This is a genomic window from Mucilaginibacter segetis (assembly GCF_016522075.1).
In the GTDB taxonomy this organism is placed as follows: Bacteria; Bacteroidota; Bacteroidia; order Sphingobacteriales; family Sphingobacteriaceae; genus Mucilaginibacter; species Mucilaginibacter segetis.
On the sequence record NZ_JAEHFW010000002.1, the window covers coordinates 576,713 to 692,055 of the forward strand.

The following is a 115,343-nucleotide window of genomic DNA, read 5'->3' on the forward strand; positions in this document are numbered from 1 at the left end:
TTATGCAGCTGAATATATTGTCAGTTATGGTCACGAAGGTGAAGTCTATTCTGGTATTCAGAATTTAACGGAGCTCGGGGTAAACAATCAAAAGTCAAAAAAAATCTCACTCCCCGGAAATGAGTGGTTGTATTTTGAAATATACTGTCACCCGGCAAGGGGCAATGCTATCCTGTTAAATCAGATTTCCTTATTTGTAAAAGAATTTAGGCAAGATATTAGAAAATGGTTTTTTATCCGTTATGATAATCCTAAACCTCATCTCCGTTTTCGGGTGCAATTAAAAGAGCCATCCAATGGCTATCAACTAATTGGCCGTTTAAATACTTTAATAGAGAAAGATTATTTAACCGGTCTAATTTCGGATGTCCAAATAAGGATTTATGAGCGAGAAGTGGAACGGTATGGAATTCACCGAATAAGCCGGGTTGAAGATTTTTTTTGGTACGATAGCAAAACTGTTCTTATGTTACTGAAAAAAGAACATACAGTGGTTCAACTCTATGCGATAACCCTGGCCATCATGAATAAAATGTTGATATGTTGTTATGATGAAATTGATTCTCAAATATTTTTTGTCTCCAAAATGTCGGACAGTTTCAAGAAAGAATTAAATATGGGTAAGGATTTTTTCAAAAAGTTAAATCAGGCTTTTGAAATACATAAGGAAAGTTTTGGAACCGCAGCGCCGCATATTTTAAACAAGTTGTTTTTCAGATACGAATTTGAATTTCAGGAAATCTTAAGTCTTTGTGATAATGAGTCTGATAAGGTAAATATGATGGCTGATCTAATTCACATGCATATTAACCGTTTATTTAATGCTGACCAGAGAATCCATGAGGCAGTTATTTACCATTATCTATTAAAGGTTTTAAAGTCTCGCCGGGGTATTTCAATTGTTTCAAAGGAATACTTAAGAGAACTTTAAAATGACTTGATTCAGTTGAGCTATAATCAAATAAAATATTTTCCCCGTAGGCGAATTTTAATCTTTGCTCCGTATTATTCAAACCTTTATGATTGCCTGCACTCCGCATTTTCTGGTCAATTACATTGTCCGTTTCAATATAAAATGTTTCATTTTTCAGATAAACTTGAATTACCGCATCCTGACCTTTATCCGTTAAGTTGCCATGTTTAAAAATATTTTCTACCAGTGTCAGGAGGACTAATGGGATGAGATAAATGTTGCGAACGTCTTCTTCATAGTGAAATTGGATGCCCAGTTCATAATTCTTTCTCATCTGGTTCAAATAGATCAGATTTTCTACCTGGTCTATTTCTTCTCCCAAAGGGATAAATTCACCCATTTTGTCCGAATCGATTGCATATCGCATCATCTCCGCAAGCATAATTACTGCATCTGCTGTATTTGGTGACAATGCTACAATATTGTGGTATACGAAATCTAATGTATTGAATAGGAAGTGCGGATTAATTTGTGCTTTTAAATAGGCATTCTGCGCAATGGTCAGTTCCTGCTCTGATTTTTGGCGATAGATGATATCTATAAGGCGTTGCTTTTCAAGTTCATTTGTTTTTCTCCTTTCATTATTATACCTGAGAATAAAATAATAACCAGTGGAAAACCCCATAAAATAAATCCCCCTGTATAACGATTGAAGACTATTTTGATAAGTCAGTTTATAATGCATTATTTTAAGAAGATGGGTAGTAATCAATAATTCGTCAATACAATAGGAAGTCAAAATAAATACTGCAATTTCCACCCCAATCACTAAAGGAAGTTTCCAAACAGCCATTCTATTATTCTTGAATGCCCAGGGCAGCGAATAGTTTGCATGGAAATAAAAAAGGATCAGTATTAATGCATAGTGACTTATATACGCGGAAAGATTTCCAAATACACCGGTAATTAATCCGATGACGACGGATTCATAAAGAATAAAAAGCAACCAAACCAAGAGATGTAGTCTATATTTCGTGATCCAGTTGCTAAAAATCCTTTTCATATGAATCTCCCTTTCTGTATAGAAAAATATTGGTTCTGTATAAACTTATTTATCCGGGGTAAAATTCAGTATAAGTTTCATAAAAAAAAGCTATGAAACAGAAACATTTTAAAATCCCCGACAACACGTTTTTTGTATACAAGGCACAAAAAACGTCAAAGACCATTACTGGCGATACTGACTCGACAGATCCTACAACGAGCATGGTGACGCTTACCAAGACCGGCATCTTAAATACTGGGAAGTAAATTTAATGCGGGACAGAGGCCAGGCGTTATTCTTGACGCCGGGCCTTTATTAATCTATTTGACAAAAATTCGGCGAACACCTTTTTGTAAAAATCGCCAACCGTTATCTGGAGACCATTAATCATTTTTATGGTATTGCCGTCGATAGTATCTATATGATCCTTACAAATAATAAAACTTCGTTGAAACTGTTCGAATCTTGGATATGGTTTGAAAATTTTGGAGATTTCAGTCAACGACATATAAGTAACAACTTTTTTGGATACAGTGTGTATCATCACATAATTTTGCTTGCTTTCGACGGCGATCACCTCATCATACCTGATTTTTACAATTTTTAAGTTCTCGTCTTTGTTTTTTACGAAAAAATAATCGTCAATGAATTTGCTTTCTTGCGCAATTTTTTCGTCTATCGGAAATAACTTCAAAATTGTCGCTGCAAATTTGGAAAGGGTATAAGGCTTTAACAAGTAGGCATCCGCATCAACTTCAAATGCCTGGTATCCATATTCTGTATATGATGTGGTAAATACCAGTTTACGTGTTTTTTGACGAATTTCTCTGGATAATTCTATACCGGTTATTTTGGGCATATCGATATCTAACAGAACGAGATCCACCATATCAGATGCGGTAAGGTCAATTAGTGCCTGGACCGGATCGGTGTATGACTTAAAGAGGGTTAAATTAGGAATGGACCCGATGTAAGTTTTTAGCCCTTCAATAGCGTAGGGCTCATCATCTATAATAACGCATTTATTTATATACATAGAAAAGCAATTAACTGCACATATTCCCAAATATTACGATAGTAAAACGCTTTTTACCATGATATTTGTTTACCTGAATCAAAATGAATACTGATCGGGTGGTATTTAATTAGGGATATTTATAATAGTGCAATTAAGAGGTAGCGCTATCTTTTTACCGTGCTGTTATGCAGCATAATTTATCCAATTAAGAAAACCTACCTTTCTATGTAGAAAACACCCCTATTGGGGTAACGAAAGTAAGCTTTTACCTTATTACGATTATTTTAGCTAAATAGTTGTTTTTGGAGGAATTACAAAGACGATAACCACAAAAAAACACTCAAATGTAACTCAAAATGAAGGCTTTAATGTTGCAACACTTTTTTTTCTAACCATTCTAATTTATTGTCATATTTAAAATATTACTTACTTTGTCTTGAGCCAATTTTTGAACCGCTCCTTTAGGTGAACTTTCTTATCGACATAACTTAAAATCATATGTTAAATTGTATTATTATTGATGATGAGCAATTTTCTGTTGATGCAATTCTAAAATACATCGAACTTCTTCCGAGGCTGAATATTCTTGCGATCTATAATAGTCCCATTAAAGCATTGGAATGTGTATCTGTTGAAAGCAATATTGATTTGATTTTTATGGATATAGACATGCCTTTTATTTCGGGAATAGAATTAGCTAGGGCGTTAAGGCCCAAAACCCATAAATTAATTTTCACGACATCGCACTCTAAATATGCATTTGATGCCTTTGAAGTGGAGGGGGACGCCTACTTATTAAAACCATTCTCTTTTTCGAAATTCTCTACAACTATAAACAGGTTATTTCCCAGTAATACAAATACTACTATTCAGGACATGGCTCATGAAGCTGACTATTTTCTTGTAAAAAATAAAGAAGAAGACCTTCGAATAGTCAAAGTTGGCTACAAAGAAGTGATAGCGTTTGAAAGTTCACATAATTATGTCAAAATTCATTTGGCCAGTAATAAAACTCTGACTGCATACCTAACAATAAAAGATATTTTGGAACTCTTAGGCTCCCGTAATGAATTTAAACAATTTCATAGGGCATTTATTATTTCCACGGATTGTATTAACTACATTGAGGGGAATACGATCAGAATGAACAATAATTTATCATTTACCGTAGGCGAAAGTTACAGGGAGAATTTCAGCTTTTATTTGTCGGATAAGTTACTCAAGACTTCCAGAAAGCGATAAATGGATAATAACAGGCGGAATTCAATACCCTTAAGCTAAATATTAAAGGTAGTTTTCAGAGCTATTTTGAGTGTATATAAACTCTCCCATTTAATTTTTCTCAATTAATTAAAAGAATTTGCCGTATTAATAATTGATGCCAAAAATCAATATTCATTTTAAATTTTAGTCTAAAATGCTCATTTAGGCTAAGTTATACCTGTTTTTTTCAGTTCCAAATTGCAAGGGTGAAAAAACCATTTCACCCCCTTTCCCTGTTTTCGCGTACCCCGGAATCCGTGCTTTGATCCTATGATAGCAACCAGGGGTGAATGTCAACTACACTTAATTCACTTCCTGATTATTTATCGGCATAAAAAACTTTAAGTCCATTCGGCTAAAGGTTTTTGGAAAAACCTTCCGTCACTAACTGAAGGGTCAATGATTGCCCAGGTACAAAGCTGGGTGATAGCGAACGTTATTTGACATTGGGGGATAAAGCATTATCCGGCGAGAAGCCGGAAATCAGGCGAAGGTGAGCGTAAAACCGCAATAGACCGAAAGCGCCTGGGCAGGCCAACAGCCCGGATCGTAGGATCTGACGTGAGTAGTCCCGAATTATATACCGGCAGAAGCGAATTCAACGGGTTCGTTACCCGCTGCCGGTACAGGCAAACAAAGTCTTTTATTACGTCGCTATCCTTAAGTCTAATCGGATAGTCGGTTTCTTTTTATTTTTTGCCGGACATAAGGAACTATTAATAATCCTATGCCATCTCCGGCTTAATGTTTAACTCAAATCAATTATTTATGTCTAATTTATTAACATCGAAAGAGCTCAAAGAACAAGGCTCCCTGGTAGACCTGTTAAGCCGTTTAGGGTATCAGCCAGTTCCCAAACGGGGCAGGGAAAGAATGTATCACAGTATGCTCCGGAACGACGATAGTGATCCATCGTTTAGCGTGAATGATGATCTCGGCGTATGGTTCGACCACGGTTTAGGCAAAGGCGGAAATATCATTGATTTCGGCCTATTGTATTGGAGGCACTTGGGTTTTAATGACGTCGTTAAAAAGATCCAGCAGGTCTGTTCCATGGAACAAGGTGAAACCAGGGTAACCAGGCCGCGCAAAGCCGTTAAAATTCCGCAACACATAGTGGAGCAGGTTAAGCCATTAGGAACGCACCCGGCCATTACAGAATATTTAAAAAGCAGGGGTATTTTTGATGTTGCAAGGAAATACCTGTCCGAAGTATATTATTATGTGGAAGATGACAAAAATCTCCGTAAACATTACTTTGCAGCCGGATGGCAAAATGAAAACAATTCGTGGGAAGTCCGTAACCGGTATTTTAAAGGCTGTATGGGGCATAAAGGCGTTACCTTTGTTCCGAGCCATCCTAAAAATGCAGTAGTTTTTGAAGGGTTTCTGAACTTTCTGAGCTGGCGTTTAGAGCATCCTGAAGCAGATCATAGTGTCATCGTCCTAAACACACTGAGCTTATTACAACAAGGTATAAATAAAGCTAAAGCTTTTTCTTCCCTGGATATTTACTTTGACCGGGATAAGGGAGGAAAAGGTGCAACAAATGATTTTATACGCGCATTGCCCTATGCCATTGACCGTTCAAAACTTTATGACGGATTTAACGACTATAACGACAAGATTAAAGCAGACCTGAAAGTAGCTGCCGAAGAGAAAAGGAAGAAAGATAATTTCTTTTCAGGTGTACGGGTGCCTTTTGAAAGGTAGGGGCTATGTCGTTTCTGCTTGATTCCTACTTGAACAAAGTACTTGAGGGCGATTGTTTGGAGGTGATGAAAGAATTACCAAATAGCTCAATCGACCTTGTTTTATGTGACCTTCCCTACGGTACAACGCTAAATCCCTGGGATGTTCCGATTGACTTTAACTTGCTATGGCAACACTACGAAAGGATCATTAAACCCAACGGTGTCATTGCGCTGACCTCCGCCGGTATTTTTACCGGTACTGTTATTCTGAGCAACCCAGCCTGGTTCAAATACAAGATCGTCTGGATAAAATCAAAGTCCACCAATTTTTTAAATGCCAAAAAACAGCCGCTCCGGCGGCACGAGGATATCTGCATTTTTTACAATAAGCAGTCGGTCTACCAGCCACAAATCATACCAGGTAAGGCCTACAACAAGGGATGGAGAAGGGAACAGACCACAGGCTGTTATGGTAAGTATAATCCTTCACAGGCTATCAGCAATGGCAATCGCTATCCTTATGATATTTTGTTTTTTGACCAGGATGAACCTGATGATTGGTTTTATTGCAAAACATGTGAACATGAGGAAACAAGGCCTTATCACCCGACGCAGAAGCCGGTGGATCTAGGTCGCTATCTGATCAGGACTTACACCATTCCCGGTGCTATTGTACTTGACAATGCCTGCGGATGTGGTTCTTTTTTGATTGCAGCTATCCGCGAGGGACGGAAATTTATCGGCATCGAGAAAAACAGCGGGGCCTATCACCAAAAGGTCAGGCCCATCGATTTCGTTAAAATAGCCAGGGAGAGAATTGCCGCCGAGCCCATACCCAACTTTTTATTTAACGGTTGAAAAGCCCAATTAAAAGGACTAAAACCTCAATTTAATAATCGGGATTTCCGTTGCTTTAGCAACGGCAAGATGTCTTTTTGTTTCACAAAAAGTCTCTTGCCCTCCCGGGGGGAGATAAAAAAACTTCGCAACTCGTTTTTTCTATGGCTGACTTAAAGAAGCTGATTGGGAGGCCGAAATTAAAGGATGGTAAACGGACCAAATTTATAAACGTCAGGTTTACCGAAGATGAATACAAAGATATTGCTGAATTAGAAAAGCAACTGGGCATTACAAAGACCGACCTGATCAGGATGCGGATTTTATCAGATGCCAAGAGAACGGTCATCAATTCCAGGGAACTGATCAAATACCTAGATGACGCCGGCGCGGAAATGGGTCGGATTGGCAACAATATCAACCAGTTAGCCAAACATGCCAATACCCTTAAATTAAAAGGGGCGCTAAATCTTGTTATCATAGAACAGTTCAACAGGCTATTTGAAGAATACATCCGTGTCCAACAACAATTTGAGGTTTCACTCCGGAAAATTATACGAGCAATGGGCGTATAAGAGCGGGGTTTGATGTACTCAATTATCCGCCGCACAGCACTAAGCTGTTACGATATTAATATAGGCAGATCACCAGATAAGGACATCTATAGATTGGAAGATAGGATGATCAAAAGATCGCAGGATAGGTTGATAACAAGATTACAAGATATGGAGATCGGCATATCAGCCGATAGGTTGATAGGAAGCTTCAAAGATCATTTGATCGTTACCTACAAGGATCAGTTGCTCATAAGATATGGAGATCGGCTGATATCCTGATCTGCTGATAAATGGTTAGCCTGATCTTCCTTTCTTAATACGCACTAAGCTATGATTGCCCATATCCTTGAAAAGCCTTCCAGGACTTTTGCCGGCGTAAAATACAATACCAATAAGGTTGACCGCAATACCGGCGAACTAATGCTCATCGCCAACTTCGGAGCGGTGCAGGCGCTAAACAATCCACGGCCGCAGGATTTGGTTAATTACCTTTTAATGGTTTCCGCGCAGAACAGAGTAATTAAAAACACGCAGTTTCACGCGGTTATTTCAGCTAAAGGCAGGAATTATAACAAACAGGAATTAACAAAGGCTGCGGTGATGTGGTTGAAGGAAATGAAATATGGCGATCAGCCATACCTCATCGTTTTTCATAAAGACACAGAAAATAACCATGTCCATATTGTCAGTTCACGAGTAGGTAAAGATGGTAAACAGATTGACCGCGATTACGAACAGGTACGGGCAGTAAGAAATATAAATAAGGTACTGGGCTATGGCTTTGCTATGCAATATCAATTTAGTACCAAAGCGCAGTTTTATTTAATACTGGAGAACCAGGGCTTCCTTGGACGAAATTACCTTAATGAGGAGAAACTTCAGAAAAAGTTGAGCTCCTATGTACCAGATAAAGCCAGGATAGCAGACCTTAAAGAGCTGTTCATCGCGTACAAAGCCAACCCTGCTTTTGTGCAACAGATGCAATCGCAAAACGGGATCGATCTGGTATTTCATTCTTCCGAAGGAAAAAAGCCCTATGGTTATACGGTCATCGACCATACCACCAAACAGGTTTTCAAAGGCAGCGAAATTCTGAACCTGAAATATTTGTTAGACGAAAGCCTCAATTTTGAATTAATAAATAAACCAGTCAATATAGACCTCAACGACTATTTGAGCCATGAGGCCATAACTTATTATTCTGAATATGCATCGGAGCCGGTGTACATAGGGCCTATAATGATCTCTGACGATGTGGACGATCAACAGGTTCTCGGCATGAAGCGCCGGAGACAAAAGAAAGCAAGAACTAATACCCGTTAAGGGATAAACCCATGAAAACTTATGATCTGTTTATTTGGCAACCAAAAGGGTGGCGTAGGAAAAAGTACGCTCACCGTCCTATCAGGGAACTACCTGAGCCTGGCTAAAGACTGGCCCGTGACTATCATTGATATGGATTACCAGCAATCCATATCGCAGAAATTTGAAAAGGCTAAAGTACTGGAAAATGAAGAACCCTACGATGTATTGCCGGCAAACCTGGAAAGCTTTCCACCTTTAATTCCGGTGCTAACCAAAAATAAAAAGGATGCGGTGCTTATCGATTTGCCCGGCAAACTTGATGATGATGGTCTGATACCGGTTTTTAAATCAGCTGACCTAGTGATCTGTCCCTTTGCTTATGACGAGTTCACTTTTGAATCCACCGTCTTATTTACGGTTGTTCTTAAAAAGGTCAACCCGAATGTAGAGGTGATTTTCGTCCCTAACCGCATCAAAGCAAACGTAAAGTTTGAGATCATGACTGAAGTGAATGAACAGCTTTCCAGGTTCGGTAAGATAACAGCCATGATTCCTGACCGTATCGACTTTCAGCGCATTACAACCTTTCAGACGCCTTTATCCCTATACGGGATTATCACTCCAATTTTTGAAGAAATATTTGCCGACCGTTTATGGAAAAAATGAAATCATTAGCCGACCAGCTGCGCGAAAAAATGGTAAAGCCCCCAGAAAAACCTACCGGTGATAAACCAGCGCTGGCAACCGGGAATACTAAAAAGCCGCTGAAAAAGGCAAACAAGGCTTTGGATGCGCCAATACTTGAAGTATTGATGGGCTATGACAATAGCGATCATAAAACTATGGTACATTTTCGGTTCGACAAGCACACCGTGGATTTTCTGAATCAGTTTAAAATAGCGACCGGAGTAGACGCAACGAAATTCGTAGCCTTTTCTGTCCGACATTTTATTGACACGCACCCCGAGCTTAGAACAATCATCAAACAATTTATACAAAACTCATACTTATGACACGGATAAAATTTGCACTCGGACTCCTTTGTACCTATGCCGCCTATTATTCGGCGCTAATCCTTTGGGATCACCTTCGCCACAAGCATGCCGACATAAAAAGCGGGAACACTCTGACTAAAGGTGAACAAAAGCCGGGGAACGAAACTGGTTTAATAAATGAGAAAAAGACAAATGGAATCTTGATCCATGATACCGTGCTGAGGTCACTCTGGGCTTATGACAACAGCGGCCATAAAAACATGGTACACGTCCGGTTTGATAAACAGACAGTCGATTTAATGAACAAGTTTAAAATGGCCACCGGTGTTGACATTACCAAATTTGTCGTCTTTGCCGTCAAATACTTTTTTGAGACCAACCCGGAACTCAAAACTATTATCAAACAATATATACAAAACACAGAATTATGACTTGGATAAAATTCGCCCTTTGGCTGCTTGGTATCTATACCACTTATTATGTAGCCCTGATCTTTTGGGATTACCTGCGTACAAACCGTGGGGAAACCGGAGTTGACAAACATGAACTCACTTTTGTGGAGGACATTGAACCCGTTAAATCACACATAGAAGAAGTTACCGGTACAGGAAAAGAATCTTCAGTAGCCTTTTCGGGCGGTGTGAGCCTGAAACAGCTTTTTAATCTCGCCCGCGAAGAGTCGGTCGAGTACATCAAATCCGTAAGCTTTTAGCACATGAAATTTTTTCTGTCCCTTTGTTGTTGCCTGCTGCCTGGTTTAACATTTGCACAACCTGGCATCAACGAAATGCAGCAGGCACAGCAAGACTTATCTTCCTCGTTTTTCTCCGCCTTTGATTGTTGTATGGTCCTGGCCGTTTTATTTGGCCTTTTAGGCGCGCTCAGGATATACCATAATTGGCAAATGGGCAAGGATCAGATTGATTCAGCCGTCGCCGCATGGTTTTTCGCTTCTTTCTTTATGATCCTATCGGGTCCATTTTTGCGGGCATTGTTCGGAATCTGAATGCCTGTATTTTATTTTGATGCTTCCACTCGGAAGCTATAAAAGATTCCTGTCTGTACCTTCTTCAAACAAAACCTTGACCGGTTTAACCGGGCAGCGTTAATGCTGCCAATCCCTTTGGGTGAAATAATCGGGGCGTTGTTCGTGATCTGAACGCTTTTTTAACATAACCGGCCTTCTCCCAGTTGGCTCTAAAAGATCTCCGCCTTTATTTTTTTCTCTATTTTCATGTTTTCAAAAACAAAAAAACTATGGGCCTCAGCCGTATTGCTGGCCCTGTCTGTTCCGGTATTTGCGCAAAGCGGCGTTAACGGACTGAACACAGCAACCTCCACCCTAAAGACCTATGTGGCCCCCGTAACCAATATTACTTTGGTGATTGGCGGCATAGTTGGTATCGTTGGTGCCATCCGTGTCTATTCCAAATGGAATTCGGGCGACCAGGATATCAATAAGGAATTAATGGGATGGGGTGGATCGTGCGTCTTTCTCGTGGTTTCCGCATTGGTGATCAAAGCTTTCTTCGGCTTATAATGGCCCGGAAGTATCCTGTATATAAGGGGCTGCAACGGCCCCTTATATTCAAAGGGTTCAAAGGCAAGTTCATTTACTGGGGGCTTGCCTCCCTTTTAACCGGTCTTGTATTCGGTGCGCTTACCATGTCATTAGTTAACATGTGGCTGGGTGCGCTTGTACTCATTGGCTTTATTGTTGGCGGTTTACTCTTTACAGCCAGCAAACAAAAAGGCGGCCTGCATTCTAAAAGCCGCACCTCAAACATTTACATCCTTAATCATTATGGCCGTAAAAACCTTATTTAACATTCCCTATGCGGGCGTGGATAAAGATGGGGAATACGATTTGCTCATAGGCGTCAATGGGGAATGTTCTGTGGTTATCCAAATGGTAAACCCGGTCATCCGTTATTCCGCTTATCCCGCAGGGTATGAAGAATTTCACCATCTGCTCATCAATGTTGTTAAAATATTAGGCGATGGTTATCTCCTGCAAAAGCAGGACATCATCAGCCGCTCACCTTATAAAGGCCCCCCGGCCAATGAATACCTGCAAAAACAATACAATGCCCATTTCGACGGACGAGAATGCCTGCAGGTTGCAACCTATTTAACCATCACGCGCCAGGTGAAAAAAGGCGCGTTTTATGTTTACGATGGTCGGGTGCTGCGGGATTTCCGGCAGGCCGTAGGCAAAGTATTGGACGTACTGCCTTCAGCGAATGCACTGAATGAGGGCCAGTTGAACCAGTTGGTTTTACAACTGCTCAGTATGGAATTTGGCCGGCCCAATATTGTACTCAACAACCTTTCGCCGTCAGAAACAGAGATCAGGATAGGTGACAAGGCAGTGCGCAGCATCAGCCTTGTCAATATCGACAGTATCGACCTGCCTCCGGATGTAGCGACACATATCGAGCTGAATGATAAGGAAAGCATGCGCGGCTTCCCCATAGATTTCCTGTCCTTCCTTTTTAAAGTACCGGGATTTGATGTGATCGTTTTTAACCAGCTCATCGAAATACCTAACCAGGTGATGACCCTGCGCAAATTGGAGCAAAAAAAGAAACGGCACGCAGGTATTCCTGACCCTGCCAATCAATTATGCGTAGAGGACATTGACTTCTTATTAAACGATGTGGCCCGCGAAAATCAAATGCTCGTCAATTGCCATTTTAATATTCTGGTGGCGGCCCATGTTTCCGCCATACAAAAAGCGGTCAATTTTGTGGAGAGTTCGCTCTTCCAGTTAGGTATTATAGCCAGCAAAAATGCTTACAACCAGTTAGAGCTTTTTCGGACGGTGCTGCCGGGAAACGGTGTGGAGCTAAAGGAATATGATTGGTTCCTGACTACCTGCGACGCGGCCATTTGCTTTTTCTTTAAAGAGTCACTGCCGAAGGATGAGCCTTCCGACTTCTTAATTAGGTTTACCGACCGACAGGGGATTCCTGTAGGGATGGACCCGGCAGACCTGCCCATGCGTACAGGGAGGATCAATAACCGCAACAAGTTCGTTTTAGGCCCCAGCGGTTCCGGTAAGAGCTTTTTTATGAACGCCATGATCGAGCAATATATGCTCTACAACATGGACATGGTGATCGTTGATACCGGGCACTCTTACTCAGGCCTGTGTTCCTATTACCAGGGCAAATACATCACCTATACGGACAAAACGCCTATTACCATGAATCCGTTCCGTATTACTGAAGCGGAATATAATATTGAAAAGAAAGATTTCCTCTGTACACTGATCGGGGTTGCCTGGAAGGGCGCTGAGGGAGTTTTCAGCCCGGTGGAACGAGATGTAGTAGCAAACGTGATTTCCTCTTATTACAGCAAGTTTTTTGCTGATAATGGTGAATTAAACTTCAATACCTTTTATGAGTTCGCCCTGGAAAAAATCCCCGGGATCAAAAGCGAGGAAAAGATCGTGTTTGATTTTGACGAGTTTCGGTATGTCCTTAAAAAGTTCTATAAAGGCGGTGAATTTGCACCCATCCTGAATAAGGAAGCCGATAAATCGCTGTTTACCGAACGCTTTATTGTGTTCGAAATTGATAGTATAAAAGAGCACAAGATCCTCTTTCCCATTGTCACGCTCATTATTATGGATGTATTCATCCAGAAGATGCGTTACCGTTCGGATAAGCGTAAGGCTTTGGTTGTCGAAGAAGCCTGGAAGGCTATCGCCAGCCCTTTAATGGCAGGGTATTTACTCTACTTGTATAAAACGGTAAGGAAGTTTTGGGGAGAGGCTATAGTAGTTACACAAGAGCTGGGGGACATTATTGGCAACGCTGTGGTTAAAGATAGCATCATCAATAATTCCGATACCATCTGCTTGCTGGATCAGACCAAATTCAAGGATAATTACAATGATATTGCCGCCCTGCTCTCCATCAATGAAACCGAAAGGCGTAAAATTTTCACCATTAATCAGCTGGACAACACAGATAACCGCGGACGTTTTAAGGAAGTTTATATCCGCCGCGGCGCAGTCGGTGAAGTTTACGGCGTAGAGGTATCGTTGCACCAATACCTTACTTATACAACAGAAAAACCGGAGAAGTCGGCAGTAGAGAGCTACACCAATCGCTTCGGTTCTTACCCGGACGGCCTTGATGCCTTTATCCGGGATTTTAAAGGCAGCGGAAAATCCTTGCCTGCCTTCATTTCACAGGTTAACCAAAATCAACAATCATGAAAACCCATAATTTAAAATTTTCAATTTTAGCTATAATGCTTAGTCTACCTTTTTGCAAGGCTAAAGCACAGACCTTAACCGTTGACCCTGCCGTATCAGCGGCTATTGCGGTTAACGCTGGTGTCATCAACGGCCAGTTGAATACCACCAACAATAAACTTGACCTCATCCAAAAAGGTCAGCTTGCCGTAACCGGCCAGCTCGTAATCGTGAACAACCTGCAAAACAAGATCTATCAGGGTCTGAGCCAGGTGGCATCAGTGATCAATAACCTGACCACCATTAAGGAAATTGCAGAATGTGGCACCGATATCGTCAACGATGTGGAGGCTTCCGTCATGCTGGCTAAATCCGACCCGGTATTGTTGCTCTTTGCCGAGCAGGGCGCCCGCGACTTTGAAACAAGGGCGGCAACGCTCGCCGCAGATGTAAGCGCCTTCGTGCTTAAAGGAGGAAAGGGTAACCTCATGGACTCCGGCGAAAGAGGCAAATTATTAAATCATATCGCCGATGAAATGCGTATCCTGCGGGGCATTGCCTACGGGATGGACAGGGCCATGTACTGGGCAAAGATCAATGGCATTTTTCGCTCACTAAATCCCTGGGCCGAATGGCAAAATGAAGATGTCAGGATAGCCAATGACGTCTTAACCAACGCTAAATACCTGAAGCAATGAAACACGAGATTTTTATGATCTGCCCGCCGTGGAAACAGTACCGCATTTACAAAAGATCGCCTATGTTCCTGTTTGATAACATTCCTCCAAAATTGCTGAAAGCCCTGGTTGCTTTTCGGTTTATTGAGAATTGCCTGAACCAACTTTCGTCACCTGACCACGTGGTTTTTATCTGGGTGACGGAAAAATATACGGAAGAGTGCAAGGATTACATGAAGCATTTGGGCTATGAATATCACAAGTATTTGATATGGCACAGGCCAAAATGGAAAAGGGGTAGCTCAAAGAAAGTACTTGAATACCTCATGGTTTATTATAAAGGCAAAATGTATGCACCGGTCTTACCTTTCCCTGATTCTTTGGAGACACCCTTTACCGGAAGAGTTAAAGACCGGGAGCGAAAACCCGCAGATGCGTACGCAATGATTGAAGCGATGTTTCCCATTCGGCCTAAACTTCAAATTTATGGTTTCACCCACCGGACGGGATGGAATGTTTTCCACCATAATAATTAAAATAACACGATATGAAAGCTATATTATTGATCCTGGCTACCACGATAACCCTTAGCACAAACGTCCTGGCGCAGCAAAAAATACTGGATATTCCCGCGTTGCACCAATTGGTTGACGAATCCGAATCCGAAAATAAACTGCAGGTAAAGGCTAAGAACCAACAGGCGCTGACAACAGCAAACGAACAGGCCAACCTTACCTTACTGGATAAAATGAAAAAAATGTACCGCACTTTGCAGCAGCGGTATAATACCCTTGGAACTGCTATAAATATTGCTAACATCGGAATTTATGCGACACCCATGGTTGAGCGCATTGTCAGTAATCAGTCGCAAATCGTCCAGTTAGTTCAAAAAAATCCTGCTTTAATCGCTATTGGCTACCAATCGGCATTGCAATTTGCTTCACAGTCGAAAAGCCTGGTGGCTTACGTGACTGGCCTCACCCTATCACTTGGCGACGTCAACCAGATGAAGGCTTCCGACCGAAAGATGCTTTTTGATTATGTGATCTCGGAGCTAAGCAACATCCAGAACCTGTCCGGCAATATGTTGGGTATGATGCAGTATTCCAGCCTGGCATCATTGTTAAGGGCGGCAAACCCTTTTCAGAATTTTATAGATGCCGATAAGTCTATCGGCAGCGACATCATCCAAAACGCGAAATACTTAAAATGAAAAGTTTATTTATCGCTTACTTATTGCTGTTTGCTTTTCAATGGGTGCAGGCGCAGGAATATGTCATAGATTACCAGCACCTCGTTGCGGTATCACAAAATGCCGCTGTCCGGAGCAGTGCCGAAGTCACCCATGACGAATATCTCGGCAAGATCAATAACAATATCAATGACCTCAATACCAATGTGGGGTCCGTGGTATTGGCACAAACAATGATCTATGACGGGCTTGCCAATGTCAACTCGGCCTTAAAGGACGGCCTTGCCGTAAAAAATATCGCCGTGATCATCACTGATATGACGGGTTATATTAACCAGGCACTGGATATGGCTAAAAGTGAACCTTACCTGCTGGTATTTGCCGGAAATATAGCCTCTGAAATGCGAACGAGGTCATTGGCGCTGGTGACCGATGTTTCCGGTTACGTCCTCAAAGAAGGCAATAACGTGCTGGCCGATTATAATTCACGCGACCAGCTATTGCGCAAGGTGGTTACCCAATTACAAATACTGGACGGGCTGGCCTATGGTGCCTGGAAGGCCATGTACTGGGCAAAGGAACGCGGCGTGATCGCCTCCCTTGATCCCTTTGCCAACTTTATCAGCCAGGATACCCGCATCGTCAATCAAATTATTCAAAACGCTAAATATCTAAAGCAATGACCATCATCTGACTATGTCGGATGATAGCTTGAATGCCGTTTAAAACAGATCAGATCATGAAAAAAAACTTAATTCCACTTCCATTTATCCTGCTTGCATTGATTCAACAGTGCTTCGGCCAATCCGTTGTCCAGGACCAGAGCGTGCGCTACCAGGAGGAACGCATGGTTTACCTGCAATGGGACCAAAACAAATTCACACCGAAAGCGGGTTTCCTTAGCCTCAATCCATATTACTGGCTGACCTGGGGGTTATTTCATCCAAACTATCACAAAACTGACCTCCGGCCGCTTAGCGCAACCGGCCCCCAAACCCAACGGCTCGCACTTGTCGGCGCAATGAATAGTACAGATAATAAATACAAACTTCAATCAGATACCGTCCGCAACACAGCATTGTCGGAAATAGCCAATCAGTCCGGGCTGGTTTCCAGTGCTGACCCCTTATGGCAATTGTATTACAGCAAGGAACTCAAACCCGTGTTAAATAATTCGCCGGCTTCCATACTAGTCGGGCTCTCACCACAGGTCAGCGCCAAGCTGGTTTCCGAAGGTTTGTACAGCTGGTACAAAAATGAGCTGGATATGCTGAAGGAACGAATACAGGCCGCCCATACGACTACACTCGACCGGGGGGCTCGCATCCTGGCCTATCACCGCTACCTGATGGAGTACCGCAGGCTGGCCGGTGTCTGGGCCATCCGCACTTCGTCGGCGCAAGCCACGCTGACGATGACCGCCCAGGCACAAAAATTAAAAACTAACCAGGTCACGGTCAGTCAATGGACGCCGCAGACAGACATCCAGATCGCTAACCAGGTTTTACAACACCTCCAATGAAAAAGAAACTCACCTTATTGCTGCTGCTATGCCTTTGTATAACGGCAGTATTCGCACAAACCACCACCAATACCGATAACACCAAAGCGTTGCAGTACCTGCAGGGCGATGGCGTCTATGAAGCAGGTGTCATGGTATTTTTGAAAGGGCTTAAAGATTCCGTATGGACACATTTCGATCTGTTTATTACCGATGCCAAGGCCCTGGCCGCCATCTTTATGATCATCTTTTTTGCCATCAAATCATACGAAATGATGGTCGGCGACAAGCAACTGGAGATCATGCCCCTGCTTCGTCCCTTCGGTTTAGCCATGATTATTTTGTGGTGGGGAGCGTTCGTTAAAATGATCGCCTTCCCCACGGACCTCGTGGCTAATCAAACGGAACAGATGTTTGACAGTGAACAAACCACCGTGGATAACCTGCGGCTGAACAGGTCAAACCTGATGCTGGCCGTAGCTAATTCCCTCTATACCTACCAGGCTCAAACTGAAGTCGCTGAAAAGGAAAGCGATACATGGTACGGGCAAGCCTGGGATTCCGTAACCAGTACGGTTAAGGAAGGGATTAGCAGCGTGGTTTCGCCATTGTTGGAATTAAAGAACCGGCTGACGGTGGGTATGCAATTGCTCTTTACCCAGCTACTGGAACTCCTGGGGATTTGGATATTGCGTTTGGCGGTCTATATCATCTTTATGATACAAATCATTTACTCCACGATCCTGATTATCCTTGGCCCGTTTGCTGTAGCAGTCAGCATCCTGCCCGCTTTTCGCGATAGCTTCAGCACATGGGTCGCCCGTTTTATTTCTGTCAATCTGTACAGCGGCATCGCTTACCTGATTATGTACCTTTGCGGGTTGATGCAGGAATATGCGCTGACCTCCGAGATCAGCAAGTACCAGGAATTAGTCGGACAGAACGGCACGAGCGCGAACCTCGAAAAAATGGCCTGGTTTGCCGGGAATGGTATCCTGTCCTTCGGCACCGTCATCATTGTGTTTTTGATCGGCGCCATTTGCATGTTCACCGTGCCCAGTATCTCTACCTGGATCATCTCCACTTCCGGTATCAGCTCAGCCACTTCCACCTTTGGCCGCAGCGCCGGAACAGTGGTCAGCATGGCAAGGAAAGCTGCAGGCAGTTTCTTTTAACCCTTCGTTTTCTTTCCCCTTTTGATTGGAGGCTGACCCGCTGCTATGAGTCGGCCTTTTTTATTTAACGCCATTTATTATGATTATCAAAAATATCGAAGCCAAGATAAGACTGGCGACATTCATCGCGGCCGGCAGTCTGCTAACGTCCCTGGTCATCGTCGGCATGAATTGCCTCTATGCTTTCAAGCTGGTATCCAATGCCCAAAAAAGTATTTACATATTGGATAACAATATCCCCATACTGGCCCGGCAAACGGACATCCAAATGAACCGTCCCGCGGAATACCGGGCTGACGTTGACCTGTTTCATTCCCTGTTCTTCTCCCTGACACCAGATGATAATTACATGGAATACCAGATGAAAAAGGCGATGTACCTCGTGGATGAGTCGGGGATGGAGCAGTACAATAACCTCAAGGAAAATGGTTTTTTTAACTCCATTCTTTCCTCCAGTTCTGTACTGACGCTGCAAACGGATTCCATTACCGTGGATATGCCTAAACATTATTTCCGGTATTACGGCAAGTTGAAAATCGACCGGCGCAGCTCCACCGTCGTCCGCTCCCTCATTACGGAGGGTTACTTGAAAGATATCCCACGGAGCGATAATAACCCGCATGGTGTGCTGATCACCAACTGGAAAACTTTGGAAAATAAAGACCTTCAAGATGTGGAAAAGAATACATTCTAACAGAGATCCCAGGGATACGCTGTATAGCGAGATACGCAAGGAATTTGCCAGTTACTTCGCCATTGCCGGGACCGCCGGTAAGCGCCTGACAGGTGCCTACCCCAAATTCCTTTTTGGGTGCATGGTCTTCCTGATGGCCCTGTCGCTGGTATTATCATTTACGGTTTTCCGCCACCCGGAAAAAACAAAAATAACGGTGGTGAAAAAAGTCAACCCGGTGGAGGATGGCTTTGACCAGATCATCCAGGCAACCAGTAAGATCCGGGAAACCATGCGGCTCAAAAAGCTGGTGGATAGCCTGTCAGCAAAAAAACAATTGAGCGGACAGGACAGCACCTTACTGGATAGCGCTCTTGACCGCCTCTCCCAAATTCATCAAACACTAAAGTAAAATGCTATGAAAATTAATTTTAAGCAGCCCAAATATGTGCTACCGCTCATCCTTTTGCCCTTTTTGTGCCTGTTCTTCTATGCCTGGCAAAGTGGTTTCTCCAAGCCAAAACAAGCGCTCAAAGAAACTGTGGGACTGAATGGCTCGGTCGGCGAAGTGTCTGGCGACGTGCGTAAGAAACAGTTGGCCGATAAACTCGATGCGTACAGGAACACCTACAAAGAGGCCGACGGCCTGACCGCTGTAAATGTGATCCCAAGGGAAAACTCCAGCAACCCCGGCTATGATAACGATTATTCCGGGCAGCAAAAGAAAACGCTGGATTCCATTCAGCGGGCCATGAAGCTAAAATTTGGTTCAGGCACCGCCAAAGGAGATGCCCCTACAGCTGATATTAATCACGACCGACGGGTTGCCCGGGCGGTTGAGGAAATGAGCCACCGCCAGGCTAATCAACGGCCTGCCGTAGAAAATACGCCGAAGGATAAAGATCCGATGGAGGTTTTCAGGCAGCAGATGGCGATTATGGATAGCATCAACAAACAGAACGACCCGGCCTACAAAGACGAACTGAAAAAAAAGCAGGCGGCAGACAAGGCAGAGAAATTTAAAAAAAGCCAGGTGAAATTGACCGTGGAAAAGGCGGATGCCCTATCCGCAGATTTTAATACGGTAGTCCCCGAAAAGGAACCAGCTTTTATCAGCGCCGTGATCGATGAAAACGTAACGGGCTATGCCGGTTCCAGGCTACGGCTGAAACTCCTGGAAGATATCAAAGCCGGTAACATCCTGGTCAAAAAAGGCACCTACCTGTTTGCCCTGGTCAGCGGATTTACAGAACAGCGCGTAACGCTGTCCATAACATCTATCCTGTATGAAGGAAAAATATTGCCGGTTAAACTTGATGTTTACGATATGGACGGGTTGCCCGGCTTGTATGTCCCCTCATCTGCCTTTCGCGATTTTACTAAGGACCTCGGCAGTAACTCCGTACAGGGTGTAACGGTAGACGGCAGTTCGGGGAACAGCCAGTTTATCATGAGTTCGCTGGACAAAGTATTTCAATCCACTTCTTCAGCCATAGCAGACCTCATCCGCAAAAATAAGGCGAAGCTCAAATACAACTCCTATCTCTATTTAATCGACCCGGATGCATTGCAAAACGCGCAAAAGAGCGAAGGCCTCCTGAGTACCCATGAAAAAAAATCAAATTAAAAGCACGCTAAAAAAATAGCAACACGAAAAATCCTATTAACATGAAAAAGATATTATTGCTCCTGATGGTGCTTAGCGCACCTTTTGTTTACGCGCAGGATAAACTCCCGGTAGTTTACCTGCCGGAAAATCTGACTGTTCATTTTATCTCACCTGAACCTATTCAGTACGTGGATATTTCCACTAAAGAACTGATCGGCGACCTGCCGCTTAAAAACGTACTGCGATTAAAATTACGGGATTCCCTCAAATGTTTCTCCGGTTCTGTAGTGACCATAGCAGGCGAAAAATTTATCGCGCAATACCGCTTATTGCCGGGTTATCCGGGTGTACCCACGGAAATAAACATTGTCCCGGAGGACATGCGGCCGCTGGATATTTCCGGCATCGGACTGTCTCAAAACCAATTAAAAGGTTTAGCGCTCAGCCTCATTGCCAAAAGGCCAGATAAACGCATGGAAAAGGTCAAAGCCTTTGGCATCAAAGGACAATTGAACCATGTCTATACGGTCGGCGACTACATTTTTCTGGATATTTCCTATAACAATAAAACGAACCTGAAATATGATATTGCTGACTTCCGCTTTAAGGTGGATGATAAAAAAATCACCAAGGCAGCCAATAATCAATCGGTGGAGATCAGCCCGGTGTATGTGCTGTTCAGTCCGCCCGCTTTTTCAAAAAACTACCGGAACATCTTTGTCTTTAAAAAGATGTCCTTCCCAGGAAATAAAGTGCTGCACGCTGAATTGAGCGAAAAGCAGCTTTCCGGGCGCATCGTTACCTTAAGTATTTCCTACCAGGACATACTCGACGCCGATACGCTGCCCAATTAATTCTTTGATGATTGTTTATGACTGATTCCATAGCCTACGATTATGTAAAGCTTGTGCTGGAAGAAGAATTTCTTAGGGCCTATCTGCGCTTCTCCAACCACGGGATTCTCCATTACGAGCTTACAAATATCCTCGAACTCTGTGCGCCTTTAATTCAGGGCCTGGACGAGGACGACCGCTTTTTAAAGTATGAAGTGATCGGAACTATAGCAGATTATTTACAGGAGGTGTGATATGGCATTTAATCCGGTAAGGAAGATGGCAGACAATATGGCCGCCATCCGAATCGCGCTGGACTTTTCCGGCCAGCAGCTCTCCGAAACAGAATTAGCAGCACTAAAAAAATATGCCGGTTTTGGCGGACTAAAAGCCGTCTTGTATCCTCCGGGCGAATTATCCGAATGGGCAAAGTTTGGCGCGTCTGCCGCCGATATCAAACTTTACCCACAGGTCATGGAATTACATGGCATGCTTAAAGAAAAACTGTCGGCAAAAGACTACAAGGCGGCAATTGACGCCCTAAAAAGTAGTTCTCAAACGGCCTATTACACACCGGACTATATCCCAAGGGTGATTTATGCCGCGATGATAGACGCTAATATTTTACCGAAACGTTTGTATGAGCCCAGCGCCGGGGCTGGCGTATTTATAGCAGAGGCCATACAAGCCTTTGGCAGCCTGGAACAAATAACCGCCGTTGAAAAAGATATATTGACCGGCAAGATACTGACCGCTATCTGTTCTGTTTATGATACCCCGGTTGAGGTGCAGATCAAAAAGTTGGAAGAAACAGCGGCGACTGAAAAGGCGCAGTCAGATTTGGTGATCAGTAATATCCCTTTTGGCAAAATCGCGGTCCACGACCCCGCCTATAACAAAAGTGGGATTTCCGCCAAGGTCCATACGTACTTCTTTGCCAAGGGGCTGGATAAGATCAAAGACGGCGGCATATTGGCCTACATCGTTACCGATGCTTTCCTGAATAATCCCTCTAATTCGGGCGCCCGTAAATATTTGTTTACTTCTGCCGACCTCTTGACTGTTGCTGTGTTGCCTGCCAACCTGATGAAGGAAAACGCCAATGTCGAGGTAGGTATGCACCTGATCCTGGTGCAGAAAAATGATACGAAGGACACGCTCACCGAAACAGAAAGCCAGCTAATAGATACCGTGGAAGTTGAAAACTCCTTTGGTAAATACAACCTGAATGCCTGGTTAGCAGATAAGAATGAATTGGTCTATGCCGACGAGATCATCGAAGGTACCAATGCAAGGGGCAAAGCTTCCAGAGTGGCCTGGCAAAATGGCGACATGCTGGACATCGTTCCCTTACTCAAAGAACAGCTGATTGCCGGGTTTGCCAATTTAAATTATACCAAATGGGAAGCGATCTCTTTTGACAAAAAAGAAGGGCAACTCAAACAGTTTACCTTTTTACCCGTACCCGAACTTGAAAAACAATCCGATAAGACTGGGCTAAGTTTTGGCCAGTTAGGTTTATTTGATGCACCCGTACAGGCTGATCAGGATAACAAGGCGCTCGGCTACATAGATGATCTTGATAAACAATTCGTGGATGCCGGAACGGCGCGGGTAATCAGCACTATCAGAACTACCACCAGGCCGCTGCATGACAGCATCGTATTGCTGAGCGCCCGCGCCAAAGCGAATAACCGCTACAGCTATAAGCTGTATAGTAATCTTTCTGAAATTTCATTTCCCGGTAAGTGGATGTCTGGTTTGAGCCTCGGGCAGGAACTGGACGCGCTTTCAGTTAAGCTGAAACAATTCGGACATGATTACCGCTACGAAGGCGATACTACCTTAGAGCCTGCCTTTAAATTATTACCCGACAGGCCAAAGGCATTTACCGACCTGAAACCATTTTATACCAAGGATACGCTGGTCATCTTTAACGGCAAGCTTGGCCTCATCGGGGAGCCGCACAACTTTGAGGCTAAATTCGAGCAGCTTGACCCGCAACCGGAATTACCCTTTTATGAGGACTACCTTACACTTCGGGATATTTACCTGGAACTTTCCGGGTATGAAAATGAGCATACGATCCAGTTCCCGGAACTACGGCATTCACTTAACTTTTATTATGATGCCTTTGTCGCCAAACATGGTGAGCTGAATAAAAACGCCAATCGGAACCGCATTTTAAATGATGCGGCCTTAGGTTTTAAAATGCTGTCCTCACTCGAAATTAAGGAGGGAGAGAAATTTGTACGCTCCGATATATTTTACGGGCCGCTTTTTCAGCAAAAGGAATTGCTGAAAACGGATGATCCTGCCGAAGCACTCGCACGTTGCCTGAATGATACCGGGCGGGTTGACCTATCGATCATTGGACAGGTTACGGGTTTAACTGAAGATGAGGTCATTCTTCAGTTAGATAAACAAGTCCTGTTAAATCCTAAAACACTTGCCTGGGAAACAACCGACAATTACCTGTCCGGCAATGTGGTAGAAAAGTTAAAGATCGCTGAAAAGCTGGCCGGAGAGGATTCGCAAAATTTACAGTTTGCAAGGAGCCTGGCCGCCATCCGCCGGGTGCAACCCGAACGGATTCCGTTTGAAAGACTTGATTTTAACCTGGGGGAACGCTGGGTGCCGATTGATTATTACCAGCGTTTTGCCACCGACCTGTTTAAGCTGGACACTAAGGTTAGTTTTTATAGCTCGATAGATACCTATAAGGTCAGCTATGCGAAAAAGGGCAATACCATTACCAACGAGGAGTTTTCGGTCACGCCCAAAGAAAGTAACAAGATCACCGGCCGCACCTTACTGGAATATGCGCTGCTCAATACCAACCCGCATTTTACCTACCCGGTAGAGGAATACGGAAAAGTAGTACGAGTACCGGATAAAGAAGCCATACAAAATGCGCACCGGAAGGTTGATAACATCAGGGCGCGTTACCTCCTTTGGTTATTGGAGCTCCCGAATGAGGACAAGCAGTACTTAGAAAAACTATACAACGACACTTACAACTGTTACGCGCTCCGGGAATATGACGGTAGCCACCTGACCTTTCCGGGACTGGATTTGAAAGGTTTAAAGATCAATGACCTTTATCCATCACAGCGAAATGCAGCCTGGCGGATAATTCAAAATAGCGGGGGACTCATTGACCACGAAGTTGGTCTGGGCAAAACCCTGACCATGATCATCGCCGCCATGGAAATGAAGCGGCTCGGGATCGTACATAAGCCCCTGATCTTGGCGCTTAAAGCCAACGTGCAGCAAATCATCGACACTTTCAGGCTGGCTTATCCTAAAGCGAAATTGTTGGCACCAGGCGAAAATGATTTTGAACCGTCTAAGCGTAAAAGAATTTTTCATGAAATAAAAAATAACAATTGGGACTGCATCATCTTAACACATGACCAGTTCGGAAAAATACCACAGGCACCTGAAATCCAGCGGCAGATACTCGAAATTGAACTGGATAACACAGCGCTTGATCTGCTCTCCATTCAGAACTCCGGTGAAGAGATCACCCGCGAGATGCTCAAAGGTTTGGAGATTCGTAAAGAAAACCTCGAAGCCAAGCTGAAAGGTGTAATGGAAGCAATTGCCCAGCGAAAGGATAGTGGCATCAATTTCCGGGAAATGAATATTGATCATCTTTTTATTGATGAATCCCATAAATTCAAAAACCTGACTTTTACAACCCGGCATACGAAAGTTGCAGGTTTGGGTAATATGGCAGGCAGCCAAAAAGCCCTCAACATGCTTTTCGCTATCCGCACCTTACAGGACCGTTACGATACAGACCTGTGCGCTACCTTTCTTTCCGGTACGCCGATCTCCAACAGCCTGACCGAAATGTATTTGATCTTCAAATACCTCCGGCCACGGGAACTGGAAAGGCAACAGATTTCCAATTTTGATGCCTGGGCAGCGGTTTATGCCCGAAAGACGGTAGATTTTGAATTTACGGTAACCAATGAGATCAGGGCCAAGGAGCGCTTTCGCCACTTTATCAAAGTGCCTGAATTGGCGCTCTTTTATAATCAGATCACCGATTACCAAACAGCTAAACATATCAATCTTGATAAGCCGGAAATTGAGGAAACCCTGGTTAATATCAAGCCTACACCGGATCAGCAGGAATTTATCAAACGGCTGATGCAATTTGCCAAGACCGGAGATGCTACCCTGATCGGCAGGCGGCCCCTGACAAAGGATGAAGATAAGGGCCGGATGCTGATCGCCACCAACTACGCCAAAAAAATGGCGGTGGATATGCGCCTCGTTAATCCTGAAAAATACGGCGACCATCCAAATAACAAGGTCAATGTTTGTGCACGTAAGGTAGCCGAAATCTACCACGAAAGCACACCGCATAAAGGCACACAGATTATTTTCAGCGACATCGGCACACCTAAAGTTGGTGATTTTAATGTGTATGACGCCTTACGGGACAAGCTGGTAACCGATTTTGATGTACCGGCAAACCAGATCACCTTTATTCACAACTGGGCAACAGATAAACAGCGGAAAGAACTGTTTAAAAAAATGAATGCCGGGGAGATCAGGATACTGATCGGCAGTACCGAAAAGGCTGGCACGGGCTTGAATGTACAGGAACGGATCGTTGCTATGCATCATTTGGACATTCCCTGGAAACCATCGGAGCTGGAGCAGCGTGATGGCCGGGGCGCGAGGCAGGGAAATTGGCTCGCCAAAAAGTTTTATGGCAACAAGGTCAGGAATTTCATCTATGCGGTAGAACAATCCCTTGACAATTACAAGTTCAACCTGCTCAAGAATAAGCAGATTTTCATCAGCCAGATGAAAAACAATGAGCTCTCCGTGCGTACCCTGGATGAAGGCGCTATGGATGAGCAAAGCGGCATGAGCTTTTCTGAGTACATCGCGATTTTATCGGGTGATACCTCCCTGCTCGAAAAAACCCGTATCGAAAAAAAGGTAGCTGAACTCGAAGGTTACAAAGGCGCACATTTTAAAGAAGTTTCGCGTAGCCGCTACCTGCTGGAAGACCTGGAAAAGAAAAGCCGGGAAATCCAATCAACATTGGAGTTGGTTCGCAAGGATGATATGGCCTATAAGAGCGTGTTGAAATTTGATGATGATGGGGTTAAACTCAATCCGTTGAAGCTAATACATATGTTTCAGGCTGATACGGTTGCCGTTGGTAACCAGCTGATCGAGCTTTACAAAAACTGGCAGCCGGAAGATTTTAACAAACCTGAATTTCATTTAGGGGAATTATATGGCTTTGATCTTTTTATCAGGCGCAAACTACAGACCGTGGAAGAAGGATTTTCAAGCAGGATAACGCATGTTACCTCACTTTATGCGGAGAGCCGTAATACGGGTATCAAATACATGCAGAACGGCGGGGCGCCGAACATCGACAATCCTAAACTGGCAGCCAGATATTTTTTAGATGCGATCCACCGGGTAGTTGGGATGGCAGAACGGTACGAAAAGGAATTGGATGGTATCAATCAGCAAATTCCTGAAGTCCGCGAACTTTCGCAAAGGCAATTTGACCAGGAGTATGAACTGGCTTCCCTGAAAAGGGACATGGAGAAACTGGAAATGGAGATCAATCAAAAGATAGCTGAAAAGGAACAGCAGGCACGGGCTGGAGAAAAACTATTTTCAGAGGAACACGATGAATCCGTGGAATTGGTACCTGCTCAGGTAAAACGTTAAATATCTAATCATTTATTTATGAAACAAATTAGTGCCTGCACCAGGCCCCGCCCGGTTATTGAACTGGACAATACCCCCTTTTATGTCGATGCCCAATGGCTTTATCTCGTTCAGGTGGGAAATCCAGATAATAGGATCGACATGCATGAGGCGCGTTCCTTTAAAAGCCACGTAGAATTATGGTACGATCCCTCCATCAAAAATGCTTACCAGGGTTCGCATAGCGACCCGCCGCCTGAACATATTCTTAACTATTGGTTTCATTCCTTTAGCGCTTTAGATCCGGCTGGCGCAGCAGCACGCCTGGACGAATTGAATCCGGAATGGAGATCGGAAAACCACACTGGCCTGCCTGTAATTGATATTGCGGGAAAGCTATTTTATGTAGACAAAAAAGACGGCTGCTTTTATGAAGTGAATAATTGCTGGAATTGGATAAGCTTTAACGATATCGCTTGCCGAAAAAAGATGAAAGGCCTGTATATCAATTTAAATAGCCACAATACCGCTTTTCCACATGAACTTAATGCTGTCCGGTCATTGACAAGTTTGCCCGATCACCTGTTTTTTGCGCCTATTCCAAACAGGAGGACGGTTAAAAAGATCATTGAAAAATACCTTCAGCGTAACAAAAAATAACCATACCGATAGTCAGCCACTTCTGTGAGCCATACAAGCCACCCGCAAAAGCCGGTGGCTTTTTCATTTTAATTCATTCTACTTATGGAAGAAACCAGAGAACAGCAAAAACTCCACGGGTTCTTGCAATGCGCCATTTACTTATCCATAGGATTAGAAGCTGCCATTTTCATTTACCGCGATGCCCCTTTCTGGGGCATTTTTAATACACCGCTCGATAAAATCAGTCACCTGATTATTTACTCGAACCTGGTCTATAGTAAGTTGACCACGTTTGGCTTGATCTGCCTGGTCAGCATAGGTACGCTGGCAAAAAAGAAAACAGACCTCGACCCTAAAAAGCATATCATCTACCCCCTTGCAATCGGCCTGTTTTTGTTCTTCGGCAGCCTTGTTTTTCAGGGTCATGCCTCCCCGGTAGTGTTTGTTTATACCAGCTGGTATAACCTGCTCTACATGGTTTGCTCCTTTGCCGGGGCATTGATGGTGAGCTTGTCAATGGATAACATCTCCAAGTTCATCAAATCCGGGCTCGGCAAGGATAAATGGAACACCGAAGCAGAAAGTTTCATGCAGCCGGTCAAGCGGGTAGATACCCCTTACTCGGTGAACATCCCCATGCTTTTCTACTATAAAGGGAAAGTAAGGAATGGCTGGATCAATATCTGCAATGTGTTCCGGGGTACGATGGTGATCGGCACCCCAGGCTCAGGTAAGAGTTTCTCCATTGTAAATCCATTCATCCGGCAACTGATCGACAAGGAATTTGCAGTTTGCCTGTACGATTTCAAATTTCCTGATCTCGGTCATATCGCATACTATCACTACCTACTGGCTAAACAGCATGGTAAACTGAAAGGCTTTGCCTTCCATGTCATTAATCTCAACGACATCGAAAAAAGCCGCCGTATCAATCCCTGGCGTGCGGATTATATCAAATCCCTGGCAGATGCGGCAGAAACAGCCGAGGCATTGGTGGAAGCCTTAAAAAAAGGTGACCGCTCCGGCGGTAGCGACCAGTTCTTTACACAGTCTGCTATCAATTTCTTAGCATCCTGTGTGTATTTTATGAGTAAATACAAAGGGGGCATCTATTCTAGCTTTCCGCATGTCCTGGCCCTGCTGAACCATTCTTACGAGGACATCTTTAACGCCCTGACCTCCGAGCCTGAACTGCGGTCTCTGTTATCGCCTTTTATGACCGCCTATAATGCCAAGGCAACGGATCAGTTGGAAGGCCAGATAGGTACCCTGAAAATATTTATCAGCCGTTTGGCGACAAAGGAGACGTATTGGGTGTTTTCCGGGAATGACTTCGACCTTAAAATATCAGCAAAGGAAAATCCGGGTATGCTCGTTTTGGCAAATGACCCGAATACCCAAAATATCAACTCCGCCTGTTATTCTATTATTATCAACCGGTTAACGAAGCTGATCAACACCAAAGGCAACCTGCCTTCCGCCCTGATTGTGGATGAGGTGCCTACCTTATTTGTTCATAGGGTCGAGAATTTAATTGCAACTGCAAGGTCGAACAAGGTTGCTGTATTGATGGGCTTGCAGGAGCTGCCGCAATTCAATCAGCAATATGGCAAAGATACAGCCGCCACCATCACCGCCGTAGTGGGTACCGTACTTTCAGGTTCCGTCAGAAATAAGGACACATTGGAATGGCTGGAGCGCCTTTTTGGCAAATCCAAACAGATCGGTGAAGGCTTGTCCATCGACCGCAATAAAACCTCTACCTCTTTGAATGAAAAGCTGGAAGCCCTTATCCCGGCAGGCAAAATCGCATCACTCAATTCGGGGGAGCTCGTAGGGGTAATTGCCGCCGATGTACAAGAAAAGTTTACCGGGCAATTTGAAACATCCGCCATTAACTGCAGGGTCAACCTCGACATGGAGGCTATCCGGCGTGAAGAAAAAGGCTATAAACCCTTACCCACCTTTTATGACTTTGGCGGAAAACTGGATGAAAAGCTCCGCCAGAATTTTAATCACATCAGCCAGGAAATACAGGAAATGGTATTGGCCTTTAAACCGCCTGCGGCGCCCACACCTATTAAAGCCTCGATGAAGAAATGAACGACAACAACAGAGAAATACAGCTCCCGGATTATGTCCTGGTTAACCCCCGGCTAACTGATGACCCGGTTTACAGGCAGGGAGAGATAGGTGTTATTACAGCCGCCATCCTAAATACGGACGAATTTTTTGTCGGATTTGACGATGGCCAGGTAGGTTTATATAGCGCCGATGCGCTCCTCCTATTGAAGCAGCCGGAAAGTATCTATGAATACATGCACCAAAATGCATTGAAACTTTCGGTTGACGATTTTATGAACCTCAAAAATATAGCCCTTTTATTGGACTACGGGACGCCAAAGGACCAGCGGAAGGCGATGGAGATCGCTCAGAAAAATCCGGGGGTGCTGTCAGCCGCACTAATATCATTGGAAGAAAGCCTCGGCATTAACCAAGCTTATAAACGGGGCAGATAAATAGGCCTGACCACAAATTTCAACAAAACATTTAAAGCAATAATCATGAAGGAGGAAGATTCTATCGGTTTAATGGTCATGGTTAGCCCGGTCCTTTGGACTTCTGACCACGTTGGCAGTATCGGAATAATCGAATTTACAGACTTTACAAAAGACGAAATCTGGGTAAGATTTGAGGATGAGGAAGTGGATTGCTTCAGTTCTAAGACCTTGTTTATCCTGAGAGCCTGTGACGAACTTAATGAATTGGCGGAAACTTACCAGGCTGTGCGATGGCCGCCTGTATCTCAAAATCTGCAAACCCTTGCCCGGTTGCAAGCATCCGGGTCGGCCAAACAACTGAAGAACGCTTTTGAACTGTTGCAGGACGACCCCGAACTCCATCGCCTGGCCACAATTCGGTTGAATGAGGCCATCGACTTCGCCCCAAGGCGAAAAATAGGTAGATAAAATCTTAAACATTAAATATTATGGAAAATCAAAATTTAGTCGGAACAATTGTTTTGGTACAGCCGGATTTAGAAAACGATTCCGGTATGAAACGGGGGCACATCGGTGTACTGACCATGTCCTTTTCGGAAAAAGAAAACTATGTACGGTTTCCCGAAGGTGGTGAGGCATATTTTCCTGCCGCGCAGGTGATGATGCTCAAAGATAAACAGGAGGTTTTCAATGACCTTACCAACAATGGTTCATCATTGCCGCTCGATGATTTCAAGGCGATGTACAAGATCATGCTGTTGCAGGACAGGGGCACTTCACAGGCTATCTATTCCGCGCTGGCCATCGCAAACGATAATCCCGGTGTCCAGGAAAGGGTATTGGATTCCATTAATCCGGCACCTAAACAGGATTTGGCCAAAACCTATGCCCGGTGAAAACGCTGATCAGCATCTGCCTGGTCTGTCTTCCCCTCAAGCATCTGAAAATAAATTCTGACTTCGGTTACCGAATCCACCCGATCACCGGCAAATATGCCATGCACGCAGGTGTTGACTTTAAGGCCAGGCATGATACGGTGTATGCCATAATGGATGGCTTAGTGAAATCTACCGGCTATGATGACGGCCTTGGAATTAACATTTGGCTGGCACATGGCAAGGTCGAATCGGTTTATGGCCACCTCAGCAGGATTTTAGTGGCAGCCCAGGATAGTGTAACCGCAGGTGAGCCTATCGGCATAACGGGGGCTACTGGCTTTGTGACGGGCGAGCACCTGCACTTCAGCGTCCGCTACCAACACAAATACATCAATCCAATTAAATTTTTATATGAACTACTAATTAAACAAGAAAATGAACGACAAAAATTTCAAAGCACTTCCCATTCAGCTTTCGAATAAGCTGATAGCGGAAATCAAAGAGGGAAATTCCCTGTTTCAACAACCGGTTAAAGAAAACGGGATGCCCGCATTTGTTAAACCAATTAATCCCATCACCGGAAAAGGCTATAGCGCCATGAATGCGCTGATCCTCGGTATGCAGCGTCATGACGACCCCCGCTGGATGTCGGCCGATGCCGCCAGATATGCCGGTAATTGGGTTAAAAAAGATGAAAAAGGCACACTGATCGAGTTTCCAAAAACCAGCGACATTCAGGCCATTCGCACGGCTGAGGGTAAGGTGATCAAAGATGATGCTGGCGTAACACAGACCAAAACGGTAGAATTTGATAAACCGCAGCGTGGTCAGGCTTTCCTGTTTAACGGAAGCCAGTTGAAGGATATGCAGCCCTTGGATGAGTTTATTGCCAAACAGGATGAGGGGCAAACATTGTCACCAAACGAAAGGGCTGCAAAATTAATTGAAGACAGCAAGGCGGTGATTATTCACGGCGGCCAGGAGGCTTATTATGACAAGCAACGGGACGCTATTTTTATGCCGGAACCCGAACATTTTGAAAATGAAACCAAATATTTCCAGGCGGCAATTCATCAGCTGGCCCACTGGACAGGCCATGAAAGCCGCCTGAACCGTCCGATGGAGGGTAAATTCGGATCATTGGACTACGCACGCGAGGAAATGCGTGCAGCAGTGGCCGCCATCCTAATCGGCGGTGAATTAAAGCTCGGCCATAATTTCGGTCAGCAGGCGGCCTACATGAACAACTTCGCCAAGATCTTAAAGGATGAGCCTTTTGAAATTGCCAAAGCCACCAGGGATGCGCAGAAAATCTCCAACCTTTTATTGGGCACTACACAGAAGCGGGAGCAAAAGCAGGCCCCTGAAGCCGTAGGCTTCCAAAAAGGTGACGAGATCGCCTACCAGGATACAACCTACAAAGTATTGGAAACCTACAAGACCAAGAGCATCAAAGTGGAAGATGCGGATGGCACCCGCAAGGTTTTGAAGCCGGAATATGGCCTCTATAAATCCCTGTTAGATGCTAAAGCCAACCCTCGTGAACCGGAAATGGTTTTGGAGGAAGAACAGGGCCAATCCCAGGAACAGGGGCAAAACCAGAAAATAGGGCGATAAATGAACCTGGTTAACTTTCATGAAGATGATCTCCCGATCCAGGATCTGGAAACCATCGGGCTGGCCGCAGGCGGCCAGCTCCTGTTAAATGTCGATGACCTGAAAGCACTGCTTTCAGGTCGCCGTACAGCTTTGTTAGAATTGCATGACCTCGAAACCGACAACATCAAGATCAAATCCATCAACGCGAAGATATCGCTAAAGCCAAATGAAAACGGCAAACTGGATTTGCTGATTCATCCCATTTACCGCAAAGCGGAAACGCCAGATTTCCTGAACGAAACCGAGGCCCGGCAATTGCAAAAAGGTGAAGTCGCCAGTTTACTAAAAATCACCCTCGATAATCATGGCAATAAAAAAGAAATGCTGGTCGAATATGACCCGGACACCAAAGAATACATCGTTTCCGACACCGAAAAGATCCTGGCACCGGATATGGTTAATAATGAATTGCTGACACCTGCACAAAAGGAAAATTACCGTAAGGGTAAGGAAGTGCAGATAGCAGATGGTACCAAATTCAATTATTCAGGTACAGATCATCATGGCATCCGCTCCAACAAACTGGCGCTGGTAGCTTCCATCCTGATCGATGGTGGTCTTTCTTATATGGTTTATAAAGGGTTAAATGCCCTGTTTAATCAGAAGCGTGAACAAAAATCTGCTGAAAAATTAAGTCCGGGCTATCACCAGGCGCTCAAAGATATAGAGAACCAACATGGATTTAAGCCCCATCAGTTTGAACAATCCCAAACCCGCAAGGGAAGGTAATACCGATGAATACCCTTTTAACAGGGCTTGGCATTTCTCCGGAAATCCAGGCCTTTTTTAATGCCGCTGCTGACCTTTCTTTTAGTTATGGTGATCAGCAGGAACATTACGGTGAAGGTTTTCATACAGTACCCTCAACACAAAACCTTTGGGTTGCAGGAAGTAATAATGCCACCCATGTAATCATCACCTATTCGGTAATGGAGGCAATGGCATTTATCACGCTTAACCGGCATCGTTATCCCCGGTTGGAACAACTGGCATTTGTTGCTATCGGCAATAGGCTGCACGGTGAGCAGGCAAACTGGATCAGGGAGAATCTTCCGGGGCGAAAATTTACGCTAGTGTTCGGCAAAGACCTTATCGGTCATATCACCGATATAAAATTAGCTGCCGGTATTAAAAACATCCCCATCCGGGTATTTTTTTCGGATAATGAAGTCCTTATTTACCGTGATAAAGTGTTACGCGTATTTAATCAGGAGCAGATCTCGCTTCATGCTTTTCAGGAAGCCTTCGGCATTCGCCCCCGTTTCCGAACCGGCAAGCCGGTTCAATCATTAACCTTTTTAGATCAATTAAAACATGATGCAGAACGATGATATTTTATTAAAGCCGGCCATGCTTTTTGCTTTTCTGAAAGCTTTGCCGCTGATTTTGCTGGCCATCACCTTCCTTTTACTGGCATGGTGGCTGTCCCCTTATTTTATCCTTTTCAGCGTGGCCATTTGCGGTGTGGCCTGGTACCGGCTGTTATATATCCGCAGTTTTCAATATCTGATCACGGCGGAATATATCAGGTTGACGCGCGGTATTTTCTTTAAGCGTGTTGACCAGGTGGAAATGTTCAGGGTTAAGGATTACATTATCACCCAATCTTTTATTTTACAGTTATTTAGGCTGATGTACCTGACTTTGAAAAGTACCGATCCCGAAAATCCGGTTATACAATTCACGGGAATCCCTGAATCTGCCATTACGGATACCATCCGCGATAGGGTACAAGAGGCCCGGAAAAACAATAAAATTTACGAATTAAATTGAAAAAACATTTGGAAAATACTAATTAATTTAGTATTTTTAATTAATAATTTAGCCTCATGAAAGCTATTGTCCGCAATATATTGTTAGCCTGTTTAATTACCACATTTGCCTTTTTCGGGGCAGTGGGTAGGAAACATACCAAACAAAAAATGACCGCAGCACAAGCGGCTGAAGCCAGGAAGGAAACTCTGACCTGTTTGTCTGTAGCTTTTTTAGCCTGCGGATTATGTGCCTGGAGGTGTTCCGTGCTCAACCGAAGATTAAACGAAGAAAGGGAATACCAGCGCAGGTTCAATGAGTATATGCGGAGTTCTGCATTTAACAGGCATTATTGAACAATAATTGCTACTTTGCAACATCTTAAAAGCGGGCAACCTGCCCGCAATTGTGATAAGGTTTAGGTTGAAAGGTCCCGGCGGCGAGCGCTCAGGGACTTTTCTTTTTTTGAGCCTTATATTTTAGCATCCATTAAACTTTTTCGACCCGGCATTTCGGCCTGTGGCAATTATTCCAATCCTCTTTTTATTAACCCTTAAATTTTAATCAAATGAAAATATTACCATTTGGGATAGCCCCGTTGCGGCCGTCTATCCGGTTCATGTTAATTCGTACTTGTCCCTGGCTCTTATTGTTTTTTGGCTTCATCGCAGGAACAGTTCTCGTGCATCCTTTACTGATTATAGCGAGCTGGCTCGTACTGCTTGGGTTTTTATATCATGTCTTTTTGCTATGTGCAGAATTGTATGTTATCTCACCGGAAATGTTCATGGTCAGCACCGGGATACTCAATAAAACAGTGACCTGGCTGGAACCATTGCAGATCAAAGCATTTGATGTGCACCAGAGCAAATTGATGCAGTTTTTAAATATTGCCCACGTAACGGTTGTCAGTGATGATGATATAAATATCAAATTCACACTCAAAGGGGTTGACAATAAGGCCATGAAAGAAGCGCTCGGCTTCACTATGGAGTTGGTGAAGACCCGCCATGAATATTTAAAGCGATTAATTGATATGGCCGAAAAAGCTACCGCAAAACAAAAGTAGCCATGGACGATCAATCAGAAATAATAGCAATCGGAGCAATTCCTTTTATCATTGACCGGGATCGGCGCCTATTACAGCAATTTAATAAATGGGAAAATATCATTCGCTTCGATCACTTAAAAAAGGAAGAGGGTTATTATGCGGCTAAATTGTATAAGAGCGGCATTAACCTATCTACCGAATGGCCGGATTTTGGTAAACATTACGATCAAATTCTTAACGTGATCATTCCTGCGCCGATCCTTGATGAACATGGTTCTTTAACCGAAGATTTTAAACAGGACCTGAATAGGTTAAGCCATGATAAAGAATGGGGATTTTACCTTGCAGATAAAGATACCGCGTTGCGGTTGTCCGGCAAATTGCCGCATATTGATTTGGCAGGCACGGATTTTACCATTGACTGGCGCTTAAAAGAACTGCGAGAAACAGAAGAACCCTGGAAGAATATCAGTTTAAGGGACATGGAAATGTCCGATAGCGGTGAAGAATACCTTTGTTTTTACAATACCGAAACCCACGAATTATATGAACCTGACGAAAACCTCCTGGAGCTGCCGGAAAATGTGGTCGTGCTTGAAATTCCTTGTGAAGCAAAGCTCGATCCCGTTGCTGTCGCAAGGGAATATGGCATAGGCGAAACTGATTTGTTAAATGATCATCCCTTTCAAATGAACCTGAAGGCAAAGGTAACCCCGCTATCAGAAACGGGGCTGCCGGAATACATTCAGAACAACAAAAGGCTTGCTGCCGGAAATTCTCTGAACAATGAAACCCAATCGCATAAACGCGGCCGGTAAGAACAGCGTGTGATAACCTCTTTCCGGAAATCTTCCAACTACAGAGCCCCCGTTGCTTAGCGCAATTATTAACTCATCTAATGCTATTTACTGTAATCCAACTGTTTATGAAAAATTCAAGTTTACTGAATAAAGACCTGGCACTTTCAGAAGAGCAATTCGGTGAAGCTGTTACCAACGATTTCATTTGCACGGACTTTATCGACCGCCTCGAATGGGCCATGCTGATGATACAGCAGAATTTCAATCAAATGCGGCTGGCCGAATATCTGCCACTCGTTACACGTAACCATTTCGACAAAGCTTATCTGATGGCAGGCGGCGACGATGCGTTAAACAATCGTGTAAAATTCTTCAGACCCTTTACCGATCTACAGGCTACGCCGGAAATTTTCCCTAACCTGAACATCAAAGTAATGACATTCGAGGAAACGATACAACTCAACAAGGTCAAGCAGCTTGATATCCGCACGAAACAATCTTTAAGGTCTACACTTCAATATGCTTATGAAATTTCGTCCGCGTTTTACAATAAGAAAACCGAGGCATTTTATGGTTTTAAATGCGGCTACGAGTTTAATAAAGGCTTTTTTGCATTAGGGACTAAGGTAGAGAACTCGGATAAATTGTCTTTTACAGAAATACCGAACCCTATCTCACTTCATCCTAATTATACGATGCCTCCCAATGCGGTTACCTTATTGCCTAAAGAACATCTCGTTGACATAATGAAACTGATCGCTATGTCTTATCAGGTCGCCATGTCAATGTATTACGAATGGTCTATTTATATTAAAGAATATGACAACATAGGCCTAATCGTGCCAATTGAGCCTCAGATACTTTCGGAGCTGTATAAAACTTCACTCATGAAGTTTGAAAATAAAAAGCAGATGGTCCATTTCGTAAAGGAACATTACCGAAGGAAGGTCGCATCGCCCGGTGAAGACTATACCGTTTTTATCAATCGTTATTTGCGTGGTGAACACCGGTTTAATTACCGTGGGTTTTATGCAGAGGTCATCCCTCCTAAATACGACCTGTTACGCGCCAGAACAAAAAAGAAATTTGTTGATGCCTCTAAATAGATTGCGTCTCTATAACCGGGGGTAAAAAACCCGGCTCATAACAGCGTCCGACAGTAGTCGGGTAACGTATCCAATTTTTAATTTATAGTCCATGGCGATAGAAATAATCACTAAAGACGATCTCGAAGCTTTTCGACAAACACTGTTGAATGACATTAGGGCTTTGTTGGCCAACAATAAAACGGAAACCAAAGAGTGGCTCAGATGCGCAGATGTCAGAAAAATGCTCAAGGTTTCGACAGGCACCGTCCAAAATTTAAGAATCACCGGGAAGCTAAAATCCCAAAAAATAGGTGGAATACATTTTTATAATCTCGCCGACATTCAAAACATGCTTAGTGGAAAATTGACTAAATGATGCCTCAGACATACATTATTTCAGAACTCTATGGTAAGATGACTGAAGATCCTCGTATAACAGTATGGCACATCAGTCTGTATGTTACCATGCTTATTTTATGGCAACAGGCCGGTTTCGAAAGGCAAGTGAAAATTTCTCGAAAAAAATTAATGACAAAGGCTCACATTGGCAGTATAACAACATACCATAAATGTATTAATCAACTTTGCGATTTTGGATACATTCTTTACCGGCCTACCTATGACTGTTATGCGGGCAGCGCTATTGAGATTATCCCGTAATATTCAATAGGCGGCTTTGCTTAACTCTTCTCTTCAAATGCCGTTCCGGCAAACTTCCCCATCCCTATACTAATTGTTTAAAAGGAAGCATAAGACGATAATGATCTTATGCTTCCTGTGTTTAACTACACTAACACAGACCCTTTTCTAACCAACCGTTTCTTAAGCCTGTTCATGTCTTCACTGACTTTAAAGTCAAGTGTCTTTGCATAATGTTGCGTTTGCTTTATAGTAGCATGCCCCAGCATTTTAGACACCGTCTCAATAGGAACGCCATTATTCAAAGTTACCGTCGTTGCAAATGTATGCCGTGCGATATGGTAAGTAAGCTCTACCTTGATACCACAGCAGTCGGCTATCTCTTTGAGGTAGGAATTCATTTTTTGGTTGGTCAGCACTGGTAAAACCACGCCATTGACTATACATTTCGGGTGCTTATCATATTTTTTAATAATTCTCATGGCCTCCTTTAACAAGGGGATTCTTGATAATGCGTTCGTCTTTTGCCGGTTAATAAAAATCCACTGCTCCCCGTCCACACCTTTTTGAATGTCACCCCGTTTTAAATTTTTGACGTCAATGTAAGCAAGCCCGGTATAACAACTAAAAAGGAAAATATCCCTGACATTACTTAACCTCACGTTTTCAAAATCCTTTTCGGTTATCCGTTGCAGTTCTGCGTCCGTCAATGCGGTTCTCTCCAGGGCTTTTCTCGTTAATTTGAAATTGGAAAATGGATCTCCCGGAAGCCATTTGCTCTTCACACAGATCAGCACTATTTTTTTAAAATTGACTAAATATTTCATTGTGGTGTTGTGATCGCAATTTCGAACGGTTTTTAACCAGAAAGCATATTGGGAAATAAACTCATGGTCAAGATCCTTAATATCTCTATCGTCAGTCCCATACTTCCACTTTATAAAATCCCTCGTGTGGTTATAAGAAATATTGTAGCGCTGCATGGTGCTTGCGGCAAAGTCAACTCCTTGTAATGCTTTCATCTGGGCGTTATGCATACTGAATACCTCCAGGATTTTTTTACGTTTTTCAACATTGCCGGTAAGAATATCTTTTATCGCCTGTGCGGAAACTTCACGATCAGCTTCGATTAGTGATCTCTTAGCCTGGAAAATTTGCAGCTCTAATGCGTCCAGGAAATAATTTAATTCTCTGGCATCTTCCTTCGTCCCCATTGCCCTTGCACCAGCAGAGTTCCACTTGGCAGGGTCACATTTTCGCTTGGAAGATAGCTCAACTGATTTGCCATCTACCGTAATTTTCAGGTAAATGTAAAGGGGGCCTTTTTTTCGATTTTTGGACTGTTTCAAATAAAAAAGCAGTCCGAAGCTTTTTTCTAACATAAACTAACATTTAAAGGTTAAACAAATGTCGGTTTAGATCATCATCCAAACAAGATGTCCACGCGCTGTACATGCTCATTATCAATTCATTATGCGGTTTTCATTGCGTCTTTTTTCTGGTTTGAAATGACGCAATGAATGACGCAATAGAATTATGTGTTTTAATGCGAGTTTTGGTAAGGTAGTAAAACAAAAAAGGCCCTTAATCAACGATTAAAGGCCCTTTTGATGTTTTTGATAACATAATCAGCGGAATGGACGGGACTCGAACCCGCGACCCCATGCGTGACAGGCATGTATTCTAACCAGCTGAACTACCACTCCGTTTGGGTTGGCAAATATACGCACCATTTTTTATTAAGCAAGCTGTTTTTTTAAAATTATTGATTTATTGCATTTTTTGTTTTTTTCAAGATGAATAAATATAAATCATTATTTATTTATATTTTGATAAAGCGTTTACTTTATACTTAATAATGGGTAATTTACGTTCAACTTTAAAACATTTACCATGCTTAAACAATGCTTAAAAGGGATAATTGCGTTCATCTTTTTTTATAATACTGCATTTGCTCAAATGGAATCTCCGCGGTCGCCATTTGTATTTTCAAAATTTATTTCAGGGACTGTTTTACAGAAAGATGGAGGAGTGGTAAAAGCGTTATTAGATTATAATACCATCACTCAAGAGATGATGTTTGATAATAATGGCAAAAAGCTCGTTTTAGATAAAGAAACAATTGGTAATATTGACACTCTTTATTTTGATAGCCGTAAATTTATACCGGCGAGAGCTGTTTTTTTTGAGAGGCTTACCAATACACCTGTTACATTATATATTCAATATAAAAATAAGGCTGTTAATTCAAAGGCAACCATCGGCGCTGGCGGTGGATCAAATAATTCTATAGGGGGCTTTATTGGTGTAAAACAAACAAAAGGAACAACATATGTTGATTATGATATGACCCTGCCCGAAAACTATGAATTAAAATCTGAAAATGTATTTTGGTTGCAAAAAAAAGGCGTCTTTTATGAAGCTTCTAATCTTAAAAAAGTTGAAAAGCTCTTTTCTGAAAAGTCTTCCCAAATAGAAAGCTTTGTGAAGGAAAACAACATTGACTTAAATAAAATCGAAGACTTCAAAAAACTTATTGTATTTTGTAATCAATAGATTTTAAATAGAAAAAGAGCATAAATTTGATGCTCTTTTTCTATTTATAGGACAACGCTTAATTTTAATGTTTATCTTTTTTTCGTTCGTTCTTTCTCTCTTTTTTCATTGCCTTAACTGCTTTTCGACTATTGTTAGTCCAATGTTTGGCATACTTAACATCATGACTGTCTCTTATAATTACCTGACTTTTATGGTCTTTGTAGCCTACATATTTAGTCCTGATAATGTCGTTATGCACCCATGGGGTGTGCTCGTTTACAACAACTTTATAACCGTTATAAAGGTTATAGTTTTTATATTTTGCAGGTAATGCCCTGCTGTGTACCCATGCGTTATTATTATAATAAACGTATTGATGAGCCGGAACATCATAATAAGTATCAATATCCGGTATGTAGTAATAATCTACATGGTCATATCCTACAGGCCCCCATTCAGGTTGACTGCCGATATTAATATTTACACTGAGTTGTGCTTTTACTATTTGTATTGATAAACAGCTAAAAAATATTGCTGTTGATAAAATTAACTTTTTCATAATTGTTATTGTTTGAAGTATGACAGTCAATTATGAGTATAGTTTAATAAAATATGAACTGAAGCTACCGCTCAGCTTAATATAGCTTAGATGTTACAATTTAATAATATGATTATTCCTCGGTGTTTACGTTTTCCTTATCGGCTTTGGTCATAGCTAAAACGGGTTTGCCAATAATTTTATAATTACCATCTCCTCGTAAAATAGATGCAAGTTGAGAAGGGGCTTCCATTGTTTTTATCGCTTTGTCAAGTTCTGTATCGTATTTAAAGTTGGCCTCATACCTTCCTTTTTCATAATAATAACGCGAAGCGATTTCATTTTCAAGGACTTGTTCTATTTCCTGCTTGTGTAATTGCAGGTCATTCTTTTTAGTGCTTAATATTTTGGCTTTTAATTCCTCATACTCCGGCTTTATTTCATCAAATTGCTTTTCGCGGGTAGCCACGTCTTTTAAACTTGTAAGCATTTTTTCCGAAACAGTATTATAGGAATAATTTTTATCTGCCAGATATTTTATAAAATCGTTGTATTCCGTTTCGGATAAAGTAAAGTTGCGTGGGTCACCGATTCTTGGATGAGCAATTCGGTATTGCGTTGCATAATCAAATATAAAAAGTTTAGTTACCAACGTTTGTGTAATATTGGCAAATCGTTCCTGTTTAATAAAAATATCCGGATAAACGCCACTCCCGTCGTATACAGAGCGACCATTTTTTGTCTTAAATTCATGAAGCAATGAATCAGCGAATTTTATTACACTTCCATCATCTTTCCGGTGTGCATAATCTAATTCCTGAACGCAACGACCTGAAGGAATATAATATTTTGCGACTGTAATTTTAACCAGGCTGTTATAGGGTAAAGAGAATGTTTGTTGAACCAAACCCTTGCCGTAGCTACGCTGGCCAATAATTATTGCTCTGTCTAAATCCTGTAATGCGCCGGCAACTATTTCTGATGCCGATGCCGACCGGCTATTTACCAAAACAACTAAAGGCAGGTTAGGTTCTATAGGATTATTTATGGTGTTATAAGTAAAGTTTTTCTCCTTTATTTTCCCCTTTTGGGAAACTACCATTACATCCTTCTCAACAAAAAGATTAACAATTTTTACAGCTTCCTGTAAAATGCCGCCGCCGTTTGACCGGAGATCAAGTATTATACCATTCGGATTATTTTTTTTTAAAGCCACCAAAGCATCGGTAACTTCATTAGCCGAATTTTCGAGGAATTTATTAAGCTTAATATACCCCATGTTACCGCCAACCATTCCGTAATAAACAACGTTCGGTTGTTTTATTTCAGCACGAATCAACGTTTTTTCAACTGGTGCATCCCCCTCACGTTTCAGAAGTAATCTGATTTGCGCACCTTTTGAACCCTTTAATAAAGAGCTGACCTCATCGTTGGTTTTGCCAGCGAGATCTATATTGTTTATTTTAATTAACTCGTCTCCCTGTCTGACATCTGCTTTTTGAGCGGGGAATCCTTCAAAAATATCAGATATGTAAATCTTTCCTTTACGTGAAAAGATACTGGCACCTATGCCGCCATATTGAGTGCTGACATAGTGCAGCTTATAATCCTCTATCTCCGATTCTGGTACGAATTCGGTATATGGATCAAGACCATTAAGCATGGCATCAACACCAGTTTTAACTAACTTGGCTGAGTTGATATCATCAACATAATTGATGTTAACTTCTTTATAGACAGATGCAAAGACATCAAGATTTTTGGAGATCTGAAAAAGATCGTCATTAAAACTCCACAATAGCACAGCAATGGCCATTGCCCCGGCAAATAGTACGGGCTTTTTTAATTTACTAATGCGCTGCATTATATCATACTCCTTAACCTTAAAACTTAAACATACATAAAGCTTCGCAGCTTTTATAATGTGAGCTTATTAAAGCCGGTTGTTATCAATATTAACCAGCGCCTTTTTTAATGTAAATACGATGTATTTTCTGTCGCGGTTAACCAAATTCATTAAACGGGATATAAGCGTTTCTTCTTGTCCTTCGGTATAATTTAATTGTTCGTCAGTAAGGTGGTTGTATTTTCGTTGAACCTTAATTTTTATGCGTTCCCAATCTTTATTACTGATAGTGATCTCTGCCATGGAAATAAAATTATTTTAGCAAAAATATAAAAATACAACGTTGCTTCGTTTAAAATGCGGCTAATTATTAAACTTTTACCTTTAAGCCCAATCTATTGATACTTTAAATCCAACTAATTTAAATAGAATGGGTTTATATTAAATTACATATGTTTATTTATCTAAAAACTATAACTATGAAAAAGTACATTTTAGGGTTTGCAGTTATTATACTTACAACCGTTAGTGCTCATGCACAATTCTCTTTAGGGGCTAAAGCAGGCGTTAATTTTTCTAAGATCAACACAGATAATTTAGATGAGTCAATAATAGCAGGATATCAGGCTGGTTTATTTGCTCGTGTAGGAAAAAGTCTTTTTATACAGCCAGAACTTTACTTAAGCAGTACGGGGGGTAAATTTGATTCTAATGACAACGGAACCGCATATAACGGTAAGGTTAGGTTTACTAACTTAAATGTTCCGTTATTAATTGGTAAATATTTTGGAGGTCAAAATTTAAATATACACATCATGGCCGGGCCGGTTTATACCTATGTATTAGATAAGAACGCCAGCTTTTCGGATAATTTCAATCAGGCATATCACGATTTTGGAGATTATAACAACAGCACTTTGGGATTTCAGGCAGGAGCAGGACTTGATCTTGGCCATATCACAGCTGATTTGCGTTATGAAGGCGGGCTGACAAAAATAAATGACAATTACGGACAGCGTCAGAATATTTGGTCGCTTAGCGTTGGCTTTAAGTTCTTTTAAGAGATAAATTCAGTAAGCTTTGGATTAAGAGAGGATCTCAAATTAAATTTTTAGATTTTAGATCCTCTTTTAACTGTTCTGGCGAAGTGAAATGCACACAAGTTATACCTAAGTTTTCTGCCGCTAAAATGTTGCGGTAATTATCGTCGATAAATAATGCCTCTGCAGGATTAACATTGTATCTGTTTAATAAGATATTATAAAATTGAGGCGAAGGTTTGCGCATTTTTTCAGTGCCTGAAACTACTATACCGTCAAACCAACTCAAAAAATCAAATTTGGCAATAGCCTTAGGAAAGGTTTCTGCCGACCAATTAGTGAGTGCATATATTTTATATCTGCCACTTTCCTTTAGTTCTTTAAAAATTTCAACGGTTCCATAAAAGGCTTCGCCAAGCATCTCATCCCAGCGATCATAAAACGCACGTATGTTTTTTTCGTGTTCCGGATGTTCTTTAATTAAAGCTGCTGTACCTTCAGCTAAACTACGTCCGGCATCCTGCTCTTCATTCCAATCAGATGTGGTTATGTTTTTAAGGAAATCAAGCATTTCCTGTTCATCGTCAAAAATTGTTCGGTACATATAATGGGGGTTCCAGTCAATCAGCACCGCACCCAAGTCAAAAATAATTGTATTGATCACTTCTTTTTAATCTTCTTTTCGTGTTTAAACTCATATACCTTAACTCCGGTTACCACCGAATCTTTGTTAAGATAAAAAATCAGGCTTTTAAAATATAAGGTGTCAGCCAAATCCATCTTGCGGGTTATCTCATAAGAAAAACTTCTGTCAGTGTGGCTATTTCGTTGAGGGTAATCTAATAAGTTTATTACCTGCTTATAACTCATCCCCTTTAATTTATGATTTTGTAAAAGGTCCTCAACCATTGTATAGCGTTTTGGCCAGCTTATTCCATCACCGTCGTTCCAACCTTCAGTAGTGAACTTCTCCTGGTTACGGCACCCTGATATTGCCAACAACAAAAAAAATGGGAATACATAATTTATGAGGGACTTTTTCATGTTAATTATTTTCTAGCAAGTATTTCTTAAATCCGGCAAAGTCTACGTCCAAACTTACGGCTTTACTTTCTTTTTCTGATAAAGCTTTTACATGTTCGGGAATTACGATCTTATCGGCGATATTCTTGTTGAAAACTTCAGGGAATTTGCACGGATGTGCCGTAGATAAGAAAACTCCGGCTACATTGTCGCTATTTCGCTCATGTTTCCAATCCCTTAAAGCCCTCCATGCTATTGCTGTATGCGGACAAGCAATATAATTATATTCGGCGTTTATCTCGTGAATTGCTTTTAGGGTATCCTCATCGGTATAAGCATACCCGGTTATTTGCTTTTTTAATGCATCCGTATCCTTTTTAAACATATCGGCAATTCGAACCCAATTACTGGGATTACCCACATCCATTGCATTTGATAATGTAGCTACCGAGGATTTAGGCTGATAAACCCCGGTTTTTAAAAACTTCGGGACGGTATCGTTAACATTCGTAGCTGCTATAAACTGCTCTACCGGCAATCCCATTTTCCAGGCCAATAAACCTGCGCCAATGTTGCCAAAATTACCGCTTGGTACAGCAAATATCACTTTGTTTATGCCCTCTCTGAGGAGTTGGGCATATGCGTTGAAATAATAGAAAGTCTGCGGAATAAGTCGCGCGATATTGATAGAGTTAGCAGATGTCAGGCGAAGTTCATTATTAAGCTCATCATCAGTGAAGGCTTGTTTTACAAGTGCCTGGCAATCATCAAAAGTGCCGTCAATTTCAAGTGCACGTATATTTTGGCCGTTTGTGGTTAATTGTAATTCCTGTATATTACTTACTTTTCCCTTGGGATACAAAATTGTAACACGTGTATTTGGCACTCCTAAAAATCCCAAAGCTACCGCACCACCGGTATCCCCGGATGTTGCTACCAGTACATCCAGTTGCTTTTCGCCCTTGGCTAAAAAATAACTCATTACCCGGCTCATAAACCGGGCACCAAAATCCTTAAAGGCTAATGATGGGCCATGAAAAAGTTCTAAGACATAGGTACTCTTCTCTAATTCTACCACAGGGGCATAAAAATTTATAGCATCGTAGATGATCTTTTTCAGATCTTCAGCGGGGATATCGCCTTCAAGTAAACTGGTGGCTATATGAAAGGCTATTTCCGGTAATGTGTACTCGTCCAGATTGCTTATAAATTTTTCGCCCAGATACGGAATTTCAACGGGCATGTACAGGCCTTTATCTTTAGGCATGCTATTAAAAACCGCCTCTTTAAAACCCACCCGTAGATTGGTATTATTAGTGCTGTAGAATTTCATTGGTGATTCTTTATATTAACCTATAACTCTGGGCCCGGCATCGTTAATTGTAGATACATAGGTTTTTGAGTTAATATTTATATTAGTTAAGTGTTGTTGTAATTTTTGGATTATTAGCGTGGCTGTTTCTTCATCTCTTGTAAAAGCGAATACTGATGGTCCTGAACCTGATATACCAAAACTAACAGCACCTAACTCCATAGCCATTTCACGCATCGGATAAAAATCAGGTATCAGCATTGAGCGTACCGGCTCCACTAAAACATCCTGCATGCTACGCCCTATCAGATCAATATCCTGCATAAACAGACCACTTACTAAGCCTGCTATATTTCCCCATTGCGTAACAGCGTCTTTCATTAATATTTTATTCCGGATGATCTGCCTGGCTTCGCGGGTAGGTACGTCAACATCCGGAAAGATTATGGCACAATATAATCCGGGCGGATGTGGTAGCCTCACTACATCTAACGGAGAATAACTCCTTATAAGCACAAAGCCTCCAAATAACGCGGGGGCCACGTTATCCGCATGACCATGCCCGCATGCCATCTCCTCCCCCTTCATGGCGAAGGGTAATAATTTTGCAGGATCGCTATTATCGTCCATTAAGGTTTTTATAGCGAACAGACCTGCTACAGTGCTTGCCGAACTTGAACCCAGACCGCTGCCAATGGGCATTTTTTTATGCAGTTCAATATCCAGGCCAATATCGGTACGGTTAATGCTTTGCAAATAATGCTGCACACTAACACTTACGGTATTCTTAGCAGGGTTAAGAGGTAATCGTCCATCATCCCCTGTAATTTTACTAATAGTAATGCCCGGTTTATTAGTAATGCGCATAATAACCTCGTCTCCCGGTTCGTTTACCGCGAAACCAAGTACATCAAAACCACAAACCACATTGGCAACCGTAGCCGGTGCAAAAACAGCTATACTGTCAGCAACCTTAACATTGCCAGAATTGGTAATGCCTTTTTCCTCCTTAAGCGGAGGCTTAAATTCTTGTATATTATTTTCCATTGTTAAGCTTTTATAATAATTAGGATGATAAATTAATTGGCACCCACGTTTATCAGGTCGGCAAAAACACCCGCCGCAGTTACCTCGGCACCCGCTCCGGGCCCTTTTACCACTAATGGCCGCTCTTTATAACGGTCTGTAGTAAATGATATAATATTATCGCTGCCTGATAACATATAAAAAGGATGGTTTTCATCAACCATTTGTAACGTTATAGATGCTTTTCCATCTTCCAGCTTACCAATGTAGCGTAATACTTTTTTCTCCCTTTCTGCCTTATCTTTCAAATTAGCAAAGTAGGCATCCTCGGCTAACAAGGCAGCATAAAAATCATCAACTGTTTGCGCAACCAGGCAGGCTTTGGGCAGTATTCTCTCTATTTGCACATCTGTGGCTTCCATTTCATAACCGGCATCCCGGGCCAAAATGAGCATCTTTCGCATAAAATCCGTACCACGCAGGTCGTCTCTGGGATCTGGTTCGGTGTAGCCTTTTTCCTGCGCCATTTTTACCACATCATGAAAGTTCACATCCGCTTTGAAATGATTAAAGATGAATGAAATAGTGCCTGAGAGTATAGCTTCAATACGCTGTACCCTATCGCCGCTGCTCATTAAATCCTTAAGTGTGCGGATAATAGGTAAACCTGCTCCTACATTAGTTTCGTAAAAAAAGTCTACCCCATGTTTGCGGGCAGTATCACGGAAGGTTTTATATTGACTGTATGACGCCGAGTTGCCAATTTTATTACAGGTAACAACGGATATGTTCGATTTGAAAATGGTTTCGTAAAATTCAATAGGCTTAGGACTGGCGGTATTATCTATAAACACACAGTTAGGTAAATTCATTTCCTTCATTCTTGAGATAAAGTCTTCCAAATTGGCTGTGGTTACAGATTGCTCTAATTCATCCTTCCAGCTATTTAAAGACAAACCATCAGCGTTAAAAACCATTTTGCGGGTATTGCTTATACCGGCTATTTTTACCTGTATGCCATTGTTTTCCTGTAAAAAATCGCGGTGCGCATTTAGTTGATCAAATAATGTCCGGCCTATATTGCCGGTACCTAAACAAAAGGCATGCAGCGTTTTGGTAAGCTGTACAAAAAAAGCATCGTGTACTGCATTTAAAGCCTTGGCAAGATCAGCAGAGGAGATAATTACCGATATGTTATATTCAGAGGAGCCCTGGGCAATCGCACGAACATTCACGCCGTTTCGGCCGAGGGCATGAAATAGCTTGCCCGACATTCCCGGTGTTTGTTTCATGTTTTCGCCCACTATGGCTAATATAGCCTGATCCTGTTCTACTACTAAAGGGTCGAGTTTTTGAGCAAGCAGTTCCAGCTCAAATTCCTGCTCTATTAATGTTTTTGCATGGTAAACATCTTCGGGCTGTACTGCGAAGGTTATACTGTGTTCAGATGAAGATTGCGTTATCAATATTATATTGATCTGTTCACGGGCTAGTAATGAAAATAAGCGCCCGCTAAAACCCGATTTGCCAACCATTCCGCTACCCTGGAGGTTTAATATGCTGATATTGTTAATAGATGATATACCCTTTATTGGCAGCAGAGATGCTTTGCAATCGTGCCGGATAACGGTTCCCTTAAACTCAGGGTCGAAGGTGTTCTTGATGACGATTGGTATTTTTTTCAAAAAAGCGGGAGTCATGGTGGGCGGGTATATCACCTTAGCGCCAAAGTAAGATAACTCCATAGCTTCGGTATAAGTAAGTTCCTCCAGCGAAAATGCTTTTTTTACCATGCGGGGGTCGGCGGTCATCATGCCATTTACATCAGTCCATATTTGTATTTCCGAGGCATTTAGCGCCGATCCGAAAATAGCGGCGGTATAATCACTGCCACCCCGTCCAAGTGTAGTGATTTGTTCTGCCTCGTTGGATGCTATAAATCCGGTGATAAATAAAACTTTGTCGCTGTTCTCTTTATAAAATCCGCGGATAAGTAATTCAGTAAGCTCCATATTTACCCGGGCATGGCCAAATGAGCTATCGGTTTTTATTAATTCAGCCGCATCAACAAACAAAGCATTGTCAAAATGCTGAGCCGCTATTTTACTTATCATGAGTGTGGAACATCGCTCGCCGTAGCTCAATATCAGATCGTGTGTTTTTGGCGTAAGTTCCTTCAAGGTGAGTACACCCTGCAATAGTTCTTCTAACTGATTAAAATGAATTTTTAAACGGGTGTAGGCCGGATTTTGATTTTGAACATGAAGTAACTTTTTCACCACGTCATAGTGGCGTTTTTCCAGTTCGGCAAGCGTTTGTGTAAAATCATTTCCGGCTGCGGCCTCTTCTGCCATAGATATCAAAAGGTTGGTTACCCCGCTCATAGCCGACAATACTACAACAGGCAGGCCTGTAGATTTATCATCGTTCTTTAAAATGTTAAGTAAAGTTTGGATACTGTTAACAGATCCTACAGAAGTACCGCCGAATTTTAAAACTTTCATTTTTGTGATATCATAAAAAAGCCTTCCTCTTTTAGGAGGAAGGCTCATTTGGTTATTTATGTTTTTACACCATACGATTATCTTCCTCCGTGTTTTATCCCGGTGGTAATAATAGTTGTAATGATGATGTTGTTAGTTGTCATATATAATGTCTGTAAAGTAAGTAGAATATTTTTTAATAAACAAACATCATTTGCTATTTATTTTTCAATGGCCGTTAAATTCATAAATTGCAGCACTTATGCAAGGCTTAATTACCAAATCAACCGGAAGCTGGTACCAGGTTAAAAGCGGCGATCAAACTATTGATTGCCGTATTAAGGGAAAGTTTCGCACCAAGGGGATTACCACCACCAACCCTCTTGCGGTTGGCGACTTGGTTGATTTTGAAATGGAGCCTGAACAAGACACCGGTGTGGTAACTACGTTGCATCAACGTAAAAATTATATCATACGTAAATCCATTAACCTTTCTAAGCAGGCGCAAATTATTGCAGCCAATCTGGATATGGCTTTACTGGTAGTAACTTTGGCTTCTCCCCGCACCTCACTTGGTTTTATTGATCGGTTTTTGGTAACTGCTGAAGCATATGATATACCCGCCATAATTGTATTTAATAAGTTGGACCTGTTTAGTGATGAGGGTTTAGAAATATTGGCTGATTGTAGGGCGATTTATGAGGATATAGGTTATTCTTGTTACGAGGTGTCTGCACTTGAGGGTACCCATATTGAAAGTTTACAAGAGACATTAAAGGATAAAGTAACTTTATTTTCAGGGCATTCAGGTGTGGGTAAATCGAGCCTTATTAATCGTCTGCTTCCCGACCTGGATCTGCGTACACATATGGTTTCGGAATGGAGCGACAAGGGCATGCACACCACCACTTTTGCCGAAATGTTTGATCTGCCGCAAGGCGGACGGATTATTGATACCCCAGGTATCAGGGAACTGGGAGTAATAGATATAGAAAAACAGGAACTGAGCCACTTTTTTCCGGAAATGCGTGAGCTGATGAACCAATGTCGCTTTAATAACTGTCGCCATATTAATGAGCCAGGCTGCGCTGTTTTAGCCGCTGTAGAAGAGGGTGATATTGCTATTTCACGATATGACAGTTACTTGAGTATTTATAATGGTAATGACACAAGGGCTTAGAGGTGGGATTGGGAAAGAATACACAAGATAAAAGAATAAATAATGCGTGCGGTATTACAAAGAGTTTCTGAAGCATCTTGTACGGTAGACGGTAAAATTACCGGAGAAATAGGTGTTGGATTTTTGGTGTTATTGGGAATAGAAGATGCCGACACGGAAGAGGATATACAATGGCTGGCGCAAAAAATTGCAGGCATGCGTGTATTTGGAGACGAAAATGGTTTAATGAATAAATCTCTTGCGGATGTTAGTGGAAATATATTGTTGGTATCCCAATTTACCTTATTTGCGCAAACCAAAAAAGGTAACAGACCTTCGTTTATTAAAGCAGCCAAACCTGATAAGGCTATACCGCTTTATGAGAAAATGATAACCGCATTACAAGAGCTTGCCGGCAAAATAATTGCTACCGGCGTTTTTGGCGCTGATATGAAAATAAGTCTGGTAAACGATGGCCCGGTAACTATAGTGATGGACACTAAAGATAAAGATAACCACTGATATGGAACTTAAGGATGCCCAGCAACTGGTAGATGAATGGATAAAAACAACAGGCATACGTTATTTTAACGAACTCACCAATACCGCTATCCTGATGGAAGAAGTTGGCGAAGTGGCACGTATTATGGCAAGGGAGTACGGCGAACAGTCTTATAAAAAATCAGATACTGAAGTTGATCTTGCTGATGAAATGGCCGACGTGCTTTTTGTATTGATCTGTCTGGCTAACCAAACCGGGATAGATCTCAGCGAGGCACTACTGAAAAATTTGCAAAAAAAGAGTATTCGTGATGCCGACAGACACAAAAATAATGAAAAGTTAAAATGAGTTAAACCAACTTTACTAGTTTTTCGCCATCCAGAATCGGAATAGCGGTTGTCAGGTCAATCTGCAAACAAAATTCAATATCTTTTTCGATCCCTAATTTTTTCAAACGTTCACTGTGCGATGTTTTTTTAAGATAGTCCACTATATCTTGTTTGCCTATTTGGTATAAGTCATTAGCAGCAATGGCCGGGTCATCTAATACGTAATCTCTACTTTTTATCTGCTCAATTACAGCGCCTGCATATAAGGTGTCTTCCAGGTTGAAATTGTTTTTCCAACCGGCGCAAACCAGCAAAATACTATCCGGTTGTTTTTTAAGCCAGCTGCATAACGAAGTAATATTTAAGAATGAGCCGATAACTACTTTTTTTGCCTTTCGGGATAAGTGCAACGCGTTTGTACCATTAGTAGTGGTAAGCACAACAGTTTTACCGAAAACTTTTTCTTTAGTGTAAGAGAAAGGCGAATTACCAAAATCGAAACCTGAAACGACTTCGCCGTTACGTTCGGCAGCCAGCAAATATTCTTTACCCTTTTCACGATAAGCGGAACATTCTTGAATTTCAGCCACCGGGATAATAGCCTCGGCACCATTACCGATGCCATAAGTAATAGATGAGGTAGCTCTAAAAATATCTATAACCACCACTATATAATCTTCTATATTATATAATGGTATTAATGCCGGGCTAAGGCAAACGTTTAAAAGCTTGATCATTAGGGTTGTGAAAACATTCAAGATTATTTATAGAACGGGGGTTTAACAACCTTTGCTTTTACTTTATTGTCCCGTATACTGATGTAAATCTCGCTACCTTCTTTAGCAAATTCATTTTTAACATATCCCATCCCAATTGCTTTTTGTAAAGACGGAGATTGAGTGCCCGATGTAACACGCCCAATGTCGTTACCATTACCATCAACAATTTTATAATCATGACGAGGTATACCGCGATCTATCATTTCAAAGCCTACTAATTTTTGCTGTACACCAAGTTGTTTTTGTTGTTGCAGAGCGTTGGAATTTGTAAATTCCTTATTAAATTTAGTAACCCAGCCTAATCCGGCCTCTAAAGGAGAGGTGGTGTCATCAATGTCGTTTCCATAAAGGCAAAAGCCCATTTCTAACCGTAATGTATCGCGAGCGCCGAGTCCGATAGGCTTTATGCCAAAGGGCTCACCTGCTTTAAATATCTCATTCCATATATGTTCAGCATGGCTGTTATCAAAATAAATTTCGAAACCTCCAGCACCGGTATAACCAGTTGCGGATATTAATACGTTTTCTACACCGGCAAATGTTCCCTTTTTAAAAGTGTAATATTCCATAGATGCCAAATCTATATCAGTAAGAGATTGTAAAGCATCTGCTGCCATAGGCCCTTGTATAGCTAACAGTGAAGTGCGGTCTGATATATTTTTCATATCAACCCCATTGGTGTTATATTTACTTATCCATTCCCAGTCCTTTTCAATGTTAGAGGCGTTTACTACCAGCATATATGTTTTTTCATCCAGCCGATAAATAAGTAAATCGTCAACAATACCACCTGTTTCGTTAGGAAGGCAGGAGTATTGAACTTTACCATCATATAGTTTGGCAGCATCGTTACTACTTACTTTTTGTATAAGCGCTAATGCATTTTCACCTTTCAAAATAAATTCTCCCATATGGCTAACATCAAAAACGCCTACGTTTTTACGTACGGTTTCATGTTCAGCATTTATTCCGGAGTATTGTACAGGCATATTATACCCAGCAAAGGGTACCATTTTAGCGCCAATTTTAGCATGTAAGTGGCTTAGTGCGGTATCTTTCATCTTTATTTATGATCTCGCGCAAAAATAGCTTTATTATAACGTATTATATAACTGATTGATAAAATTCAGCAAGGGCAAAAGTAACCTTATTAATATCGTGGTGCTCGTTTACAAGAGTTCGGGCATTAATGCCAATTTGACGGCAGAGATTTTCATTTACTATACATCTTCTTATTGCCCGGTAAAACTCGTCAGTGTTATTTGCAATAATTATATCGGTGCCGTTGGTATAATTAATTCCTTCGGCGCCTAATGATGTTGAAATAATGCATTTTTGCATGGCCATACCTTCAATGATTTTTACCCGCATACCACCGCTGGATAGTAAAGGAACAATCATTATTGATTTGCTATTCATAAATTCCAGGGCATCATCTACCTCTCCCTGAATAAATACTTTTCCTAATACATAATAGTCATCAAATTCTTCGGGGATATTGTTACCGGCCACGTAAAATTTGACTTTCAGATCTCCGTCAGTAAGGTCTTTGTGAAAATTCTCTATAAACCATTCAATCCCTTCGCGGTTAGGCAGCCAGTCAAGCGAACCTAAAAAGAACAAGCTGGGGTGCTCCGTTTTACTGTAATCAGGTTGATACTTAGTTAAATCAACACCTATTGGAAAAATCCTTACAGGTATTTTTGTGCCATGCTGCAATATAAAATCCCTATCCTGAATAGTGAATACTACTATGGCATCAAATTGATTTAGTAATTCCAATTCATAGTTCTTTATACGTCGTGCGATCAAATTCAGGTACCACTTTTTAAAAGGATCATTCTTTTGTTGTGCCAGTTTGTGCCATACCTGGTGTTCAATATTATGAGCACGATAAATGAGTTTTGCTGTAGTGTTTTTACGAATAGTAGACAGATAGGGGGCTACAAATAAACCTTCCAGCTGTATAATGTCATATTTATTTTGCTGAAGGTTGCTAATGAGTAATTTTTCGAACCCGGAGTTATAATATTTATCAATATTATACGGATTTTTAGTAAAAAGATTATTAAAAGCCTCTGTTAATGATATACGGGTGTCTATCCCGTATTCCGTATAATTTATTTTGTTTAGCAGCCCATCCTTTTCTGATGGTTTGCCGCTATGTTTTTTTTCATTTAATGACATTAACGAAACCTCGTGACCTAAATTTATTAGCCCCGTTATGGTGTTACCTACAACAATAGGATAACCCCCATTTTGTGGAAATGGTACACGATGTGTTAAAATTAATATCCTCAATTGGTTATACTTGGTGGTTCAAAAATACCAAACCCAAAACGCTTTATCAAAAAGCAACGTTAAAAAATGCTTAACTGCGGATCGGTAACTCTGAACGTGCGTCTGTGATATGGAGTATAACCCATTTCTAATACGGTTTTGCGATGACTTATAGTGGGATAACCCTTATTGCTATGCCAGTTATATTCCGGATGCTCTATAGCTATTTGCTTCATATAATCATCCCTGTAGGTTTTGGCTAATATAGATGCAGCTGCTATACTAAAATATTTACCATCGCCTTCAATTATGCATTGATGTGGAATATCTAAATACCTGTTAAACCGGTTGCCATCAATTATTAAAAACTGAGGGCTAAGGTGAAGTTTAGCAATAGCCCGGTGCATAGCTAAAAAAGACGCATTAAGAATATTTATTTCATCAATCTCTAAATTATCTACCGAAGCAACAGCATAGGCAAGCGCTCTTTCTTCTATCTCCGTTCTCAAGGCATATCTGACATCTTCAGATAACTGTTTAGAATCATTTAGTAATTGATGATCAAAATCATCAGGTAATATTACCGCAGCAGCAAATACTGGTCCAGCCAAACATCCCCGTCCCGCCTCATCACATCCCGCTTCAATATATTCGTGCTGATACCTCGCTAATAACATTTTTAAAATTGGATGTTGCAAATATGGTGAAATAGGATAAGCTAATAAATACTTGTTGAAAAAACAAACAATATGGTGGTTGAAACTAACCGCGTTGACTGCTGTTATAATTAGTATGAGAAAATTGCAAATCGTAATTTTTATCCTTTGTATAATTCCAACCATTACTTGTATGGCTCAAAAAAGTACGCCGCTTCCACATGGGATGGTGTTTGGGTTAAAGCCTGAAAATGTTGGGCCAGTTGAATCCTACAAAATAGAGGAATTTATGGGAAAGAAAACAAGGGTCACAACTGCCATAGAGGGAAAGATATTACGGGTTACCAAATCAAAGGGCGGGTGGTTTGAAATGGAAGCCGGAAAGGAAAAAATTATAGATGCACACTTTAAAGATTATAGTATTACCCTGCCCAAAGACATTGAAGGCAGAACAGTGATAATTGAGGGCGTTGCTGAAAGAAAATTTCTTGCAGATGATAGACAGCACTTTGCCGGAGACACAGTAACAGGCAAAAAAGCACATAATACAAACCCTAACCCTAAGCAACGGATTAGTTTTGAAGTAAGGGGATTAATGGTTGATATTTAATGTCTTTTTTTTATTAAAACAGTGTAGATTGCTTTTCTATTCTGGATGTGTTTAATTCAAGATCTTTAACAAATAACTGTTTTATTTTTTGAGATACCTCGTTTTTGTTGATGGTTGATGCATCGCGGCGGCACTTAAGATAATGTTCTCTTGAAATTTTTTCCGCCAGATCGCCGATTGTTTTCACACTCATTTCCTTGCCGAAGCGTCCGGCTAACCTAAGCCCGACTATTCCAATCAATAGGCCAGAGAGTCCTATTGATAAATTATAAAAAAGCGTTATTATACTTCCTATAATCACTAAAACAAATAGGGTAACAACCCATTGTTTAGGTTTTAGTAAATTAAGTTGAAATCCCATTTCTTCTTCAATCCCTGAAATAGCTTCAATGCGGCTATCGCGGGGAAATAATTCTGAAAGACGGGTTTGCGGTTTTATCCGCTCTTTATCAAACCCAGTAGATTCCGTAATAGCATGCCGTAATTTATAAAACGCTTGTTGGGTAGTACAGCTGTCGGTATTGGTTTTCTTAACTTTATCAATAACCACATCACAGAGCTTCCCAAAAGTTTTTACCTCTTTTAAGGAGGTGTCTTCTAAATTAATATTAAACGATTGCTCTATTTTTATTAAAACTTCACCTATATCTTCAGGGTCTACATGATCAAGATCAATAGACCGCTTATTATCAGAATTAACTTTCAATACAATATAATTTAATTAAACAATTGTTGACGGACGTAATTTTTTTACGTCCGTCAACTTCTTTAACAAATTCGATCGCACTTGCGTATCAAATTTATTTACTCAAATACATTGATTTTTCTTTATACAGATGCCTGAAATAGGGATCCTCCAGATTCGGGATAAACCTGATGGCCTCGCCGGTTGACTTCATTTCAGGGCCGAGTTCTTTATTTACTTCCGGAAATTTATCGAATGAAAATACCGGTTCTTTTATAGCATATCCTTTTAGCTTACGCTCAATTTTAAAATCTTTTAATTTATTTGCTTCAAGCATTATTTTAGCAGCGATATTTATATAAGGAACATCGTATGCCTTTGCTATAAATGGCACCGTCCGTGACGCCCTTGGGTTTGCTTCTATTACATACACTTTGTCATTTTTTATGGCAAACTGAATGTTCAATAATCCCCTGACATTTAATGCCCCGGCAATTTTTGCAGTGTATAACTCCATTTGCTCTATAACGGTATCTGAAAGATCAAAAGGTGGCAATACTGCAAAAGAATCTCCTGAGTGTATACCGGCAGGTTCTATATGTTCCATCATGCCTATAACGTGCACATCATCGCCATCGCTTATGGAATCCGACTCAGCTTCCGCCGCGCGATCCAGGAAGTGGTCGATCAGGACACGATTGCCCGGCAAATTTTTAAGCAGATTAACAACTGCTTTTTCAAGGTCTTCATCATTGATAACAATGCTCATCCCCTGTCCGCCCAGTACATAGCTTGGCCTTACCAATACAGGATATCCTACTTCGTGTGCAACCTCCAATGCTTCTTCGGCACTTTCGGCTACCCCATATTTAGGATATGGTATATCCAGATCTTTCAGCAGATCAGAGAAACGACCCCGGTCTTCCGCAATATCCATATTGTCAAAAGAGGTGCCAATTATCTTTACACCGTGTTCATGCAGTTTCTCAGCCATTTTCAGAGCTGTCTGGCCACCCAACTGAACAATTACTCCATAAGGTTTCTCCAGATCAATTATCTCACGCACATGCTCCCAAAATACGGGTTCAAAATACAGCTTGTCTGCCATATTAAAATCAGTAGACACCGTTTCAGGGTTACAGTTGATCATTATAGCTTCAAAGCCGCTTTCTTTTGCTGCAAGCAAACCGTGCACGCAACTATAGTCAAATTCTATACCCTGCCCTATACGGTTAGGACCCGAACCCAATACAATTACCTTCTTTTTATCAGATACTATCGATTCGTTCTCTCCTTCGTATGTGGAATAATAATATGGTGTTTGCGCGGCGAATTCTGCAGCACAGGTATCAACCATTTTATAAACACGGTTTATACCCAAACTTTTTCTTCGCTTATAAACATCATCCTCTGTTACATTGCCTAAAATATAAGCTATCTGTGTGTCAGAGAAACCTTTTTGTTTCAGGGTGTAAAAAAAGTCTTCAGGAATATTGTTTAAAGAATACCGGCGCAACTCCGTTTCCATATTAACCACTTCCTGTATCTGGTTTAAAAACCAGCGGTCAATTTTGGTTACTTTTCTTACCGATTCAATGGGTACACCTAAACTTAAAGCATCGTAAATATGGAAAAGCCTATCCCAGCTTGGGTGTTCAAGGCTGTGCATTATTTCATCGAGATTGCGGCTTTGGCGGCCATCAGCACCTAAGCCTGCACGGCCGATCTCTAAACTTTGGCAAGCTTTCTGTAAAGCTTCTATAAAGCTGCGGCCTATGCCCATCACCTCGCCTACTGATTTCATTTGCAAGCCAAGCTCTTTATTTGCGCCTTTAAACTTATCAAAGTTCCAACGAGGTATCTTTACAATCACATAATCAAGTGTAGGCTCAAAGTAAGCCGAGGTAGTTTTAGTGATCTGATTTTCTATCTCATCAAGGTTATACCCTATAGCCAGCTTGGCTGCTATTTTAGCAATAGGATAACCGGTTGCTTTAGACGCTAAGGCAGATGAACGTGAAACACGAGGATTGATCTCGATAGCGATAATAGATTCGTCAGCGGGGTTAACAGAAAACTGAACGTTACAACCACCAGCGAAATTTCCAATAGCGCGCATCATTTTAATAGCCTGATTACGCATTTCCTGATAGCACCTGTCGCTAAGGGTCATGGTCGGGGCAACTGTTATTGAATCGCCGGTGTGGATGCCCATCGGGTCAAAATTTTCAATTGAGCAAATAATGATCACATTATCGCGATTGTCGCGTAAAAGCTCTAATTCGAATTCTTTCCACCCTAATACTGCTTGTTCTACTAAAACCTCGTGTGTAGGTGAGGATTGTAAGCCACGGCTAAGAGCAGCATCAAAATCCTCTTTTTTATGTACAAACCCACCGCCGTATCCTCCCAGCGTATAACTTGGGCGTATTACTAAAGGAAAACCAATTTCCTGAGCGGCTTCTTTACCTTCTAAAAACGAGTTGGCTATTTTGGACTTGGCCACTCCTATACCTATATCAACCATAAGTTGGCGGAAAGCCTCACGATTTTCGGTTTTCTCAATGGCGGCTACATCAACACCAACAACCATCACGTTGTGTTTTTCCCAAATGCCGCGTTCTTCTGCCTCTTTACATAGGTTTAGGGCAGTTTGGCCTCCCATGGTAGGGAGTACAGCGTCAATTTTTTGCTCTTGCAGTATTTGTTCAATACTTTCACAGGTGAGCGGCAACAAATAAATATTATCAGCGATAACTTTATCCGTCATGATGGTTGCCGGATTACTGTTAATAATAGATACCGAGATACCTTCTTCTTTTAAAGAAAGGGCTGCCTGTGAACCGGCATAATCGAATTCACACGCCTGGCCAATAATAATAGGACCGGAACCAATAATAAGTACGGATTTAATAGAAGTATTTTTGGGCATAGGGCTTTTTTTTATTCAAAAGTTCTAAGTTCAGAAATCAAGCTGTCGATCAAGACGATAACACATTTTTTCCTATGCGCTGAAAGCGAAATCCCGACTTCAGCGTCGGGGTGCAAAGATACGGATTGTTAAAACATTTTACAGGTTTTTTTGGAATTTAACTTAAAATTGTTATATTATAATATAGGTTTTCGCGATTTGTATGCGTGATTATTATTTTAATTTATTTTTTCCATCAAACTAAATTTATCGCTAAATTGTACCAACCAATGTATATTCCTTAATAAATAAAGCCATGAGAAAATTATTTTACGTTTTTATTATTCTGATTTTTTCTGCTTGCGGTACAGTTCAGTCCATCATAAAATCAAGCTTCCCTTATACTGCTACACTTACCATCCCTGCTTCAGCAGAGCCTGGTAAAATGCTTACGGCAATAAGTACAGGCAATAGTTTCGATCAGAATTTTACCAAGGATGGAAACAATAGTAGTCGTATAAGCGAAGTACATATAGTTTCAGCCAAGATGCAATCAACGCTTCCGGCAGATTTTAATATCGGTAATCTGTCATCAGCTAAAATATACATGGCGAAAGAAAATGGCGAAGGCGAAGTGCTAGTGGCTTCGCGAACAGATATTGGCCCTAATTCTGGTAATAGTATTGTTTTAGATATAGATAACACACATTTTTTAGACGAGCTCGTGCGCGAACCCAGTGTCCGCATTAGAATGGTATATCAGCTCAGAAATAAAATAAATGCTGATGCAAGTTTAAGAGTGGCTTTAAGTATAACAGCCAATCCATCGCCCAGGAATTAGCGTACCAGCACAGCATTTACTTTAATTTACGATAGCGCTATTTCAGCACCTCGCTTATTGGCACACCAATACACCCGTTAGGTTCCTGTATGTGTAATAAAGCTGCAACCGTTGCAGCAATATCCGTCATGTGGGTTTGCCGGGTAAGGCGCCCATGTTTTATGCCCCAACCCATAAACACCAAAGGGATATGCGTGTCATAAGGATTCCAGGTGCCATGAGTCGTGCCGGTGTTTCCGCCCGAAAAATAAGCCGGCTTTAATATGACTTGTATAACGCCACTGTGATCTATGTTGTAGCCATTGATGATCTTTTCCTTTAATTGTGCAGGAATACTGGCGTTTTGTGTTTGCTGCATATCAATGGCATAAGCAACCTCAGGTAACTGTTGTAAATATTGAATGCAGTCGCTCTTTATCGCATCCTCGTTCAATTGATTCTTTTTAATCATTACATTATTCAGGTTTACCTGATAGTTATCCATTCCAATAACCAAATTCTTTACCTTGTACTTTTCTTCCAGTATCTTATTCATCTCCTGCCTCGCTTTTCCGCTGATCCATACACCTGCCGGAATGTTATGATCCATCAAAAAAGTGGGGTTATGTGCAGCACCATGATCAGCAGTTAAAAAAACCGAATAATTACCTTTGCCAACTGTTGCATCTAAATAATTAAAAAATGAAGCCAGGTCACGGTCAAGTCTTAAATAGGTATCTTCAATCTCAACAGAGTTTGGCCCGAATTGGTGCCCAACATAATCTGTTGAGGAAAGACTTACAGCTAAAAAGTCGGTAACTACATTTTTTCCCAAATTCTCACCGGAAATTGCTGCCTTGGCCAGATCAAGAGTTAATGAATTACCATAAGGAGTTGAGCGTATCATACCCAAATTTCCGTTGTAAAGCTTAGAGGTAAGCACAGGCATGGTTGGTGCATCAGCGCCACGAAACTTGCCTTCATATTTAGGACTATTATCCGGAGCGCTTTGAACATAGGTGTTGATCGGGTAAAGAGTATTCCAATCCTGCTTCAAATATTTTTCAGGATTTTTTTGTGCATTGAATGATTTTAACCACTGTGGAAGATCGCTCATATAATAACTGCTTGTTATCCAGTTACCGCTTGCATCGTCAAACCAATAAGCCGCGTTTGCAGCATGACCAGCAGGCAAAATTCCGCCCCGGTCCTTTAATGCAATGCCTATCACCTTTGACCTGAAATTGGTTGCCAAACGCAATTCATCTGTAACGGTACTTACCAGCAGGTTACGTGGTGACATAAGGCCAGCTTTGGAATTACTACCTACCGGCGTTACTGTTGAATCGTCAGTACAATACATTGATTTACCAGTAGCCTGTATAATAAAATCGTTGCCAGCTATACCATGTATAGCTGGAACGGAACCGGTATAAATACAGGTATGACCTGCCGCGGTAACTGTGGGTATATAATCGATTTCTGTATTATCACAAGTGTAACCATCATTCAGGAGTCTTTTAAAGCCACCTGACTGATAGCGGTCATAATATCGGTACAAATAATCCCAGCGCATTTGATCAACCACAAGGCCAACCATTAATTTAGGGCGGGCTAATGTGGTGTTTTGCTCATTGGCCTTAATAACCTTTTTGTGGGTTTGAGCCGTTGCATTAAAAATGATAAATAACGATGCGAATAAAAAAATGTACCTGATCTTCATTGTATTGTTGAGATATGTTAAATAACGCAAATATCAACAATGGTATTAATTTTCAATGTGATATTTGCGTTACTTAAATGTTAAAAACTTAACGTCACTGAAGCAAGAAAGTTGCGGGTAGCCTGCGGAAAGTAATAATTATAGTTTACTACCTGACCTCCTTCTATGTCCGGATAGCTCGCGCCATTGGCTTCATACTCTTGGCTGAAGATGTTGTTTATCAATAAGCCCAGGCCAATTTTTTTTATTCCTTTAATGCTAAAGTCATACCTCATACGAATATTATTTACAAAGTATGCGTCTAACTGCCTGTTTACTATGAAAGAACTATTTCCAACTACCGGATATTCTGTAGGATTGGTGTTTGATGTATTATCCAGATATTGTTTTCCTACGTATTTACTAATAAAAGCAATTTCTCCTCCCTTTATTGGCGAATAGCTTACAGTGCTGGATGCAATGAATGATGGCGAATAGGCGATATTGGTTTTATCAAAGTCCTGTTCAACTACACTGTTGTCATCATAATTTATTAAAAACTGACGATAGTTTTTAATTTTATTGGTGCTGAGTGTAGCATTAGCAGCCCACAATAAAGACCGACTTATTTTTAATGCTCCGTCAAACTCAATTCCTGCCCGGTAACTGTCTTTTACATTCTGCCGAATTTGTGATCCTACATCATTTAATTGCCCTGTTAATATTAACTGGTTTTTATATAACATATAAAACAAGTTAATACCTCCTCTAAAAACAGATCCGCTTGTACGGTATCCGGCTTCAAAATCTTTAAGATTTTCGGCTTTTGGTCTGCTTTGCGGGGTTGAGTTGGTATAATCATCGCGGTTGGGTTCATGATTACCTACTGCAAATGATGCATAAATGTTGTTTCGCTCATTAAGCTCATAAGTGATTCCTACTTTAGGGTTAAAAAAGTTTAATGAGGAGTTTTGTTGAACATTATTCAAATTGCGGTCGTACCCGAGAAAGGAGTAATAAACATGGCGGTACTGCATATCTGCATATACTAATACATTATCTGACCGGTATTCGCCGCGAACAAAGGTGTTAAAATCATTCTTTTTGGCATCATCGCGATAATATTCATAGTTAGGGCCAATTCCAGCACTTTCTTTAGTGTAAATAATATTACCAAAATGCGCCCCCTTATATTCGTTATAGGCACCTCCTAGGGTGAAATTAAGAGTTTTGTCAGGTGTGTATTTTAACGCGTAGGTGATGCCGTAAAAATCATTATCCAGCCAACGTCTACGAGCAAGATCGGTATTAGTAATTGCAGTGCCCCCTATAACAACTGGGGTTAAACCATAATCTTCCACATCGGCATCGGCTTTAAACTCTTCATAATACCCTTTACCTTTAGTGTAATGTAAAGCTCCACTGAAAGCCAGCTTATCAGAAAGTTTTTGATCGTACAATAACTGGTAATGGCTTTGCAGATAATCGTCCACCTGGTCCGGGTAATAACTGCCATCCGGCAATATGCCCAATTCATTATAACGACGATGGTTGGGAATACTTTTATCGCTGATAATATAATCAGGTATACCATTCCATGCTTGATAAGTGCGTTCGTATCCTGAAAAGATGTTTGCCCTTAAGGTGCTGTTTTTGCCATAGTAAGCACCGCTTACAAAGAAGGATTTCAGGTGTGAAGATGCACGGTCAATATACCCGTCTGATCGTATGCGCGACAAACGGCCATCAATACTAAAATGATCACCCAATAATCCTGTACCCAGATTTATGGTGTTTTTAACTGTTCCGTAAGAACCGGCTGAATTACTGATATCCGCATAAGCCGTATCGCGGCGAGTAGTTGTTTGTATATTAATACTTCCGCCAAAAGCACCGGCCCCATTGGTTGATGTTCCAACGCCGCGCTGTACTTGTATGTTGTTAATTGTGGATGCAATATCAGGTAGATCGACAAAGTAAGAACCCTGGCTCTCAGAATCATTATAGGGTATGCCATTAATAGTTACATTAACCCTGGTTGCATCACTGCCGCGAATACGGATACCTGTATAGCCTATTCCTGTTCCCCCGTCGGAACTAACAACTACTGATGGTGTTTGATCTAAAAGATAAGGCAGGTCTTGTCCGAAATTATTTTTCTCCAGATCCTTTTTACTCAAATTTGTATATGCTGTAGGCGAGTTTTTGCTTGCCCTCGTTGCATTTACCGAGACTTCTTCGGTGGTAAACGTGGCAGCTTGTAACAAAAAATTAACGGTTTTGTCATTTCGGATTGTAACCGTTTTAGTAATCGTACTATAGCCAACGTAGCTTGCTTTTAAAACATAAGTTTCGGGTTGTAAACCTTTTAATTGATAAATGCCATCTGAATTTGTAATTGCGCTTAATGAACTGCCTGTAAGGCTTATTGTAGCGCCGGGCAAACCATCGCCCGCTTGATTAGTGACTTTTCCGCTGATGGAAAACTGTGCCGATGCCAAAACAGGCAATAGCAGGGCGAAGAGCGCCGCAAATAAATTTTTCAAAATTTTAATAATAAAATAGTTAAACCATCTGCCCATCAGGGTTAATGTGCAGTACACTTAACTTGTTACCTCTCCCTACGCCGGCATTACCCGGATCAGGTGCATGTTGGTTAGTGGTTGGTTAACGGTGAAATAAATTTTTTTTAATCACCTTTCATAACTCACTATTCGCAACAATGGGTTTGATCTCAGCCCGTCTTTCAGTTTGGTAAACAATCTGCAGTTTGTTTATAACCAAAGCAAGGCACCCCTTGAGAATTATACAGCAAAGATAGAATTTGATTCGGGATTATAAAACCACTGAAAACATCAATAGTGCTTTTGGCAGCGTAATAAGCTTATTGTTCAAATATATTAGGTACAAAACATCTTTGAATTTTAAACCTTTCGGCTTTTCACTCAAAAACGTACTTTTGCAAGATTTACAAAAAGGAATTATGCTTAGAACACATACTTGCGGCGAATTAACGATCAATAACTTAGGCGAAACCATAACACTTTGCGGGTGGGTGCAAAAATCCCGCGACTTGGGTGGTACTACATTTATTGATGTTCGTGACCGTTACGGGCTTACTCAATTGGTTTTAAATACCGAAACTAATGCTGATTTGCGAGAAGCAGGACGGCAACTCGGGCGCGAGTTTGTTATTAAAGTAACAGGAAAGGTGTTGGAGCGATCAAATAAAAACCTAAAAATTCCTACCGGCGAAATAGAGATAGCAGTTATCGAACTGGAAGTTTTAAATGCCGCTAAAATACCCCCTTTTTTAATTGAAGATGAAACAGATGGCGGCGAAGAGTTAAGAGCCAAATACCGTTACCTGGATCTGCGCCGTAACCCGATTCGTAATAATCTGGTGCTACGCCATAAAATGGCCCAGGAAATAAGGAAGTATTTAGACAGGCTGGATTTTATTGAGGTGGAAACTCCTGTGCTTATTAAATCAACGCCGGAGGGCGCCCGAGATTTTGTGGTGCCAAGTAGAATGAATCCAGGGGAGTTTTATGCTTTACCGCAATCGCCCCAAACATTTAAGCAATTATTAATGGTAAGCGGATTTGACCGTTATTTCCAGATCGTAAAATGTTTCAGGGATGAGGATCTTCGCGCCGACCGTCAGCCGGAGTTTACACAAATAGATTGCGAAATGGCTTTCATTACGCAAGAGGATATTTTGAACATTTTTGAAGGCATGACCCGCCATTTATTCAGTACAGTAAAAGGTATTGAATTAAGCGAATTTCCAAGGATGAAATATGCCGATGCCATGCGTCTTTATGGATCTGACAAACCCGATACTCGTTTTGAGATGAAGTTTGTTGAATTAAATGATGTTGTTAAAGGTAAAGGCTTTAGCATTTTTGATAATGCAGAGTTAATAATTGGTATAAACGCTAAGGGAACAGCTTCTTATACCCGTAAGCAAATAGATGAATTAACGGAATGGTTAAAGCGCCCGCAGATTGGTGCTACAGGGCTAATTTATTGCCGTTATAATACTGACGGTAATTTAAAATCGTCTGTTGATAAATTTTATAACGAGGATGAACTCACCAACTGGGCTGCTGCCTTTGAGGCAGAGCCGGGCGACCTTATGCTAATATTAGCAGGAGAAACGGACAAGGTGCGTAAACAAATGAATGAGTTGCGGCTGGAGATGGGTACACGTTTAGGTTTACGGGATAAAAATAATTTCTCTCCGCTTTGGGTATTAGACTTCCCGTTGTTGGAGTGGGACGAAGAAACAACCCGTTACCATGCAATGCACCATCCCTTCACTTCACCTAAGCCAGAAGATATCCCCTTGTTGGATACTGATCCGGGCAATGTACGGGCAAATGCTTATGATTTGGTAATAAATGGTACCGAAATAGGCGGAGGGTCTATTCGTATTCACGATCGTGCCTTGCAATCGCTGATGTTTAAACACCTGGGCTTTTCGCAGGAAGAGGCACAAAAGCAATTTGGCTTTTTAATGGACGCCTTCGAATATGGTGCCCCCCCGCATGGCGGTATAGCCTTTGGCTTTGATAGGTTATGTTCAATTTTTGCCGGGCTCGATTCCATCCGTGATGTTATCGCCTTCCCGAAAAATAATTCAGGTCGGGATGTGATGATCGATTCGCCTTCAGCCATCGCAGAGGCCCAAATGAACGAACTAAAAATTAAAACCACTGTATCAGTATCCTGATATAATCCGTTACTACTTACATGAAAAAATACATAATATTATTAACTATAGCGATTGTTGGTCTTGCATCCTGCAAAAAGGAAAAAACTGTAAGCGCTTCAGAACAAGCTGTAATTGACGATACTGCTATACAAACATATTTGGCAGCCAATCCAGACATTGATGCCACTAAAGATGCAAGTGGCTTATACTATCAGGTCATTACAGAAGGCAGCGGAGCAAATCCAACGGTTTCCAGTACAGTTACTGTAAACTATACCGGAAAGGTTTTGAATGGTAATGTTTTTGCAGAACCGTCTAACCTAACCAGTCCATTATCAGGATTAATAAAAGGCTGGCAAATAGGCATACCTCATATAAAAACAGGCGGCCGAATATTACTGATAGTTCCTTCAGGTTTGGCCTATGGCGCAACTTCTCCTGGTGCCGCAATACCGGCGAACGCTGTTTTAGTATTCACTATAGATCTGTTATCTTTTAATTAAAGAATACCTTATTTATATTTTATAAATAATATTGCAGAAAGCATTATCTTACTGTTCAAAAAATCAGTAATGAAAAAGCTTTCTGTTTTTATTTTATGCCTGTGTTCGTTATCCACTTTAGGGCAAAACACTGACCTGAAAAAATTAGTAAGTGATAAAGCAGATGCTTTAGAAAAACAAGTTATTATATGGCGACGAGATTTTCACGAACACCCTGAGTTAGGAAATCATGAATTCAGAACGGCAGGTATTATTGCAAAGTATTTGCAATCCTTAGGGATAGAAGCACATACCGGCATTGCCACTACCGGCGTGGTTGGTATTTTGAGAGGCAACAAACCAGGGCCGGTTGTGGCCTTACGTGCAGATATGGATGGTTTGCCAGTAGTTGAACGTACCAATGTGCCGTTTGCTTCTAAAGTACGAACAACCTATAATAATCAGGATGTAGGAGTGATGCATGCTTGCAGACATGATTCGCATATGGCCATACTAATGGGCGTTGCCGAAATACTTTCATCTATGAAGAATGAGTTGCATGGTACGGTGAAGTTTATTTTCCAGCCTGCTGAGGAGGGTGTAGAACCAGGAGAAAAGGGTGGTGCCGAAGAAATGGTTAAAGAGGGTGTTATGGAAAATCCTAAGGTCGACGTGATATTCGGCTTACATATAAACTCTCAAACAGAAGTGGGTAAGATTACTTACCGCCCCGGCGGCACTATGGCAGCAGTAAATGATATGCAAATTATTGTAAAAGGACGATCAGCGCATGGGGCCTATCCCTGGTCAAGTGTTGATCCTATTGTGGTTTCCGCCCATATCATTAATAACCTGCAAACTATTGTTAGCAGAAACGTTAATGTTACAGAAAACCCGGCGGTAGTTACCATAGGTTCTATAAACGGGGGTAATCGTTCAAATATCATTCCGGAGTCGGTGGAAATGCTGGGCACTTTAAGGGCGCTTTCAACAAGCGATGAAAAATTATTAATAGAAAAGGTGAAATTGATAGCCACAAAAACAGCAGAAGCCCAGGGAGCAACAGCCGAAGTAACTATACCTTACAGTAATCATTACCCCGTTACCTATAACGATCCGACCCTCACTGCCAAAATGCTACCCACTTTACAGGCAACTGCAGGTGCTGAAAACGTTGTATTACGCCCGCCGGTAACAGGCGCAGAAGATTTCAGTTTTTACCAGCAGAAAGTGCCTGGTATATTTTTCTTTTTAGGTGGAATGCCTAAAGGTGGCAATGCGTTTGCGGCCCCATCTCATCATACGCCTGATTTTTATATTGATGAAAGTGGGTTTACACTTGGCGTAAAAGCTTTATGTAATTTAACATTGGATTATATGGCTAATCCCAATTAAAAATCACGTAATAGATTTAACTAAATGTCGAACCTGCTTTTCATTTGTAGCAAAATCAATGGCGCGATTCTACTGCTGAACTTTTGTTTAAAAATCATCCTGAACATTCGGCCCGATCAGCGGGGACAAGCTCAAAGGCGCGGGTCCGAATCGGTCAAAAACTAATATATTGGGCCGATGAAGTTTTTGTAATGGAGTATAATACCGTGAGCTAATTAAGCGGGATTTCAATACCTTGCAAAAACCATTGATAGTTTTGGATATTGAAGATAATTACCAATTTAACGATCCTGAATTAATTGAAATATCAAAGAATTGCTTGCAAGCGTATTTGTAACAGAAAACCGGGTTTCAAATATGTCGTTTTGATATTTGCCCAAAGAGTACCAATTTCGCAGTCCGAATTCTGGTATAATAAATATGATCAATAATAGCAAAAAGATAGCGGCCGAACTTTCTGTAGCCGAAAAGCAAGTTAATGCAACCATCATTCTTTTAGATGAGGGAGCCACTGTTCCCTTTATTTCAAGGTATCGTAAGGAACTGACCGGAAGTCTCGATGAAGTACAGGTGGCGGTGATCCGTGACCGTGTACAACAACTCCGTGATCTGGATAAGCGTAGGGAAGCTATTCTGAAATCACTTACGGATATGTCTAAGCTTACCTCATTGTTGGAGCAGCAAATAAATGCTGCCGAAACAATGGTACAGCTCGAGGATATTTATTTGCCTTACCGGCCAAAACGGAAGACACGAGCAACTACGGCCCGTGAAAAAGGCTTACAACCATTAGCCGACCTGTTGATGGAACAGAAAAATACAGACCCGGAAAAAGAAGCCTCGAATTATATAGATGAGGAAAAGGGAATAGCCAATGCCAATGAAGCACTTGCAGGTGCAAGAGATATTATTGCTGAATATATTAGTGAGCAGGCAGATACCCGCGCTAAAATGCGCGATTTATTTACCGAAAAAGGAACTTTTCAATCAAAGGTTGCTGATGGGAAAGAACAGGAGGGCATAAAATATAAAGATTATTTCGATTGGTCAGAACCTGTAAAATCGGCACCGTCGCACCGTGTGTTGGCCATGCGCCGTGGTGAAAAAGAAGAGATTTTGTGGCTGGATATTAAACCTGCTGAGGAAGAAGCCATAGCCCTGCTGGAACGCGAATTTATTAAAGCCCGTAACGCTGCTGCTGAACAAGTTGCTTTGGCTATTACAGATGGTTACAAAAGGTTGCTCAAGCCATCTATGGAAACGGAAGTAAGGCTGCTTACAAAAAAACGCGCTGACGAAGAGGCTATACGAGTATTTGCAGAGAATGCCCGCCAGCTATTATTGGGGGCTCCGCTTGGTCAAAAAAGAATGATGGCCATTGATCCCGGTTTTCGTACAGGTTGCAAATTGGTTTGCCTGGATCAACAAGGCAAACTATTAGAAAACACAACCATATATCCCCATACTGGTGCAGGTCATGAAAAAGAGGCTGAGAAAGCCGTGCGTCACCTTTTTGAAAAATATAACGTCGAAGCCATTGCTATTGGTAATGGTACCGCAGGACGTGAGACGGAGCTATTTGTTCGTAACCTTAATTTGCCGGGTGTTATTATTGTAATGGTGAATGAAAGCGGCGCATCTGTCTATTCTGCTTCAGAAGCCGCACGTGAAGAATTTCCTGATAAGGATATTACCGTTCGTGGTGCGGTATCCATCGGCAGACGTTTAATGGATCCGCTGGCAGAATTGGTTAAAGTTGACCCTAAATCTATCGGTGTAGGTCAATATCAGCACGATGTGGATCAAAATAAATTACAAGCCTCGTTAGATGACACGGTTATAAGCTGTGTAAATGCCGTTGGTGTGGAACTGAATACTGCGTCAAAGCAAATTTTGGCATATGTATCTGGTTTGGGGCCACAACTTGCACAAAACATTGTAGAATATCGTAATCAGCATGGTGCATTTAAACGGCGGGATCAACTAAAAAAAGTAGCCAGGTTAGGCGATAAGGCTTTTGAACAGGCTGCAGGATTTTTGCGTATTCATAATGCTGATAATCCGTTAGACAGTAGTGCTGTCCATCCGGAACGGTATAATCTGGTTGAGCAAATAGCCAAAGATATGAACTGTAAAGTACGGGACCTGATGAACGACCAGCATCTGCGAAAATCTATCCCTTTACAAAAATATATATCCGATGCGGTGGGGCTCCCAACCCTTAATGATATTATAACTGAACTGGCTAAGCCTGGCCGCGACCCGCGTGAACAATTCGAAGCATTTAGTTTTACCGAGGGCGTTAATGCTATAAGTGATCTGAAGATAGGCATGAAACTGCCGGGTATTATAACTAATATCACCAATTTTGGTGCGTTTGTCGACATAGGTGTTCATCAGGATGGCTTGGTGCACTTAAGCCAGATAACCAACCGATTTATAAAAGATCCCAATGAGGTACTTAAGGTGCACCAAAAGGTTGAGGTTACGGTAACGGATGTAGATGTAAATCGCAAACGCATCTCACTTTCCATGAAAGAAAACGAGAAAAAGCAAGCAGAAACGCGCCCGCAAAAGAAGGCATTTTTACCAAAAACAAGCGCTAAAGCCCAACCCGAAACCGACATGCAAAACAAATTGGCTGCATTAAAAAATAAATTTAAATAAGTGTTTGTTTTTAGCTGCTGCTGCACAATTACTTGCATAGTTGAGTGGAGATTATATATCTATAAGGAAAATGAATATTTGGATTTGTTGATAATAGATTTTATCTATAAAGCATAAATAATATAGATTGAAGGGGATTGAAATTTATCATATCTTTGCAGATATAATAATAAAACATCAATTATGTTAACAATAGGACAACAATTCCCGAAATTTTCTAAAATAGCAGTAACAAGCCTTGAAAAAGGAAAAGAGTTTGAAACCATCACTTCAGACTTTTTGGTAAACGATGATAACGTTTGGACAGTAATGTTTTGGTGGCCAAAGGATTTCACTTTTGTTTGCCCGACGGAGATAGCTGAGTTTAATAAAAACTATGGTGAATTCCGCGATCGAGAAACTCGTTTAATAGGCGCATCAACCGATTCGGAATTTGTACACGCAGCATGGAGAAAACATCACGATGATCTGCGCGATCTTAAATTCCCGATGTTGGCTGACACTTCAAAATCATTAGCCGAAGAGTTAGGTATTTTAGAACCGAATGAAAAAATCGCTTACCGTGCTACTTTCATAATTGATCCTACAGGTATTATCCGTTGGGTATCTGTAAATGATTTAAATGTAGGACGTAACGTAAAAGAAGTTTTGCGTGTACTTGATGGATTACAAACTGACGAACTTTGCCCTTGTAACTGGGAAAAAGGTCAGGAAACATTAACTGTTTAATTTAATATTGATAAAAGTCCTCTGTACTATTAGGTGCAGAGGACTTTTTTTTACATCAAAATCTTATGAACGAAAGTACCGAAATAATACAAGAGCTTCTGCAAGGCATTAATTTAGATGCGGGATATAGAACAGCCAGTCTTTCCCTTTTGGAAAAAGGTGAATCCCGTTACCTCCGTGATTTTAAACTTAACCTTACCAGCACGTTAACATCAGCACATTTAGATAATAAGGAATGTGCGCTGATTGGTTTAAGTATTGCCATCAATAATAATAACCTGCCGCTTACTAATTTTTACACCAAATATGCCGAAGAACAGGGAGCTAGCCCTGCGGAAATAGGTGAAGTCGCCGGTTGTGCTTCCTTATTGGCATCAAACAATGTGTTTTACCGTTTCAGGCATTTTACACAAAAAGAAAAGTATAGTCAAATTCCTGCACGCATCAGGATGCAATTAATGATGAAACCCGTTACGGGTAAGGAATTTTTTGAATTGATGAGTTTGGCAGTATCTGCTGTTAACGGTTGTGAAATGTGTGTTAATGCACACGAAGACTCATTGATGAAACTAGGAACAACTGAAGAGAGAATATTTGATGCAGTTAGGATTGCCTCTTTAGTGACGGCCACAGGGAAAATAATTTTTTAAAATATTAGCAGTTGATATCTGTGATTGCTTTATGAAATTTAAATGAAATTAAATTTGGCTTTCTAAAATTAAAACCGCTAATTTTATAACTTAAGATTTTACACCCCCTGTTTCCATAATATTTACCAACTAAACGACTTGTGCAGCAGCGGGAAAAATAAATTTAATTGTTGATTTTTTGGAGAAGCCGTTCTGTTTGATAACAGAACGGCTTTTTTGTTAATGGGAATCTGTTTGTACTTTCATGTTTCTGCGGAACGGTTGCAAGTATAATAACGGGATAGAAAATAGCATTACCAAACCAGATACCCAATATGCGTCATCATAAGTTAATAATAGCGTTTGTTTAAGAACAGTACCTTCAATAGCCATATATGCCATATGTGTTGCATCAAGTAACGAATTACCTTTTGCCATAAAATTATGAACATATTGATCAAATCTCTGTGTAAATGCCGTGTTATACGGATTGATATTTGTAAGCAAATTACTTCGGTGAAACCCTTGTCTGACATGAATTATGGTGGTTAGCGCTGCAATGCCAAATGAACCACCTAACTGCCTCATCATGTTGTTTAAACCGGAACCTTGACCTATTTCAGGACCAGTAAGGTCGGCCATTGCCAATGTGGTTAATGGCACAAACAATAATGCCATACCTACACCCCGTATTACCAGTGGCCAAAAGAAATCATTTATACCTGTTGATAGCGTCGATTTGCTAAGCATGTGGGTAAACACATAAAATAAGAACATTCCTACTGTTGCCATAAACTGTGCAGGTATGCCTTTATTTAGCATTTTACCAATAAAAGGCATCATTATTATGGTACATAGTCCGCCTGGGAACAGAATTTCACCTGTTTGTTGCGGAGAAAAACCAAGCAGATTCTGGCAAAATATGGGAAATACAAAAACTGAGCCGTATAAGCCAAATCCTAATATGAACGAAGTAAACATACCCACTGTAAAACTTCGGTGCCGCATAATATTAAAATTCACTATCGGATGATCAGTACTTAACTCTCTCCAAATAAACAGTATGGTTCCAAGGATTGCGGTAATTGTTAATACTAAAATATAGCTTTTTGCAAACCAATCTTCCGACTCTCCTTTCTCTAAAATAGTTTGTAAACTACCCACAGCAACGGCTAATAAGGCAATACCCCACCAGTCAATAGGTTTTTTTTCATCCTTAGGCGTTTCCCGTACAAAAGTTATAGTACAAAATGCGGCAAGCGCGCCTACGGGTATATTTACATAAAATATCCATCTCCAGGCAAGGTGGTCAGTAATATAACCTCCTATCGTTGGGCCAACCGTTGGTCCTACAACGGCGCCCAAACCAAAGAGTGCTGTTGCAGTACCTATTTGTTCGCGGGGCCATGTCTCTAATAAAATAGCCTGGGCGGTGGATATTAAGCCGCCGCCGGCAAGCCCTTGTATTATACGAAACGCGATCAGTTCATTTAAACTGGTAGCATTACCGCATAAAAAAGAAGCAATAGTAAATACAACAATAGATGTCAGAAAATAATTCTTACGACCAAAGCGCCCGCCCAGCCATCCCGACATGGGTAAAATAATAACATTTGCAACAGCGTACCCTGTAACTACCCACGCAATATCTTCAAGTGTAGCACCAAGGTTACCCTGTATATCTGGCAGGGATACGTTTACTATTGTGGTATCAATAAGTTCCAGTAAGGAAGCTACAATAACAGTAATAGTAATTATCCATTTCTTAAAACCGGTCTCAGCCATGTTTTTTAGTCTTTAATTAATACAGAAACGTTTACGCTCATTCCCGGGCGTAGTTTAGCTAATTGTTCTTTGGTTCCATTTAATTTGATTTTCACAGGAACCCTTTGCACAACTTTTACGAAGTTGCCTGTGGCATTATCCGGAGGTAATAATGAGAATTTCGCACCAGTAGCAGGTGAAAAATTATACACGGTACCCTTTATGTCCATATCAGGATAGGCATCTACCTCAACATTTACTTTTTGCCCATTTCTGATGTCGTTTAATTGCGTTTCTTTAAAGTTGGCGGTTATGTAAATGCTGTTATCATTCACTATAGAAAACAACGTTTGCCCTGCTTGTACCAATTGTCCTACCTGTACGTTCTTTTTAGCAGCCAGGCCGCTCGCCGGTGCTTTAATATTAGTATAGGATAATTGAAGTTTTGCAAAATCAACGTCTGCTTGCTTTGCATTAACACCTTTGTTAGTAACTTTCAATTGATTACGTGTGGTGCCAACTTGTTCTACGGCAGCTTTATATTGATCTTGGGCTGCTTTATAATTTGCCTGAGCTACCGTTAAATCGGCTTTAGCCTGGTCAAATTGCTGACGTGTTACTGATCCGTCTTTAACCAGATTGGCGTAACGGTCGTAATCTTTCTGTACTTTATCTAAACGCGCCTTAGCAGAAGTTACTTCAGCTTTAGCACTTGCAGAATTAGCGGTTGTGGCATATATCTGTGATTGGCCTACGTTAACTCCTGCGCTTGCACCGGCTTGGGCTGCTTCAGCTTGTTCGAGTTTAACTTTATAATCTCTATCGTCAATTTTCACTAAAACATCGCCTTTATTTACATGGGTGTTTTCTTCAAATAAGATAGAATCAACGTAGCCTCCAACTCTTGTTACTACGGGGCTTATGTCTCCATCTATCTGCGCATCATCTGTATCTACGTGGTTACTGTAGTATATATATTCTTTTACACCAAAAATAGCTCCTACTATAAGTATGATCCCCAATACTATCGGGAGAACTTTATTTGGTTTTTTTTTGGTTTCTGTTGCCTGTGTTGCCATTGTTTTTATGTGTTGTATTATTTGTTAAGAGTTCCGGTTGATTTTAATAAAGTATAGTAAGCAAGCCCTGCGTCGGCTTTAGCCAGTTCAAGATTTATTTGGGCCTGATAAAGCAATGTTTGCGCGTCTGCCCGATCTGTTGCTGATGATATATTGCTTTGATATTTTGATTCCAATATTCTGTTATTTTCCTGTGCCTGGTTGATAGAAGTTTGCAGTAAGTTGATCTTATCCAGTGCTAAACGATAATTCTGATAGCTTTGATTTACTTCATTTTTAACATTATCTGTTGTAATACCTTTATTTATTATCACCTGTTCGCGTTCAATATTGGCTTCCGCTACTTTATTTTTATTGGTCCATAAACTGCCGAAATTCCACGATAAAGTTAAACCCACCGATATAGGTGTTATATAATGTCCGTTACGTGGAAGGGGATTTGCAGAAGCATCTACATAATAAGCGCTACCTGATGCAGCTAATGTTGGGATTGTATTAGCTTTTATATTGCTAATGTTATTTTCGGCCACTTTTGTGCGTAAATCCAACTGTTTTAATTCAGGTCGGTTAACCATTGCCGAATCCATATAAACAGATAATGGTTCTGCTGTTCTTTCCGCCTCTTTAATCTCTCCTATATTTAGCTGGGTGCCTTCAGGTAAACCCAGTAAAATATCCATATTATAATTAATTATGCGGCGGTTATTTTCAAGGTCGATGCCATTGAGCTGGATGTTTGAACGCTGTAATTGAAAGCGTAAAACATCATTCTTGGTTACCAAACCCTGATCAAAAAAACGTTGCGATTGTTTAATTTGTTGATCAATAGTAGCAAGGTTTTGATCTACAACTTTTTTGCTTTGCAAAACCTTATACAGGTTGTAATAAGCATTAATTATATCATAAGTGATCTGGTCTTTATCGTTTTCTGAATCAAGCCGGGCTACTTGAGTTAATAGTTCCGTAGATTCACGGGCGTACTTTAATTTATTACCTGCAAAAATAACCTGGCTTATTGATACGGTACCTAAATATGCATCGGCGCTTTTCGGTAAATTAAAGCTCTCATCCGGGCCTAAACTCAGGTGGTTAGCAGGTATTTGTGCACGATTATAACCATAACTTGCCTTTCCAGATGGCAGTGCGCTATCTTTAGCCTGGTTATATTGGGATATAGCCTGATCAACTTTTGCCTGTGAAAGTTTTAAAACTTTGCTGTTTTGCAGTCCAAGCGTAATAGCTTCATCAAGCGTGATGGTTTTTTCCTGCGCAGTAGCGGGATTTGTGAATAGCATTACCAGTATCAATATGGCAATACTACCCATTGCTTTAGCGGTGTTTTTTAATAGATAGGGTTTCAAGGGAGTATATTTATTTGTTGTCATTTTTAATTAACTAAGTAAGCTTTAAGAAGTCCTTTCATATAGGCTTTTAACCTTGGTTTAAGCAACTCTTCCTGTGCTGTCATGTCCTGAACATCATATCCCAGCAACAATGATGCAATGTGCGGCGTATTTACTACATAGTTTTTTGTACCAAACACCGTTGCTACTATCATATCAATATCGCAGGTATTATTAAATTCACCATTTTTAATACCACCGGTCAAAATGTTTCTGAATACAATTACATTTTGCATGATGATATTGGTTATTTTATCAGTTAATTCTGTTTTTTTAGTTTTTGATATTTCCCGGTGCAGCATTACATGAAAACAGTTGTTATTAACAACTTTGTCTACATAGCTATCTAAGTATTTTTCCAATTTACCCCAGGAACTGGATTCTTCATCATTGCCAATACCTAATAGTATTTTTTGGAACGAGGCAATTCGTCGTTCAAAAATGGCAAGAAACAACCCTTCTTTCGATCCGAAGTAATAATTTAACATAGCCATATTAACTCCGGCTTCACCAGAGATAAGACGAGTGGATGCACCATCAAAGCCTTTTTCGGCAAATACTTTTTCAGCTACATCCAGGATATGATCCTTTTTATCAATTTTCTCTTTTTCCATTTTATTTTTTGTCGCGCCGCAAAACTAATCAATCGTTTGATTAGTTTAAAATGTTTTTTGTTATTTATTGCATTTAATTGACATGTGTCGTTTATCATAACTTTTAAAGATAACCCTGAGTAAAAATTTACTTACGAAAGATATAAATGTGCTTGTAAGGGTCTGTTGCAGAATAACTTTTACAATATATTTGCCCTATGAAGCGTAGATTGCCAATAAGCCTGATCTTATTTTTTATTTTTAAGACTGTTTTTTCTCAAACAGCACCGTCGGCGGACATCGCCACTATTAAACAAAATTTAAAGAAAATGAACGTATTGGGGAGTGTGCTTTATATAGCAGCGCATCCTGATGATGAGAATACACGGCTACTGGCGTATCTGGCTCAGGAAAAACATTATCGGACAGGATATTTGTCCCTGACGCGGGGCGACGGCGGTCAAAATCTGATAGGTACCGAGCAAAGTGAACTATTGGGTTTGATACGTACACAAGAGTTACTGGCCGCACGCCGTACTGATGGCGCGGAGCAATTTTTTACAAGAGCTAACGATTTTGGCTTCTCAAAAGGGCCTGATGAAACCTTAAAGATTTGGGACAAAGACAAAGTGTTAGGTGACATGGTTTGGGTGATCCGTAAATTCAGGCCGGATGTGATGATATGTCGTTTCCCAACAACAGGCGAAGGGGGACATGGCCACCATACTTCATCGGCAATATTGGCACAGGAAGCATTTTCAGCCGCCGCCGATCCAAAACGTTATCCTGAGCAATTAAAATATGTGCAGACATGGCAGGCAAAGCGCCTTCTTTGGAATACTTTTAGTTTTGGCCGGATTAATACAACATCCCCCGATCAGTTCAAAATTAATGTAGGAGGATATAATCCTATTTTAGGAAAAAGCTATGGTGAAATAGCTGCGGATAGCCGAAGCAATCATAAAACACAGGGTTTTGGTTCCGCTAAACAACGTGGAGATGCTTTTGAATATTTTAAAACTATCTTAGGGGACGCCCCCAAAATAGATTTGATGGATGGGGTTAAAACCACCTGGGATCGTGTGAAAGGCGGGGATGAAATAGCCGCACAGCTAAAAATAATTACAAATAATTTTGATGATGATGCTCCGGAAAATTCTGTTAAGCCTTTGATTACCCTGCTTGGCAATATTGAAAAAATACCTGACACTTATTGGAGAGAACAAAAATCTATAGCAGTAAAAGAGCTGATTGCCGCCTGCTCTGGTTTATGGTTTGAGGCATACACGGCTGAACCGGCATACGCTGTTGGTGACAGTGCCGATGTACAACTACAAATAATAAATAGAAGTAGTGTAAACGCTGCTATTAAAAGTATTAGCTCAAGTGCGGATAAAAGGTTTAAAACATTAAACGAAGATCTGCCAAACAACCAATTAAAAACGGTTAACTTTAAAATAAAGACGGAAAAAATATCGCAACCTTATTGGCTGGAATCACCGCATGGTATTGGCAGTTACACTATAAATGATGATATGAAGGTGGGTAATCCGGAGAATCCGGATGCCTTATCCGTTTTGTTTGAATTCGTAGTGGATGGTAAGGTAATTAACATCAGCCGTAAATTAGTGTATAAATATGTAGATCCGGCGCGTGGGGAAATTTATCAACCTTTAGAAATAACCCCACCCGTAACTGCAAATATTGCGGATAAAGTTTATATTTTTAATAGTACACAGCCGCAAAACATAAAAGTAAAATTAAGGAGCTTTACTGATGCCGCCGGCGATATAAGTATCAAGCCGCTTAATGGATGGAAAATAACACCTGAAAAAATAAACTTTACAGGAAAGAAAAAGGGTGATGAATGGACCGTGAACTTTACTGTTGAACCAACCAACAGTAAATCCAATACAAGCGTTTTTGAAGTGGTAACTAAAGCTAACGGGCAATCATTTTCTAAGGGAATACAACATATTAATTATGAGCATATACCCAATATCACACTATTCCCACCTGCCCAGGCAAAACTGGTTAATATTGATTTGAAGATAGCCGGTAAAAAGATTGGATATATACAGGGCGCTGGTGATTTGATCCCCGAAGCCTTAAAACAAGTTGGTTATGACGTACATGATTTAACCGAAAATGAAATACTTAATTCCGATCTTTCAGAGTATGATGCCATTGTTACCGGTGTGCGGGCTTATAATGTAAATGAACGATTGGTTTATGAACAACCCAAATTATTACAATATGTTAAAAACGGCGGTAACCTGGTTATTCAATATAATAAAAACACCGACCTGGTTACTAATAATATCGGACCCTATCCGTTAAGAGTAGTAAACGAACGCGTAACTGATGAAAATGCGGAGGTAACCATTTTGGACAAGCAAAATCCAATATTTAATTATCCAAACCATATTTCTCAGGACGATTTTAAGGGATGGATACAAGAACGCAGTATTTACATGCCGCAAACAACAGATCCGCATTATCTGTTATTATTGCAAATGAATGATGCTGGTCAGACACCCCAAAAAGGTTCTTTAATAATTAGCCATTATGGAACAGGGCGGTATATTTATACCTCATTGGTGTTTTTCAGGGAACTCCCTGAAGGTGTACCGGGAGTCTATCGTTTATTCATTAATTTACTTAGTAAACCTAAAAATAGTAATTGAATTAGGCATCAACGATTTAAACGTTTAAATTTGTATCATTATTAAATAAGAATAGCATGTCAAATCATCACGAAGAAGAAAAAAGTTACGATTACATATACTACCTGGTAGCGCTTGTTTGCGGTTTATTTACAGGCGGTATAGTTGATAAAGGATTTATATGGATACCGGTAGGTGGCGTTCTGGGATTATTAACCGCAGCATTTTTCCTTAATGTATTAGTGAAGGGGCGTGGCGAAAAGGCCTGAAAGCGGTCTGCCCCCATTTATTCATAGCTGGAACCAGTTTTACGGCATTGTTGTCGTGTGGCTGGTTTTTTTAATTTTTATATTTTGGCTCATTACAAATTATTTTGAATGAGTTTGACCGATTGGATAGTTTTAGGCTGCACCTTGTTTGCAATTGTAGCCTATGGCGTTTGGAAAAGCGGCAGCAACAAAAATATAGGTCAATATTTGGGCAATCGTTCCTTACCCTGGTATCATGTCGGGCTTTCGGTTATGGCTACTCAAGCCAGTGCTATCACATTTCTTTCCGCACCGGGACAAGCCTATAGCGATGGAATGCGTTTTGTTCAGTTTTATTTTGGTCTTCCTCTGGCCATGATCGTATTATGCGTAACCTTTGTTCCTATATTTCATAGGTTAAAGGTATATACAGCATACGAATTTTTGGAGAAGCGGTTTGACCTGAAGACCCGTGCACTAACCTCATTTTTGTTTTTGACACAGCGTGGTCTTTCAACAGGTATAACCATATATGCACCGTCCATTATTTTATCGGGTATATTACATATCAATACTACCTATACCACCCTTTTTATAGGTGGCTTAGTGTTGTTTTATACCGTTTATGGAGGAAGCAAAGCAGTATCCTACACGCAATTGTTGCAAATGAGCATAATTTTCACCGGAATGTTTTTGGCTGCAGTTTTTATAGTGATATTATTACCCGACAATATCGGTTTTGTTAAAGCCATAAAACTGGCCGGAAATATGGGTAAAATGAATGTTATTGATTGGAAATTTGATCCGGACAACCGTTATACAATATGGAGCGGAATTATTGGTGGGTTCTTTTTACAACTATCATACTTTGGTACCGATCAAAGTCAGGTAGGAAGATATTTGACAGGTAGTTCTATAGGACAAAGCAGGTTGGGACTTATTATGAACGGTTTGGTGAAAATACCTATGCAATTTTCCATATTGTTAATAGGGATTTTGGTATTTAGCTTTTATCAATTTAATCGCCCTCCAATATTTTTTAATAATTACGAGGTTGATCAAGTGAAGCAAAGCTCCTATGCAGACCAGTATAATGCTTTGGAAAAGCAATACGTTAAAGCATTTGATCAAAAAAGGAACAAAGCCAATGATTTGCTGGAGGCTATTGACGGGAATGATAAAAGGATTATCGCAGAAACCCGTAATGAACTTGAAGTTGCTAACAAACAAGCAGGTAAAATAAGAAATCAGGCTATTGCTGTTATTAAAAGAAATAATCAGGATGCCAATACCGACGATACCAATTACGTATTCCTCACCTTTGTGACCCACTATTTACCCCGGGGATTAATAGGGTTGTTAATCGCGATCATTTTCTTAGCATCCATGGGCTCAACATCAAGCGCTTTAAATTCATTAGCGTCAACCAGTGTGGTTGATATTTATAAACGTATAATTAACCCCAACGCTACTGATAAAAACTATGTATTGGCGACACGGCTTGCAACGGTTATATGGGGAGTTGTTTGTATAGGAATGGCCTTATATGCAAGTAAAATAGGTAACCTGCTGGAGGAGGTTAACAAATGGGGGTCTTATATATATGGCACTATATTGGGCGTTTTTATAGTTGCTTTTTATGTAAAGAAAATAAAGGGGACACCGGTTTTTTTAGCCGCGATAATTACAGAAGTATTAATATGTGTTTTAGGGTATTTGGAAGTTGTTGCCTACTTGTGGTTAAACGCAATTGGCTGTATAGCAGTAATAGTTATTTCGGCCGTAATAAATAAATTCTATAAGCCACATAATTATCAGCTAGCAAAATAAAAGAGCGACCCCATTAAGGATCGCTCTTTTATTTTGGGGCCCGTAAAAGTTATTTGTTTTTTGCCTGTTCAATAACTGCGTTATTTAAACGAGCATATTCATCATCATTACTGGCGTTAGCAAGGCGTACACCTTCTTGTGCGGTTGCTATAGCTGCACTTTTATTACCCATTTTCAACTGAATACGTGCTTTCCATAATTTAAACCAGGGAGCCTTGGGTTCTTCTTTTTCTGCTTCTAATGCCCATTTCATAGCCTTGTTTAGGTCCTTATCGTTTTCGTAATAATATTGTATAGCATTGAAATAGGGTTTATTAACGCCTTCCATTAACTTATCAATGTTTTCGGTTATTAAGGCATCGTCATCGGTTTTTAAATTGATCTTAACCGCCGTATGATCCCACACCATGTAAAGATCGTTTGATTTGGTAGTAGCATTGGCAAACTGCATGGTAAAGGTTTCCCTTTTTTCATTTACTTTAATGGTCTTTACTTTAAAGCGAACCAGATCATCTGCTTGCTTATAACTGTAAGCACCCCATTGTTTGGCTGTTTTATTTAATATAATAGTCCATTCATCAGGTTCCGGAATGGTAAAAAGAGAGTAAGTACCTGCCGGAACATTATGACCTTCAATAATTACATTCTCTGTAAATGTGATAATAGTTGCCGCATTGGCACCTGTGCGCCAAACTTCACCAAATGGATTTATACCACCGAATATTTTACGGTCTTTTACATTCGGCCGTGAATATGTTATGGTGATTTTCCCTAATCCAAAATCTTGTATTATGGTTTGGGTTGAACTGGCCTCGGGTATACGTGGTTCGTCCTGTGCGTAAGTGATAAAGGTAAAACAAGTAAATAAGAATGTAAACAGGTATAAAAGATGTTTCTTCATGACATGTAATTTACTCTAATATAATAATTGTAAAATGAATTTAAAGTGAAAGCGAGTAAAGGCGTTATTTCATCAGCATAAAAAGGTCCGGTTCTTGCGCACCGGACCTTTTTGCTATAGAAAATTTACTTTTTTTCAGGCATTAATATCAATTTAATAAGATTGCTGCCATTTAAATATTTACTGGCCGTCTCTTTGGTACTTTGAACTGTTATTTGATCAAGGTTCTTAACATGGCTTAATATCTCGTCCTGATTTTCGCCATTTTGAGAGGTCGCGCCTAAATATCCTGCCCAAAAAACATTTTCTTTTAATTGCACCTGTGTTGAACGGGCTTCTTCAGCTATAAATTTTTGGATGTCGGCAGGCTCCGCACCATTTAACTTTAATTTATTTATCTCATCCATCGTTGCGGCAATCAGCTTATCAACATTCTCTGCTGCACAGGTAAAGTATATAGTGATGCTATATCTTGCTGAAGGATTTTTTACATAGCTTGCTCTTACCCCTGGCGAATAAACACCACTTTCCTGTTCGCGGAGGCGTTCAGTAAGCTTAATATTTAATACTTCCTCTAAGGCATCCATCTGTATATTATTAGCTTCGTTATATTGGTAATTCCCGCTAAAAACCAACTGAACGGTACTTTTATCATCAATGCCTTTATATACAGTTTTTGTTAACTGACCTGCAGGCGGGTGTATATCTAAATCTTTAAAGGTTTCATTACGGTGTGTTGATGGTAAACCGCCTAAATATGCTTCCAAAACAGGTTTTATAAGTTCAGGGTCAAAGTTACCTACAATGGTAAAAGTAAAACCGCTTGCATCAGCAAATCGTGCCTTAAAAAAATCAAAGGCTTTATCTAAACTGGCTGCCTCTAAGCGGTCCTCAGTAGTTACCATGGCCCTGAAATTATTGTTGCTTAAGGTTGCAGCTATCGTATCCTGGAATACGCTTCCGGGGTTTACTCCGCGTGTTGCCAATATTGATTTAGTTTGGTTTATAGAACCCTTCCAAATATCGGCGTCTTTACGCGGATCAGTAAAATATAGATAAATAAGCTGCATGGCAGTTATTAAATCGCGGGGAGTAGTGTTTGCGGATATACCCTGTGTAATTTCACTGATATAAGGTGAAACCCTCACATTCTTATCACTTAACATTTTATCCAACTGGCCTTGGTTGAAATCGGCAATACCACTACTGCTTATTATAGAAGAAGCCAAATTAGCTGAGGTAAAATCGGCATCGCTTGCAAGTGATGTGCCTCCAAAGCTATAACCGTTGATTAAAATCTGATCGTTTTTAAAATCAGTGGGTTTTAATATAACTTTTACACCGTTACCCAATGTAAGTGTAGTTGTCCCAATTGCTTCGTCTTTAGTTTCACTAACAATTTTTGATCCCGCAGGAACTTTATCCATTAATGGTCTTGAAGTTACGTTATCTACATATGCAGTAACATTTGCACCTGCAGTATTCACCCAGCTTAATAATGTCTTCTCATCCGGCAACTTATCCTTTTCCTTGTCAGGAGCTTCAACAATAATTACACGGTTTTGGTCGCTTATGAATCTGGCCGCCATAGCATTCATCTCATCAACTGTTATTTTGTTGATATTGCTTGCATAAAAAGTGTATTCATAACTAATCCCGGGGATTGCCTCTCCTGTTAAAAAGTTTTGTTGGTACTCCCTTACATAGTTGGCCGAATTTGTTTTGTTACGTTCGTTATACATGTTTTGCACCTGTAACAAGGCAGCCTGTTTTGCGCGCTCGAGCTCAGTTAAGGTGAAGCCGAATTTACGGGCTTGTTCTGTAGCCGCTACTATTGTTTTTAATGCCTTCTCTAATTCACCGGGCTTTGCCACAACTACCGAAGAAAACGCATCCTGTTTGCCAAGTAATGATGCGTAATTGGCCCTTCCATATAAAAAAGGAGGTTCGGGTTTGCGTTGTAGCTCATTTAAGCGTTCATTTAGCATGTAATTAAAAAGATTAATACGGATACTTTCCATATAATCAGTAGCTGTTCTTACAACCTTTTGCGGGTGTTTTACTATTATTTGAGCAAGTGTATAGGGAAATTCCGCGTCAGTTGCAAACTTCACTACAGTACCCGGGGTTGGTGGAACAGTATATTCGGTTCGGGGCTTCTCAGGCGACGGGTTTTTTAATACCGAGAAGTTATCCTTTATCAACTGCTCTACTTCTTTCACATTGAAATCACCTACAGCAATAACAGCTTGCAGATCCGGGCGATACCAATCGTGATAAAAACTTTTGATAGTGGCGGCGTCAAATGTTTTAAGAATATCTTCTTTACCGATAGGTAAGCGTGAGGCATATCTCGAATTATTTAAGATTACCGGCAGGGTTTGCATACTTAATCTTTCCTGAGCATTTTTCCCTCTGAGACGTTCCTCTTCCAAAACAACGCCACGTTCCTTATCTATTTCTGTTGGATCAAAGGTTAGGTAACCCGCCCAATTAGCCAAAATATTAAATCCATTTTTAAATACCGCTGCGCTATCGGTTGGTACCGGCAGTTGGTATACTGTTTCATCAAAAGAAGTGTAGGCATTAAGATCTGCCCCGAATTTTACCCCGGATTTTTGGAGAAAATTTACCAGTTCATTTTTAGGATAATCACGTGTGCCATTAAACGCCATGTGTTCGGTAAAGTGTGCAAGCCCTTGTTGTGCATCGGTTTCTAATATAGATCCCGCTTTATTCACCAGATAAAGCTCGGCGCGATTCTTTGGCTGCTCATTATGCCTGATATAGTAAGTTAAGCCATTAGGTAATTTACCTATTACTACATCCGGATCAAGCGGAAGTATATCTCCTTTGATCTGCGCGACAGCGGAGACCGGTTTTTGTTTTGGCGAAGGGGTTGGCTTTTTTTTTACCTGTGCAAATGCACCGCTCGCTGCAATAATAAAGGCTAATGCCGTTACAGAAAATTTTCTGTTGATTGTCATAAATTAAAAAGGGTTAATTCACAAAGTAGTGAAAACGAAATATATAGTTTTAAATTGTGTTGTTATTCTTTAAAAGCAGCCTGTAGCATTGCCTGTAATTCAGCCTGATGGCTTTGAACGGCTTGCTGGCCAAGCAAAGCGCTCTTTTGAAATAATATTGCTTGCTTTGAGTTAAGTTTTCTACCTAAGGGTGTATTGTAAAATGCGGTAAGGTCTTTAAGCTCCTTTTCAGTAAACTCTTGGGCATACAAGCTGGCCAGTTGATCTTTCAAAATATCCCAACTAATGTATTTGTTCATAAACTTATTCATCACATCAATAAAAACAGGCTTTTTATCATCAGGAAGTTTTGAACTGGCTTGATCTACAAGGGTGGATATGTTAGTTTTAAAAAGGGTATCCGCTCCAGATGATTTTAACATATCCTCCGCTGCTTTTAAATGAGCAGGAGTAATATTGACGGTTTGTGCTTTAATTGCAGTGGAAAATAGCAGTAATGCTATAATGATTTTAAATCTCATGTCCTAAATTTTTATAAATATCTTCCGAAGATACAATACCCGCATTACCAGCCATAATATTAATACAATAAAAATTGCTCCGGCGAGCGATGCGTTTATTGGTGAAAAGAACGGGACAAACAAAGTTTGATAAATAGATTTGCCACCAAAAGTTATTAAATTTAAGTAGTGCGGAATAAAGCCCGATAGAACATAGGCTGTAATGGCATTAACACCAAAAACTACAAAAGGATAGGTAAAGCGCTTATGGCCTTGTACATCTATTAACCAAAAACATAATGCTAAACCCACAGTTGCCAGACCACCGGCATATAATACAAATGAGCTTGTCCATAGTGCTTTATTAATAGGAAAAAACAAATCCCAAAATAAGCCTAATATTGTGGCCAATACCCCATAAGTAAACATCCAGCTTACTTTAACACTATTCTCTTTGTCTTTCCTTTTCAGCCAGGTACCTACACGTATACCAAAAAGCCCGGTTCCAATTGCAGGGATAGTTCCTAATAAACTTTCCGGATCCCATGTGCGCGACGATTGCCATAAATGGTCCGGCGTTAATATCAAGCGGTCGAGCCAGGCTCCCATATTGGTTTCGGGGTTAAGGTTGGCATAACCAACTCCCGGAACCGGAACAAAGTTCATGAGTATATAATAACCAATAAGCACACCGGCAAATATCCAGTCGCGTGTTTTTTGCGACGTTTTCAAGTATAGTATGGTACAGATAAAATAAACTAAAGCTATACGGGGAAGCACTCCGGGTAACCGCAGATGGCCTAAATTAAAATCCCATCGTAATATAATTTGAGTTAACCAGGTAATACCTATCAAAATAAGCGTCCTGCGTAAAGCAGTAAGTATGATTTTAGACTGACTAGCCCCGGCTGCTTTTTTACTTTCCATGGCATATACAATGGATACACCTACCATAAACAGGAAGAACGGGAATATCAGGTCGGTAGGTGTGCAACCGTTCCATTCTGAATGTTCAAGTGGGGTATAAATATGTCCCCAGTCACCTGGATCATTTACCAATATCATGGCGGCAATGGTAATTCCGCGGAATACATCCAGAGAAAGAAGGCGGGCAGATTTAGTTGAATTCATTATATAAGATTATTTAACCACCCATTAAAACCTATATCTTACAAAAGCCTCCATGGCAGCATATTCGGCCATACCAAGTTTATCATAATTCAGTGCAGTTTCGCGGTTACGATCCTCGGCCCGGACCCAGAACTCCCGTTCATCATCACCGGGGAACACCGGGCGATCCTTTTGAGACTGATGCTTAAAGATAGCGTTGCGCTTGCGCAACACCTCAGCCGGAGAAAGCGGCACGGCCATCTCGATCTCATGAGTAGCAAACTCATGCCATGCCCCGCGGTAAAGCCACAGCCAGCAATCCTTCACCCAGTCCTCGGATTCCTTCAGGCGGTTCAGCGCCGCCAGGATAATGTTAAAACACACCAGGTGCGTCCCGTTCGGATCCGCGAAATCACCCGCGGCAAACACCTGATGAGGCCTCACCCTCTGCAGCAGCTCCATGGTGATGGCAATATCCTCCTCGCCCACCGTATTTTTTTTAGTTTTTCCCGTTTCATAAAAAGGCAAAGCCTGGAAATGAATATTGCTGTCCGGTACCCCCGCATAGCGGGCACCCGCAATAGCCTCCGTCTTACGGATAAAACCCTTCACATCCCTGATCTCGCGGGTATCGATCTGGTTAGGCAGCTTCGCCTCAATAAAAGTACGCATGTCCTCATAGATCCCCCTCAGCCTAGCCGTATCCTCCCCCACGCTTTCCTTAAAGTCAATAGCGAACTCCACATAACGTAATACATCATCATCCCATACAGCCGTGTTCCCCGAGGTCTGATAAGCCACATGCACTTCATGTCCCTGATCAACCAGGCGGATAAACGTACCCCCCATAGAGATCACATCATCATCCGGATGCGGAGAGAAGACGATAGACCGCTTGCGTGCCGGTTCGGCCCTTTCCGGACGCTGACTGTCATCGGCCCCCGGCTTACCCCCCGGCCAGCCCGTAATGGTATGCTGCACCTGGTTAAAGATATCGATATTGATCTGGTAGACCGGGCCCTTCTCCACGGCCAGCTGGGCCATGCCATGACTGTTGTAATCCTCCTCGGTCAGCTTCAGGATAGGCTTGCCCACCGTACACGAAAGCCAGATCACCGCTTTTTTAATTAACATATTATCCCACACACAATCCTTCACCAGCCATGGAGTATCAAAACGCGTCAGCTCAGAAGCCGCCCCCTCATCCAGCACAAACTCCACATGATCCGAAAGCTGCAGGTAAGTAGCCGGCACCTCCCCGGAGAGTTCCCCTTCCACCGCCTTGCGGATGATCGGCGCCTTTTTACGGCTCCAGGCCATCAGGATGATCTCGCGGGCCTTAAAGATGGTACCGATACCCATGGTGATAGCCTTGACCGGCACATTCTGCTTACCGCCGAAATCGCGGGAAGCATCCCTGCGGGTCAGGTCATCCAGGGTCACCAGCCGGGTACCCGAGTTAGGAGCCGAGCCCGGTTCATTGAACCCGATGTGCCCGGTACGTCCTATCCCCAGGAGCTGCAGGTCCAGCCCGCCCAGCTCCTCGATCTGTTTTTCATAAGCCAGGCAAAAGGGAGCCACGGCATCCGGAGCAAGGGTACCGTCAGGGATATGGATGTTAGCCCTGCTGATATCAATATGCGCAAACAGATGCTCATTCATGAAAGTAACATAGCTTTGAGCCGCTTCCGGCAGCATGGGATAATATTCATCCAGGTTAAAGGTGATCACATTAGCAAAGGACAGACCTTCCTCCCGGTGCAGGCGTACCAGTTCGGCATAAACCTGAATGGGGGTAACCCCGGTAGCCAGTCCTAAAACAGCAGGCTTACCCAAAGCCTGTTTCTCCCTGATCAGCTTTGCTATCCTTGCAGCCACGGCCAGCGAGGCGCTGCGCTGATCGGGATACACCGTTACCGGCAGCTTCTCATATCTTGTCGATTCCAGTAAGTTTAATCTCGCCATAGCATGTTAATGTGTTGTAGGTTTTTGGAATATCTATTGGTTAGAAACAAATATATCAGATATTTATATACAGGGCATTTTAATTTAAATTTGCCCGGCCCTCTATAAACAGGTAAATTACACACATGGCTCAACTAAACCAAAATTTACAAAAACTATTTGCGATTGCCCAAAAGCCGGAGAAGATGGGGATTGGTTTAATGTCGGGAACGTCGTTGGATGGCTTAGATATCGCTTTATGTAGTTTTAGTGGAAGCGGAACCGAAACGAAAGTCGAGCTAAAGCAGTTCATAACTATCCCTTATACTAATACTTTTAAGAAAGAAGTGCAATCGGTGTTTGCGAAAAAACAGGTGGACCTGGGAAAACTATGTTTGCTGAATGCTTATATCGGCACTTTTTATGGTGAATTAGTATTGCAGGCTTTATCAAAATGGCAGGTATATGCCGCGAATATTGATTTTATAGCGAGTCATGGTCAAACAATTTATCATGCGCCCAAGCATTCGCATCAATTGGCACAGTACGGAAATGCTACACTGCAAATTGGTGATGGAGATCATATAGCAATAAAAACGGGTATACTTACCATAAGCGACTTTAGGCAAAAGCACGTTGCCGCCGGAGGCGAAGGCGCTCCTTTAGCGTTATATGGGGATGTATTATTAGGAAGCAAAGCTGGGGAAAATCGTATTTTATTGAATATAGGCGGAATTGCAAACCTCACTTATTTACCTGCAGATTGGAATACCAACTCAATAATATCTACAGATGTTGGCCCCGGAAACACTTTAATTGATGCAGCCTGCAGGCAATATTTTAATAAACCTTATGATAAAGACGCTAAGATCGCTTATTCAGGCGTGGTAAATGAGGGATTAATGGACGCCCTTTTGCATCATCCTTTTTTTAATGAGAATTTACCAAAAACAACCGGTCCGGAGCTTTTTAATCTGACGTTTGTTGGTGATGCTCAGCAAGCATCGCGCACATTAAATATTAATAAAGCTGATTTGATAGCCACGCTAAGTGCATTTACTGTGAAGGCTATAGCCCGTTTTGTCAGTATTAACTTTAACGTATCTGGTTTAAGAATTTTTGTAAGCGGCGGCGGCGCGCATAATCCTTTTGTGATGGAGCAGCTGGCCTTACAGTTACCCACGGCGGCAGTTTCAGATACGTATAAACTGGGAATAGATCCGGATGCAAAAGAAGCAATGCTCTTTGCCCTTTTGGGTAACGAGGCTCTTTGTGGCGAGCCTATGGCTATTGGGAACAATCCAGCTGTTTTAATGGGTAAGTTCAGCTTTCCGCTATAATATTTTTGTTTGTATATTCGAACCAAATTTCCATAACATGAACGCATATAGTTTTTTTTTATATTTTCATTCAGGCTTCAGATATATTGTATTGATCCTGGTATTGCTCGCAATATTCCAATCATTCGCTGGCTGGTTAAGCAAAAAACAATATACAAACGGTAACAGAAAAATTAATCTGTTTGCCATGATATCGGCTCATACCCAACTTTTATTAGGTATAATATTATACTTTTTAAGCCCGTTTGTGCAATTCACCAGCACTACTATGAAACAAACTGACACAAGATACTGGACAGTTGAGCATGCCGCCATGATGATATTTGCCATTATACTTATTACAGTTGGGCATAGCCGGTCAAAAAAAATAATTTTACCTGAGGGTAAACACCGTGCAATCGCCATATTTTACTCACTGGCCTTATTAGTAATTGTTTTGGCTATAGTTCAAAGTCAACGACCATTCTTTGGGGTTAGCCATTAAAAACTTCATAAAAAATTTGTCAATTCAAATTTCTTTATATTTTTGCTCAAATATCATGATCAAAAACAACCATAACACCAATTGGTGGCACCAAATAATTTTGGTAGCCGGATAGTTTTTGATATGTATACTAATCAAATGTAAACCTATATTTGAAACCCGGCGAACGCTCAATTCGCCGGGTTTTTTGTTTTAACACTCCTGATATAAAAAATGAAGAAATATAAAATTATAACTACACATAAAAAGCTGCTTGCCGATACTACAACACCGGTGAGTATTTACCTTCGCCTGCGCGATGTTTTTCCGAATTCATTACTGCTGGAAAGTTCAGACTACCATAGCAGGGAAAATAGTATGAGTTATGTTTGCTGTGCTCCTTTTAGCGGTATTATATTAAATGACGATCGGTTAGTAAAAAAATTACCGGATGGTACCGAAGACGTAAGCGAACCGGGAACCTTTGAACTCACCGAAGAGCTAAACAAGTTTTTAGATTTTTTTGAGGCTGATGATACGGCATCAAAGATCATATCAAATGGCCTGTTCGGTTATTTTACACATGAAGCAGTTGAACATTTTGAAACCATCAGACTAAAGAATAATATAGATAATCTCAGAAAAATACCCGTAATGCAATATCATATCTACAGCTATATTATAGCAATAGATCATTTTAAAAATGAGTTGCATCTGTTTCATAACCAAGTTGAAGGCGTACACCAAACCAATGGTTTGGAGAAAATGGAATACCTGATCAAAAACAAAAATTTTCCGGAGTATAGTTTTCAAAGTAACGATGAAGAACAGTCCAATTTAACCAACGAGGAATTTATCGCCATAGTTGAAAAGATGAAGCAGCACATTTTTCGTGGTGATGTTTTCCAGATAGTTCCGTCAAGAGCCTTTTCGCGTCAATTTTTAGGAGATGAATTTAATGTTTATCGTGCTTTACGTTCCATCAATCCATCTCCCTATTTGTTTTATTTCGATTACGGAGATTTCAGGATATTCGGTTCTTCGCCTGAGGCTCAGATCACTATAAAAAACAATGTGGCCAGTATATTTCCCATTGCGGGTACATTTAAAAGGAGTGGCGACGATGAAAAGGATGCCGAGATTGCACGCAACCTCGAAAATGATCCAAAGGAATCGGCAGAGCATGTTATGCTGGTTGATTTAGCACGAAACGATTTAAGCAGGCATTGTGAGCAGGTGGAAGTTAAAGCCTTTAAAGAGGTGCAGTATTACTCCCATCTCATTCACCTGGTATCGCATGTGAGTGGCAAATTGCGCCCCGGGGTTTCTTCATTTAAAATAGTAGCGGATACATACCCGGCAGGAACACTTAGTGGTGCCCCCAAATACCGTGCAATGGAAATAATAGATGAGAATGAAAAAAGCAAACGTAGCTTTTATAGCGGAGCTATTGGTTATTTAGGTTTTAACGGAGATTTTAACCACGCTATTATGATACGGTCCTTTCTGAGTAAAAATAATACCCTCCATTATCAGGCAGGAGCGGGCATAGTTTCTGGCTCAGTTGCGGAAAACGAGCTAAAGGAGGTAGATAATAAAATAGCCGCATTGAGAAACGCCATTGATTTGGCCGAATCACTTTAACATATATAAAACTCCCTGATAAATTGGGGATACATACAATGAATAACAAAATATTAATAATAGATAATTACGATTCGTTCACCTATAATCTGGTGCATTTGGTTAATGAGATTGGTCTGGAATGTGAAGTTTGGCGCAACGATCGTTTTAACATTGATGATGTGTGTGCGTTTCAGCATATCATATTATCGCCCGGCCCGGGAATACCATCGGAAGCTGGCTTGCTGCTTAATGTGATTGAAAAATACGCGCCAACAAAAAGTATTTTTGGCGTATGCCTTGGCCAGCAGGCTATTGCCGAGGTATTTGGTGGTAAGCTGTATAATTTAAGTCAGCCGATGCATGGTATTGCCACACCAATAAAAGTTACAGATGGTAACGAAAGATTATTTAAAGGACTACCCAATAATTTTAAGGTAGGTCGTTATCACTCCTGGGTAGTTGAGAAAAATTTGCCTGAAGAGCTTACCGTTACCGCAATTGATGAGGCTGATAATTCTGTTATGGCATTAAGCCATACGCGATATAATGTACGAGGTGTACAATTTCACCCGGAATCGGTGTTGACGGAGTATGGAAAAGAAATGATGCAAAACTGGTTAAGTGAATAAAGCTAAATCCGATTATTAAGTAGAATTGATAAATGAATATACTGGATAAAATTGTCGCTCATAAAAGAAAGGAAGTAGAGCAGGATAAAAGGGAAAGATCTGTTGCCGAATTGGAGAGATCGGATTTTTTTCAAAGGCAAACCCATTCTTTCAGAGAGTTTTTGCTTGCGCCTGACCGAACAGGTATCATAGCTGAATTTAAACGACGATCACCCTCAAAGGGAATTATAAACGACGCAGTATTGGTTAAAAACGTTACTAAAGCCTACGCCGAAGCAGGAGCATCAGCTTTGTCTGTTTTAACTGATAGTAATTTCTTCATGGGTGATAGAGGGGATTTGTTAGAAGCTCGCGGGGCGAATGATATCCCTGTATTACGTAAGGATTTCATGATAGATGAGTATCAGATAATAGAAGCAAAATCGCTGGGAGCAGATATTGTTTTATTGATTGCTGCTATACTTAGTCCGACAGAGATAAAAAAAATGGCAGCATTAGCCAAGGCGCTGGGTTTAAATGTATTACTGGAAGTGCACAACCTGGAAGAACTAAAACGAAGTTTAGATGTTAATTTAGATGCTATTGGCGTTAACAACAGGAACCTGAATGATTTTACGGTATCAGTAGAAACGTCCTATCAATTAGGAGAATATATTCCTCCGGAATTTCTAAAAATATCAGAAAGCGCGATAAGTAATACAGACACGATTAAACAATTAAAAAAAGCAGGGTTCAACGGTTTTTTAATAGGTGAAAACTTTATGAAGCAACCGGAGCCCGGCCAGGCAATGAAAGATTTTGTAAAAAAGCTAAATGCCTAACCATAAATATAAAAAGACAACAGCAACGCAAGTTTTGTAACTTTGCATTACTGCGAATTAACATCTATGAAACAAAAATTTTATGATACTGCTGTGAAGCAGGAAAAAGTTGTGCTGGTTGGAGTGATCACTCCAAATGAAACAGAAGCACAAGAAAAAGAATATTTAGAAGAGCTTGAATTTTTGGTAGCTACTGCCGGCGGCAATACTGTGCAGAGCTTTACCCAAAAGCTACAGCGCCCGGAGCGAGCCACATTTGTAGGAACAGGGAAGCTGGAAGAGATCAGAGAATATGTTACAGCCGAAGAAATAGATATAGTAGTGTTTGATGATGAGTTGTCGCCATCGCAATTACGTAATATTGAACGTGAGTTACAGGTTAAGATATTGGACCGAAGTAACCTTATCCTGGACATTTTTGCGGGCAGGGCGCAAACCGCCCAAGCTAAAACACAAGTAGAGCTGGCGCAATTACAGTACCTTTTGCCACGACTTACCCGTTTATGGACTCACTTAGAGCGGCAAAAGGGAGGTATTGGCATGCGTGGGCCAGGTGAATCGCAGATTGAGACTGACAGGCGATTGATCCTGAATAAGATATCGCTCTTAAAAGAACGCTTGAAACTTATTGACCGGCAAAATGAAACCCAGCGAAAAAACAGACAACAACTTATACGTGTGGCACTGGTAGGTTATACCAACGTAGGCAAATCTACCATCATGAATATGTTGTCAAAATCGGATGTATTTGCTGAGAATAAACTATTTGCAACACTTGATACTACGGTGCGTAAAGTAGTAATTGAGAATGTACCTTTCCTGTTGTCAGATACGGTTGGGTTTATACGAAAACTCCCTCACCATTTGGTAGAATGTTTTAAATCTACATTAGATGAAGTACGGGAGGCCGATATACTTATTCACGTTGTGGATATATCAAATCCGACATTTGAGGATCAGATACGGACGGTTAATGAAACCTTAAAAGAACTTGGCGCAATAGATAAAAAGATCATTACTGTATTTAATAAAATAGATGCGTTTAATCCCGACGATCATAATATTGATGTAAAAGAGGAACCTTTAAGAATGAATGATTTTAAACATAGCTGGATGGCAAAGAACAATAGCCCCGCTATATTTATTTCAGCTACTGAAAAAGAGAATATAGAGGAATTTCGAACAATGTTATATGAGTATGTAAAGGCTATTCATACAGAGAGATATCCATACGATAACTTATTATATTAGTATAAAAATTTGTGAACAAAGGCTGGGTATAACCGATGGCCTTTTTCACAAGTTTTTTATTTATGCGTTTTCTTCCCATATCATACTTAAATGAAGTATGGTTTCAACAGCCTTTTGCATGTCCTGAACGGACACCCATTCCTGTTTTCCGTGAAAGGCATGTTCCCCTGCAAAAATATTAGGAGTTGGCAGGCCCATAAATGATAAACGGGACCCATCGGTACCTCCGCGAATACTACAAAGCTTGGCCTCCATGCCTGTACGGTGTATAGCTTCCAAGCCGTAATCAACTATTTGGGGGTGTTGAGCCAAAACACTTTTCATGTTGCGGTACTGTGGTTGTATGTCAAGTGAAAAGGTAGAATCCGGATATTCTTTTAATATTTCCTTCGCGATCTTATCAATAACGGCCGCATGGCTTTTTAGTACATCATCTTCAAAATCCCGGATAATAAAATCGACGGTCGCTTTTTCCACATGTCCTTCCATATTTACCGGATGGATAAAACCCTGCATTCCGGACGTGCCCTCCGGTGAAAGTTCAAGAGGCAATGCGGCTATTATTTGTCCGGCAATTTTTATAGCACTTTGCATTTTTCCTTTCGCAAAGCCCGGATGAGCACTAATGCCATTTATAGTGAGCCTGGCTCCGTCGGCAGAAAAAGTTTCATTTTCCATATTACCCGCACTTTCGCCATCAATAGTATAACAGGCAAAAGCAGCTATTTTATTAATGTCAACTTTATCAACCCCGCGACCAATCTCCTCATCAGGAGTAAACAATATTTTAATAGTCCCATGTTTTATTTCCGGGTGCTTCATTAAATGGTGGCAGGCATCCATTATTTCCGCTAAACCTGCCTTATTATCAGCGCCTAAAAGTGTAGTACCTGATGCAGTAATCACATCATTAATTATTTGATTTTTAAGATCCGGATGATCTTTCATTCTTAAAACCTGAGTGGTATCATCAGGTAGTACAATATCTTCACCGGTATAATTTTTATGTATAATCGGCTTTACGCTTTCTCCGCTGCAATCCGGTGAAGTGTCCATGTGTGAGCAGAAGCAGATCACAGGTACATTTTCCTTTTTGGAATTTCCCGCAATAGTAGCATATACATATCCGAAATCATCCAAATGAGCATCTTCAATACCCATTTCCAGCAGCTCCGCAACAAGTAACCTGCCTAAGTTTTTTTGCTTTTCAGTAGATGGGCAAGTGTGCGAAGACGGATCGGACTGCGTATCAATAGTCACATATCGTAGAAATCTTTCTGTTACGGTAAAACTTAAAATCGACTTAAAATCCATATAAAACCTATATTAGTAAAATTATTATAACAAGCCTTTAAAAGGGTAGAAAAGCAAAAATTGTAAAAATTCATAACATAAATTATGTTGAAAAAGTACATTTTAATTATAGTAATATTAATTACTACTTATAAGGTAGAAGCGCAAGGCTATAATTTCAACGATTTTGGTATAGGTGTTGAGGCAAGTAGGGTAAAATCATTTGCGGACCTAAAAAACGCATATGAGAACAATGCTTACAGCGTTAGTTTAATATTTAACTATAGCCCGTATGTGCCTGTTGCACTTGAATTTCAATCCGGAAAACTTACAGGCGGGGGTAATACAATAGAAGAGGATGCCGCAACACGCAGGTATTCAAATAAATATAAAGCAGCCATTTTACACTTTGATATACAATTAGGAGAACTTATGGATTACTCAGGCGGGGGAATTGCAAATATATTCAAGCATTTTTATTTTGGAAGTGGTATTGGGGGTATCTATAACAATGTTGATGCAAACCGTGTAAGTATGCTTGACCCGAATTATAAATTTCCGGGTGATGATAAGAGTGTTAATTTAATGATACCATTTCGTGTAGGATATGAAATTAAGATATATGATTATAACGATTTCCCAAGATTTGGTATTGACATTGGATACCGGCATAACATAACTTTCGGCGAAGGATTAGATGGTTATACTGATCCATCTTCTAAATTTAAAAATAATGCTCCTGATCAATACCGTCAAATAAGCATAGGGTTAAAATACAATTTTGGAACAGAATCATCATATTATAAATCTATAAGATCTTTTTAAATTGAATATTGAAGAATTACGTGAATATTGCCTGACCAAACCTGCAGTTACCGAAGATTTCCCTTTTGGCGAAGACACATTGGTTTTTAAAGTCAAGGGTAAAATGTTTTTGCTCGCGGGATTAGAGGATGGCCAACACTTTAATGCGAAGTGCGATCCGGAAGTTGCGGTAGAGCTAAGAGAAAGATATGCTGAAATAAAACCCGGATATCATATGAATAAAGCACATTGGAATACAGTTTTTATGGCCGGTACCTTAACGCGTAAACAACTTTGCGGAATGATAGATGATTCTTACACACTCGTATTTAAAAGTTTGCCTAAAAAAATACAGGCAGAAGTAACAGGATCAAAATAATTACCAGTTAATACTCGTCACTTCTATATTTGTCTTTGAATTTTATGAAAAAGTGCCTCACTCTCCTTTTATTAGCCTGTTTTTTTTTAAAGGCAAGTGCACAATTAACACCGTTTGAATTAAGCAAGGATAAAAATTATACAGCTTCCTATGCCGAAGTGATTGCTTATTACCAAAACCTGGCTAAAAATTACCCGCAAATGCGGTTGATAAATTACGGCACTACAGATATAGGCAAGCCCTTAACATTGGTGGTGCTATCCCGAGATAAGGTTTTTGATCCGGCGCTGATAAAAAAGCAAGACAAAAGAGTGCTGCTGATAAATAATGGCATACATCCTGGTGAGCCTGAAGGAATAGATGCAAGTATGATGTTGGTGCGCGATATGCTCAAAAAAAATGAGTTACCTAAAAATGTGGTGCTTTGTTTTATAGCGCTGTATAATATAGATGGAAGTTTAAATCGCGGAGTGTCTCGCGCTAATCAGAACGGGCCGAGGGCATATGGTTTCAGAGGCAACTATCGCAATCTTGACCTTAACCGTGATTTCATTAAATCCGACAGCAAGAATGCTTTAGCCTTTGCACAAATAATGAATACCTGGCAGCCCGAAGTGATGCTGGACAATCATACCAGCGATGGTGCCGATTATCAATATGTAATGACGTTGATAGAAACTCAAAAAGACAAGCAAAATCCATTACTCGCCGAATACACAACCACCACACTCACCCCAGACCTTTACACCGGAATGAAAAAGGATGGATTTGAAATGATACCTTATGGTGCCGGAGAAAGTGGGCTGCCGGATTCAGGAATTGTAAGTTTTATGGAACCCCCCCGCTACTCGACCGGATATGCCGCCCAGCATAATATTATCAGTTATATGACGGAGACACATATGCTGAAGCCATTTGATAAAAGAGTGCATGCCACCTATGATTTCATGCAAAACCTGATAAGTATTTGTGAACGCGACGCCCAAATATTAGGTTGCTTAAAAAAGCAGGTTGATAAAGAGGTTAGCCAGCAAAAAACCTTTGATTTGGGTTGGAAGTTAAACCGGAACAAGGTTGATACTATCACCTTTAAAGGATATGCCGCTGAATATAAGCCAAGCGATGTGAGTGGGTTAAAAAGATTGTATTACGATAGGAATAAACCTTATACAAAAACAGTTAAATTTTACAATACATATAGTGCAACTGCATCAGTTGATAAACCCGTAGCGTATATAATACCACAAGCCTGGCATAAGGTTATCGAACTTTTCGAGTTAAATAAAGTGATTATGCACAGGTTAGCTCATGATACCACCCTTGATATTCAAATGTATTACATCGGCGACTATAGCACACTTTCAAAACCATTTGAAGGGCATTATGTGCATAGCAATGTACAGATAAGCCCGATTGATCAAAATGTTAAATTTTATGAAGGAGATTATGTAGTGTACGTTGATCAACCGATTAACCGTTATATAGTGGAAACTTTAGAACCGCAAGGTGTTGACTCTTTTTTTGCCTGGAACTTTTTTGATTCGGTATTGGGACAAAAGGAATATTTTTCGAACTATGTTTTTGAAGATGTTGCAGCTAAGTTGCTCAAAACAGATCCGGAGCTAAAAAAGAAGTTGGACGATGAAAGAGCGAAAAATCCGCAATTGGCAAAAAGCGCTAATGCCCAGCTAAATTTTATTTATAAAAATTCGCCATATTTTGAAAAAACCTATCTGCGTTATCCTGTAGGCAGATTACTTACCAATACTAAACTCGACCTGAATTGATAGAATATTTGTTAGTAGCACCTGTAGCTTCCGTAATATTTGTGATAACTGTTATCACAACGCTAATGGCCTTTTACAACGAGGACCTTTACGCCAAATTGATACTTAACCCTTATGACGTTTCTCGCGGCAAACGTGTTTATTCGGTGATTACCAGCGGCCTGATTCATAAAGACTGGAATCATTTTTTCTTTAATATGTTGTCCTATTACTTCTTTGCATTCCAACTGGAAACAGTGTTAGGGCATTGGCAATTCGCTTTGTTATATATTTTAAGTTTGATACTGAGTGATCTGCCTTCGATACAAAAGCATAAAGAGGATATTTGGTATAACAGTCTCGGAGCTTCCGGGGCAATAAGCGCGGTGGTATTCAGTGCTATATTATATTTTCCTCTAAGCCAAATGGGTATTATATTTCTGCCTATACGCATACCGGCATATATCTTCGGTATTTTATATCTGGTGTATTGCAGTTACGCGTCAAAACACGCAAGAGATAACATTAACCACGATGCCCACTTGTTTGGTGCGCTTAGTGGCATAATTATCACTATTGCACTTAATCCGCATGTGTTAGGTAATTTTATAGAACAGCTTAGCGGGGCAATTCAATCGTTGCTGCATTAATAGTGTCTCCTTTGTCGTCAAATAAAAAGCTCATAGGTTTTTCAGGATCTTTTATTATCTCAAATAATGAGAAACCCCAGTTTTTCCAAAAGCTTTCTAAGACCTGTCCGTAGGTTTTATTTACCCAATTGTCGAACAACGGTTTACTGCTCATGCCACGTAAAGGCATTGATTCTATATAAATTTCGTCGGCAACAGGCAATATGTTATATTCAGGTAGTCTGTTAAACAGGTAGTTAGAGTAAAACACCCTGCCTGAAAATTCCTCGAATTGTATAGGGTGAAGTGTTTCACTTTTTGTTTTTTCAAATATATCACGGTGATACATCTCGTTGGCACCGTTATCTTGCAGGCAAATAACCAACCCAAAATCATTTATGCGCAATGCGAAAGTAAGCGTATTGATCTCATCACGATAGCCAAATTCGGTTTTATTATTATCCACTCTAAATAAAAATAAACTAAAGGGTCTGAAATCTTCAAAAGATATGGGCTTTATGAGGCTTTGCAGCATTAAATGCAAATGACTGAATTTATGGATCAGCGATTGTGAAATGTTAAACTCTTCGCCCTGTGTATGTTGCAATTTAATGCCGGATTGCAATTCGTTAAAAAGTATACCATAAAGCAGCTTACCCGCCCATAAAAATATACTCGTTTCATCAAGCGATTTAACCGCCTCATATCCTGTGTTAAAAGCGTCCGCTATTTTTTTTTCCAACGGCTCCAAATGCACTTCATTTATAACCGCCGAACAGGGTGCTTTTAAATCTTTATAAGTGGCAATACTTTCATCAAGCAGCTTAAAGGGTTTATCTTCTAACCCATACATGCTCATTAGCCATTGTGGAAAAACCTGTATTTTTTCTTCTTCACTGTTTAATTGTTCTCCGCTCAAAAAGCATTTACTATTGCTGAAATTAAAGCTGCTGAAAGGGTGATAAATTTGTACCGACATGACTGCAAAGATAATCAGGATTTTAAATGTAAAGTTTTAGCTTTGATATTTGACATGCAGCTTACTTATCAACACGTCGATCTTCTGTTAAAGCACCCCTTCACCATCGCTAAATTTTCACGCACATCAACACCAATTATGCTGGTGAAAATAGCTTATGAGGGGCAAACAGGTTATGGCGAAGCATCAATGGTGCCTTATATGGGAGAAAGCCATAAAAGTGCCGCGGAGTTTTTAAACAAAATTGATCTTACTCAATTTAGATATCCGTTTGTTTTTGAAAGCATTATTAATTACCTCGATAATATTGCACCCGGTAACCCTGCAATAAAGGCCGCGGTTGACATAGCTCTCCACGACCTGGACGGTAAACTGAAACAGCAGCCTTGCTGGAAGTTGTTGGGCAGCGATCCTGCGAAGATGCCTGTAACCAGTTTAACCATTGGTATGGATACCCAAGATGTAGTTCTACAAAAAGTAAAGGAAGCCGAGGGTGTAAAAGTTATAAAAGTAAAGCTTGGCAGGGATACAGATAAAGAATTGATACAAACTATACGATCGGTAACCAATGTGCCTTTATATGTTGATGCAAACCAGGGTTGGACGGATCGTAATAAAAGTATGGATATGGTATATTGGTTAAAAGAACAGGGCGTTGTATTAATTGAACAGCCCATGCCTAAAGCCCGTATAGATGATAATGCATGGATAACTGAGCATAGTCCGGTACCCATCATTGGTGACGAAGCCGTTCAGCGCTTACCCGATGTTTCAAAAGCCCGGGGTGTTTATCATGGCATTAACATAAAGCTGATGAAATCGGCAGGAATGTACGAGGCCCGTCAAATGATCTTAAAAGCCCGCGAGTTAAATTTAAAAATATTGATAGGCTGCATGAGCGAAACCAGTTGTGCCACCCTGGCGGCCGCCGCGCTTGCCCCGCAGTGTGACTGGGCCGATCTGGACGGGCCGCTTTTAACCATCAATAATCCTTACAGATCACCATTATTTGAGCAAGGTAAATGGATATTAAATAACGAACCCGGATTGGGGCTAATTTTATAATGTATTCCTAACATAAGAACAGAAATGAGAGTGAAGATAACAGATAAGTTTTAGTGAAGATGTATCGGGCGGTTGGTAGGTGGGCTTTGAAAAGATCAATTAGGAATTGAGTCTAAATATCAAACAGTTTTAACTGATCCGGTGTTTTGCCCTTCGGTGCTGTGTTGTTAAAGTTAGATACGGTAACACCTAATAACCTTATTCTGGAGTTTTCAATACCGGTACTTTCTAGAAGCTGTTTAGCGATATTCAAAATAAAATCTTTGTTATTGGTGCATTCGGTAAATGAAAGGCTACGCGTTATTTGTTTAAAGTCGCTGTATTTAACTTTCAAAGTCACAGTTCTGCATTTTAGCTGGTATTTTAATAATCGATCATATACAATTTGAGTTATTTTTTCAAGTGCTGTATGCATCTCTTCAATGGTTGTAAGATCGTAGGCAAAAGTATCCTCTGCTCCCATTGATTTTGTTTCGCGGTGCGGTTGTACTTCTCTGTTATCAATCCCCCTTACTATTCGGTAATAGAAGTGACCGGCTTTCCCAAAATGAGATATCAGTTGTTCTTCTGTAAGTTGTTTTATATCGGCACCGGTAAATAGTCCCATTTTTTTCATTTTACCTGCTGTTACCTTGCCAACACCGTGAAATTTATCAACAGGCAATCGCTCAATAAATTTTTCTACAGATGACGGGCCGATGAAGGTAAGCCCGTCAGGCTTTTTAATGTCCGAGGCTATCTTAGCTACAAATTTATTGACGGATACGCCTGCAGATGCTGTAAGTTGTAACTCGTCTTTTATAGCTTGTTTTATTTGCTCTGCAATATCAATAGCCGAGCCTATACTTAGTTTGTCTACAGTAACATCAAGATAGGCCTCATCTAATGATAAAGGTTCAATAATATCTGTGTATCGGCTAAATATCTCGCGTATTTTTTTTGATACCTCCTTATATACCGCAAACCGGGGGCGTACAAAAATAGCATGCGGGCACAACTGCAGAGCTTGCTTTGATGGCATGGCCGATCGTATACCGAACTTTCGGGCCTCATAGCTTGCAGTAGCAACAACACCCCCACGGCCCTGGGGTAGACCGCCAACAACTAAAGGTTTTTCGCGATACTCAGGATAATCACGCTGTTCTACAGATGCGTAAAAAGCGTCCATATCGATATGGATTATTTTACGACGGACTGGTGTTTCCTTTTCTTCCACTGGTTTTATGATAACAAATATTAAGCTATTTATTTAAATTATCTTTGCTTAAAACAAATTCTGTTAACACAATATATAACGATATGTCATCCCACCACATTGTACGAGAAAAACAAGAACCCGCTTTGCTTATACTTGGGATGGATGCCTTTGAAGATGAATTGTTAGGTCAGCTTTTGGAGTGGAGCCCAACAGTAATTACTACATCGCTTACCGCAGAAAAAATTAATGCTTACGGCATAAAGATCGATCTATTGATAACCGACACCATGAATGACGATCTGCAATCTGATATCAAACTTATTGAAAGTGGCACAGATACGCCGGTTGAGGCAGCATTAAAATATTTAGTGGAGACAACCTATCCGGCGGTTAACGTTGTAACTAATGATTTTCAATTAAAAGATTTTCTGCTGTTTGCCGATAAAATAAATCTTGTTGTTTTTTGTGGCGATAAAAAAATCTATCCCATAAATTCCGGGTTTAGTAAATGGAAGCCCGCGAATGAATTTATAGAATTATTATTCGTTCCGGTGGGTTTCCAAACAAGTGGATTACGACATGAGAGCGATAATATTTATAGAACAACACACGACGGCTTTTTTACAATTCAGTTTAATCAGCCGGTATTATTTATAGCGGAATACCTTTAAATGACCCTTTTATGATAGGTCAACAATCCACGGCTTGCTTTTTGTTAAAAATAATTAAACCCTGATTAAACCGTTTAAAGGTTTATTAGTCTATATATTATACGCGTTTTTAAAAGGAACGCTTAATTATAATCTATAATCATGAATATCAAATATAAAAACTTATTAAGTGTGGCTTTCAGCGGGTTATTATGCCTGTTCTTAGCCTCCACGGCCACAGCACAACGTGGCGCTCGCCCTTCAGGTGGCAGATCATCGGGTGGTGGTAGTATTAGCCATTCATCAGGCGGCGGCGGTAGCTTTAGCAGACCCGCTCGCCCTTCAGGTGGCAGTTTTAACCGGCCATCAAATTCTACATTTAATCGCCCGTCCACGAGCAATAGGGCTGTTACACCATCACGTACTCCATCTCCAAGTGTAGCAACACGTACACGCCCTAATTCTATATACAATAATAATTCAAGGGGCAGGATAAATAATAGCTCGCCCAATCGCAGCTATAACAATGATGCTCGTGTGCGCACAAGTTACGGACGAAACGTTTACAGAAACAGTAATGGTCGTATAATAGTTCGTCATAACAACTACGGTCGTGGCGTTTATCGCGGAACGTATGGACGTAATTATTACAGGCCTTATTATTTTAATCGCGGTTATTATCATTATCGCGGGTATTATAATTCTTATTATTTACCTCGTATAGGTTTTAGTCTTAATGTTTTACCATATGGTTATTATCCATTCTATTACGGGGGATATCCATATTACTATAGTGGAGGACTGTATTATCGCTATTATGATAATCAATATACTGTGGTTGAACCACCTATTGGTGCAGAGATAACCTCTTTACCGGATGGTGCGGAACCGATTACTATAAATGGTGAGCAATATTATGAGTTGAACGGTGTTTACTATCGTCCGTATACTAAAGATGATGGTACCCTTACCTACGAGATAGCAGGTAAAGACGGGGAACTAAATACCGGTGATGGGTCTGATGATGGTTATTATCAGCCATTTCAGATGGGTGAAATAGTAAAAGATTTGCCTGAAGACAGTCGAAAGATTACAGTAAATGGTGAAAAACTTTATGTTGCTCCTGATGGCACTTATTTCCAGGAGATTCGAGATGATGATAATAATAAAGTTTACAAAGTGGTAGGCTTATCTACAGATGAAGCATACTCCGATAATTAATACCATTTAAATCAACATAAAAAAGGTGGATACGTCACGTATCCACCTTTTTTTATTTATAGCTGCCTAAATAGGTAAACATGATATTATCGCGGCCGAAGTTACTGCGTATATAAAAAACTATTAAGGCTGGTAAATCTGATATTTAGAAAAACATTTAATAGTGGTTTGTTATTGATTAATAATAAACATTAATTATTTACTACTATGGAAAATCATGATCACAGCGCATTAATCAATAAGTTGATGGAGTGTGTAGCTGCATGTGAGCATTGTGCTACTGCTTGTTTACAAGAAGATAATGTAAAAGATATGGCACAATGTGTTAAGCTTGACCGCGACTGTGCCGATGTATGTTCACAAGCGGCCAGGTTATTACAGCGCGAATCGGAGATCGCTCATCAGTATTTATTGCTTTGCGAAGAAATATGCCGTATGTGCAGCGAAGAGTGCGGTAAGCATGAACATGATCATTGTAAAAAATGTGCGGAAGCATGCAACACATGTGCAGAAGCTTGTCATGCCCATCATCAGCCAATTACGCAGGATTAATGAAAGCGCTTATACTGAATTGCACCTTGAAGCCATCGCCGGCAGTTTCTAATACAGAAGCTTTAGCAAAAGAAGTTATTGCAGAACTTGAATTGTTAAAAGTTCAAACTACTTTAATACGAGTAGCAGACCATAATGTAATAACCGGAATTAAGTCTGACTTGGGCGAAGGTGATGGATGGCCTGCAATATTAAAACAACTTTTAGCCGCTGATATACTTATAATGGCCACTCCAACCTGGATGGGAACATTATCCAGCATGGCTATGCGTGTTTTAGAAAGAATTAACGGACTTTATACCGCCAAAGACAATAAGGGCCGCCCGGTAACCTATAACAAAGTTGCCGGTTTTGTTGTAACAGGAGATGAAGATGGAGCGCGCCATGTAGTTACTGAAATGGCTGCAGCATTAATGGATGTAGGTTTTACCATTGCTCCGCAATGCTATACATATTGGAATAATGGTCCTGGTCCTGGTAACTCTTATCTTGAATCAAATTATCGTAAAGAGTGGTCTTCTGAAACCGGAAAAGTAGCAGCGGCAAATGTGGTAGCGGTGGCAAAAGCGTTAAAAAACACACCCATACCAGGAGAGGAGTGATACCTCATTCTGTTATTCTTTGTCTAACTGTAGTAGCTCCATGCGATTGCCGAAAGGGTCAATAAAGGCAAAACGAATACGCCCGGGAATAACAGGTTCCTCAACAATCTCCACACCATTGGCTATAAGGTATTTTTTAGCCGATATGATATCTGCTATTTGCAATGCCGTATGACGTATGGTACGTCTCGATTTCGGCTCAACGCCGATATGCAATTCCGCATCGCCTATTTTAAACCAATAACCTTCTGACGAAAAAAGATGATCGGGCCTTTCAATTTGTTTAAGTCCGATTATCTCTGTATAAAACCATTTTGCTTCTTCTAATTTCTTGGCAGGCACACAAATATGAAAATGATCGACACGTTTAAATTCTATCATAAGAGTTATTCGTCTTCAGCAAAAGTTAGTACATAATTGTTATTATCTGCTATTGAAAACTCTGTTGCGCCATAAAATGTTTTTTCCAGTCCCTTTAATACTTTAACGTGATCTTTAATACTCTCAAAATAGGTGGTGATATTATCCAGTTTTATATAGAGCAAGAGCGATCCGCCATTATTGCGGTTTATTTCAGGAAGCTCGTCCCCAAGGCTGTTAAATGTCTGAAACATCATAGTAACACCTCCTTTCATCATCATTGCCCAAACCAAATCGCTTCCTGTATCGGGCACTGTCATCACCAGATCAAAGCCTAACAACTTATAAAAGTTAATGGTTTCGTTAATATCCTTAACGAAAATATTGGGTGAGAGACTTTCCATGTTTATTAAATTAATGGTAAATAAGAATATAAAAGTAAAACATTTATACTTTTAACTCCAATTAATCATCAGAATTATAAAGCAAACAATGGGACAATTAATAAACGATTTTGAAGCTTATCGTACTAAAATGAACGATAGGATAATGGAAACTGCGAATACCAATATTAAACGCTTTTTTGCATTAGATACCACCACCTACGCTGAGGGTGCTTTGGATGTAAAAACAAAAGAGATGCTGGGGCTTGTTGCGTCAATGGTTTTACGGTGCGATGATTGTATAAAATATCATTTAGGCAAATGCCACGAAGCTGGTGTAAGACATGATGAAATGAATGAGGTTTTTATGATTGCCAACTTAGTTGGAGGCTCAATAGTAATACCCCATTACCGTCGAGCTGTAGAGTATTGGGATGAACTTTCAGCAGATATTTAATTAAGATTAATGGATGATCATTTATCTATAGGCGATTATGTGGAGGGGTTATTCCCTCAGTTTGAGCCGGCTCTGAAACAATTTATAAAAGATAATGGCAAGGTGAAGAAATTTACTGCCGGTGAGCAAATTATGCAAACAGGGCAGTACATGAAAGCTACTATAATTATTGCAGAAGGGCGTGTAAAATTATACCGGGAAGGAAACGATGGCGAGGAGTTTTTTATGTATTATCTGCAAGGCGGAAATGCATGTGCATTATCTATGATATGTGCTACAAAACAGGAGACAAGCCAGGTAATGGCTAAAGCAGTTGATGATACTACGGTATTAATGATACCCATTGGTTTAATGGATGACATGATGAAACAATATAAAACATGGTATTATTTTGTACTGGAAACGTATCGTAGTCGTTTCGAAGAATTGTTAACTGTTATTGATCACGTTGCGTTTAAGGCAATGGACGAAAGGCTGTACTTTTATTTGCAAAAGCAATACAGAGAGTTAAAAAGCACTGAAATAAAGATCTCTCATGCCGAAATTGCTTCTGATCTTAATTCATCGCGTGAAGTTATATCCCGTTTATTAAAAAAAATGGAACAGCGCGGTGATGTTGTTTTGCATCGTAATTTTATTGAATGGTTAAAATTTTAATCATGTGACAAAAGTCACTGTGCAGCTATCTTGAATCCGCCATTTTTGTACAAACGTAAAAAATGGAAATATTAGCGTATTTTGCATCGGCTCTTATCGGTATCTCTCTTGGGTTAATAGGCGGCGGAGGTTCTATCCTTACCGTGCCGGTATTAGTTTACTTATTTGCGATAGATCCGGTTTTGTCCACTTCGTATTCTCTTTTTATTGTTGGCTCAACCAGCTTAGTGGGGGCAATTAACAATTATCATAAAGGACTTGTAAGTATTAAAACAGCATTGTTGTTTGGTTTATCGTCAATAACTACTGTTTTTTTGATCAGGAAATTTGTTATTCCTGCTATTCCGGAAAAACTATTTTCTATTAGTGATTTTACGTTAAAGAAAGGAATAGTTACCATGGTGCTTTTTGCATTTCTGATGATAGCCGCTGCAGTTGCTATGATAAAGAATGGGAAAATTGAAAAGGAAGCGACACCTGTAATTAAAAAATTAAATATTATTAAGTTACTGGCCTTAGGCGTTGCAATTGGTATAGCAACCGGAATGTTAGGAGCGGGTGGTGGCTTTTTACTTATACCTACTTTGGTGTTGCTTATTGGTTTGCCCATGAAAGAAGCCGTTGGGACATCATTACTTATTATTGCACTTAATTCGCTTATAGGTTTCACGGGCGACATAGGGCATTTTACTATCGACTGGAAGTTTTTACTTATTGTTACCGCCATAGCTATTGTTGGTATTTTTATAGGCGGATTATTAAATAAAAAAATAAACGGAAATAAATTAAAAAAGGGGTTTGGCTGGTTTGTACTTATTATGGGTACATATATTATTGTTAAAGAAGTATTTATAAAGTGAAGCAGTAATTAACTTCAGGCAAACAAATTGATATTAAGGTGACTTTAGTCACTGGTTTTACCATTTTATAACCTGAAATTTGTAACATCATATTAAATAAGGGAATTATGATTATTGAACAGATTTATACCGGATGCTTGGCACAGGGTGCTTACTATATACAATCAGAAAATGAAGTAGCTATAATTGATCCGTTACGCGAGGTACATCCATATATAAAAAAGGCTGAGGCGGCAGGAGCCACTATAAAATATATTTTTGAAACGCATTTTCATGCCGATTTTGTATCTGGTCATTTAGACCTGGCTAAGCAAACAGGCGCACCTATCGTATTCGGTCCTGAAGCGCGTCCGGACTTTAATGCTTATATAGCTAAAGATAACGAAGAGTTTAAACTTGGCAAGGTAACCATAAAGGTTTTACATACTCCGGGTCATACTATGGAGTCAACTTGTTATTTATTATCTGATGAGAACGGCAAAGAAAAAGCGCTTTTTTCGGGGGATACATTGTTTATAGGAGATGTAGGGCGTCCTGATCTTGCCCAGAAAGCGGCGCATATGACACAGGATCAGCTTGCCGGAACACTTTTTGAATCATTACGAGATAAAATTATGCCTTTGCCCGATGATGTTATTGTTTATCCGGCACATGGAGCAGGTTCTGCATGTGGTAAAAGCATGAGTAAGGAAACAACTGATACTTTAGGCAATCAAAAAAAATATAATTATGCGCTTAGAGCTAACATGACCAAAGCAGAGTTTGTAGCCGAAGTAACCCGTGGCTTACTGCCACCGCCAGCTTACTTCCCTATGAATGTAAAAATGAATAAAGAAGGTTATGAAAGCATTGATACGGTAATAAAGCAAGGCACGCGAGCATTATCTCCGGAAGCCTTTGAATTAGCCGCTAATGAAACTGGAGCTATAATACTTGATACACGCAACCCTCAGGTATTTAGCGAAGCATTTATACCCAACTCCGTTAATATTGGTATTGATGGCGGTTTTGCTCCATGGGTTGGGGCTTTGATACCGGATATCAAACAATTCATACTAATAGTTGCCGATGAAGGCCGTGAAGAGGAAGTAGTGACGCGTCTTGCGCGTGTTGGATATGATAATACGATTGGATATTTAAAAGGCGGAATTGATGCCTGGAAAACAAGCGGATATGATACAGACCATATTGAGTCAATACCGGCAGATGATCTTTCTGATGAGATCGACAAAAATAATTCTCTACATATATTAGATGTGCGAAAGCCAGGTGAGTTTGATGCTGAACATGTTATTAATGCCGAGAATATGCCATTGGATTATATTAACGACCAAATGGCGGCATTAAATAAAAATGACACCTATTATATTCATTGTGCAAGCGGTTATCGTTCCATGATCTTCTGTTCAATACTCAAGTCTCGCGGTTATGATAACATAGTTAATATAGATGGGGGATTTAAAGCGCTTAAAAAGTCCGGAAAGTTTAATATCAGCCCTTACGTTTGCCCAAGTACGTTATCCTGATCCTATTCAAATAAACAGCACTTTAATTATGCTCGAATTAATAAAACAACCCTGGCCATGGTATGTATCAGGAGCGGCAATTGCCGGAGTTATGATATGGCTTTTATATTATGGAAAATCATTTGGTTTTTCATCCAATCTCCGCACAATTTGTACCATCGCCGGTGCTGGTAAAAGGCATGCCTTTTTTAATTTCGACTGGAAAACGCAACGCTGGAATCTGTTGTTTTTATTAGGGTCCGTATTAGGAGGATTTATTTCTTTATTGTTTTTAAAAAGCAATGAGCCTTTGCAGTTATCAACCACTACTATTGCCGACCTGAAATTCTTAAATATTCCTTTTGATGGACAATTAAACCCATCTGCTATTTTTAATTGGGAATATGCGCTTAGCATTAAGGGGTTTTCTGTGTTAATAGGCGCAGGAATATTAGTTGGTTTTGGTTCAAGATATGCCGGGGGGTGTACGTCAGGACACGCCATAAGCGGATTGTCTAATTTGCAGATGCCTTCTCTTTGGGCAGTAATAGGTTTTTTTGGCGGAGGGCTTATAATGACACATTTTTTAATGCCGTTAATTTTTTAACATAATGAAAGGAATACGTTTTATTATAGCGGGGATAGTGTTCGGTATTATTATGGTAAAATCCGAAGCAGCGTCATGGTATCGAATTCAAGAGATGTTTCGTTTTCAGTCGTTTCACATGTATGGAATAATCGGCACAGCTGTATCGCTTGGCGCTATTGCTGTATTGCTGATAAAAAAAATCAAGGTAAGGGATTCAAACGGCGAACGAATAGTATTTACAGATAAAGATAAAGGATGGAAACGTTACCTTTTAGGGGGTGCAATATTTGGATTGGGTTGGGCCTTAGCGGGTGCTTGCCCGGGGCCAATGTTTGTAAATTTAGGGTATGGTTATTTAACCATGATAATTGTTATAGCCGGAGCATTAATAGGTACTTATTTATATGGCGTTATAAAAGCATATCTTCCGCATTAAGTTTTTAACTATTTTTAATTTCCATCAAAACAACGGGCAATATTCAACATAATTTTACCTCATATCAGTGATAAAAAGATTTCTTTTATTGTTGTTAACACCCACGCTGTGTTTCAGTCAATCCCGAAATGAATTTTGGGGCAAATTAAATATCAAACACACAATCGAAAAAAAATGGTCTGTTAATTTAGATGTTCAATATCGCTCACAGCAGAACCCATATAATAACAACGATAATCTTTTTAGTAATTATTTAACTGGCGCCGCACGGTTAACCGTTAATTATCAATTTAAAAATGAATGGCAGTTAGTTATAATCCCCATAGCTTGGTTCAACAGTAGCGAAATAAAAAATAGTGAGAGCGACCATAGTAATGCAGACGAGATTAGAACAGGCGGCGGTTTTATAAAAGGGTTTAAGATTGGAAATGTTATTAATAAAAACCGGTTTTTAGTTGAATGGAGATCTTTGAATTATAATATTCCTCAAAACTATTTACAGCAACGATTCAGACTGCAAAACAATTTCAAATTTACCTTAGGTACTTCACCTCAAAAAACCTACGAATTTAATTATTTACTGGGGAATGAATTTATGGTTAAACATCAACACAAATCGTTTTCTGTAGATCAGAACAGGATATTAAATTCCTTACAATTAGCGTGGAATAAAAACGATATAAATTTAGGTTACCAATTAACTATACAAAACGGTAGAACCGGCAATATTAACCGCAATCAATTACTTTTAACCTATGGTATAGATTTGTAAAAAAGGACAGTCCACATGTTAAATGGCGACTGTCCTTTTTAAGGTGTTAACGAGGTTATTTATTTGTACCAAATGGGAGATAGAAACCAAAGGTGATGTTTCTCCCGGGATTATAAACCCCAAAAGTTGGATCTTCCTGACTATATCTACCAGGCCTTAAGCGGTTTAGGGCATCATAGTATTTTTTATTGGTTAAGTTATTCCCGGATATATAAACCTTTAACGGTTGAGAACCCAACTTAAAGGTTGTACCAATACCGGCATTTAACAAAGTATAGGCATCTGTCGGTGTTTCAAATGTGGCATCTATACGTGTTTGCTTAAAGTAATTATCAATACCTATAGAAGTATAAAAATCAGTAAGTCCTTTTATTTTTGGTTCAAAACGTAAAGTGTTATGCAAGCTGCCCGCGGGTATTAAAGGCAGTGGCCTGTCAAAAGTTTTATTTTGAGCATAGGTATATCCAAAAGTGTTCTCGAAATGCAAAAACGAAACTGGGTGAATAGTTAAATTGCCTTCTAAACCATAAAGATTTGCATTTACCTGGCCATATCGATATACATCTAAATTTCTGTCTGCTCCGCTACCTTCGTCAGTTACGGTTATTTGTTCATTATTGGTATTGGAAGCATAAATAAAATTATGAATGTAATTCTCATATATTCCAAAACTGCCCGTAATTATTCCTGAACCATATTCGAGTGTTGCGTCTGTTTGATAGCTTCTTTCCGGGTTTAATCCGGCTGATCCTATTTCATAACGGTTGGTGCCTTCATGCACACCGTTTGATCCTAACTCAGCAGGATTAGGGGCACGAAAGGCTGAACCTGCATTAGCCTTAAAGCTCAGATAATCATTAAACACATGAGTGTAGCCTAAAGCCCCGCTAACATTAGTGAATTTGTTGTCAAATCCGGCAAAAACCTGCTCCCCCTCTTTTTGTAATGCTTTGCCATTATTACTAATAAAATCAAATCTTGCACCTGCACTAAAAGTGCTCTTTTCCCACGTTTTTTTAAGATAAACAAATGTACCTGCACTATATTCGTCATAGGCCGGTATCAGCAACTCTTCGCCTTTGTTTACGCTGTGTCCAAGGCTCCAGCTGGCGCCAATAACGGGTTTCCATCCATTGCTTTCGGGTAAAAAGTATTTGGCATCAACAGAGTAAGTGTTAAGATCGAAGAACAATGATGGAACAGGATTGTCCTCTAATTCTCTACGCTGATTTTTTTGGAAACCAAGGTCCAGTTTTAAAGACCCTGTACCAAAAAGAAAATTATTATTTAATGCGAGCTTGTAATGACGAACATCTTGCCTTGGGTATTCCAATGTTCTGCTGGTGGAGTTATTATAAAGTTCATTTCCCGGATCAGCATCAAAAAACCCGATATTATTTTTAAAATAAGAGAAATTTAAATGTGAATATCCCCACGCTTTGTTTACTCCAAGCATTCCGCTGAAATCTGTTTGATTGAAGCCGCTATTTTGATAATAACCAACTGGTGTTTTAAAGGAGTGTGCATTCTGATAAGTACCTCTTCCTCGCCAAACAAAGCCATCTTCGTTGCCGCTGAGCATAATCGAGGTGTTGCTTAGTCCGCTATTTGTGGAGTAGTTATCAAGTATCTCACCTTTTATATTGCCTTCGGCAGGAGTAGGTGGATCAATTACATTTATAACGCCTCCTAAAGCATCTGAGCCATACATCAATGAAGCTGCTCCACGAAGAACTTCCACACGAGCTGCCTGAAACTGATCAATCTCAATACCATGCTCGTCACCAAATTGTTGCCCTTGTTGTTTAACACCGTCGCTTAAAGTAACCACGCGGTTATAGCTCAAACCCCGGATAACTGGTTTAGAAATGGCCTGGCTGGTGGTTATCTGGCTCACGCCTGGAACTTGTTTTGCCAAAGCATCAATAAGGTTAGTTGAAGTGCCCATCAATTGGTCTTTATTAACCAC

General features: G+C 40.6%; 114 protein-coding genes and 1 tRNA gene (2 of these 115 running past the window's edge). 80 read left to right on the forward strand and 35 right to left on the reverse strand.

Translation table 11 applies throughout. From position 1 onward, the window contains the following. Positions 1-931, forward strand: the 3' end of a protein-coding gene (locus tag I5M19_RS12180; protein WP_200066603.1) for a lantibiotic dehydratase. The gene continues 1,922 nt to the left of window position 1, outside the view; only the last 931 of its 2,853 coding nucleotides appear in the window; the start codon falls outside the window, past its left edge; the stop codon is at positions 929-931. On the opposite strand, the gene I5M19_RS12185 is transcribed toward I5M19_RS12180, so the two are convergent. Both I5M19_RS12185 and I5M19_RS12190 read right to left on the reverse strand, forming a co-directional pair. Then, positions 849-1,766 carry a sensor histidine kinase gene (locus I5M19_RS12185; protein WP_200066604.1) on the reverse strand — a complete coding sequence of 306 codons (918 nt, stop codon included), beginning with the start codon at positions 1,764-1,766 and terminating at the stop codon, positions 849-851. The two genes, I5M19_RS12180 and I5M19_RS12185, sit on opposite strands and share 83 nt — an antisense overlap. 484 nt (positions 1,767-2,250) lie before the next feature. Then, positions 2,251-2,994: a LytR/AlgR family response regulator transcription factor gene (locus I5M19_RS12190; protein ID WP_200066605.1), complete on the reverse strand. Its 744-nt coding sequence runs from the start codon at positions 2,992-2,994 to the stop codon at positions 2,251-2,253. Positions 2,995-3,474: 480 nt separating this feature from the next. Between I5M19_RS12190 and I5M19_RS12195 the strand changes: the two genes are divergently transcribed. The 41 genes from I5M19_RS12195 (at position 3,475) to I5M19_RS12395 (ending at position 37,938) form a co-directional block, all read left to right on the forward strand. Beyond that, positions 3,475-4,218 (forward strand): LytR/AlgR family response regulator transcription factor, encoded by a 744-nt coding sequence (locus tag I5M19_RS12195; RefSeq protein ID WP_200066606.1) that lies wholly within the window; start codon positions 3,475-3,477, stop codon positions 4,216-4,218. 789 nt (positions 4,219-5,007) lie between these two features. Beyond that, positions 5,008-5,952: a hypothetical protein gene (locus I5M19_RS12200; RefSeq protein ID WP_200066607.1), complete on the forward strand. Its 945-nt coding sequence runs from the start codon at positions 5,008-5,010 to the stop codon at positions 5,950-5,952. A 65-nt stretch (positions 5,953-6,017) separates the two neighbouring features. Continuing rightward, the gene (locus I5M19_RS12205) at positions 6,018-6,791 is read left to right on the forward strand and encodes a DNA-methyltransferase (protein ID WP_200066608.1); all 774 of its coding nucleotides are present in this window, start codon (positions 6,018-6,020) and stop codon (positions 6,789-6,791) included. A 143-nt stretch (positions 6,792-6,934) separates the two neighbouring features. Beyond that, a complete protein-coding gene (locus I5M19_RS12210) occupies positions 6,935-7,345 on the forward strand; it encodes a plasmid mobilization protein (protein WP_200066609.1) in 411 nt (136 codons plus the stop codon). Between the two features lie 12 nt (positions 7,346-7,357). Then, positions 7,358-7,606 (forward strand): hypothetical protein, encoded by a 249-nt coding sequence (locus I5M19_RS12215; protein WP_200066610.1) that lies wholly within the window; start codon positions 7,358-7,360, stop codon positions 7,604-7,606. 51 nt (positions 7,607-7,657) lie between these two features. After that, positions 7,658-8,650, forward strand: coding sequence for a relaxase/mobilization nuclease domain-containing protein (locus tag I5M19_RS12220; RefSeq protein ID WP_200066611.1), 993 nt, complete (start codon positions 7,658-7,660; stop codon positions 8,648-8,650). A gap of 21 nt (positions 8,651-8,671) precedes the next feature. Continuing rightward, the gene (locus I5M19_RS12225; protein WP_200066612.1) at positions 8,672-9,298 is read left to right on the forward strand and encodes a ParA family protein; all 627 of its coding nucleotides are present in this window, start codon (positions 8,672-8,674) and stop codon (positions 9,296-9,298) included. After that, positions 9,286-9,645 carry a hypothetical protein gene (locus I5M19_RS12230; RefSeq protein ID WP_200066613.1) on the forward strand — a complete coding sequence of 120 codons (360 nt, stop codon included), beginning with the start codon at positions 9,286-9,288 and terminating at the stop codon, positions 9,643-9,645. Before I5M19_RS12225 ends, I5M19_RS12230 begins: the two co-directional genes overlap by 13 nt. Beyond that, on the forward strand, positions 9,642-10,058 hold the full coding sequence (locus tag I5M19_RS12235) for a hypothetical protein (protein ID WP_200066614.1): 417 nt from the start codon (positions 9,642-9,644) through the stop codon (positions 10,056-10,058). Before I5M19_RS12230 ends, I5M19_RS12235 begins: the two co-directional genes overlap by 4 nt. Continuing rightward, positions 10,055-10,339, forward strand: a complete 285-nt coding sequence (locus tag I5M19_RS12240) for a hypothetical protein (protein ID WP_200066615.1) — start codon at positions 10,055-10,057, stop codon at positions 10,337-10,339. Before I5M19_RS12235 ends, I5M19_RS12240 begins: the two co-directional genes overlap by 4 nt. A gap of 3 nt (positions 10,340-10,342) precedes the next feature. Then, a complete protein-coding gene (locus tag I5M19_RS12245) occupies positions 10,343-10,633 on the forward strand; it encodes a DUF4134 family protein (protein ID WP_200066616.1) in 291 nt (96 codons plus the stop codon). Positions 10,634-10,861: 228 nt separating this feature from the next. After that, positions 10,862-11,167, forward strand: a complete 306-nt coding sequence (locus I5M19_RS12250) for a DUF4134 domain-containing protein (RefSeq protein ID WP_112571020.1) — start codon at positions 10,862-10,864, stop codon at positions 11,165-11,167. Continuing rightward, positions 11,167-11,454, forward strand: coding sequence for a plasmid transfer protein (locus I5M19_RS12255; protein ID WP_200066617.1), 288 nt, complete (start codon positions 11,167-11,169; stop codon positions 11,452-11,454). The genes I5M19_RS12250 and I5M19_RS12255 overlap by 1 nt, the downstream gene beginning before the upstream one ends. Then, positions 11,432-13,855, forward strand: a complete 2,424-nt coding sequence (locus tag I5M19_RS12260; protein ID WP_200066618.1) for a TraG family conjugative transposon ATPase — start codon at positions 11,432-11,434, stop codon at positions 13,853-13,855. The genes I5M19_RS12255 and I5M19_RS12260 overlap by 23 nt, the downstream gene beginning before the upstream one ends. Next, a complete protein-coding gene (locus I5M19_RS12265) occupies positions 13,852-14,532 on the forward strand; it encodes a hypothetical protein (RefSeq protein ID WP_200066619.1) in 681 nt (226 codons plus the stop codon). Before I5M19_RS12260 ends, I5M19_RS12265 begins: the two co-directional genes overlap by 4 nt. Next, the gene (locus I5M19_RS12270) at positions 14,529-15,047 is read left to right on the forward strand and encodes an MT-A70 family methyltransferase (RefSeq protein WP_200066620.1); all 519 of its coding nucleotides are present in this window, start codon (positions 14,529-14,531) and stop codon (positions 15,045-15,047) included. Before I5M19_RS12265 ends, I5M19_RS12270 begins: the two co-directional genes overlap by 4 nt. Before the next feature lie 11 nt (positions 15,048-15,058). Next, positions 15,059-15,724, forward strand: coding sequence for a hypothetical protein (locus I5M19_RS12275; RefSeq protein ID WP_200066621.1), 666 nt, complete (start codon positions 15,059-15,061; stop codon positions 15,722-15,724). Beyond that, positions 15,721-16,386, forward strand: a complete 666-nt coding sequence (locus I5M19_RS12280) for a hypothetical protein (RefSeq protein ID WP_200066622.1) — start codon at positions 15,721-15,723, stop codon at positions 16,384-16,386. The genes I5M19_RS12275 and I5M19_RS12280 overlap by 4 nt, the downstream gene beginning before the upstream one ends. Positions 16,387-16,442: 56 nt before the next feature. Beyond that, positions 16,443-17,225, forward strand: coding sequence for a hypothetical protein (locus I5M19_RS12285; protein WP_200066623.1), 783 nt, complete (start codon positions 16,443-16,445; stop codon positions 17,223-17,225). Further along, complete coding sequence (locus tag I5M19_RS12290) at positions 17,222-18,379, forward strand: plasmid transfer protein (protein WP_200066624.1); 1,158 nt, start codon at positions 17,222-17,224, stop codon at positions 18,377-18,379. Before I5M19_RS12285 ends, I5M19_RS12290 begins: the two co-directional genes overlap by 4 nt. 79 nt (positions 18,380-18,458) lie before the next feature. Continuing rightward, positions 18,459-19,073 carry a conjugative transposon protein TraK gene (gene traK, locus I5M19_RS12295; protein ID WP_200066625.1) on the forward strand — a complete coding sequence of 205 codons (615 nt, stop codon included), beginning with the start codon at positions 18,459-18,461 and terminating at the stop codon, positions 19,071-19,073. Then, complete coding sequence (locus tag I5M19_RS12300) at positions 19,051-19,464, forward strand: hypothetical protein (protein WP_200066626.1); 414 nt, start codon at positions 19,051-19,053, stop codon at positions 19,462-19,464. The genes traK and I5M19_RS12300 overlap by 23 nt, the downstream gene beginning before the upstream one ends. Positions 19,465-19,470: 6 nt before the next feature. Then, complete coding sequence (gene traM / locus I5M19_RS12305) at positions 19,471-20,679, forward strand: conjugative transposon protein TraM (RefSeq protein WP_200066627.1); 1,209 nt, start codon at positions 19,471-19,473, stop codon at positions 20,677-20,679. A gap of 41 nt (positions 20,680-20,720) precedes the next feature. Next, complete coding sequence (locus I5M19_RS12310; protein WP_200066628.1) at positions 20,721-21,515, forward strand: DUF4138 domain-containing protein; 795 nt, start codon at positions 20,721-20,723, stop codon at positions 21,513-21,515. Between the two features lie 17 nt (positions 21,516-21,532). Further along, the gene (locus I5M19_RS12315; protein WP_200066629.1) at positions 21,533-21,748 is read left to right on the forward strand and encodes a hypothetical protein; all 216 of its coding nucleotides are present in this window, start codon (positions 21,533-21,535) and stop codon (positions 21,746-21,748) included. Position 21,749: 1 nt separating this feature from the next. Next, a complete protein-coding gene (locus I5M19_RS12320) occupies positions 21,750-27,212 on the forward strand; it encodes a helicase-related protein (protein WP_200066630.1) in 5,463 nt (1,820 codons plus the stop codon). Between the two features lie 18 nt (positions 27,213-27,230). Continuing rightward, positions 27,231-27,851: a hypothetical protein gene (locus I5M19_RS12325; protein ID WP_200066631.1), complete on the forward strand. Its 621-nt coding sequence runs from the start codon at positions 27,231-27,233 to the stop codon at positions 27,849-27,851. 84 nt (positions 27,852-27,935) lie between these two features. After that, complete coding sequence (locus I5M19_RS12330) at positions 27,936-29,936, forward strand: type IV secretion system DNA-binding domain-containing protein (RefSeq protein WP_200066632.1); 2,001 nt, start codon at positions 27,936-27,938, stop codon at positions 29,934-29,936. Continuing rightward, positions 29,933-30,352: a hypothetical protein gene (locus I5M19_RS12335; protein ID WP_200066633.1), complete on the forward strand. Its 420-nt coding sequence runs from the start codon at positions 29,933-29,935 to the stop codon at positions 30,350-30,352. Before I5M19_RS12330 ends, I5M19_RS12335 begins: the two co-directional genes overlap by 4 nt. A gap of 78 nt (positions 30,353-30,430) precedes the next feature. Then, positions 30,431-30,802, forward strand: a complete 372-nt coding sequence (locus I5M19_RS12340) for a hypothetical protein (protein ID WP_200066634.1) — start codon at positions 30,431-30,433, stop codon at positions 30,800-30,802. A 53-nt stretch (positions 30,803-30,855) separates the two neighbouring features. Beyond that, entirely contained in the window at positions 30,856-31,230 is a 375-nt protein-coding gene (locus I5M19_RS12345) for a hypothetical protein (RefSeq protein ID WP_200066635.1), read from the forward strand. Then, positions 31,227-31,694, forward strand: a complete 468-nt coding sequence (locus I5M19_RS12350) for a M23 family metallopeptidase (protein WP_200066636.1) — start codon at positions 31,227-31,229, stop codon at positions 31,692-31,694. The genes I5M19_RS12345 and I5M19_RS12350 overlap by 4 nt, the downstream gene beginning before the upstream one ends. Then, complete coding sequence (locus I5M19_RS12355) at positions 31,648-32,829, forward strand: zincin-like metallopeptidase domain-containing protein (protein WP_200066637.1); 1,182 nt, start codon at positions 31,648-31,650, stop codon at positions 32,827-32,829. Before I5M19_RS12350 ends, I5M19_RS12355 begins: the two co-directional genes overlap by 47 nt. Then, positions 32,830-33,600, forward strand: a complete 771-nt coding sequence (locus tag I5M19_RS12360; protein WP_200066638.1) for a DUF4099 domain-containing protein — start codon at positions 32,830-32,832, stop codon at positions 33,598-33,600. A gap of 5 nt (positions 33,601-33,605) precedes the next feature. After that, positions 33,606-34,202 (forward strand): hypothetical protein, encoded by a 597-nt coding sequence (locus tag I5M19_RS12365; RefSeq protein WP_200066639.1) that lies wholly within the window; start codon positions 33,606-33,608, stop codon positions 34,200-34,202. Next, positions 34,186-34,644, forward strand: coding sequence for a PH domain-containing protein (locus I5M19_RS12370; protein WP_200066640.1), 459 nt, complete (start codon positions 34,186-34,188; stop codon positions 34,642-34,644). Before I5M19_RS12365 ends, I5M19_RS12370 begins: the two co-directional genes overlap by 17 nt. A gap of 56 nt (positions 34,645-34,700) precedes the next feature. Then, complete coding sequence (locus I5M19_RS12375; protein ID WP_200066641.1) at positions 34,701-34,979, forward strand: hypothetical protein; 279 nt, start codon at positions 34,701-34,703, stop codon at positions 34,977-34,979. A 431-nt stretch (positions 34,980-35,410) separates the two neighbouring features. Next, positions 35,411-35,692 carry a hypothetical protein gene (locus I5M19_RS12380; RefSeq protein WP_200066642.1) on the forward strand — a complete coding sequence of 94 codons (282 nt, stop codon included), beginning with the start codon at positions 35,411-35,413 and terminating at the stop codon, positions 35,690-35,692. A 2-nt stretch (positions 35,693-35,694) separates the two neighbouring features. Next, positions 35,695-36,492, forward strand: coding sequence for a hypothetical protein (locus I5M19_RS12385; RefSeq protein WP_200066643.1), 798 nt, complete (start codon positions 35,695-35,697; stop codon positions 36,490-36,492). Positions 36,493-36,599: 107 nt separating this feature from the next. Next, positions 36,600-37,580 (forward strand): hypothetical protein, encoded by a 981-nt coding sequence (locus tag I5M19_RS12390; protein WP_200066644.1) that lies wholly within the window; start codon positions 36,600-36,602, stop codon positions 37,578-37,580. Positions 37,581-37,671: 91 nt separating this feature from the next. After that, positions 37,672-37,938 (forward strand): helix-turn-helix domain-containing protein, encoded by a 267-nt coding sequence (locus I5M19_RS12395; RefSeq protein ID WP_200066645.1) that lies wholly within the window; start codon positions 37,672-37,674, stop codon positions 37,936-37,938. 409 nt (positions 37,939-38,347) lie between these two features. Here the strand turns inward: I5M19_RS12395 and I5M19_RS12400 are convergent, their stop codons facing one another. Together I5M19_RS12400 and I5M19_RS12405 are read right to left on the reverse strand one after the other, a co-directional pair. Further along, positions 38,348-39,583, reverse strand: coding sequence for a site-specific integrase (locus I5M19_RS12400; RefSeq protein WP_200066646.1), 1,236 nt, complete (start codon positions 39,581-39,583; stop codon positions 38,348-38,350). Positions 39,584-39,833: 250 nt separating this feature from the next. Further along, positions 39,834-39,907, reverse strand: a tRNA-Asp gene (locus I5M19_RS12405). A 187-nt stretch (positions 39,908-40,094) separates the two neighbouring features. On the opposite strand from I5M19_RS12405, the gene I5M19_RS12410 reads away from it, so the two are divergent. Then, the gene (locus I5M19_RS12410; protein ID WP_200066647.1) at positions 40,095-40,757 is read left to right on the forward strand and encodes a hypothetical protein; all 663 of its coding nucleotides are present in this window, start codon (positions 40,095-40,097) and stop codon (positions 40,755-40,757) included. A gap of 64 nt (positions 40,758-40,821) precedes the next feature. Here the strand turns inward: I5M19_RS12410 and I5M19_RS12415 are convergent, their stop codons facing one another. The 3 genes from I5M19_RS12415 to I5M19_RS12425 form a co-directional block, all read right to left on the reverse strand. Beyond that, on the reverse strand, positions 40,822-41,298 hold the full coding sequence (locus tag I5M19_RS12415; RefSeq protein ID WP_200066648.1) for a hypothetical protein: 477 nt from the start codon (positions 41,296-41,298) through the stop codon (positions 40,822-40,824). A 112-nt stretch (positions 41,299-41,410) separates the two neighbouring features. After that, positions 41,411-43,141, reverse strand: a complete 1,731-nt coding sequence (locus I5M19_RS12420; protein WP_200066649.1) for a S41 family peptidase — start codon at positions 43,139-43,141, stop codon at positions 41,411-41,413. 69 nt (positions 43,142-43,210) lie between these two features. Continuing rightward, entirely contained in the window at positions 43,211-43,426 is a 216-nt protein-coding gene (locus I5M19_RS12425) for a hypothetical protein (protein ID WP_200066650.1), read from the reverse strand. 176 nt (positions 43,427-43,602) lie between these two features. Between I5M19_RS12425 and I5M19_RS12430 the strand changes: the two genes are divergently transcribed. Further along, complete coding sequence (locus I5M19_RS12430; protein WP_200066651.1) at positions 43,603-44,184, forward strand: porin family protein; 582 nt, start codon at positions 43,603-43,605, stop codon at positions 44,182-44,184. A 37-nt stretch (positions 44,185-44,221) separates the two neighbouring features. Here the strand turns inward: I5M19_RS12430 and I5M19_RS12435 are convergent, their stop codons facing one another. The 5 genes from I5M19_RS12435 to thrA are packed head-to-tail and all read right to left on the reverse strand — an operon-like array spanning position 44,222 to position 50,028. Continuing rightward, entirely contained in the window at positions 44,222-44,827 is a 606-nt protein-coding gene (locus I5M19_RS12435) for an HAD family hydrolase (protein WP_200066652.1), read from the reverse strand. Beyond that, a complete protein-coding gene (locus tag I5M19_RS12440; protein WP_200066653.1) occupies positions 44,824-45,207 on the reverse strand; it encodes a hypothetical protein in 384 nt (127 codons plus the stop codon). The genes I5M19_RS12435 and I5M19_RS12440 overlap by 4 nt, the downstream gene beginning before the upstream one ends. Before the next feature lies 1 nt (position 45,208). Further along, positions 45,209-46,519, reverse strand: coding sequence for a threonine synthase (thrC, locus tag I5M19_RS12445; RefSeq protein WP_200066654.1), 1,311 nt, complete (start codon positions 46,517-46,519; stop codon positions 45,209-45,211). A gap of 15 nt (positions 46,520-46,534) precedes the next feature. Continuing rightward, a complete protein-coding gene (locus tag I5M19_RS12450; protein WP_200066655.1) occupies positions 46,535-47,545 on the reverse strand; it encodes a homoserine kinase in 1,011 nt (336 codons plus the stop codon). A 32-nt stretch (positions 47,546-47,577) separates the two neighbouring features. Next, complete coding sequence (gene thrA, locus I5M19_RS12455; RefSeq protein ID WP_200066656.1) at positions 47,578-50,028, reverse strand: bifunctional aspartate kinase/homoserine dehydrogenase I; 2,451 nt, start codon at positions 50,026-50,028, stop codon at positions 47,578-47,580. 241 nt (positions 50,029-50,269) lie between these two features. Between thrA and rsgA the strand changes: the two genes are divergently transcribed. Genes rsgA through I5M19_RS12470 form a run of 3 tightly spaced genes read left to right on the forward strand, consistent with a single transcriptional unit; the run spans position 50,270 to position 52,016 of the window. Then, complete coding sequence (gene rsgA / locus I5M19_RS12460; protein WP_200066657.1) at positions 50,270-51,187, forward strand: ribosome small subunit-dependent GTPase A; 918 nt, start codon at positions 50,270-50,272, stop codon at positions 51,185-51,187. Positions 51,188-51,229: 42 nt separating this feature from the next. Next, positions 51,230-51,688, forward strand: coding sequence for a D-aminoacyl-tRNA deacylase (gene dtd, locus I5M19_RS12465; RefSeq protein ID WP_200066658.1), 459 nt, complete (start codon positions 51,230-51,232; stop codon positions 51,686-51,688). A gap of 1 nt (position 51,689) precedes the next feature. Next, positions 51,690-52,016, forward strand: coding sequence for a nucleotide pyrophosphohydrolase (locus tag I5M19_RS12470; protein ID WP_200066659.1), 327 nt, complete (start codon positions 51,690-51,692; stop codon positions 52,014-52,016). A gap of 1 nt (position 52,017) precedes the next feature. On the opposite strand, the gene I5M19_RS12475 is transcribed toward I5M19_RS12470, so the two are convergent. Genes I5M19_RS12475 through I5M19_RS12490 form a run of 4 tightly spaced genes read right to left on the reverse strand, consistent with a single transcriptional unit; the run spans position 52,018 to position 55,733 of the window. Next, entirely contained in the window at positions 52,018-52,734 is a 717-nt protein-coding gene (locus I5M19_RS12475; protein WP_200066660.1) for a 2-phosphosulfolactate phosphatase, read from the reverse strand. Positions 52,735-52,757: 23 nt separating this feature from the next. After that, complete coding sequence (gcvT, locus tag I5M19_RS12480) at positions 52,758-53,837, reverse strand: glycine cleavage system aminomethyltransferase GcvT (RefSeq protein WP_200066661.1); 1,080 nt, start codon at positions 53,835-53,837, stop codon at positions 52,758-52,760. Positions 53,838-53,880: 43 nt separating this feature from the next. Continuing rightward, positions 53,881-55,077 carry a glycosyltransferase family 4 protein gene (locus I5M19_RS12485; RefSeq protein ID WP_200066662.1) on the reverse strand — a complete coding sequence of 399 codons (1,197 nt, stop codon included), beginning with the start codon at positions 55,075-55,077 and terminating at the stop codon, positions 53,881-53,883. A 59-nt stretch (positions 55,078-55,136) separates the two neighbouring features. Then, complete coding sequence (locus I5M19_RS12490) at positions 55,137-55,733, reverse strand: ribonuclease HII (protein WP_200066663.1); 597 nt, start codon at positions 55,731-55,733, stop codon at positions 55,137-55,139. Between the two features lie 55 nt (positions 55,734-55,788). Here I5M19_RS12490 and I5M19_RS12495 point away from each other — a divergent pair, with 55 nt between their 5' ends. Beyond that, positions 55,789-56,322, forward strand: a complete 534-nt coding sequence (locus I5M19_RS12495; RefSeq protein WP_200066664.1) for a DUF4920 domain-containing protein — start codon at positions 55,789-55,791, stop codon at positions 56,320-56,322. Between the two features lie 13 nt (positions 56,323-56,335). Here I5M19_RS12495 and I5M19_RS12500 read toward each other — a convergent pair whose 3' ends face one another. Both I5M19_RS12500 and carB read right to left on the reverse strand, forming a co-directional pair. After that, positions 56,336-57,028 carry a hypothetical protein gene (locus tag I5M19_RS12500; RefSeq protein ID WP_200066665.1) on the reverse strand — a complete coding sequence of 231 codons (693 nt, stop codon included), beginning with the start codon at positions 57,026-57,028 and terminating at the stop codon, positions 56,336-56,338. Between the two features lie 94 nt (positions 57,029-57,122). Further along, a complete protein-coding gene (gene carB / locus I5M19_RS12505; RefSeq protein WP_200066666.1) occupies positions 57,123-59,939 on the reverse strand; it encodes a carbamoyl-phosphate synthase large subunit in 2,817 nt (938 codons plus the stop codon). A 295-nt stretch (positions 59,940-60,234) separates the two neighbouring features. Between carB and I5M19_RS12510 the strand changes: the two genes are divergently transcribed. After that, positions 60,235-60,759, forward strand: a complete 525-nt coding sequence (locus I5M19_RS12510; RefSeq protein WP_200066667.1) for a hypothetical protein — start codon at positions 60,235-60,237, stop codon at positions 60,757-60,759. Positions 60,760-60,796: 37 nt separating this feature from the next. Here the strand turns inward: I5M19_RS12510 and pafA are convergent, their stop codons facing one another. Together pafA and I5M19_RS12520 are read right to left on the reverse strand one after the other, a co-directional pair. After that, positions 60,797-62,461, reverse strand: a complete 1,665-nt coding sequence (pafA, locus tag I5M19_RS12515) for an alkaline phosphatase PafA (RefSeq protein ID WP_200066668.1) — start codon at positions 62,459-62,461, stop codon at positions 60,797-60,799. A gap of 80 nt (positions 62,462-62,541) precedes the next feature. After that, positions 62,542-64,986, reverse strand: coding sequence for a TonB-dependent receptor (locus I5M19_RS12520; RefSeq protein ID WP_235985835.1), 2,445 nt, complete (start codon positions 64,984-64,986; stop codon positions 62,542-62,544). 437 nt (positions 64,987-65,423) lie between these two features. Between I5M19_RS12520 and aspS the strand changes: the two genes are divergently transcribed. From aspS to I5M19_RS12550, 6 genes are all read left to right on the forward strand, one after another. Next, the gene (gene aspS / locus I5M19_RS12525) at positions 65,424-67,178 is read left to right on the forward strand and encodes an aspartate--tRNA ligase (RefSeq protein WP_200066670.1); all 1,755 of its coding nucleotides are present in this window, start codon (positions 65,424-65,426) and stop codon (positions 67,176-67,178) included. 20 nt (positions 67,179-67,198) lie between these two features. Further along, the gene (locus I5M19_RS12530; RefSeq protein ID WP_200066671.1) at positions 67,199-67,663 is read left to right on the forward strand and encodes an FKBP-type peptidyl-prolyl cis-trans isomerase; all 465 of its coding nucleotides are present in this window, start codon (positions 67,199-67,201) and stop codon (positions 67,661-67,663) included. A 69-nt stretch (positions 67,664-67,732) separates the two neighbouring features. Next, on the forward strand, positions 67,733-69,037 hold the full coding sequence (locus tag I5M19_RS12535) for an amidohydrolase (RefSeq protein ID WP_200066672.1): 1,305 nt from the start codon (positions 67,733-67,735) through the stop codon (positions 69,035-69,037). Positions 69,038-69,457: 420 nt separating this feature from the next. Continuing rightward, the gene (locus I5M19_RS12540) at positions 69,458-71,704 is read left to right on the forward strand and encodes a Tex family protein (protein WP_200066673.1); all 2,247 of its coding nucleotides are present in this window, start codon (positions 69,458-69,460) and stop codon (positions 71,702-71,704) included. 183 nt (positions 71,705-71,887) lie between these two features. Next, positions 71,888-72,433, forward strand: coding sequence for a peroxiredoxin (locus I5M19_RS12545; RefSeq protein WP_200066674.1), 546 nt, complete (start codon positions 71,888-71,890; stop codon positions 72,431-72,433). A gap of 65 nt (positions 72,434-72,498) precedes the next feature. After that, positions 72,499-73,083: a carboxymuconolactone decarboxylase family protein gene (locus I5M19_RS12550; protein WP_200066675.1), complete on the forward strand. Its 585-nt coding sequence runs from the start codon at positions 72,499-72,501 to the stop codon at positions 73,081-73,083. A 219-nt stretch (positions 73,084-73,302) separates the two neighbouring features. Here I5M19_RS12550 and I5M19_RS12555 read toward each other — a convergent pair whose 3' ends face one another. From I5M19_RS12555 to I5M19_RS12570, 4 genes are read right to left on the reverse strand one after another with little or no spacing between them, the layout of a single operon-like run. Further along, positions 73,303-74,847, reverse strand: a complete 1,545-nt coding sequence (locus I5M19_RS12555) for a DHA2 family efflux MFS transporter permease subunit (RefSeq protein ID WP_200066676.1) — start codon at positions 74,845-74,847, stop codon at positions 73,303-73,305. Positions 74,848-74,852: 5 nt separating this feature from the next. After that, the gene (locus I5M19_RS12560; protein ID WP_200066677.1) at positions 74,853-75,905 is read right to left on the reverse strand and encodes an HlyD family secretion protein; all 1,053 of its coding nucleotides are present in this window, start codon (positions 75,903-75,905) and stop codon (positions 74,853-74,855) included. A gap of 17 nt (positions 75,906-75,922) precedes the next feature. Then, positions 75,923-77,290 carry a TolC family protein gene (locus I5M19_RS12565; protein WP_235985836.1) on the reverse strand — a complete coding sequence of 456 codons (1,368 nt, stop codon included), beginning with the start codon at positions 77,288-77,290 and terminating at the stop codon, positions 75,923-75,925. A 2-nt stretch (positions 77,291-77,292) separates the two neighbouring features. Beyond that, positions 77,293-77,922 (reverse strand): TetR/AcrR family transcriptional regulator, encoded by a 630-nt coding sequence (locus tag I5M19_RS12570; RefSeq protein ID WP_200066678.1) that lies wholly within the window; start codon positions 77,920-77,922, stop codon positions 77,293-77,295. A gap of 197 nt (positions 77,923-78,119) precedes the next feature. On the opposite strand from I5M19_RS12570, the gene I5M19_RS12575 reads away from it, so the two are divergent. From I5M19_RS12575 to I5M19_RS12585, 3 genes are all read left to right on the forward strand, one after another. After that, positions 78,120-80,588 carry a PIG-L family deacetylase gene (locus tag I5M19_RS12575; RefSeq protein WP_200066679.1) on the forward strand — a complete coding sequence of 823 codons (2,469 nt, stop codon included), beginning with the start codon at positions 78,120-78,122 and terminating at the stop codon, positions 80,586-80,588. 56 nt (positions 80,589-80,644) lie between these two features. Beyond that, entirely contained in the window at positions 80,645-80,836 is a 192-nt protein-coding gene (locus I5M19_RS12580) for a hypothetical protein (protein ID WP_200066680.1), read from the forward strand. A 108-nt stretch (positions 80,837-80,944) separates the two neighbouring features. Further along, entirely contained in the window at positions 80,945-82,645 is a 1,701-nt protein-coding gene (locus I5M19_RS12585) for a sodium:solute symporter (RefSeq protein WP_200066681.1), read from the forward strand. 49 nt (positions 82,646-82,694) lie between these two features. On the opposite strand, the gene I5M19_RS12590 is transcribed toward I5M19_RS12585, so the two are convergent. The 5 genes from I5M19_RS12590 to I5M19_RS12610 all read right to left on the reverse strand — a co-directional run bounded on the left by I5M19_RS12590 (position 82,695) and on the right by I5M19_RS12610 (position 90,108). After that, positions 82,695-83,546, reverse strand: coding sequence for a DUF2911 domain-containing protein (locus tag I5M19_RS12590; RefSeq protein ID WP_200066682.1), 852 nt, complete (start codon positions 83,544-83,546; stop codon positions 82,695-82,697). A gap of 125 nt (positions 83,547-83,671) precedes the next feature. After that, a complete protein-coding gene (locus I5M19_RS12595) occupies positions 83,672-86,533 on the reverse strand; it encodes a M16 family metallopeptidase (RefSeq protein WP_200066683.1) in 2,862 nt (953 codons plus the stop codon). A 62-nt stretch (positions 86,534-86,595) separates the two neighbouring features. Further along, positions 86,596-87,054: a DUF2059 domain-containing protein gene (locus I5M19_RS12600; RefSeq protein ID WP_200066684.1), complete on the reverse strand. Its 459-nt coding sequence runs from the start codon at positions 87,052-87,054 to the stop codon at positions 86,596-86,598. A 3-nt stretch (positions 87,055-87,057) separates the two neighbouring features. Further along, positions 87,058-88,164 carry an acyltransferase family protein gene (locus I5M19_RS12605; RefSeq protein WP_200066685.1) on the reverse strand — a complete coding sequence of 369 codons (1,107 nt, stop codon included), beginning with the start codon at positions 88,162-88,164 and terminating at the stop codon, positions 87,058-87,060. A 24-nt stretch (positions 88,165-88,188) separates the two neighbouring features. After that, positions 88,189-90,108 carry a glucosamine-6-phosphate deaminase gene (locus I5M19_RS12610; RefSeq protein WP_200066686.1) on the reverse strand — a complete coding sequence of 640 codons (1,920 nt, stop codon included), beginning with the start codon at positions 90,106-90,108 and terminating at the stop codon, positions 88,189-88,191. A gap of 125 nt (positions 90,109-90,233) precedes the next feature. Between I5M19_RS12610 and I5M19_RS12615 the strand changes: the two genes are divergently transcribed. The 6 genes from I5M19_RS12615 to hflX all read left to right on the forward strand — a co-directional run bounded on the left by I5M19_RS12615 (position 90,234) and on the right by hflX (position 96,217). Beyond that, a complete protein-coding gene (locus I5M19_RS12615) occupies positions 90,234-91,427 on the forward strand; it encodes an anhydro-N-acetylmuramic acid kinase (RefSeq protein ID WP_200066687.1) in 1,194 nt (397 codons plus the stop codon). 37 nt (positions 91,428-91,464) lie between these two features. Then, on the forward strand, positions 91,465-91,911 hold the full coding sequence (locus I5M19_RS12620; protein ID WP_200066688.1) for a cytochrome B: 447 nt from the start codon (positions 91,465-91,467) through the stop codon (positions 91,909-91,911). A gap of 213 nt (positions 91,912-92,124) precedes the next feature. Beyond that, on the forward strand, positions 92,125-93,534 hold the full coding sequence (locus I5M19_RS12625) for an anthranilate synthase component I family protein (protein ID WP_200066689.1): 1,410 nt from the start codon (positions 92,125-92,127) through the stop codon (positions 93,532-93,534). A gap of 38 nt (positions 93,535-93,572) precedes the next feature. Further along, entirely contained in the window at positions 93,573-94,145 is a 573-nt protein-coding gene (locus tag I5M19_RS12630) for an anthranilate synthase component II (RefSeq protein WP_200066690.1), read from the forward strand. Positions 94,146-94,177: 32 nt separating this feature from the next. Further along, positions 94,178-94,966 carry an indole-3-glycerol phosphate synthase TrpC gene (trpC, locus tag I5M19_RS12635; RefSeq protein WP_200066691.1) on the forward strand — a complete coding sequence of 263 codons (789 nt, stop codon included), beginning with the start codon at positions 94,178-94,180 and terminating at the stop codon, positions 94,964-94,966. A gap of 66 nt (positions 94,967-95,032) precedes the next feature. After that, the gene (gene hflX, locus I5M19_RS12640; RefSeq protein WP_200066692.1) at positions 95,033-96,217 is read left to right on the forward strand and encodes a GTPase HflX; all 1,185 of its coding nucleotides are present in this window, start codon (positions 95,033-95,035) and stop codon (positions 96,215-96,217) included. A 60-nt stretch (positions 96,218-96,277) separates the two neighbouring features. Here hflX and pepT read toward each other — a convergent pair whose 3' ends face one another. Then, a complete protein-coding gene (pepT, locus tag I5M19_RS12645) occupies positions 96,278-97,531 on the reverse strand; it encodes a peptidase T (RefSeq protein WP_200066693.1) in 1,254 nt (417 codons plus the stop codon). A gap of 84 nt (positions 97,532-97,615) precedes the next feature. On the opposite strand from pepT, the gene I5M19_RS12650 reads away from it, so the two are divergent. The 4 genes from I5M19_RS12650 to I5M19_RS12665 are packed head-to-tail and all read left to right on the forward strand — an operon-like array spanning position 97,616 to position 101,109. Next, entirely contained in the window at positions 97,616-98,335 is a 720-nt protein-coding gene (locus I5M19_RS12650) for a hypothetical protein (RefSeq protein WP_200066694.1), read from the forward strand. A 1-nt stretch (position 98,336) separates the two neighbouring features. Further along, positions 98,337-98,693 (forward strand): MmcQ/YjbR family DNA-binding protein, encoded by a 357-nt coding sequence (locus tag I5M19_RS12655; protein ID WP_200066695.1) that lies wholly within the window; start codon positions 98,337-98,339, stop codon positions 98,691-98,693. 44 nt (positions 98,694-98,737) lie between these two features. Continuing rightward, positions 98,738-100,480, forward strand: a complete 1,743-nt coding sequence (locus I5M19_RS12660; RefSeq protein WP_200066696.1) for a M14 family zinc carboxypeptidase — start codon at positions 98,738-98,740, stop codon at positions 100,478-100,480. After that, positions 100,477-101,109, forward strand: coding sequence for a rhomboid family intramembrane serine protease (locus tag I5M19_RS12665; RefSeq protein ID WP_235985837.1), 633 nt, complete (start codon positions 100,477-100,479; stop codon positions 101,107-101,109). The genes I5M19_RS12660 and I5M19_RS12665 overlap by 4 nt, the downstream gene beginning before the upstream one ends. Here I5M19_RS12665 and I5M19_RS12670 read toward each other — a convergent pair. Next, the gene (locus I5M19_RS12670) at positions 101,078-102,067 is read right to left on the reverse strand and encodes a hypothetical protein (protein WP_200066698.1); all 990 of its coding nucleotides are present in this window, start codon (positions 102,065-102,067) and stop codon (positions 101,078-101,080) included. The two genes, I5M19_RS12665 and I5M19_RS12670, sit on opposite strands and share 32 nt — an antisense overlap. Positions 102,068-102,121: 54 nt before the next feature. Here I5M19_RS12670 and I5M19_RS12675 point away from each other — a divergent pair, with 54 nt between their 5' ends. Then, positions 102,122-103,132 carry a dipeptide epimerase gene (locus tag I5M19_RS12675; protein ID WP_200066699.1) on the forward strand — a complete coding sequence of 337 codons (1,011 nt, stop codon included), beginning with the start codon at positions 102,122-102,124 and terminating at the stop codon, positions 103,130-103,132. A 112-nt stretch (positions 103,133-103,244) separates the two neighbouring features. On the opposite strand, the gene dinB is transcribed toward I5M19_RS12675, so the two are convergent. Beyond that, positions 103,245-104,348, reverse strand: coding sequence for a DNA polymerase IV (gene dinB, locus I5M19_RS12680; protein WP_200066700.1), 1,104 nt, complete (start codon positions 104,346-104,348; stop codon positions 103,245-103,247). A gap of 83 nt (positions 104,349-104,431) precedes the next feature. Between dinB and I5M19_RS12685 the strand changes: the two genes are divergently transcribed. From I5M19_RS12685 to I5M19_RS12700, 4 genes are all read left to right on the forward strand, one after another. Next, the gene (locus tag I5M19_RS12685) at positions 104,432-105,001 is read left to right on the forward strand and encodes a thiamine pyrophosphokinase (protein ID WP_200066701.1); all 570 of its coding nucleotides are present in this window, start codon (positions 104,432-104,434) and stop codon (positions 104,999-105,001) included. Positions 105,002-105,142: 141 nt separating this feature from the next. Then, positions 105,143-106,201 carry a DUF6515 family protein gene (locus I5M19_RS12690; protein WP_200066702.1) on the forward strand — a complete coding sequence of 353 codons (1,059 nt, stop codon included), beginning with the start codon at positions 105,143-105,145 and terminating at the stop codon, positions 106,199-106,201. A gap of 207 nt (positions 106,202-106,408) precedes the next feature. Beyond that, positions 106,409-106,753 (forward strand): four-helix bundle copper-binding protein, encoded by a 345-nt coding sequence (locus I5M19_RS12695; protein WP_200066703.1) that lies wholly within the window; start codon positions 106,409-106,411, stop codon positions 106,751-106,753. Next, complete coding sequence (locus I5M19_RS12700; RefSeq protein ID WP_200066704.1) at positions 106,753-107,355, forward strand: flavodoxin family protein; 603 nt, start codon at positions 106,753-106,755, stop codon at positions 107,353-107,355. Before I5M19_RS12695 ends, I5M19_RS12700 begins: the two co-directional genes overlap by 1 nt. Positions 107,356-107,367: 12 nt before the next feature. On the opposite strand, the gene I5M19_RS12705 is transcribed toward I5M19_RS12700, so the two are convergent. Next, positions 107,368-107,736 carry a VOC family protein gene (locus I5M19_RS12705; RefSeq protein ID WP_200066705.1) on the reverse strand — a complete coding sequence of 123 codons (369 nt, stop codon included), beginning with the start codon at positions 107,734-107,736 and terminating at the stop codon, positions 107,368-107,370. 5 nt (positions 107,737-107,741) lie between these two features. Beyond that, positions 107,742-108,119: a VOC family protein gene (locus I5M19_RS12710; RefSeq protein WP_200066706.1), complete on the reverse strand. Its 378-nt coding sequence runs from the start codon at positions 108,117-108,119 to the stop codon at positions 107,742-107,744. A gap of 88 nt (positions 108,120-108,207) precedes the next feature. Here I5M19_RS12710 and I5M19_RS12715 point away from each other — a divergent pair, with 88 nt between their 5' ends. From I5M19_RS12715 to I5M19_RS12745, 7 genes are all read left to right on the forward strand, one after another. Further along, the gene (locus I5M19_RS12715) at positions 108,208-108,555 is read left to right on the forward strand and encodes a carboxymuconolactone decarboxylase family protein (protein WP_200066707.1); all 348 of its coding nucleotides are present in this window, start codon (positions 108,208-108,210) and stop codon (positions 108,553-108,555) included. A gap of 9 nt (positions 108,556-108,564) precedes the next feature. Then, positions 108,565-109,212 (forward strand): Crp/Fnr family transcriptional regulator, encoded by a 648-nt coding sequence (locus tag I5M19_RS12720; protein WP_200066708.1) that lies wholly within the window; start codon positions 108,565-108,567, stop codon positions 109,210-109,212. Positions 109,213-109,274: 62 nt separating this feature from the next. Further along, a complete protein-coding gene (locus tag I5M19_RS12725) occupies positions 109,275-110,072 on the forward strand; it encodes a sulfite exporter TauE/SafE family protein (RefSeq protein ID WP_200066709.1) in 798 nt (265 codons plus the stop codon). Positions 110,073-110,179: 107 nt separating this feature from the next. Then, a complete protein-coding gene (locus I5M19_RS12730) occupies positions 110,180-111,598 on the forward strand; it encodes an MBL fold metallo-hydrolase (RefSeq protein WP_200066710.1) in 1,419 nt (472 codons plus the stop codon). Between the two features lie 28 nt (positions 111,599-111,626). After that, positions 111,627-112,184 carry a YeeE/YedE family protein gene (locus tag I5M19_RS12735; RefSeq protein ID WP_235985838.1) on the forward strand — a complete coding sequence of 186 codons (558 nt, stop codon included), beginning with the start codon at positions 111,627-111,629 and terminating at the stop codon, positions 112,182-112,184. 4 nt (positions 112,185-112,188) lie between these two features. Further along, positions 112,189-112,602 carry a DUF6691 family protein gene (locus tag I5M19_RS12740; RefSeq protein ID WP_200066712.1) on the forward strand — a complete coding sequence of 138 codons (414 nt, stop codon included), beginning with the start codon at positions 112,189-112,191 and terminating at the stop codon, positions 112,600-112,602. A gap of 67 nt (positions 112,603-112,669) precedes the next feature. Beyond that, complete coding sequence (locus tag I5M19_RS12745; protein ID WP_200066713.1) at positions 112,670-113,374, forward strand: DUF2490 domain-containing protein; 705 nt, start codon at positions 112,670-112,672, stop codon at positions 113,372-113,374. Positions 113,375-113,429: 55 nt separating this feature from the next. Here I5M19_RS12745 and I5M19_RS12750 read toward each other — a convergent pair whose 3' ends face one another. Then, positions 113,430-115,343: the 3' portion of a TonB-dependent receptor gene (locus tag I5M19_RS12750; protein WP_200066714.1), read on the reverse strand. It continues 384 nt past the right edge of the window; 1,914 of the gene's 2,298 nt are visible here — the last part of the coding sequence; the start codon falls outside the window, past its right edge; the stop codon is at positions 113,430-113,432.

Coding starts and splice junctions, on each gene's coding strand:
- I5M19_RS12615 (WP_200066687.1), top strand. CDS start 90,234: ATGGCTCAACTAAACCAAAATTTACAAAAACTATTTGCGATTGCCCAA.
- I5M19_RS12195 (WP_200066606.1), top strand. CDS start 3,475: ATGTTAAATTGTATTATTATTGATGATGAGCAATTTTCTGTTGATGCA.
- carB (WP_200066666.1), bottom strand. CDS start 59,939: ATGCCCAAAAATACTTCTATTAAATCCGTACTTATTATTGGTTCCGGT.
- I5M19_RS12595 (WP_200066683.1), bottom strand. CDS start 86,533: ATGACAATCAACAGAAAATTTTCTGTAACGGCATTAGCCTTTATTATT.
- I5M19_RS12740 (WP_200066712.1), top strand. CDS start 112,189: ATGAAAGGAATACGTTTTATTATAGCGGGGATAGTGTTCGGTATTATT.
- I5M19_RS12430 (WP_200066651.1), top strand. CDS start 43,603: ATGAAAAAGTACATTTTAGGGTTTGCAGTTATTATACTTACAACCGTT.
- I5M19_RS12705 (WP_200066705.1), bottom strand. CDS start 107,736: ATGATAGAATTTAAACGTGTCGATCATTTTCATATTTGTGTGCCTGCC.
- I5M19_RS12385 (WP_200066643.1), top strand. CDS start 35,695: ATGGACGATCAATCAGAAATAATAGCAATCGGAGCAATTCCTTTTATC.
- I5M19_RS12260 (WP_200066618.1), top strand. CDS start 11,432: ATGGCCGTAAAAACCTTATTTAACATTCCCTATGCGGGCGTGGATAAA.
- I5M19_RS12285 (WP_200066623.1), top strand. CDS start 16,443: ATGAAAAAAAACTTAATTCCACTTCCATTTATCCTGCTTGCATTGATT.
- I5M19_RS12425 (WP_200066650.1), bottom strand. CDS start 43,426: ATGGCAGAGATCACTATCAGTAATAAAGATTGGGAACGCATAAAAATT.
- I5M19_RS12235 (WP_200066614.1), top strand. CDS start 9,642: ATGACACGGATAAAATTTGCACTCGGACTCCTTTGTACCTATGCCGCC.
- I5M19_RS12250 (WP_112571020.1), top strand. CDS start 10,862: ATGTTTTCAAAAACAAAAAAACTATGGGCCTCAGCCGTATTGCTGGCC.
- I5M19_RS12390 (WP_200066644.1), top strand. CDS start 36,600: ATGAAAAATTCAAGTTTACTGAATAAAGACCTGGCACTTTCAGAAGAG.
- pepT (WP_200066693.1), bottom strand. CDS start 97,531: ATGGATTTTAAGTCGATTTTAAGTTTTACCGTAACAGAAAGATTTCTA.
- I5M19_RS12395 (WP_200066645.1), top strand. CDS start 37,672: ATGGCGATAGAAATAATCACTAAAGACGATCTCGAAGCTTTTCGACAA.
- rsgA (WP_200066657.1), top strand. CDS start 50,270: ATGCAAGGCTTAATTACCAAATCAACCGGAAGCTGGTACCAGGTTAAA.
- I5M19_RS12375 (WP_200066641.1), top strand. CDS start 34,701: ATGAAAGCTATTGTCCGCAATATATTGTTAGCCTGTTTAATTACCACA.
- I5M19_RS12510 (WP_200066667.1), top strand. CDS start 60,235: ATGAGAAAATTATTTTACGTTTTTATTATTCTGATTTTTTCTGCTTGC.
- I5M19_RS12450 (WP_200066655.1), bottom strand. CDS start 47,545: ATGGAAAATAATATACAAGAATTTAAGCCTCCGCTTAAGGAGGAAAAA.
- I5M19_RS12535 (WP_200066672.1), top strand. CDS start 67,733: ATGAAAAAGCTTTCTGTTTTTATTTTATGCCTGTGTTCGTTATCCACT.
- I5M19_RS12240 (WP_200066615.1), top strand. CDS start 10,055: ATGACTTGGATAAAATTCGCCCTTTGGCTGCTTGGTATCTATACCACT.
- I5M19_RS12670 (WP_200066698.1), bottom strand. CDS start 102,067: ATGTCGGTACAAATTTATCACCCTTTCAGCAGCTTTAATTTCAGCAAT.
- I5M19_RS12185 (WP_200066604.1), bottom strand. CDS start 1,766: ATGGCTGTTTGGAAACTTCCTTTAGTGATTGGGGTGGAAATTGCAGTA.
- I5M19_RS12555 (WP_200066676.1), bottom strand. CDS start 74,847: ATGGCTGAGACCGGTTTTAAGAAATGGATAATTACTATTACTGTTATT.
- I5M19_RS12420 (WP_200066649.1), bottom strand. CDS start 43,141: ATGCAGCGCATTAGTAAATTAAAAAAGCCCGTACTATTTGCCGGGGCA.
- I5M19_RS12230 (WP_200066613.1), top strand. CDS start 9,286: ATGGAAAAAATGAAATCATTAGCCGACCAGCTGCGCGAAAAAATGGTA.
- I5M19_RS12600 (WP_200066684.1), bottom strand. CDS start 87,054: ATGAGATTTAAAATCATTATAGCATTACTGCTATTTTCCACTGCAATT.
- hflX (WP_200066692.1), top strand. CDS start 95,033: ATGAAACAAAAATTTTATGATACTGCTGTGAAGCAGGAAAAAGTTGTG.
- I5M19_RS12710 (WP_200066706.1), bottom strand. CDS start 108,119: ATGGAAAGTCTCTCACCCAATATTTTCGTTAAGGATATTAACGAAACC.
- I5M19_RS12225 (WP_200066612.1), top strand. CDS start 8,672: ATGATCTGTTTATTTGGCAACCAAAAGGGTGGCGTAGGAAAAAGTACG.
- I5M19_RS12530 (WP_200066671.1), top strand. CDS start 67,199: ATGAAAAAATACATAATATTATTAACTATAGCGATTGTTGGTCTTGCA.
- aspS (WP_200066670.1), top strand. CDS start 65,424: ATGCTTAGAACACATACTTGCGGCGAATTAACGATCAATAACTTAGGC.
- I5M19_RS12320 (WP_200066630.1), top strand. CDS start 21,750: ATGGCATTTAATCCGGTAAGGAAGATGGCAGACAATATGGCCGCCATC.
- I5M19_RS12190 (WP_200066605.1), bottom strand. CDS start 2,994: ATGTATATAAATAAATGCGTTATTATAGATGATGAGCCCTACGCTATT.
- dtd (WP_200066658.1), top strand. CDS start 51,230: ATGCGTGCGGTATTACAAAGAGTTTCTGAAGCATCTTGTACGGTAGAC.
- I5M19_RS12410 (WP_200066647.1), top strand. CDS start 40,095: ATGCTTAAACAATGCTTAAAAGGGATAATTGCGTTCATCTTTTTTTAT.
- I5M19_RS12575 (WP_200066679.1), top strand. CDS start 78,120: ATGAAGCGTAGATTGCCAATAAGCCTGATCTTATTTTTTATTTTTAAG.
- I5M19_RS12590 (WP_200066682.1), bottom strand. CDS start 83,546: ATGAAGAAACATCTTTTATACCTGTTTACATTCTTATTTACTTGTTTT.
- trpC (WP_200066691.1), top strand. CDS start 94,178: ATGAATATACTGGATAAAATTGTCGCTCATAAAAGAAAGGAAGTAGAG.
- I5M19_RS12355 (WP_200066637.1), top strand. CDS start 31,648: ATGAACGACAAAAATTTCAAAGCACTTCCCATTCAGCTTTCGAATAAG.
- I5M19_RS12720 (WP_200066708.1), top strand. CDS start 108,565: ATGGATGATCATTTATCTATAGGCGATTATGTGGAGGGGTTATTCCCT.
- I5M19_RS12300 (WP_200066626.1), top strand. CDS start 19,051: ATGTGGAAAAGAATACATTCTAACAGAGATCCCAGGGATACGCTGTAT.
- I5M19_RS12650 (WP_200066694.1), top strand. CDS start 97,616: ATGTTGAAAAAGTACATTTTAATTATAGTAATATTAATTACTACTTAT.
- I5M19_RS12560 (WP_200066677.1), bottom strand. CDS start 75,905: ATGGCAACACAGGCAACAGAAACCAAAAAAAAACCAAATAAAGTTCTC.
- I5M19_RS12365 (WP_200066639.1), top strand. CDS start 33,606: ATGAATACCCTTTTAACAGGGCTTGGCATTTCTCCGGAAATCCAGGCC.
- I5M19_RS12695 (WP_200066703.1), top strand. CDS start 106,409: ATGGAAAATCATGATCACAGCGCATTAATCAATAAGTTGATGGAGTGT.
- I5M19_RS12210 (WP_200066609.1), top strand. CDS start 6,935: ATGGCTGACTTAAAGAAGCTGATTGGGAGGCCGAAATTAAAGGATGGT.
- thrC (WP_200066654.1), bottom strand. CDS start 46,519: ATGAAATTCTACAGCACTAATAATACCAATCTACGGGTGGGTTTTAAA.
- thrA (WP_200066656.1), bottom strand. CDS start 50,028: ATGAAAGTTTTAAAATTCGGCGGTACTTCTGTAGGATCTGTTAACAGT.
- I5M19_RS12585 (WP_200066681.1), top strand. CDS start 80,945: ATGAGTTTGACCGATTGGATAGTTTTAGGCTGCACCTTGTTTGCAATT.
- I5M19_RS12310 (WP_200066628.1), top strand. CDS start 20,721: ATGAAAAAGATATTATTGCTCCTGATGGTGCTTAGCGCACCTTTTGTT.
- I5M19_RS12605 (WP_200066685.1), bottom strand. CDS start 88,164: ATGAATTCAACTAAATCTGCCCGCCTTCTTTCTCTGGATGTATTCCGC.
- I5M19_RS12270 (WP_200066620.1), top strand. CDS start 14,529: ATGAAACACGAGATTTTTATGATCTGCCCGCCGTGGAAACAGTACCGC.
- I5M19_RS12625 (WP_200066689.1), top strand. CDS start 92,125: ATGAAGAAATATAAAATTATAACTACACATAAAAAGCTGCTTGCCGAT.
- I5M19_RS12685 (WP_200066701.1), top strand. CDS start 104,432: ATGTCATCCCACCACATTGTACGAGAAAAACAAGAACCCGCTTTGCTT.
- I5M19_RS12220 (WP_200066611.1), top strand. CDS start 7,658: ATGATTGCCCATATCCTTGAAAAGCCTTCCAGGACTTTTGCCGGCGTA.
- I5M19_RS12580 (WP_200066680.1), top strand. CDS start 80,645: ATGTCAAATCATCACGAAGAAGAAAAAAGTTACGATTACATATACTAC.
- I5M19_RS12325 (WP_200066631.1), top strand. CDS start 27,231: ATGAAACAAATTAGTGCCTGCACCAGGCCCCGCCCGGTTATTGAACTG.
- I5M19_RS12725 (WP_200066709.1), top strand. CDS start 109,275: ATGGAAATATTAGCGTATTTTGCATCGGCTCTTATCGGTATCTCTCTT.
- I5M19_RS12205 (WP_200066608.1), top strand. CDS start 6,018: ATGAAAGAATTACCAAATAGCTCAATCGACCTTGTTTTATGTGACCTT.
- I5M19_RS12265 (WP_200066619.1), top strand. CDS start 13,852: ATGAAAACCCATAATTTAAAATTTTCAATTTTAGCTATAATGCTTAGT.
- I5M19_RS12315 (WP_200066629.1), top strand. CDS start 21,533: ATGACTGATTCCATAGCCTACGATTATGTAAAGCTTGTGCTGGAAGAA.
- I5M19_RS12660 (WP_200066696.1), top strand. CDS start 98,738: ATGAAAAAGTGCCTCACTCTCCTTTTATTAGCCTGTTTTTTTTTAAAG.
- traM (WP_200066627.1), top strand. CDS start 19,471: ATGAAAATTAATTTTAAGCAGCCCAAATATGTGCTACCGCTCATCCTT.
- I5M19_RS12290 (WP_200066624.1), top strand. CDS start 17,222: ATGAAAAAGAAACTCACCTTATTGCTGCTGCTATGCCTTTGTATAACG.
- I5M19_RS12490 (WP_200066663.1), bottom strand. CDS start 55,733: ATGTTATTAGCGAGGTATCAGCACGAATATATTGAAGCGGGATGTGAT.
- I5M19_RS12415 (WP_200066648.1), bottom strand. CDS start 41,298: ATGAAAAAGTTAATTTTATCAACAGCAATATTTTTTAGCTGTTTATCA.
- I5M19_RS12380 (WP_200066642.1), top strand. CDS start 35,411: ATGGTCAGCACCGGGATACTCAATAAAACAGTGACCTGGCTGGAACCA.
- I5M19_RS12570 (WP_200066678.1), bottom strand. CDS start 77,922: ATGGAAAAAGAGAAAATTGATAAAAAGGATCATATCCTGGATGTAGCT.
- I5M19_RS12335 (WP_200066633.1), top strand. CDS start 29,933: ATGAACGACAACAACAGAGAAATACAGCTCCCGGATTATGTCCTGGTT.
- traK (WP_200066625.1), top strand. CDS start 18,459: ATGATTATCAAAAATATCGAAGCCAAGATAAGACTGGCGACATTCATC.
- I5M19_RS12330 (WP_200066632.1), top strand. CDS start 27,936: ATGGAAGAAACCAGAGAACAGCAAAAACTCCACGGGTTCTTGCAATGC.
- I5M19_RS12200 (WP_200066607.1), top strand. CDS start 5,008: ATGTCTAATTTATTAACATCGAAAGAGCTCAAAGAACAAGGCTCCCTG.
- I5M19_RS12730 (WP_200066710.1), top strand. CDS start 110,180: ATGATTATTGAACAGATTTATACCGGATGCTTGGCACAGGGTGCTTAC.
- I5M19_RS12370 (WP_200066640.1), top strand. CDS start 34,186: ATGATGCAGAACGATGATATTTTATTAAAGCCGGCCATGCTTTTTGCT.
- I5M19_RS12700 (WP_200066704.1), top strand. CDS start 106,753: ATGAAAGCGCTTATACTGAATTGCACCTTGAAGCCATCGCCGGCAGTT.
- I5M19_RS12475 (WP_200066660.1), bottom strand. CDS start 52,734: ATGATCAAGCTTTTAAACGTTTGCCTTAGCCCGGCATTAATACCATTA.
- I5M19_RS12470 (WP_200066659.1), top strand. CDS start 51,690: ATGGAACTTAAGGATGCCCAGCAACTGGTAGATGAATGGATAAAAACA.
- I5M19_RS12340 (WP_200066634.1), top strand. CDS start 30,431: ATGGTTAGCCCGGTCCTTTGGACTTCTGACCACGTTGGCAGTATCGGA.
- I5M19_RS12690 (WP_200066702.1), top strand. CDS start 105,143: ATGAATATCAAATATAAAAACTTATTAAGTGTGGCTTTCAGCGGGTTA.
- pafA (WP_200066668.1), bottom strand. CDS start 62,461: ATGAAGATCAGGTACATTTTTTTATTCGCATCGTTATTTATCATTTTT.
- I5M19_RS12630 (WP_200066690.1), top strand. CDS start 93,573: ATGAATAACAAAATATTAATAATAGATAATTACGATTCGTTCACCTAT.
- I5M19_RS12360 (WP_200066638.1), top strand. CDS start 32,830: ATGAACCTGGTTAACTTTCATGAAGATGATCTCCCGATCCAGGATCTG.
- I5M19_RS12400 (WP_200066646.1), bottom strand. CDS start 39,583: ATGTTAGAAAAAAGCTTCGGACTGCTTTTTTATTTGAAACAGTCCAAA.
- I5M19_RS12565 (WP_235985836.1), bottom strand. CDS start 77,290: ATGACAACAAATAAATATACTCCCTTGAAACCCTATCTATTAAAAAAC.
- I5M19_RS12715 (WP_200066707.1), top strand. CDS start 108,208: ATGGGACAATTAATAAACGATTTTGAAGCTTATCGTACTAAAATGAAC.
- I5M19_RS12610 (WP_200066686.1), bottom strand. CDS start 90,108: ATGGCGAGATTAAACTTACTGGAATCGACAAGATATGAGAAGCTGCCG.
- I5M19_RS12275 (WP_200066621.1), top strand. CDS start 15,059: ATGAAAGCTATATTATTGATCCTGGCTACCACGATAACCCTTAGCACA.
- I5M19_RS12540 (WP_200066673.1), top strand. CDS start 69,458: ATGATCAATAATAGCAAAAAGATAGCGGCCGAACTTTCTGTAGCCGAA.
- I5M19_RS12545 (WP_200066674.1), top strand. CDS start 71,888: ATGTTAACAATAGGACAACAATTCCCGAAATTTTCTAAAATAGCAGTA.
- I5M19_RS12245 (WP_200066616.1), top strand. CDS start 10,343: ATGAAATTTTTTCTGTCCCTTTGTTGTTGCCTGCTGCCTGGTTTAACA.
- I5M19_RS12550 (WP_200066675.1), top strand. CDS start 72,499: ATGAACGAAAGTACCGAAATAATACAAGAGCTTCTGCAAGGCATTAAT.
- I5M19_RS12255 (WP_200066617.1), top strand. CDS start 11,167: ATGGCCCGGAAGTATCCTGTATATAAGGGGCTGCAACGGCCCCTTATA.
- I5M19_RS12440 (WP_200066653.1), bottom strand. CDS start 45,207: ATGAAAAAGTCCCTCATAAATTATGTATTCCCATTTTTTTTGTTGTTG.
- I5M19_RS12735 (WP_235985838.1), top strand. CDS start 111,627: ATGCTCGAATTAATAAAACAACCCTGGCCATGGTATGTATCAGGAGCG.
- I5M19_RS12675 (WP_200066699.1), top strand. CDS start 102,122: ATGCAGCTTACTTATCAACACGTCGATCTTCTGTTAAAGCACCCCTTC.
- gcvT (WP_200066661.1), bottom strand. CDS start 53,837: ATGAAAGATACCGCACTAAGCCACTTACATGCTAAAATTGGCGCTAAA.
- I5M19_RS12620 (WP_200066688.1), top strand. CDS start 91,465: ATGAACGCATATAGTTTTTTTTTATATTTTCATTCAGGCTTCAGATAT.
- I5M19_RS12215 (WP_200066610.1), top strand. CDS start 7,358: ATGTACTCAATTATCCGCCGCACAGCACTAAGCTGTTACGATATTAAT.
- I5M19_RS12280 (WP_200066622.1), top strand. CDS start 15,721: ATGAAAAGTTTATTTATCGCTTACTTATTGCTGTTTGCTTTTCAATGG.